Here is a 115,343-nt window from a genome sequence, read left to right as displayed (position 1 = left end):
GAATAAGAATGGAAGGTGCTTGGCTTCAGGCGCAAATTCAACCGCATTTCCTATTTAATACACTAAATACGATTGCTGCATTAGGTGAAATTGATATTGTTAGGATGGAGAAATTAATTGTTGAGTTTGGAACGTATTTAAGAGTCAGTTTTGGTGAAGAAGGGGTAGCAGAAACCGTACCTATACAGCATGAATTAGATTTACTCCAATCATACCTTTATATTGAAAAAGAGCGATTTGGAAAGAGAATACAGAGCGTACTGGAAGTCGAAGATGGGATAGAGTGTGTAGTGCCACCTTTTTCTATTCAAACATTAGTAGAGAATGCTGTGCGTCATGGCATATTGAAAAAAGCAAAAGGTGGAAGCATTCATATAAAAATAGAGAGCATGAGTGGATTTATAAACATTTCGATTGCGGATGATGGGATAGGCATGTCAGATGAAAAAATAAAAGAAATATTAGTGAAAAAAACGAATCAAAAACAGGGAATAGGTTTATTGAATACGGATGCACGATTAAAACGGTTATACGGAACTGGATTAGAAATAAAAAGTGAACTTGGAAAAGGGACGATAGTTGCATTTCAGGTTCCGGTTATAAAAGAAAAGTAGCAGAGTTAGCCTGCTACTTTCTTTTTATAACAATTCGTAAAAATTTTGTGTAATAGAATTATAACACTCTGCTTCTTCTAAAAAAGGATAATGATTACTGCACTCAAATGGAACAAAGACAGAATTAGGTATGCCCTCATGCATCGCGATAGAGTACTGAATAGGGCACTGTACATCATGTCTTCCGCAAATAATTAGCGTCTTTGTTTGTATAGAAGGTAGTTGCTCTCTTAAATCAAATACAGAATGTTCTTGAGCGAAGGCGTTCATCCGACTGACGGACATTGTTTTTTGGATTGGTTTACAAAAATAAGCGTTATAGTTTTCAGGTTTACATAAAGATAATTTGGTCCGCTTAGTAGATAGTTCCTTTCGTTCTTCATTTGTAAGATGAGGGCTTTTTAAGTTTTCGATGAGTTCTTGCATATAATGAAACTGTGGGTGTGCTGGGTGATAAATACAAAATGGTGTTTCGGTATAGTTACTTGCTGCGGCTCCGGCCATGACTAATGATTGCAAGGAAGTTGGATATGTAATCGCATATAAAAGCCCAAGCATACCGCCTGTTGAATGACCGGCGAAATGCCATGTGGAAAATTGCAAAGCTTCTTTAATTGCTTCTAAGTCATGAATCGTTTCAATCATACTTAATTCGTTTTCTACTTTGGCTTTTACAGAGTTACCAGCGTCTCGTAAGTTAATGAGGAATACACGGTGGGTAGAAGTGAAAACATCCGCAAAGTAATCGCCAGTTTTATTAAATTGTGAATAGTGATGTGTAATGCAAAGTGGTTCACCAGCACCTTTTGTAAAGAGTTCGAATGTACCACGTTTTGTATTGATTATTTGTTGTGTCCACATAATATCACCCCTTTTCTTATTAGAGTCATAGATAGTCAGTTAGCAACTCGAAATATATCGATTTCCCGACAGAATCCGACGCTAAAATAAAAGGAGACCGTTCAAAAAACGAGTCTCCTTTTATTTAATACAAAGATTTTGTCATATTATTTCGAATAATTTCAAGAGATTTCGCTACAGTTAATGCATTTTTTTCTTCAATTTCTGGTTTCCTAGGGATAGGTTGATACATGTTGTCTGGATCTTCCCATGTGAGAGGAAGTTCTGTTTCTGCTTGTCCTTTCCAAGCGTTGATCCATTCTGGAGGGAGATAACCTGAGATGTTTTGGATGTTGTTCATTTCGAGCCAAATGAGTGCCCAAGCTCTTGGTACGACGCGCCATAGGTCGTAGCCACCGCCGCCGACAGCAATCCAGCGACCACCGCAATATTCATTAGCAATTTCGCGAGCGAGCTTCGGTATTTCACGGTAAATGTTTATCGTTGAACAAAGGTGTGTAAGTGGGTCGTAATAATGCGCGTCAGCACCGTTTTGCGTTAAAATAATATCCGGTTTAAAGTATGCGGCAACTTCTTTTACAACTGTTCGATAGGATTCTAGAAAAGATTCATCTTCTGTAAAGGCATCGAGTGGAACGTTAAAAGAATAACTATAACCATTACCCTGTCCACGTTCATTTACAGCGCCAGTTCCGGGGAATAAATAACGTCCAGTTTCATGTAACGAAATGGTGCATACGTTAGGGTCGTCATAAAAAGACCATTGTACACCGTCACCGTGATGAGCATCTGTATCAATATATAAGACGCGTAAACCGTATTTCTTTTGAATATATTTCATTGCGATGGAGCTGTCGTTATAAATGCAAAAGCCAGATGCTTTGCCGCGGAAGCCGTGATGTAAGCCACCGCCTAAATTAAGAGCGTGCTTTACTTTCCCGGAAAGGACAGCATCGACAGCTGTTAACGTACCGCCAACGAGTAATGCACTTGCTTCGTGCATATTTGGAAACATCGGTGTATCTTCTGTTCCGAGTCCGTATGTCATCGCAATTGATTTTTCTAACTTTCCTTCACCAGCAAGTTTTACCGCATTTATGTACTCCTCTGTATGAATGTAAGCAATCTCTTCATCTGTAGCCATTCTTGGCGAGATGACTTGAGAAGGGGAGATAAAACCGCTCTTTTGTAATAAATCATACGTAAGTGTGACGCGCAGTTGGTTAAAAGGATGATCAGGGCTAAACGAATAGCCCCGAAAGTCATCCGAATAAATAAACGCGCTACTCATGCTTGCATCCCCATGATGTTCGGCCATAATACGCGGTAGCCCTCTGCTTCAAGTGCATCAATCACTTTTAGAGGATTCATCGTTTGAATGCGGAAAACGAGTACTTTATCATTCTCATCTTTTGCTGGATAGACGAGAACGCTCACGATATTTATTTGCAAGTCGCTAAAAATAGCAACAACTTTGCCAAGAATACCAGGCTCATTTTTTACTTGAATTTCAATTTGTGAACTTGGTTGATGTGCTCCTGTTAGTTTCACTAACGTGTGCAGTACAGTGGATTCAGAAATGATTCCAACTAACTTTCCCGCCTTTGTCACAGGAAGGCACCCTATTTTATTTTCAAAAAATAAGGTAGCAATTTCCTCAACGAAATCAAGAGGATGGCAAGTCATAACAGGTTGTTTCATAATAAGGTCGAGCGGTTGTTTCAGCATAGCGAGTGGAACTTGTTCATCAAGAATTGATGGACTTGCATCTCTTACATCCCGATCAGAAATAATGCCTACGACATGATTATTTTGATCGACAATTGGAATGTGCCGAATGCCTTTCGTACGTATCGTTCGGATTGCTGTTTCGATTGTATCGTTTGGATGTAGTGTGACTACATTTTGATTCATAATTTCTTCTACAATCATTCCAGTTGCCCCCTTTATTAATACATAAAACGATTGTGAAAACGTAGACGATCAAACGCTTGAATAGAATCCGTATCAACGCGTTTACCGATGCGGACCATTAAACAGTTGGCGGGATGCGAACAAATTTCAGGATCATCTGTAGCCATCCATTGTAACCCACCAGCATTCATCATCTTTTCCATTACTTTTCGGTATTCCCAAACATTTAAGCCTGTTTGCTTTAAATCCCAGTGCCAATAATATTCAGTGGTCAATATAATGTAATCTTCCATATGATCGTCCATCATTGAAACTTCTAATAAGTTTTTTCCGACAGAGCACCCGCGGAAGGCTGGGACGACTTCAATTGCCCCGAGCTCAATTAAGTTTTCAATCTTTCCTTCTGACCATCTCTCGAGCGGATCCGGATACAAGTATGTAACATATCCAACGATCGTTTGGTCATGTCTAGCAATAATGAGACGAGCTTCTGGTAACTTAGAAATTTCGACAATTGCTTTATATTGCTGTTTGGCAGGACGAAACGCAACTAAATCTGGATGGAATTCATACATTTCAAGATTATGTGTAGAGACAGGACCTTCAATAATTAAAGTACCTTTTGCTGTTTTTAAGTTTCTAGCATTGTATATTTTTTTATGAATCAATGTATTGCTCACCACCTTGAGGGTTTGTGAATCTATTAATATCGTACTTTATAATATATGCGATGTGAATCGAAATTTGTCATTAAAAATTTGTCTAAAAATCAACAAATATACTGAAAATTTTAAATAATGTCATTATAATAGATAATAGAATACATAGGAGGGGGATGTAAAGTATGAAAGTAGAAACGCTTCCTGTCATTAAAGGAGAAAATAATTTGCCGAATTATGATGAGGCATACGCGAATTTTAACTGGGAAGAGGTTAATAAAAATTTTACTTGGAATGAAACAGGCCGAGTAAATATGGCGTATGAGGCAATTGATAAGCACGCGAAATCCGATCGAAAGAATAAAGTAGCTCTTTATTACCAAGATGGATCGCGAAAAGAGAAATATACATTTAAGGAAATGAAGGATTTTTCTAATAAAGCAGGAAACGTCCTGAAAAATTATGGTGATGTTGAAAAAGGCGATCGCGTTTTTATTTTTATGCCACGTTCTCCAGAATTATATTTCGCGCTTTTAGGTGCAGTGAAATTAGGAGCAATTGTTGGACCGTTATTTGAAGCATTTATGGAAGGTGCAGTTCGTGATCGTTTAGAAGATAGCGAAGCAAAGGTGTTAATTACAACGCCTGAATTGTTAGAGCGCGTACCATTAAATGATTTACCTGCTTTAAAAACAGTCTTTCTTGTTGGAGACAATGTAGAAGAAGGCGGTAAAACGGTAGCGTTCAATCCGTTATTTGAACAAGCTTCAAAAGAATTACATATCGAATGGTTAGACCGTGAAGATGGTTTAATCCTTCATTACACATCTGGCTCTACTGGTAAGCCAAAAGGTGTGCTTCATGCGCAAAATGCAATGGTTCAGCACTATCAAACGGCGAAATGGGTATTAGATTTAAAAGAAGATGATGTATATTGGTGCACAGCTGATCCAGGCTGGGTAACAGGAACTGCTTACGGTATTTTTGCACCGTGGTTAGTCGGAGCATCAAATGTAATTTTAGGTGGACGCTTTAGCCCAGAAGCTTGGTACGAAGCGTTGCAAGATTACGGTGTAACAGTTTGGTATAGCGCGCCAACAGCGTTCCGTATGTTAATGGGTGCGGGACAAGACGCAATTAAAAAATATGATTTATCACAAGTGCGCCACGTATTAAGTGTTGGTGAGCCATTAAATCCAGAAGTAATTCGCTGGGGTATGAGCGCGTTTGGACTTCGTATTCATGATACGTGGTGGATGACGGAAACAGGTGGACAAGTTATTTGTAACTATCCTTGTATGGAAATCCGTCCAGGCTCAATGGGTAAACCAATTCCTGGTGTGAAAGCAGCGATTGTTGATAATGAAGGAAATGAAGTGCCTCCATACACAATGGGGAACTTAGCAATTGCGAAAGGTTGGCCAGCCATGATGCGTGGAATCTGGAATAACCAGCAAAAGTATGAGTCTTACTTCATGCCAGGAGATTGGTATGTATCAGGTGATTCAGCGTATATGGATGAAGACGGATACTTCTGGTTCCAAGGACGTATTGACGATGTAATTATGACGTCAGGTGAGCGCGTTGGTCCGTTTGAAGTAGAAAGTAAACTAATCGAGCACGCTGCGGTTGCAGAAGCTGGTGTAATCGGTATTCCTGATCCAGTGCGCGGAGAAATCATTAAAGCATTTATCGCGCTTCGAGCAGGATACGAGCCATCTGAAGAATTAAAAGAAGAAATTCGTCAATTTGTAAAGAAAGGCCTAGCAGCTCATGCAGCGCCAAGACAAATTGAATTTAGAGACAAATTACCGAAAACGAGAAGTGGTAAAATTATGCGCCGCGTATTAAAAGCGTGGGAACTGAATTTACCAACAGGCGATTTATCAACGATGGAAGATTAAGAGAGGAAGGTCTGAACGAAAAACGTTCAGGCCTTTTTTTATGGTATTATAAACTCCTATGTATAAGTTAAAGGGGGCTGTAAAATGAAAACAGAAAAAGAAAAGATGATATTAGGAGAAATGTACATACCAGCTGATCCAGTTTTAGTACAAGAGAGAGAGCAAGCGCGCATATTAACGAGAAAATTCAATGATACGCCAGAAGTACAATTAAAAGAGCGTAGCGAAATCGTAAAAGAACTATTCGGAACGACTGGAGATAACATTCATCTAGAATCTTCTTTTAGATGTGATTACGGCTACAACATTCACGTTGGCGAAAATTTTTACGCGAACTTTGACTGTACAATTTTGGACGTATGCCCAGTAACAATTGGAGTGAATTGTATGTTAGCTCCAGGTGTTCACATTTATACAGCAACACACCCGCTTGATCCAGTAGAACGCATAAGCGGATTAGAATACGGAAAACCAGTTACAATTGGCGATAACGTATGGATTGGTGGAAGAGCAATTATTAATCCAGGTGTAACAATTGGACACAACGCGGTTATCGCATCTGGCGCCGTTGTAACGAAAGATGTGCCTGATAATGTAGTAGTTGGCGGGAATCCTGCAAAAATTATTAAAAAAATAAAATAATATTTGAACACATTGCCTTCCTCGTCTGTATACATTCATGAAAGAATAGATGAGGGAGGCTTTTATATGTCTAATAAGTTACTTCTTACTTTTGCTTTAATCGGAATTATCGTCGTATTTTCTTGTGGTCTGCTATTACCGATGCCAATTGGATTTAAAGTTTCAATGATTACAGTTGGGATTATAATGATTGTTATTTTTTCAATCATTATTCCGTTGGATAAGAAGTATATTGTACGAAAAAATGGAAATAAAATTGATTTTACAAAAACAAAAATATATTTTCGTTGGAATGTATTTGATACAATTTCGGTCTGTCTTGCAGTGTATGCATGTATATGTGTGCTGGCGTTAAATATTTTCGTTTTTAGTGGATTTACGATTCAAAACCCATATGTTCAATTTTTTACGCATCAGTCACAAGCATGGGTCATTGTCGCAAGTGCATATTTAATTTCCCGTATTTCATTAACGCTAAAAGGAATAAAGGAGATCAAAAAAAATGGCGCAGATTGGGATTGAGGAGGAGCTCATGCTTGCGTATCAAAGTGGGGATAAGGAGGCTGGGGAAAAACTATATGTTTTAATCAAACCAGCGTTATATACATTTTTGTATCGTTTTAATCGGGATGAGCAATTAAGTATCGACCTCGTACAAGATACATTTTTGATGTTAGAGCGTAAGAAACATATGTATGAACCTGAGAAAGGAAAAATAAAAACGTATTTATTTCAAATTGGTTATCGTCTGATGATTAATAAATTAAATAGAAGAAAAAAGTGGCGTACGCTTTTGCCATTTTTAGTGCCGATCCAGGAAAAAGAATTTTCTCACGAAGATCGGCTCACAGTAAGAGAAGCAATTTTGAAAGTTCCTGAAGAACAGCGAGCGGTCTTGATTCTTTCTTATTATCATGACATGCAGCAAAAAGAGATTGCGGAGATATTAAACATTCCGATTGGAACAGTGAAATCGAGACTCCATAACGGGATAAAGAAATTGAAACAATTGCTGGAGGTGGATGAAATTGAACGAAAATCCCTTTAAAAATGAATATAAATTACAGCAGCATTTAGATAGTGACCATATAGAAATACCGGATTTTCCAAAAACGGTAAGTCGCTTCGATCGATTAATCGGATTTCTTGCTTCTCCGGCGAAGGATCCTGTGGAAGCTACGATTGGAAATGATTTATCGATGGTTTTTCATGTATCGTTATTAGTTGGTATACCAATTCTTTCTCTTATTACAATATTCCTTGCAACGTTGTAAAGGATTGGCAAGGAGAGAAATCCTACCTCTATTTGACACGCCTATATAAATGATGGTATAAAGAAAAGTATATGAATAATTGAGCGTGGAAAGGGAGAAGTAGTGATCATTTCCCTGTTTTAGAGAGCTGATGGTCGGTGGAAATCAGCACATAGATGATCGCGAATTACGCCCCTAGAGCATCTTTTTTCGATTGAATTGTATTCAAGAGGAAAAAGACGGTGTTAAGCCGTTATGTAAATAAGGTGGTAGGCTTTTGTTGCCTGCAACTAGGGTGGTAACGCGATGATTAAAATCGTCCCTTATTTAAAGGGGCGATTTTTTTATGTTTTCAACCTTCACGCCAGTAATGAACTTAAAGGAGAGTATGTAGGATATGGGTATTTTACAAGATCTTGAATTTCGCGGTCTAATTAATCAGCAAACAGATGCTGAAGGCCTTGAGCAATTATTAGAAAAAGAAAGCGTTAAATTATACTGTGGTTTCGACCCGACAGCGGATAGCTTGCACATCGGTCATATGTTACCAGTATTAATGTTACGTCGTTTCCAATTAGCTGGTCACCAACCAATCGCACTTGTTGGCGGTGGTACTGGTATGATCGGTGATCCAAGTGGTAAAAAAGCAGAACGTACATTAAATACGAAAGATACAGTTGCTTACTACACAGAAAGCATCAAAAACCAACTTTCAAACTTCTTAGAGTTTGAAGACGTGGAAAACCCAGCAACGATGGCTAACAACTATGACTGGCTTGGTAACTTAGATGTAATTACATTCTTACGCGATATCGGTAAAAACTTCGGTTTAAACTATATGTTAGCAAAAGATACAGTAGCATCTCGTTTAGAAACTGGTATTTCATTCACTGAGTTCAGTTACATGATTTTACAATCATACGACTTCTTAAACTTATACCAACAACATAACTGCCGTCTGCAAATCGGTGGTAGTGACCAATGGGGTAACATTACAGCTGGTCTTGAATTAATCCGTAAATCAGAAGAAGATGCGAAAGCATTCGGTTTAACAATTCCGCTAGTTACAAAATCTGACGGTACGAAGTTTGGTAAAACAGAAGGCGGCGCAATTTGGTTAGACCCAGAAAAAACAACTCCTTACGAGTTCTACCAATTCTGGATTAACACAGATGACCGCGACGTTGTTAAATACTTAAAATACTTCACATTCTTATCTCATGAAGAAATTATTGAGCTTGAGAAGCAAGTAGCTGAAGCGCCAGAAAAACGTGCAGCACAAAAAGCATTAGGTTCTGAAATGACAAAACTTGTTCACGGCGAGGAAGCATTAGAGCAAGCAATCAAAATTTCAGCTGCACTATTCAGCGGTTCTGTAGCAGAACTGACTGCAAACGAAATCGAACAAGGATTCAAAGATGTACCATCTGTAGAACGTACTGCAGAAGATACAGTATTAATCGACTTACTTGTAGAAAGCAAAATCTCTCCATCAAAACGTCAAGCACGTGAAGATGTGACGAACGGCGCAATCTACGTAAACGGTGAGCGTACACAAGCGTTAGACTACGTTGTAACAGAAAACGACCGCATCGAAGGTAAATTCACAATCATTCGCCGCGGTAAAAAGAAATATTTCTTAATTCGTTACTAATAAGAAAAGAATTTAAAACAAATATCACCCCGAATTGTAGGCTGAAAAGTTTATGATTCGGGGTTTTTATGTATGAATTTAGATTGCCGGATCTTTTCTTTTAAATAGAATATAAAGAATTAATACGAGCATATAAAGTAAGCTAATTAACATAACGACAAATGCTGTGGGATAAAATTTTGCCGCATATATAAAGAAATCGATTTGATAAATATCGTCATAATCTGAAATGTACCCTTTAAAATGATTCGTAAACTTAGCGCTATATTTCCATTCATCAGGATGATCTATTAAATTACTCCCCTGATACCAACTCATAAGTGCTGAAGTAATAAACACCATAAATGCACTGCCTAATTGAACCATTTGGTTTATTGTCAAAACGAATTACACCCCCATTTTCTGGTTATTATATCGTAAGAATGTACTTTAATAAACTATTTTGGGGATAAAATACAGTTAGCAGATCTGAAACTTTTTTGTTGTAATCTCCTTTTCGAGTTCATACGGAAATCACATGTAAGCGGTATGATAAACGTATAACAAATAGAAAGGAGTGGTAAAACGAAATGTCACTAGAAGCGCTCATTATTTTTTCTTTGCTAAATGCGGGTCAGCTTGCAGAGAATACGAAGGTTGATGTACATAAAGAGCAGAAAGATGCTTATGTATATGTTCAAAAAGAGGAAACTAAATAATTTTATTTTATATATAAACGAAAAAGCCAATCCAGAGGATTGGCTTTTTGTCATTGCTTTGGAAAGGACGAGGGAATTCCTCCTTTTAAACATTAGCTAAAATTTGGTCATAGCACGAAATGATAAGTGGTTCCAAATCTTTTAAATCATTAACATTATCAATGAAAATTCTACTTACTCCCTGTGATTTCGGGGCTTGTTCAACAACGAAATTAGGGCATAGCTGTTTAGTAGCTTCTAAATCTAGTCTTACAACTAAGGATTTTGCATCTCCATCAAGGAAGAGACGTATAAACCATTTTGTGATTACACGATTCATGATGCAAAAGTAACTAATAGTATCTTTATATTTGAGGTCGCTAATGTCTCTTTGATTTTCAGTCAATATCTCTTTAACAATGTTAAAGGCAGTCAGTTCATCTTCAGTAGTGAAAATTCTATCTGTTTTGTCTTCTTTGTTAATATCTTCAATTATTTCGGCAGAAGCGGCTGCAACCAAGCTTGTTTCTATTTTCTCAGTTGTTTTTGTTTCTTTTGGTGTTAAACCATCACTGATTATTTCTAATAGTGTTTGATTAATTGACTTTTTAACAATTGGTCGGAATCGCTCTAAAACGTTATTTGTAATTCTAGTTGAGCTAAAGTCTTTAATTAGAAAACGAAGGAAGTCATCTGAAGGGTTTTTAAATAATTCTTTAATTGTAGAGTTTAAATTAGTCATATAAATAAGCTCTTCGGCATATTTTACGATTCCTTCAGCTTCAAAATTTTCTTTTGTAAAAGTTTCAATTGTTTCAATATCTACATTAGTTAAATTATCCATGCTGAAGGTAAAGAAAGGCTTTTCATCCATCACGTTGTCATTTGTTAAATCGGTATAAAATTTGTATTCTACACCATTAGTTAGTACCCCTATTTTGACATCTGGTAAAGCATTGAAATACCTAGATAGTTGCGCATCGTGTTTAAGGAGATTTTCTGTTACGGACTTTGCCTCAATTAAAATAATTGGAACACCATTTTTGAAAACCGCATAATCGACTTTTTCGCCTTTTTTAGTCCCGAAATCTGCAATATACTCAGGTCTAACTTCTAAAGGGTTAAAAACGTCATAACCTAGCTTTTGAAGAAAAGGAATAATTAATGATTGTTTGGTCATTTCTTCGTTAGTTATGTACTCTTTTCGTTCTAAAACTTGGTTAGCTATTTTATTTATGTCATTTCTAAATTCCATATCAACGTCTCCTTGTTGTAAAATTTTAATAATTCCTAATATTAATATTATTCTACTATGAAAATTCATAATATAACAGAAGTTCGTATGAAAATAAGTAGGTTATTTTTTACTTGCATTTGATTAAATAAAAAATTATTTATTTTAGGTGAGGATGTGGTATGGTGACGTTTTTATATTACGTGGGATATAAAAAATATGGTGAGAATTGAAAAAAGCCAATCCAGAGGATTGGCTTTTTGTCATTAACGAGAGTAGAACTCTACGATTAATGCTTCGTTGATTTCAGCTGCTAACTCAGAACGCTCAGCGTGACGAGTGTAAGTAGCTTCTAATTTATCAGCATCGAAAGTTAAGTATTCTGGTACGAAGTTGTTAACTTCGATCGCTTCTTTAACAACAACAAGGCTGTTAGATTTTTCGCGAACGCTGATAGTTTGACCAGGTTTTACACGGTAAGATGGGATATCTACGCGAGATCCATCAACTGTGATGTGACCGTGGTTTACTAATTGGCGAGCTGCACGACGAGTGCGAGCTAAGCCCATACGGTAAACTAAGTTGTCAAGACGAGCTTCAAGAAGGATCATGAAGTTTTCGCCGTGCTTACCAGGCATTTTACCTGCTTGGTCAAATGTGCGACGGAATTGACGCTCAGTCATGCCGTACATGTGACGAAGTTTTTGTTTCTCTTGTAATTGTAAACCGTATTCTGAAAGTTTCTTACGTTGGTTAGGACCGTGAGGACCTGGTGCGTAAGGGCGTTTTTCTAATTCTTTTCCTGTGCCGCTTAGAGAGATTCCAAGACGACGAGACAGTTTCCAAGCTGGACCTGTATAACGAGCCATAGTTGACTCCTCCTTTAAAAATGTTTTTATTTACGTAAAATAAAAACAGACGTAATCGATATTTACGGGCATTTTGTTTTCATGTACCTTCGCTCCAGCAGCAGGGAGTTACGAGATACACCTCCGTAGAGGAACAAAATACAAACGATAAACTCACATTACAAGGCTGCCTTTTTATTTTACACAAACGCTATTATATCTTTTACCCAGAGTTTCGTCAAGCAAGCACGTTTTTGTTTTATGCATATAAATTTTGGAAATTAACAAGAAGGAATTTAAAACAATGTAAAAGAAGAGAGTAGAAACACAAGTAAAACGCTTACATAAAATAAAGTAAAACGTTCATCAAATTTTTATTGATGAATATGCGGCAATAAAAACATAAAAGGGGATGTTTTTATGAAGAAGAAGCATATGGAGACAGCGTTAATTCATCACGGTTATACATCTGAGGAACATAAAGGAAGTTTAACACCACCTTTATTTCAAACGTCTACATTTACATTTGAGACTGCGGAGCAAGGCGAGGCGAGTTTTGCAGGAGTAGATCCATCTTATATTTATTCAAGGCTTGGAAATCCAACTGTGAAATTATTTGAAGAGCGTATGGTGGTGTTAGAAGGAGGAGAAGAAGCGCTTGCCTTCGGTTCCGGTATGGCAGCAATTTCAGCAACTTTAATTGGTTTTCTAAAGGCTGGAGATCATATTATTTGTTCAAATGGATTATATGGATGTACGTACGGATTTTTGGAAGTGTTAGAAGAAAAGTTTATGATTACGCATTCGTTTTGTGATATGGAGACAGAGACTGATATTGAAAATAAGATTCGTCCCAATACAAAGCTTATTTTCGTTGAAACACCGATTAATCCAACGATGAAATTAATTGATTTAAAACAGGTGATCAGGGTTGCGAAGCGAAATGGCTTACTTGTTATTGTTGATAATACGTTTTGTTCACCTTATTTACAAAGACCACTTGAACTTGGTTGTGACGCTGTTGTGCATAGTGCGACAAAATATATTGGTGGTCACGGTGATGTTGTGGCGGGTGTAACAATTTGTAAAACGAAAGCGTTAGCTGACAAAATTCGCCCGATGCGAAAAGATATTGGCGGTATTATGGCGCCGTTTGACGCATGGCTATTGTTACGCGGGTTAAAAACGTTAGCAGTAAGAATGGATCGTCATTGTGATAATGCAGAAAAAATTGTGTCGTTTTTGAAAAATCATGACGCGGTAGAAGGTGTTTGGTATCCAGAAGGAGATGTGGCATCTCGTCAAATGAAACGAGGTGGCGGCGTTATTTCTTTTTCGATAAAAGGCGGAAAAGAAGAAACGCAGTCGTTTATCAATGACCTTCATTTTATTACAATTGCGGTAAGTTTAGGCGATACAGAAACTTTAATTCAGCATCCAGCGACGATGACGCATGCGGCGATTCCGGCTGAACTAAGAAAAGAAATGGGTATTTTCGATAACTTAATACGCTTATCAGTCGGTTTAGAAGCGTGGGAAGATATCGTTTCTGATTTGGAGCAAGCGTTAAAGAAAATATCTACTGTTAGTAATCAATAAAAAAGAGCGAGCTATCGGTTTCGTACAGGATGTACTCAATCGATAACTCGCTCTTTTCTTGTTATATATGTTTTAGGAGTGTTTCCACGAACTTTTCTAAATAGTGCTGATCTACTTCGTCGAAACGATTTTTTTCAGGGCTATCAATATCAAGTACACCAATGATATTTCCATCTTTCATAATCGGTACAACGATTTCTGAATTCGAAGCACTATCACAAGCGATATGTCCTGGGAATTGGTGAACATCCGCTACAAGCTGCGTTGTTTTCGTTTCAGCTGCCGCGCCGCAAACGCCTCGTCCGAATGGAATGCGCACGCAAGCAGGCATTCCTTGGAATGGTCCAAGAACAAGCTGATTTCCTTCTGTTACGTAAAAGCCAACCCAATTAACACGATCTAAAAATTGGTTTAATAATGCGGACGCATTTGATAAGTTTGCGACTACGTTTGATTCGCCAGTTAATAATGCATCCAGTTGTTTAATTACTGTTTCATATTGCTGTTCACGAGATCCTGCATAACTTTCTTTAGTAAACATGGAAACAACTCCCTTTTTATCGAGGTGTGTAAAAAATTAGCAAAATACGATGTATTTCACATGACTTTGTCGATAGAAAATTAAAGGAATTTGTCTTAAAAGTCAAGAAATTTAAATTATAGCTGTTCAGTGAGGGGAAGTGAGCGCATGAAACAGACGAAACAAAAAGTAATTGATGCGGCAATATCGTTGTTTAATACAAAAGGGTATGATGGAACATCGGTGCGAGAAATTGCAAAGCGAGCGGATGTGAATGTAGCGAATATTTCATATTATTTTGCTGGAAAGCAAGGTTTATTAGAACAGCTTATTACTGATTTTTTAGAAGGATATATTCATGTGATTGAAATGTCGTTTGAACAGAGAGAGTATTTGTCGGCTAAAGATGTGATGGTGCAAATGGTGCGCGGGATTTTACGATATCAATTTGAAAATAGGGAGCTGACACGTTTCTTTTACCGAGAGCTTTCGCTTGATACGACGTTAATTCGTGAAGTGATGACGATTTATTTTTCAAAAGAAAGATATTATATAGAGCAAATTATTAGACAAGGTCAGACGAAACAAGAGTTTCAAAAGGTATCTTTTACAATGTTTATGACGCAATTAAAAGGTATGATGAATATGCCGTTTTTATATCCGCAATATATATCAGAAGTATTGCATTCGTTTCCGTCCGAGACATTTTTCTTAGAAATGTACACGAAAGAAATTGAGCAATGGATGGAACAAGCATTGTGCAAAACGAATATGTATTATGAATTGCCAAGAGCTGTTCATATGTGAGAAATCCCCACCTAACGGACTGAGGTGGGGATTTTTGTAGTTTCTTTTCTTTGCAATAATCGACATATACAAGAGTTCAAAACGAACGTTCCCGATTGGTGAGTATTCGTTTCACTTTATTTTGTATCTCATATGAAAGAGTGCTTGTTATTACAATCATTTGAGGATGGGCGGTAAAGTAGACGGAAGGTTGAGTAAGATTACGGTTGCATGGAAAGAAACATGAAATTTTAAAAAAACTAGGTCAAAAACACGCCATAACATGGTATGATTAGTACATTGTTAGTTGTTAAATATAGGGGAATTCCCTTTTTATACATAATGCCTTCCATTTCATAAACGGAACGGACAAAAAAAGAGATATAACTAGGAGGCTTTTTTGCATGGATTCTATCCTGACGATCGTTATCATTGTAGTAAGCTCTATTCTAGTGCTGCTCATGATAGAGCTTGTGATAAGAAATCGTTCATATAAAGATATTGAAGCACTGGAGCAGTGGAAACAAGAAATAAAAGATAAACCTGTGGCAGATGAGCTAAAACGGGTGAAAGATTTAAATATGACAGGTCAAACAGAAGAGCTGTTTGGTAAATGGCGTGAAGAGTGGGATGAAATTGTCTCAACAACCCTTCCGAAAGCTGAAAAAGATTTAGGGCAAGCGCGAAAATTCGCCTCGCAATTCTCCTTCCGAAAAGCAAAGCATGCGATGAACGAATCCATAAGTGGTTTAGATGACGCTGATAATCGTATTACTGGTATTTTAAATGAATTACAGCAACTGTTAGAAAGCCATGAGAAAAATAGCTCGGAAATTGAAGGGTTACGTGATACATATCGTAGTATGAAAAAGAGTGTTCTTGCTCATAGACATATGTATGGAGCAGCTGAGCAGAGAATTGAAGAGATGTTAGACGTTGAATCTGAGAAGTTCAAAACTTTTGAAGAGGCAACAAATAATGGTGATTATTTAAAAGCGAGAGAAATTGTTATTAGTTTGGAAGAAGGTTTAGCAGATTTAGAAATCATTATTCATCAAATTCCGGACTTATTGGTAGAGTGTCAAGCGACGTTACCGGTTCAACTGGAAGATTTATTACACGGCCATAATGATATGGTAAGCCAAGGTTATGTATTAGATTACTTGGAAATCCCTAAAGAAGTCCGCGATATGACGAAACAACTACAAACATGTTTAATGGATATACAGGAGCTTCATATAACCGAAGCGGCTGAAAAAGTAGAGAAATTAAAAACTCGTTTAGATGGTTTCTATGATCAACTGGAACAAGAAGTGCATGCGAAATATTATGTGGAGCAAAAAACATTTTCTGTTTATGAAGATTTAGAAGAAATTCGCACAGAAACGATTGAAACGAAAGCAGAAACACAACTTGTGAAACAAAGCTATCAGTTACAAGATAAGGACATTGAGTCTCAAAAAGTAATTGAAAAGCAAATGCACATTTTAATGAAACGTTTTGAAGTAATGCAATTACGCGTTGCTGAACAAGATATTGCTTTCTCTATTATTCGTGAGGAACTAGAAGAGATTTATGAGCAATGTGAAACGTTGAAAGTACTTCATGAAGAATATAAAGAAATGCTACAAACGATGCGTAAAGAAGAATTTGAAGCGCGTGAGAAGTTACAAGAAATGCGAAATACAATTTTAGAAACGAAACGCTTTATGCAAAAGGCGAATTTGCCAGGTCTTCCAGAGAGCATTATGGAGGATTTGCAAAGAGGACAAATGGCGATGCAAGCTGTATATGATCAATTAGAAGTAAAACCGTTAAATATGAATGCTGTAAATAGCAGTTTAGAAGAAGCATACACAACTGTTAACGGTGTAGCTGAAATGACAGAAGAGTTAATTGGACAAGCGTATTTAGTTGAAAAATTAATTCAATACGGTAACCGTTACCGCAGTCATGATGAGAGCCTTGCAGAAAGCTTGAATTATGCGGAGAAATTATTCCGTGAATATCAATACGATGCAGCTTTAGAACAAGCGGCTTCTGTATTAGAGCAACTTGAGCCTGGCGTTGTTCAAAAAATAGCTGAATATGTAGACAATGAGCAAACCCTTTCGTAAAGGGTTTGTTTTTTTGTGTAATTTTAAAGGCGATGTTGCTATAATGAATAGCGGAATACAGTAAGGTTATTCGTTTTAAAATAAAACGAAACCTTTGAGTAGTTTTAGCGTAATTACACGTATTTATGATATGATTATACGATGTGATAGCGCTGAAAGGGGAAGAACGATGATCTATTTTGATAATAGTGCGACGACGAAGCCATATCCAGAAGCTCTTCAATCGTACGTGACGGTTGCTGGGAAATATTTTGGTAATCCTTCTTCTATTCATTCGCTTGGAGGAGAGGCAGAGCGTCTACTAACACAATCAAGAACGATTGCAGCGCAGCTTCTTCACGTTAAGCCTTCTGAAGTTATTTTCACATCAGGTGGAACGGAAGGGAATAACCTTGCGATTAAAGGGATAGCGATGAGGAATCGTTCGCGCGGCAAACATATCATTACAACAAATATTGAACACGCGTCTGTGTTTGAAGCATATAAGCAATTAGAAGAACTCGGGTTTGGTGTAACATATTTACCGGTTAACGAGCATGGTGTTGTATCGGTAGAGGATGTAAAACGAGCGCTTCGTGAAGATACGATTCTTGTGTCAATTATTCATGTGAACAACGAGACTGGAGCAATTCAGCCTGTTGCTGAAATTGGAACATTATTATCGAACTATCCGAAAATAAGATTCCACGTGGACCATGTGCAAGGAATAGGAAAAGTACAGCTTGATTTATACGCTTCTCATATTGATCTTTGTTCAATATCTGGGCATAAATTTCATAGCGTAAAGGGAACAGGACTTCTTTACGTACGTGATGGTGTAAGATTAGATCCAATCTTATCAGGTGGTCAACAAGAGCTCAAGTATCGATCAGGTACAGAAAACTTACCTGGCATTGTAGCGATGGTGAAAGCACTTCGTATGACAATGGAACAAGTGAAAGAAAAGATAGCTCATTTACAAAGTTTACAAACAGAGCTTGTCCGTTTCTTTACAGAAATGGAAGGTGTAACGATTAATACGTCACTTGCATATGCAGCACCGCACATTTTAAATGTGTCGTTTGTCGGTTTAAAACCGGAAGTGGTCGTTCATGCTTTAGAAGAGCACGGCGTATATGTATCAACGAAGTCTGCTTGTTCTTCAAAAGCAAATGAAGTGAGCCGAGTACTCGTGTCAATGGGAGTACCGCACGCTGCAGCTGCAAGTGCGATTCGCATTAGTCTAGCGCCGGACAACACGATGGAAGAAGTAAAACAGTTTGAAGGTATTGTAAAAGAGACAATGCCAAAATTATATGAAGTGATGAGGTAAAGAAATATGATGACATATGAATATATTTTAGTTCGTTATGGAGAGATGACGACAAAAGGAAAGAACCGTTCTAAGTTTGTAAGTACGTTAAAAGATAATGTGAAATTTAAATTAAAAAAATTCCCAAACATTAAAATTGATGCAACACATGACCGTATGTACATCCAATTAAATGGCGAAGACCATGAAGCGATTGCTGAAAGATTGAAAGATGTATTCGGTATTCATAAATTTAACTTAGCGATGAAAGTACCATCAGAATTAGAAGATATTAAAAAAGGTGCATTAGCAGCTTTCTTACAAGTAAAAGGTGATGTGAAAACATTTAAAATTACAGTGCACCGTTCTGATAAGCGCTTCCCAATGAAGACGATGGAATTACTTCCAGAAATCGGTGGGCACATTCTAGAAAATACAGAAGACATTACAGTAGATGTTCATAATCCAGATGTGAATGTACGTATAGAAATTCGCAGTGGTTACAGCTATATTATGTGTGGTGAGCACATGGGAGCTGGCGGTTTACCAGTTGGTGTTGGCGGAAAAGTAATGGTACTTCTTTCTGGTGGTATCGATAGCCCAGTAGCAACTTACTTAACGATGAAACGCGGCGTATCTGTGGAAGCAGTTCACTTCCATAGTCCACCTTTCACAAGTGAGCGTGCGAAACAAAAAGTAATCGATTTAGCACAAGAGTTAACGAAATACTGTAAACGTGTAACACTTCACCTTGTTCCATTTACAGAAGTGCAAAAGACGATTAATAAAGAAATTCCTTCTAGCTATTCTATGACGGTAATGCGCCGTATGATGATGCGCATTACAGAGCGTATTGCAGAGGAGCGTAATGCACTTGCGATTACGACTGGTGAAAGTCTTGGACAAGTAGCGAGCCAAACGTTAGATAGTATGCATACGATTAACGAAGTAACAAACTATCCTGTTATTCGTCCGCTTATTACAATGGACAAATTAGAAATTATTAAAATTGCAGAAGAAATTGGAACATATGATATTTCGATTCGTCCGTATGAAGATTGCTGTACAGTATTCACACCAGCAAGCCCAGCGACGAAACCAAAGCGTGAGAAAGCAAATCGTTTCGAAGCGAAATATGATTTCACGCCGTTAATCGACGAAGCTGTAGCGAACAAAGAAACAATGGTATTACAAACAGTAGAAGTAGTGGCGGAAGAAGAAAAATTCGAGGAACTTTTCTAAACCCATAAATTACCACATTCAAATGTGTATGAAGTCATGTTGTTTATCACACTCTATACTCACAAGGAGGTGATACAACATGGCAAGCAACAATAAATTAGCGGTATCTGGTGCTCAAGCAGCATTAGACCAAATGAAATATGAAATCGCTCAAGAGTTTGGTGTTCAACTTGGAGCTGATGCAACATCTCGTGCTAACGGTTCTGTTGGTGGCGAAATCACTAAACGTCTAGTTTCACTAGCTGAGCAACAATTAGGCGGTTTCCAAAAATAATCCCATATACGATGGCTTAGAAAGAGCGGGTTCTCCCGCTCTTTCTTTTTGTTTTTTTTTGTCGTTATAAATGCATTTCGACATAGGTATAAAAAAATTGTCAAAAGAAGAGGGTTCAAAATTTACTGAAAATTCTTTATTATATAAGAGAGGCATAGAAATAAAGGAGGATTTTTTATGAAGAGAGAGGAATTATTGGCGCCACCATCTTATAATTTAGTTTCAGAAATAGAGAAATATACAGGTGATAAAGAGAAGCTTGCTTTAATTTGGCAAGATGATAAAGGGAATAGACGAGAAGTTACATATTTTGAATTAATGCAAGGTGCGAATAAAATTGGAAACGCTTTTATAAAAAGTGGCTTACAAAAAGGGGACAAGCTCCTTATTATGATGCCGCGCTTAATTGAAGCCTACATGACGTATATTGCTGCGATTAAAGCAGGATTTGTCGTAATTCCAAGTTCGGAAATGTTGCGCAAAAAAGATATCGAATACCGAATTGGACACGGGGAAGTAAAAGCGATTGTAAGTTATGAACCATACATTGGACAATTTGATGATATAGAGGCGATGGACTCTCTTCAAAAGTTCGTCCTGAGCGAGCAGTCAGTAGATGGATGGATCAATTTAAAAACAGCATTAGAAACAGAAAGTGACATGTTAGAGATAGTGAAGACAGATAAAGAAGATATGGTCTTTTTATCTTACACGTCAGGGACGACAGGAAACCCGAAAGGTGTCGTTCATACGCACGCGTGGGCATACGCTCACTTACGTACGAGCGCCCCAAATTGGCTCGGAATTGAAGAGAATGATGTTGTATGGGCAACAGCTAGTCCAGGCTGGCAAAAGTGGATTTGGAGCCCGTTTTTAGCAACTCTCGGTTCAGGTGCAACAGGGTTTGTGTACAACGGTAAGTTTGAACCGAAAACGTATTTAAATTTATTAGGTGATAATAAGGTGAATGTGCTTTGTTGTACGCCGACTGAGTATAGATTGATGGCAAAGGTAGAAGACTTAAGTAAGTACAACTTAGAAGCGTTACATAGCGCTGTATCAGCAGGTGAGCCGTTAAATAGAGAAGTTATTGAAACGTTCCAAAAGCATTTCGACATTACAGTAAGAGATGGCTATGGACAAACGGAAAACACATTACTTGTTGGGATAATGAAAGGAATGGACATTAGACCAGGATCAATGGGAAAACCGACGCCAGGCAACCATGTTGATATCGTAAATGAGGAAGGCGTTCCCGTACAGGTAGGAGAAGTTGGTGATATTGCAGTTCACATTGAAACACCGGCCCTCTTCAAACAATATTATAAAGACGACGAGCGCACAGCGATGCAATTCCGCGGTGATTATTATATTACTGGTGATAAAGCGAAGAAAGATGAAGATGGCTATTTCTGGTTTGAAGGGCGCGGTGATGATATTATTATTAGCTCAGGTTATACAATCGGACCGTTTGAAGTAGAAGATGCACTTGTAAAACATCCATACGTAAGAGAATGTGCTGTTGTCGCAAGTCCAGATGAAATTCGCGGAAGTGTCGTGAAGGCATTTATCGTATTAAGAGAGAATATAGAAAAGAACGAAGAAACATTGATCCCAGTACTTCAACAACACGTCAAAGAACTTACTGCACCATATAAATATCCTCGTAAAATTGAATTTGTAGATGAACTACCAAAAACGATTTCTGGAAAAATTCGCCGTATTGAACTTAGAAAACAAGAGATGGAGATTCCTTCAAAATAATTTTGAAAATAGGGAAGTAAATAGTTGAATGAAATGTAAAACGTATGATATTATAAAAACGAACACAAGTTCGATTTTATAAATTTAAAAAAGAGGTGTCCGTATGATTTTAGGTATTAATCCGTACTTAGTTTTAGATGGTGGTGGGCAAGAAGCTGTACAGTTTTATAAAGAGGCGTTAGATGCAAAAGTAGAAATCATGCAAACTTTTGGTGACATGCCTGAAAATCCAGAATACCCGATTCCAGCTGAAGCAAAAGAGCGCGTTGCACATGCTACTTTAAAAGTTGGTAATACGGAACTTATGATTTCTGATACATTCCCAGGTAAAGGGCATGCGATCGGATCTCAAGTAACAATCGCAATTCAAATTAGTAATGCAGAAAAAGCGAAAGAAGTATTCGATAAGTTACAAGAAGGCGGAGAAGTTATTATGCCACTTCAAGAAACATTCTGGAGCCCAGCATACGGACAAGTAAAAGATAAATTTAGCATTGAATGGCAAATTACAACGAATCCTACTGAACAAAAGTAATTTTTAGAAAAGCACCATGTTTTGAAATGGTGCTTTTTTTATACAATAAAAACAAAGGAGATGAAATATATGGGAGAAATTTGGTATGGCGGCACCATTTACACGATGAAAGAAGAAAATGAAAAAGTGGATGCTATTTACGTTGAAAATGGCATCATTGTTGATGTGGGGAATAAAGAAGAGTTAGAAAACCGGTATTCAGAAGTGAAGTCGTGCGATTTAAAAGGGAAAACAATGATTCCAGGTCTCGTTGATAGTCATATGCATCTTATTGGGCACGGGGAGAGGTTACTCCGTCTAGATGTATCAAATTGTACGTCTTATAGCGAAGTGCTTACTCTTGTTCAGAGGCGAGTAGAAGAAGCGCCAAAAGGTTCTTGGATTATCGGAGAAGGATGGAATGAAAATAACTTTACAGACACGAAAGATGTTCATGTAAAAGACTTAGATGCAATTTCAAAAGAACATCCGATTTTATTAAAGCGCGTTTGTCGTCACGTTACATGGGTGAATTCATACATACTGCAAGAAGCGAACATAACAGAAGCGACGCAAGATCCGAAAGGCGGGAAAATTGGGCGGGATTCATCAAATAAATTAACAGGGCTTTTATATGAACAAGGACAAGAATTAATTAAACATGTTCAGCCTGAAATTGATGAAGCTTATTTGCAAAGAGCGCTGCAAACGGCGATAAAAGACTGCTGGCAATATGGATTAGTTGGCGGACATACAGAAGACTTAAATTATTATGGTGGCTTTAGAAAAACGTACAATGCGTTTTCACACGTTATAAAAGAAATGCCGTTTAAAGCACATTTACTTGTTCATCATGAAGTAGCGGATGAACGAAAAGAATATGAAAATGAGCACTACATTGAATTTGGGGCGATGAAAATTTTTTCTGATGGCTCTTTTGGCGGAAGAACAGCTTTATTAAGTGAACCATATGAAGATGCGCAGGAAACGAATGGAGTTGCGATTTTTTCACGTACAGAGCTTGCAGAGTTAGTGAAGAAAGCTCGTGATTTACATATGCCAGTTGCCATTCATACAATTGGTGACTTATCGCTTGAATATGTCATTGATGCACTCGAATTATATCCGCCAGCAAAAGGATTACGTGACCGCATTATTCATTGTCAGCTCGCTCGTGAAGAGTTGATTGAAAGAATGAAACATTTGCCGGCTATTATCGATATTCAGCCAGTCTTTGTTTCATCGGATTTCCCGTCAGTCATTGAAAAACTAGGAAAGCATCGTCTTCGTTATGCATATGCTTGGAAGACGTTACTAGATGCAGGATTACACTGCAACGGTGGATCAGATGCGCCAATTGAACAAGTGAATCCGTTTTTAGGTATATATAGCGCTGTTACACGTAGAAGTTTTATTGACGGCGTATGCTATATGCCAGAAGAAAGGCTAACAGTATATGAGGCTGTTTCTTTATTTACAACAGGAAGTGCCTATGCAATCGGAAAAGAAGCGAAGCGGGGGCAAATTACAACAGGATATGAGGCAGACTTTACGATATTAGATCGCGACATATTTGAAATCGAGTCAGAAGAAATAAAAGGAGTACAAGCAGAAATGACAGTAATTGATGGGGAAATTGTGTATAGAAAAGGTGCGTAAAAATATATTGACTTACCGACAAAAAATGACAAGAAAAGTTGCCGAATAATAGAGAGGGCTACCCGCGTTAATAGTGGGAAATAAAAAACCGACAAATTATGATTTTTCATAATTTGTCGGTTTTTTTAATACTATAAAAACGTTCTCTGTACTTTTTCCCAGAAGGAGTTATTTTTTAATTTAACTGTTTTAATTTGTTTATCGCTTAAGCGTACGACAGCTTTTTCAACTTGTTTAATGCTAAGCGCTTCATTATCCATGCCGATAACAGGATAATCGTTACCGTCTGGTCTAAGTCTTAAAGTTAATGTACGTTCGTGATTTAAAATGAACGGTGAACCGAGTGTACGGTATGTGTTGTTGTTTAAGGATGCTAATTCACTCACTTGGAAACATGGGATAAGTGGATCAACAACCGCGCCATGTAATGATTTATTGTAAGCTGTACTTCCCGTTGGGGTAGAAACAACTAAACCGTCGCCTCTAAATGTTTCGAAATATAAATCATCAACGTGAACATCCACAACGAATGTTTTAATAATGCTAGAGCGTAATGAGAACTCATTTAAACAATGGAAAGATGTACCTTGATCTACATCAACGTGAATTGTTGGATATTTTCGCACTTCAATTTCATTTTTTGTAATTTCTTGAAGGGCTGTATCAACGTGATCAATATGGAAATCGCAGTAGAAAGAAATTTCATCTTTCGTAGAAATCCCTGCGTATAAGCAATCTTCTCTAAAACCAGTTTTACGAACGGCTTGTAAGAAAGTTGCATCATCTCCAACACTGACGATAGCGTTTGCATTTTTTGGATGATCTAATATGGTAAATCCATTCTCTTCTAAAATACGATAGATAGGTTTCATCTTTTCAACGAACGTTACTTTGTCATCACCATAAAAGAAAAATAAATTGCGACGATCTGCCATTATGTATCCCTCCACTGCAGTTAAATTTTCTGTTTTTCGTGCTACATATCACTAGAATGTATTCACGATGATATGTTCAAATAATATATTTCGATACAAATTGTCAAAATACCTTTTTATTTTTAGAAAAATTTTTATATTCAATCTTACGGCGGTCTGTTTAATGATGAATAAACTTGTCGATAATGGGTACGGAGTGAAAGGATGGTACGAATGAAATGGCTCGTAATTGGAATGATAATTTTTCTACTTTTTATTTTACTAATACTATTATCGAAAATATCGCTTAAAGTGACGGTTTTATATTCAGAAATGGAAAAGCAATGTTTATTTCAAGTGAAAATATGGATGATTCGATATACGTTTGATGTATTGGAAAGAATTGAAAAACAGCAGAAAAAAACAGGGCAGAAAATCGAAAAGGCTGAAGAGGACGGCGGACTAGACAATAAAATTATGGCACAACTTGATAGCATTGGAGAATTGATAAAAAAGCTTCAAGAAGTTCATACTATTGCTAAAGATTTTCTCAAACGAGTGAAAATCAATGGTTGGAAATGGCATTCGCAAATTGGAGCAGGCGATGCAGCTATTACTGGAATTGTCACTGGATATGCATGGGGGACAAAAGGAATGGCTGCTGGAGTTGTAGGACAATATATGCATATTGTCGACGTACCAGAATTTGAAATTACTCCTGTTTTTCAAGGGAAAGGATTTGCTTCAAGATGTGAATTAACGGCGTCCTTTCGTATATTTCGTACTGTGAAAACAGCGGTAAAACTATTCGTGTTTATGAGAAAGCAAAGGTCTGGTATGACAGAAAAGCCTGTTCAAGCATAGGGGGGATATAGAGTGGACCATCCAATTCAAGGTTTAATGACAACCGCAATGCAGCATTTAAAACAAATGACTGATGTAAATACAATTGTTGGCGATCCAATTAAAGCGGCAGATGGAAGTGTAATTCTTACCGTTTCAAAAGTAAGTTTCGGATTTGCTGCTGGTGGAAGTGAATTTGGTAAAGTAGAACATTCAGGCCGTCATCCATTTGGCGGGGGAAGCGGTGGAGGAGTTTCTATTAATCCTGTTGCTTTTCTTGTTATAAATGGAGAAGGTGTAAAAGTGTTGCATCTAGATAAGCAAACACACGTCATCGATAAAATAATTGAATTAGCGCCACAAGCTGTTGATAAAGTGAAGGAAATGATGGATAAACGAAAAGAAGAGGATCCGGAATTTCAAATTTAACGAATAGAGAAGCTAATCAATAGGTTAGCTTCTTTTATCCCGTTAATGCCCGATTGGTGAAGGCTAATAATCAGTGGGAGATGAACAAAACCCCCACTGATTAAAGTTTCACTTTATTTTTTTGTAAATAAAGCGATTTTATTTGCATTATCGATAGCGACAAACTATCATTTACATTGTACATATTTTGTTTAAATAAGGGAGGATTTTCAAGTGGCAAACGTAACTTTTAAAGGTAACCCAATGACTTTAGTTGGAACAGAAGTTAAAGTTGGCGATCAAGCGCCAAACTTCCAAGTATTAGCAAATGACTTATCTCCAGTAAGTTTAGAAACATACAAAGGCGAAGTAAAATTAATTAGTGTTGTACCTTCAATCGACACAGGTGTGTGTGATGCACAAACACGTCGTTTTAACCAAGATGCAGCAGGTATTGAAAACGCGAAAGTATTAACAATTAGCGCTGATTTACCATTCGCTCAAAAACGCTGGTGTGCAGCAAACGGTTTAGAAAATGTTGTAACACTTTCTGACCACCGTGATCTTTCATTCGGTGAAGCTTACGGCTTAGTAATGAAAGAACTTCGTTTACTTGCTCGTGCAGTATTCGTAGTAGATAGCAATGACAAAGTAGTTTACGCAGAATACGTAAGCGAAGGTACAAGCCATCCAAACTATGAAGCAGCATTAGAAGCAGCTAAATCTGCAAAATAATGCAAAGGAAATGACCTCTTATAAAGAGGTCGTTTTTTCTCATATATTGCTGCATAACGGTACCAATATATGAGAAAAAACGTTATATCATATATAACTTAAAGGGGAGCTCTTTGCAGGAGGTCGCTTTTTCTTTTTGGAAAAAATCACTTTGTGGTATGATATAAGTTATGTGTAAAAGAGAGAAGGAGGAATGTACGTGAGTCAGACAGTGGAAACATTATTTTCTATTTTCGATTCTTCTGCGGTAGTTTTACGTAAGGAATTAGATGTAACATATTTAGAGGCGCTTGTAGAAACAGGGGATAACTTGTTTGAAGGAGCGATTTTACAAGAGGAATTATCCGAAGCAGCAATTGAAAGGCTGAATCGTGAATATAGTACGTTTAATGAAGAAACATATAAAGGGGAAGAAATTCGTAAAGCATTTCAGCTAGCCATTTTAAAAGGAATGAAAGAAGGCGTGCAAGCAAATCATGAAATGACGCCTGATGCAGTTGGAATGTTCATGAGCTACTTATTCCATAAATTTATGCAAGGGCAAAACGAAATTACTGTTTTAGACCCTGCAATTGGAACAGGTAACTTAATGACTACAGTGTTTAATAGTGCCAAAGAAGAAATAGCAATGAGTGGATTTGGTGTAGAAGTGGATGAAGTGCTAATTAAACTTGCTTTAGTAAATGCGAATTTACAAAAGCATGCAATCGAATTCTTCCATCAAGATGGACTAGCACCACTTTATATTGATCCAGTTGATGCAGTTGTTTCAGATTTACCAATCGGTTATTATCCAAATGAAATCGGTGCAAGTGAATATAAGTTAAAAGCAGATGAAGGAATGTCATATGCGCATCACTTATTTATTGAACAAAGTGTGAAACATACGAAAGAAGGCGGCTACTTATTCTTCTTGGTACCGAACTTCATTTTCGAAAGTGATCAGGCGCCAAAATTACATGCATTTATTAAAGAAACATGTTTTATACAAGGGTTATTACAACTACCTGTTTCCATGTTTAAAAACGAGAAAAATGCAAAAAGTATATTTGTGCTCCAAAAGAAAGGCCAAGGTGTAACAATGCCGAAACAGGCGCTATTAGTGGAATTACCTAAGTTCTCTAACATGAAGGCTATGGAGAACATTATGGATCAATTGAATACTTGGTTTGCAACACATAAATAATACGATATATATGTAACAGGGTTAGTAATTACTATAGTACAGTTGTATATGATGTGTAATATTTTTTAGTATATACAAGATTTAACTGAATTTTTTTGAAATCTGTAATATATTTTTTTTCTTGGTGTTACAATTTTTTCACTTGAAATATATCTCAGACGATGTTTAAATTAAAATCGTGAGTATAAAATTTACTGATGATGAAACGTTTTCATAATGAGTAAGTTTAATTAGATAAAATCGAGCGGTTTGTGGAATGATCCACACAACTACCAAGAGAAAAAGGGGCGAAAGACTAGATGTCAAAAATCATCGCGATTAACGCAGGAAGCTCTTCCTTAAAATTCCAATTATTTGAAATGCCAAGTGAAACAGTATTAACAAAAGGTTTAGTAGAACGTATCGGTTTAGAAGATAGTATCTTCACTATTACTGTAGATGGCGAAAAACAAAAAGAAGTTACAAGCATCCCAGATCATGCAGTAGCAGTTAATATGCTTCTTGCAAAATTAACTGAAAACGGAATCGTTAAGTCTCTAGATGAGATTGGCGGTATCGGTCACCGTGTTGTTCACGGCGGCGAAAAATTTGCTGACTCTGTTTTACTTACTGATGAAGTATTAGCTGATATCGAAGAATTAAGCGATTTAGCACCACTTCACAACCCAGCAAACATTGTTGGTATTAAAGCATTCCAAGAAGTATTACCAAACGTACCAGCAGTAGTAGTATTTGATACAGCATTCCACCAAACAATGCCGGAATCTGCATTCCTATACAGCTTACCATATGAGTACTATGAGAAATTTGGCATCCGTAAATACGGTTTCCACGGAACTTCTCACAAATATGTAACTGAGCGTGCGGCTGAATTATTAGGTCGCCCACTTGAAAGCTTAAGCTTACTTTCTTGTCACTTAGGTAACGGTGCAAGTATCGCAGCAGTAGAAGGCGGTAAATCTATCGATACTTCTATGGGCTTCACTCCACTTGCTGGTGTAACAATGGGTACACGTTCTGGTAACATTGACCCTGCGTTAATTCCATACATCATGGAAAAAACAGGCCAAACAGTAGAAGAAGTTCTTAACGTATTAAACAAGAAAAGTGGTATGTTAGGTCTTTCTGGATTCTCTAGTGACTTACGTGACATCGAACAAGCGGAAGAAGAAGGAAACCACCGTGCAGAAGTAGCGCTAGAAGTATTCGTAGGACGTATCCATAAGTATATTGGTTCTTATGCAGCTCGTATGAAAGGTGTAGACGCAATCATCTTTACAGCTGGTATTGGAGAAAATAGTGCTCTAATTCGTGAGCGTGTATTAGAAGGCCTTGAGTTCATGGGCGTATACTTCGATCCAAAACGTAACGACATTCGTGGCGAAGAAGCATTCATCAGCTTCCCACACTCTCCAGTAAAAATTATTGTAATTCCAACTGACGAAGAAGTTATGATTGCTCGTGACGTACTACGTCTTGGAAATATTGGTTAATATATGAAAAGAAAGACGAGATCCTATAGGGTCTCGTCTTTTTTCTTTTGGATATATTTCAAAATTCCATCTGGATATAGTACTTGTTCTTTCTGAATGAATGCCGTAATGGGAATCCATTTCGCATATGATACGTTCTGTTCATCTTGTATATTCACTTTTTCTCTTTCATATAGTGAGGTGTCTAATAAGCGTAAAGAGTATAGTTGAATGATTTCATGACCGATTTCTTTACCTAGATGAAAGATGTTTTCTAGGCAATCTAAATAGTCGATAATTTCTACGTCTGTATGAAGCTTTTCTTTAAATTCTCGAATAACGGTATCTGCTGATTTCTCACCAAGTTCAATGGAACCGCCAAGAGGTCGATAAAAGATTTCGTCGTCCATATTATATTCTTGTACGAGAAGTCGATCATGATGTATAGCAATGCCAAAAGCTTTTGCGCGTGGGTACATATATAATCGCTCCTTATTTGTTTGGATAAGGACGATTATACTGTAGCTAAGTAGCAATTAGTAGCATTGTATTCGGGTAGATTGTCTCGAACTTATGTTGTAAATAAAGAACTTGCAATGTACAAGCGTATTTGCAAATATGTTACAATAGAAAAAAATCGAACGAGGTGGTTGTTACGATGCGATCGAAGCGAGAACAAGCCATTTTAGACAATATAAAGGAATGGGAAGCGCAATTAGTTGAGCAAGAAGCGACCGATTTTCAAAAAATGTTTGATAAATGGTTACATACTGCAATTGCGAAATTACCTGAGAAAAAACGAAAAGATTTCTTTACGAAAGCAGATGGATGGCTCTTTCATTTGCATGCGCTGATTCAAAGTTCACAATCACAGTTAGAGGCGCGTAATCGTATTTTAGGAACGTCGAGATTATTTGATGAATCAATTGAACAACTTGAAGATTTGAAAGCATTATCTATTGATCAATTAACATACATAGCAGAGCAGCAAACAGCGCGTCACCGTCTATATTCATTTGTACAAGGCGGAGCAACGGGGGCTGGAGGTTTATTATTATTAACAGCTGATTTCCCGGTTATGATCGCTTTAAATGTGAAGGCTGTCCAACTTATTGCGACATCATTTGGGCATGATGTGAACAAGCCTTATGAAATGATGCTTGCGTTAAAGGTATTTCATGCGTCATTACTACCAGGAAGACTTCAGCAATACGCATGGTACAATTTACTGCAAGAACTGGAGCAAGAAGATTCGTTCTTCTATGAAGGAGACGAAGCGGTATTAAAACCAGCTTCTACTGAGGTTGTGCTAAAACAAATTTTAAAAACATTTTCGATTTATGCGCTTCGCCGTAAATTATTCCAAGGCATTCCAGTCATCGGGATGGCAATCGGTTCTACAGTGAATTATCGTCTAACAAGAAATGTTACTGAATTTGCGAATAAATTTTATCAAGTGCGCCATATAATCGAGAAAGAAAAAAGAACGTAAAAAAAAAGCGAGAGGCCGAAGCCTTTCGCTTTTTTAATTTGTTGCATGTTTTTTTGGCATTGGAATAGATACTGGTTGCTTTTCTGCTGTTTTTTCTGCTTTTGGATAATAAATTAAATCCAATGTTTTTGCCTGTACGGCAATCGAAAGAATAGTAAAAGCAATTTCTGTCCAATTTAAATAATATAATGAAAGCGCAAGAACAATCGCGTCAAAGACGAAGAAAATTTGCCCAATTGTAAAACGAGTTCGTTTACTTAGTACAATTGTTAAAATATCGTCTCCACCGGTTGCACCGCCGAATCGCAATATAAAACCGAGTCCAATACCAGCTAACGCACCGCCAACTATCGCAGCTACAAATAAATTATTTGATAAATCTACCGTAAATGGAGAATAATTTTCCATAAGAGAATAAAATACTCCGAATGAAATTGAACCTAAGAATGAATAACCAACCATTTTTCTACCTAAAAATGAAGTACACAGTAAAATAATTGGGATATCCATTATTACAGTTGAAATAGATGGTGAAATATCATAAAAATTTTGGATGAATAGTGCAATTCCTACAAAGCCACCTTCTGTTAAGTGGTTTTGGAAGTGAATGTGATATAGCGCTGCTGCTAAAATAAATGAACCGATTAAAACCATAAAAACTTCTTTAATAATTTGTCGACTTTGGATGTTCCTCATCGTTATTCCTTCTTTCCGTAGTTAGTAGTCCTTTTTGTGTTGTAAACTAACTACGAGCTCACATGTAGCTTCAGTTAGTTTACGAAAAAACTAACTACGCTATATGTCGCTGAAGAAATAACGAATAATCCTCTCGTCCATCAAGTTTCCCTACCTTCGTTTTAGTTTAAGTCTTAAAGCGACTAAACAAAACGTGGAGTAGGATTCTTCATTTAGCAACCCTGCTCTTCTTTGTTTTGTTTAGCTAGTAACAATTAAGTCCTAAACAAAACGCTACGTGTAAGAAGAGTCTTTTTTTTGCCAAATTATCCTTCGGGCAATCATAATTTCCCCACTCTCGTATTTTTTTCGCTAGACTAAAGTATCTGAGCTGAAAAATACGCTACGTGTATGATTCGTCAATACGATGCCACATGCTCCTTCGAGCGATCATGATATCAAAATCCCTTCCTTCAAGATTTATATTATTATATCATACTTTCAAAAAATGTATGCGGATGGAAACCGACAATAAACGGAGGGAATCTACAAAAATTGTTATGTTTAAATATTTTTGTAGAAAAGCCTAAGCTTTTTCTTAGGATTGGACAGTTTTTAGAAGTTTGTCCAATAAGTAAGAAAAGATAGGTTTTTATTCATTTGTATCGTTCGCTTCACTTTTATCTTTAAAAAGCGCATCCCAGCTAATCACGCTTAAAAAAGTTAAAGCGATAATAATGAAAGCTCGCATAAATCTGAGACCTCCTTTTGTACATAGTATATGAATAATTTGTTTCGGAATGTGTCATTTTTTTACCAGTCTCAACGGTTATGGGATTATATTAGTATAGATAGAGGAAAAGAGGAGTGAAGAGATGCTAAAAGGCATGTTAAAAAGAAAAGAAGTAAAGTGCATTTCATGTCAGAAAAAGATTGAATATGAAGAAGAGCTTGTTGCTTTTGTGAAGTTGCCAAAAGAAAGGAATATATTAGTTGGTCCGTTCGATGTATGTTTGGCAAAAACAGCGCACGAAATATATTGCAAAGCTTGTTACGACAAGAAAGCATGACCCAAAGTATATGAGGGACATGCTTTTTTCATTGGTGTGCTTTTCCCTCAGACACATTTTGAGTGAGTCGATACCAAAGCCAAAGATCATTAATGGTGGAAGCAAGATCGGCAATTTCTGAATTCAGTTTGCAAGAAATTCCGAAGTCTTCTTCGTTATTTAAATGATGTTGTTTTGCATTAATATAATGTTCGAGTTCTTTTATGCGATCAGGAATTTTCCCGCGAATTTGTTCCCATTTTAGTAAAATAGCATGTTGCATCTTTTCGGGGATGTCTTCCCAGTCTTCTTGTAAATGCGGAATTTCAATTCCTAGGTGTTCATCGTATAAGAAATACTTTTCCATAAGTTCACCCCCATTTTCCTGCTTATATTGTACATAAAAACAGAAAGAAGTTCGACGAAATTGTTTGAAAAAATTAAAAATGCCTATTGATACATTTTGTAAAAGGTGTTAAAGTGTGAATTATTATAAAAGAAAATGAATATTTATTCTTTAGGGGGATGCAAAAATGGAGAAGAAAAAAGTTGTGTTAGCATATTCCGGAGGTCTTGATACTTCCGTTGCAATTAAATGGTTACAAGAGAAGAATTATGATATTATCGCGCTTTGTTTAGACTTAGGGGAAGGTAAAGACTTAGCATTTGTAAAAGAAAAGGCACTTTCAGTAGGTGCAATTAAATCATATATGATTGATGTTCAAGAGGAATTTGCAAATGAATATGCATTGATGGCGATGCAAGCTCACACGTTATACGAAGGGAAATATCCTCTTGTCTCTGCATTATCTCGTCCACTTATTGCGAAAAAATTAGTAGAAATCGCAGAACAAGAAGGTGCAACTGCAGTTGCACACGGATGTACAGGGAAAGGGAATGATCAAGTTCGTTTTGAAGTTTCTATTCAAGCGTTAAATCCTTACTTAGAAGTGATTGCGCCTGTGCGTGAATGGAAATGGTCACGTGAAGAAGAAATTGCATATGCAAAAGAAAACGATGTACCAATTCCAATTAATTTAGATAGCCCATTTTCAATCGATCAAAACTTATGGGGACGCAGCAACGAATGTGGAATTTTAGAAGATCCATGGGCAGCGCCGCCAGAAGAAGCATACGAAATGACATTAGCATTAGAAGATACGCCGAATAAACCAGAGTATGTAGAAATTGGATTTGAAGCAGGCGTACCGACTACTTTAAATGGCACTGCATATTCACTTTCAGAATTAATTAAAATGTTAAATGCACTGGCTGGAAAACACGGCGTTGGACGTATCGATCACGTAGAAAATCGTCTTGTCGGTATTAAATCTCGTGAAGTATACGAATGCCCAGCAGCAATGACGTTAATTACAGCGCATAAAGAGCTTGAAGATTTAACGCTTGTAAAAGAAGTTGCTCATTTCAAACCGATGATTGAGCAGAAAATAACAGAACTTATTTATAACGGTTTATGGTTCTCACCTTTAAAACAAGCGCTCAATGCTTTCTTACAAGAAACGCAAAAGAATGTAACAGGTACAGTGCGCGTGAAATTATTTAAAGGCCATGCGATTGTAGAAGGACGTAAATCTGAATACTCTTTATACGATGAGAAATTAGCAACATATACTGCTCAAGATGAATTTAATCATGATGCAGCAGTTGGTTTCATTTCATTATTCGGTTTACCGACGAAAGTATACAGCCAAGTGAATCAAAAGAAGGTGGAAGCGTGAGCAAACTTTGGGGCGGACGTTTTACAGAAGAAGCGGAAGCATGGGTTGAAGAGTTTGGAGCATCCATCTCCTTTGATCAACAATTAGTAGGTCAAGATATAAATGGGAGTATTGCACACGTAACGATGCTAGCAAAGCAAGGCATCGTTACGGAAGAAGAAGCAGAGAAAATAAAGATAGGTCTTCAATATTTATTAAAAGAAGCAAAAGAGAATAAGCTCCAATTCTCAGTAGAGGCAGAAGATATTCATTTAAACATTGAAAAAATGTTAATTGAACAAATTGGCGAAGTAGGAGGGAAACTTCATACAGGCCGAAGTCGTAACGATCAAGTGGCGACAGATATGCATTTGTATTTAAAAGAAAAAGTAGAAGATATTATAAAAGCTACAAAACAATTGCAAACTGTTCTTGTTCATCAGGCGGAAAATAACATTGAAACCATTATGCCTGGCTATACGCACTTGCAGCGTGCACAGCCGATTTCATTTGCACATCATATTCTCGCTTACTTTTGGATGTTAGAGCGCGATGTGAATCGCTATGAAGATTCGTTAAAGCGCATTAACATTTCACCATTAGGAGCAGGAGCGTTAGCTGGGACAACATTCCCAATTGACCGAGAATATAGTGCGGAGCTTCTCGGATTTAATGGAATCTATGAAAATAGTTTAGATGCGGTAAGCGATCGTGATTTCATACTGGAGTTTTTAAGTAACTCATCTATGCTCATGATGCACTTATCACGCTTTTGCGAAGAACTTATTTTATGGAGTAGCCAAGAGTTTCAATTTATTGAAATGAGCGATCAATACGCAACGGGAAGCAGTATTATGCCGCAAAAGAAAAATCCAGACATGGCAGAACTTATCCGCGGTAAGACAGGAAGAGTATATGGCAACTTATTTAGCTTGCTTACTGTAATGAAAGGATTACCACTAGCTTACAATAAAGACTTGCAAGAAGATAAAGAAGGAATGTTTGATACAGTAAAAACAGTAGAAGGATGCCTTCATATTATGGCAGGCATGCTAGAAACGATGACTGTAAACAAAGAAAAGATGGGGCAAGCTGTGACGCAAGATTTCTCTAACGCAACAGAAATTGCCGATTACTTAGCAAACAAAGGACTACCATTCCGTCAAGCTCATGAAATTGTTGGGAAGCTAGTTCTACATTGCACACAAAAAGGAATTTATTTAGTAGATGTACCACTTGAAACATATAAAGAAATGAGTTCCTTATTTGAAGAAGATTTGTATGAAGTATTGTCACCATATGCGGCTGTAAAGCGTCGTAATAGTGCTGGTGGGACTGGGTTTGAGCAAATCAAAAACGCTTTGGAGAAGGCGAAAGGATTTGTTGGAGAGTTTGTAGGAATTAAATGATGTATGAGAGAGAAGGTAAGGTGCTTTTTTAGAAAGCACCTTACTTTTTTGTATTTAGATTTTTAGGGGGGGATCTATCATTTCATAATTATTTTTCATAATCATAAAATGATGTTTCTCATGTATCGCTAATAGTTGGATAGATTGAATCAGGTTAGGATAGTGAGCGATTGGATCTAAAAATACGATATGCCCTGCGATATTTTCTTCTATATTTTGAACAAGTTTTTTTATTTCATCTGTTTCACGGGAAAGTAATTCTTCTAATTCTTGTCCATTCATAGAATGATAGACCTTTTTTGAAGGGACTAAAATCCAAGGTGCTTTCATTCCTCTACCGTGCTTCTCTTTGTATTCGGCATAAATGTCGTGTATTTCAGTTTCAAATGGGGTATTTTTTCTTAGCTTTGCATAAGGGATAAGAGTGAGAGAGAATTTAATCGCTACTTTGAGCATCCTTGCAATTAAATATAAGTGATAAAAGTGTTCACCAGTAGACCATTTTTTGTCCTCTTTCCTATACCATAGTTGTTCTTGTGATAATGAATGGAGATGAGGAAGGAACTCGGTCCTTTGTACATGTAATGTTTGAAAATGCTTTGAGATATTTTCAGATTTCATATTTTGACATCCTCCACACTTCTTTTTCCTAATTATAACATTTTTCGTGAGGAGGTAAGTAAGCCTAGAGCATTTTGCTCTAGGCTTACAGTTTCATCGATTAATCATACTTATGTCGATCTTCCGTAATTCGAATATACTCAATATCCATCAAATCTCGAAGCAATGCACCGTTACTTAGTTCAATTCCGTGTTTTTCTTTAAAATGAGTGCGGATCGTATCTAACATTTCGATTTCTTTTCCATTCACATCTAAAATAATGCGTTCAGAATCATCCATATAGCATCCTCCTTTTCTAAACACATATATTTTGTCCGTCTATTTCTAAAAAATGTATGTTAACCTAATGTTAGGAAATAAGAAAGGAATGGAAGATGAGACGTATTTATTTTGTAGGGTTAATTTTGTACACGCTAATTGTATTACACGTTGCATTCCCAGTCATATTTTCATTTGAGAATGTCGAAACAGTACATGTCGTGATATTTATCTTTACGCTGTTTATAGTAGATTGCTGTATTTCGATAGGGCTTTGGAAAAGAAAACATGTACAGGATAAAAAAGAAATCGAACGGAAAAAGAGAAAACGTTCTTTTTGGATGACAACGTATTGTTTTTCTTTAGTGATTGCTGCTGCTTTTTTTAGTGAGTATGTTCCATTAGAAAGATTAAATATCGGATTTGGAGCGTTCGTATTTGCATATTATTTTTTCATGCACTTTCTTCCTTATATGAAAGAAAAGCGAGGAGAAGAGGAAGATCCGCTTGTAGAAGAAGCGAGAGAACAAGAGCATAAGAGAATAGAAGAAGATATACAGAAACTCGGAGAACAAAAATGGTATTTGAAATCAAAAATTATATATGTTCTTTGTTTTATAACGCCGCCAATTGGCTATTTGTATGTGTTCTGCCTTCGTAAAAAAATGACAGAAGATGCAAGGCAATCGTATTTAACGATAGCGACGATTATGATGGCGTTATGGTCTTTAAAGTTTCTTCCACCGTATGTGTTGGCAGTTACTATTGTTGTGATAGTTTGTCTTGTATTTATCGTGAAATATGTGAAATGAAAAACACCAAGCCCATGTGGACTTGGTGTTTTATTTATGAATTAAAGATCACCTTGCTCCTCATCACCACGAACAACAAGGACATCGCATTTCGCATAGCGAATAATATGTTCAGAGACGCTACCGATTAGGAAACGCTCAACAGCATTTAAACCAGTTGCACCACACATAATTAAATCCACTTTATGGTTTGGAGCGATTTCTTTTGAAATTTTAGATTTTGGATTACCGAAATCTAATACAGTTTCAACTTTTTCAAGGCCAGCTTCAAGTGCAGTTTTTTTGTAGTCTTCTAATAAGTCTTCTGCAAATAGATTTGCACGTTCAGCAATCGCGCGGCTATAAGCCTCTACAGCAGAGTATGCTTTTACATCAACAATATGAGCGATTGTTAATGTTGCATTGTTTCGTTTTGCAACTTGAATTGCTTTTTTAAAGGCTTTTTCTGCTTCTTTAGAACCGTCCACCGCAATTAAAATATTTGTATATGTATTATTCATAGTAGATTCCTCCCAATCATTTTTATAACCGTTTACAACTTAATTATAAAACAAAATTTGGTAATATGCTTGTCGGAAACGTTACAGAATTTTGAAAACTTTATTTTAATTCATTTTAGTTGTAATTGGAGTGAGAACTTGTTACATATGAAGTATAGCAATTTAAAAGGAGGCATGATTGTGAGACACGCGCTCATTACAGCCGGTACGAAAGGTTTAGGAAAGCGGGTAACAGAAAAGTTAATTGCTAGAGGATATTCAGTAACAGTAACATATCATAGCGATATAGATGCTATGGAAACGATGAAAGAAACATATAAAAACGTGGAAGAACGTCTACAATTCGTGCAAGCAGATGTCACGAAAAAAGAAGATTTACATAAAATAGTAGAAGAAGCGATGAGCCGTTTTGGCAAAATTGACTTCTTAATTAATAATGCTGGTCCATATGTATTTGAACGAAAAAAGTTAGTCGATTACGAAGAAGATGAATGGAATGAAATGATTCAAGGAAATTTAACAGCGGTATTTCATTTGTTAAAACTTGTCGTTCCGATTATGAGGAAACAGAAATTTGGCCGTATTATTAGTTACGGATTTCAAGGGGCAGATAGTGCGCCGGGATGGATTTATCGTTCGGCTTTCGCAGCGGCGAAAGTAGGACTGGTTTCATTAACGAAAACAGTTGCTTACGAAGAAGCAGAATATGGTATTACTGCGAATATGGTATGTCCTGGTGATATTATTGGTGAAATGAAAGAGGCAACGATTCAAGAAGCACGTCAGCTGAAAGATCGTAACACACCAATTGGTAGGTCTGGGACAGGTGAAGATATCGCAAGAACTATTTCGTTTTTATGTGAGGACGATTCTGATATGATTACCGGTACAATTATTGAAGTAACCGGTGCAGTTGATGTCATTCATAGACATCGCTAGAATAAAATAAAGTGAAGTTTCAAATAATCGGACAGTTTATCCTGTATACTTAAAAGTGTGGATAATACTGTCCTTTAATGTAAGATTAAATCTATCGGAAAACTCGTATTATTTTTTGTAAAATATTGAGATATTATGTTAAGATATAAGAGCGTAGAAAGCGCTTTAAAAAATGATTCAGGGGTCATTTCATAACTCAAGGGGGAACAAATAATGCGTATCGGTATTCCAACAGAAATTAAAAACAATGAAAACCGCGTGGCAATGACGCCAGCGGGAGCAGTACATTTAGTACAAAATGGTCATGAAGTTTTTGTTCAAAAAGGAGCAGGTTTAGGATCTGGCTTTACAGATGAAGAATACGTACAAGCTGGTGCGAAACTTGTTGAAACTGCTGAAGAAGCATGGAATCAAGATATGGTTATGAAGGTAAAAGAGCCAGTTGCAAGTGAATACGGCTATTTCCGTGAAGGTTTAATTTTATTCACATACTTACACTTAGCTCCAGAGCCAGAATTAACGAAAGCATTAATTGATAACAAAGTTGTATCAATCGCATACGAAACAGTACAATTAGACAATCGTTCTTTACCATTACTTGCACCAATGAGTGAAGTAGCTGGTCGTATGTCTGCACAAATCGGTGCACAATTCCTTGAGAAAAACAAAGGCGGTAAAGGTATCTTGCTTGCAGGCGTTCCAGGGGTGAAACGCGGCAAAGTAACAATTATTGGCGGTGGCCAAGCTGGTACAAACGCAGCGAAAATTGCAGTAGGCTTAGGTGCAGATGTAACAATTATCGACTTAAGTGCAGAACGTCTTCGTCAATTAGATGATATTTTCGGAAACCAAGTAAAAACGTTAATGTCTAATCCTTACAACATTGCAGAAGCTGTAAAAGAGTCTGATCTTGTAATTGGTGCAGTATTAATCCCAGGTGCAAAAGCGCCAAAACTTGTAACAGAAGAAATGATTCAATCAATGGAACCAGGTTCTGTCGTTGTAGATATCGCGATTGACCAAGGTGGTATTTTCGAAACAACTGACCGTATTACAACTCATGACAACCCAACTTACGAAAAATACGGCGTTGTTCACTATGCAGTTGCTAACATGCCAGGTGCAGTTCCACGTACATCAACTCTTGCATTAACAAACGTAACAGTACCATATGCAGTACAAATTGCGAACAAAGGCTACAAAGAAGCTTGCCTAGGCAATACTGCATTACTAAAAGGTATTAACACATTAGATGGATATGTAACATTCGAAGCAGTTGCAGAAGCACACGGTTTACAATACGCTGATGCGAAAGAGCTTCTTGAAAAAGCTCCTGCTTTATCATAATAGAGATACATTAGAGACCTTTCTTTTTATAAGAAAGGTCTTTTTTATATGGAAAAACAACATGTAAATAATTGTTATTTATTAGTGTAACTAAGCTTTCGTTATGATAATTTAGAATTATATAACAAAAAGAGGGGATTCGATGGGGAGAAAAAATAGGAAGAAAAAGCAAGCTAGGAGACAAAAATATATAAAGAAAAAACAGGAACAGAACATTCCAAATTCAAAAAAAATAGTCATTATGATAGAAAAAACGTTTCGGTATGTTTGTATGGTTCTATATGTGATTTTGTGTATGGGATCATTTGGGGTGCTTTACAGTTTTGGGATAACCCCGAATATTATTGAGAGTATTTTAGAGTTTATACTTGCCGTAATAGAATTAGTTTTATTCGTTATATTCTTTGATACAGTATGGCCTAGTCATGAAAGTAAGAGAGATAGGAAAAGAAAAAAGAGAAAAAAATCTTCATACGCTTCAAGTTCATCAAGTGGATTTGGTGACTACAGTAGCAACGATTGTAGCAGCTCAAGTGATGGTGGAGGAGATTGCGGAGGTGGTGGAGACTAAGTTGTTTTTCCTGAAGAACGACTAATGAAAGGATGAGACGAAAGATGGAAACTGTGAATTTAATAGAATTAACAAAGGGCATTCAAGATCAACATAAAAACTTCGTCGTTTCAAATGTAAATAGTCATTGCTTACGAATCGCTGTATTTACTGGTGAATATGATTGGCACTATCATTCTAATTCAGACGAATTATTTATTGTGCTAGAGGGAGAATTACTTATTGATTTTCAAGATGGAGAGACGGCGGTTTTAAAACCGAACGATTCAATTCTAATTCCCGCATGTACGATTCATAGAACGAGAGCATTAAAGAGAACGGTAAATCTTTGTTTTGAAAATATAGAGGCTGATACGATTATAGTGGAGCAATTATGAAAAAAATCTCTGTAGCCGAGTATAGAAAAGTTCTTCCGATTTTAGAAGGAAATATAAGAGCAACGACTTTTGCTTATGCGGTATGTGATCAAATGATAGATGGTGAGGTTTTTATAAACAAGCAATTAACAGCAGGACTAATTATTACAGCTAATGGCATTTATTATTTATTCGGTGAAACCCATGACCAAAGTTATAACGAAGATTTATTTTCGTGTATAAAAACAGCCATTGAAAAAACAGAGAAACGATTTACACTGTTTACTTCGAGTAAAGAGTGGGAAATGATGATTGAAGAGCGTTTTAGTAATGCATTTCGGAAAATCCCGCGAATGAAATTTCAAAGAGAAAGTTTTGAAGAGAGAAAACGAGATTTTAACAAAAATACATATGAAGTTAAGCGTATTGATAGAAGAGATATAGAACGAAGTAATGAATTTACAGAGGATTATTACAAAGAATATTGGGGATCAAATGAAGCATTTTTGAATAATGGCTTTGGATTTTATATAGAAAAAGATGGGATGATTGTAGCGGAATGTGTTTCGATATTTAGTGGGAATGGATTTGCTGAAATTGATATCGTGACGCATGAAGCGTATCAAGGGAGAGGGTTAGCTCAAGCTGTCGCAACACGTTTCATTGAACATTGTATACAAAATGATATTACACCATGCTGGGATTGTAATGCGGACAATATTCCCTCACAAAAATTAGCTAGTAAATTAAGCTTTCATAATCCAGTAGAATATAGCCTATTTGTACGTAAGAGAACGGGGGAATAAAAATGAATGTGGAATTAACGAGATTTAAAGTGAGGTCTGGTAAAAGTCATCGTGTAGATGAATGGATGAAGCTTCTTAATGACAATATGAAAGAAGTGCTTTTGACATTAAACGACGAAAAAATGTATGTAGAGACAATTTTCCGGGAAATAAGAGAGGGAGAAGAGTACTTATATTGGTATTCTGTGCAAGGAGAAGGCGGGGCTCTTGTCGAAAATTCTCATCATGAAATTGATAAAAAGCATTTAGAGTTTTGGTATGAGTGTATTGATGAGGAAGCACCGTCTGTTGATATGAAAACAGAAGTTGTTATGATTCAGGATGTTGTGAAAGAAGCGATGAAATAATAGAATAGTATTTTTGAGGAAAGTACATCAAAATGGATGTGCTTTTTATTATGCAAATTTTTTTGAAAAAGCTGTATACATTTTACGCTCTCAAACGTTGAGTATATAGAAAGGAGAGCAGGATGAGCCATGATACATTTGAATCGTTATTAATAGAGAAGTCAAAAGCCGTGTTTGGATACTTAATTAAGATTGGAGCAGATAGAAAAGAAGCGGAAGATATTGTGCAAGATACGTTATATAAAGCTTTATTGCTTATGGAGGAAATACCATTAGAGCATTTAACACCGTGGCTATTTAGGGTCGCGATCAATCAGCACCGAGATTTATACCGTAAAGAAAAAAGATTAAATCCCATTGCAATTGAATCGGTTGTTCTTATTGGTCAAAAGTCATTGGATGAAGTGCTTTTGACAAGTGAACTACAAGGTGAAGTACAAGAAATATTGGAGACGATGACGGATGATTATCGTCATATTTTACTGTTGAAATATGAATATGAACTATCTTATAAGGAAATTGCCATTTTATTAAGTATGAAAGAAGAAACAGTGAAAACAAGTTTGTACCGCGCGAGAAATCAATTTAAGAAATTGTATAGGAGGAGAAAAGATGAGTCGGAAGGACTTTGATTTGAATATGGATGATAAGCAGATGAAGACTTTGATGAAGAGAGCGAAGAGGAAGCAGTTTTGGCGAAACTGGCTTATTTCTATTTTTGCGTCCATTATTGTTATAGTAAGTTTGTTTTTGGGAGCAATGTATTTTTCTCAGCAAACGTTTAGAAAAATGGAAAGAGAAATGAATGCACTACATATGGTTCAGGGGCCTAATATCCGTTTCAGCGGAAGTATGTATTTAAGTCTTGGTATGACAGGAAGTACAGTAATATATAATTCTTATAAAAATATAGCCGGTCAGCCAGTGAAGTGGGTAAATGATATATATGAATCTGGTATATGGAGTTATAGTATGAAGCACTACAATGGTGAACTTGTTAGTTTAGATGAGGAAAAAAGGGGGGGAGAGGATGTTGTGATACCAGATTATAATGTACAAACAATGCAAAGGGAAATGAGGTTTTATTTACCTTTCGTTACTTATAAAAATTATGTAGATGATCTGAAAAATATCGGGGATTTGCAAAATAAAGTTGCGGAAGTGGCCCTATCTTTTGATAAATCGTATACAGCTGAACAAATTACTGAAATGCTTCCAAAAAGTGTACAGCCAGTTTGGTTTTGGGTAGATACATATAATGAAAAGAAAAGTGATTCTTATGTAGGGTTAAAAGATCCTAAAAATGGCGCAATATTAAATGCGGAAATGGCTAGAAATGTTTTTGGATTTGAAGGGAGTTATGCAAAAGTAAAAGAAGATGTGAAAAATGATGTAACAATAAACTCAAAAGAGTTTCTATACCAAATGAAGTATTTAGCAAAAAATAGTGAAGGTATACCAAGTGATTATTTTGAACAATATTATAAAGAAATAAAAAACATCAAACCAAAAGACCTACCAATATACGGTGTAGTCGTAACAGGAAAAACAGAGGATTTACAAAGTTTACAAGGAGCACCGTATATTAAGGCGGCTGTTAGAGGTGTAACAGTTGAGAAATATTGATTACAAGTGATTAATGTGAATAATCAGAAAATTTATGTTATAATATGGGAAAAGGAGGTTTATATGAGGCAAATACATGGAGCAATTTATATTTACATAACAATGTTTTTCGTGGCGATATCCTATGGATTGGGGCACGTGTATTCGCATCCTATACTAACTTTTTTAAGCGGAGCATGTATGGCGTTTGCGCTTCTTGTCCACCTTTTCTCAGTTTGGATCGTAAAATTTCAATTAAATATTAGTGAAATAGAAGAAGGCACTTTTTAAAGAGCCTTCTTTTTTTAGTAATATTGGCGAAGTCCTTGTAGTAATTTTTCAATTTCGCATTCGGTTTCTTCACAGATAGACAGTGTACGTAGTCTGAAAAATAAGCTACGTAAGAAAGATTTTATATTTCCGTATAGAAACTCATACGATTCAATATGTAGTGTTTGTTTTTGAACTTGTAATTGAGTTGCTAAATCACGAAGGGCTAATATGAGTACTTCTTCTTTTAGACCATTTTGTAGCATTGCGACAATAGGATAAACGAGACGCTCATCTTCTTCGTATTTGTAATAGATGGAATGAACACAAACTTTGTTTAATAAAGTTTGTAATATTTCTTCGTAATGTAAAGTTTCCAGTTTAGGACTATTCACAAGCGCCTCAAATGTATCGGAAGCATGAGCGATACTATGTGCCCAGCCACGTTCTTGGACATAGCCTCGTAAGTCATGTTCTTTGTTCATATATAAAATTAATTGATCTTTTACATTTGAAATATCAGTCTGTGATAAGAAATTATGATTTGTATCCGCATCTATAATGAGGGCGATTAATAATGTTGTAAATGCGCGGGTAAATACACTATCTTCGTCATCTGAATGAATCTTATAAAATAAATATTTTTCGCTGATGCTTTCTAATAATAATTTCTGTAATTGTGTATGTGAAATGTAGTCCTTTTTGATGAGATGATAAAAAGTAGAGTAAATAAGTTTGTCTCTTAAATAACTATCAGTAACACCGATATGCTCAAGCATGCTGGAACTTAAAGAATCAATATGAAGTGTGTTATCTAGTCTGTAATTATTATTACGAATTTCTTCTAATTGTTGTTGTAACATTTAAACCCTCCTATTTTAGAAAATTCTGTATATTAATAGTATAATGAGAGGAAGGAATAGACAAGAAATAAATGCTTTTGAATGGAGGTACATTATGAAGAGAGCATTATTCTTTCTTATTAGTATTTTCTTTTTAGGAAGTTGTTCAATTTCATATGTTACTTTTTCTAGCGAGAGCAAAAGTTGGAAGGGGCAATATAAAGGCCATATTGAGGATGACAGTGAAGATGGCATGTTTACGTTTCAATATAAGGGCGGAGATGGAAATACAGAATTGAAAAATTTAGAGATTGCTATTAATGGAGCCTTTAGTACAATGACACAAACGTCAGAAAATCATAAAGGAGCAAAGGTTGAAATGAAGTCTTCTTGTGTAAGTTGTGTACCCCTATCTAAAGATGAACCGATAGAGGTTGTGATTAAATGGAATGATAAGTATGAAGAGAAGATGGTGTTAAAGCGGAAATAGCAAAATAGAGTAGGGAGTTAAAAATGAATAGGAATATGAAAATTTCTATGTATATATTTTTAAGTGTCTTTCTACTTGTATTATCAGCGTGTACTACACAAGTAGAGCCAGTAGCGGTAAAAGCAGTACCGAAAGAAGGATATATTATAGTAAGAAATGACACTGTGTTTTTTGTCGGTGATAAGACGTTTGAAACAAAAGTAGAGTTACGAAATTATATGGAACAACAAATGAATAAAGAGTATCCATCAGATATAGTCCTGAGTTTTAAGGAGAAAGATGCATATAATAAACTAAAAACAGGGGATAAAATAAAAGTATGGTCTTCTCAAATACTTGAAAGCTATCCAGCAAAAATGATTGTAGAGAAATTTGAAATAGTAGAGAAATAGAAAAAGGCAGCAATCACGCTGCCTTTTTTATTATTTCACAAACTGCAATTCTTTCGGGAACTTCGTTAAAATTTCTGATCCATCTTTTGTGATGTAAATATCATCTTCAATACGAACGCCACCTACGTTTGGCACGTAAATACCTGGTTCGATTGTGAAGACCATACCTTCTTTTAATAGAGAATCGTTGCCTTCTTTTACATCTGGATATTCGTGGACGCTAATTCCAAGTCCGTGACCAAGGCGGTGTGGGAAGAAGTCTCCGTAACCTGCATCTGCGATAACAGAACGAGCAGCGTTATCGATTGCGCCAAGTGTAACACCTGGTTTACATGCTTCAACTGCTTGTAATTGTCCAGCAAGTACAGTGTTGTAAATGCGAGTTTGTTCTTCCGAAAGTTCACCAAATGCTACTGTACGTGTAATGTCAGAGCAATAACCTTCAATGATTACACCTAAATCAAATAGTACGAAATCGCCGCGTTTCATTTTGTTTGCGCCTGGAATACCGTGCGGAAGAGCAGAGTTTGCACCTGCTAATACCATCGTATCAAATGACATTTTATGTATGCCCTTTGTTTTTAATTCGTGCTCAATGATTGCTAAAACTTCTAGCTCGCTGCGATTTTCTTTAATTGCATTTACACCAACTTCAACAGCATAGTCTGCCATTTTAGCTGCTTCACGTAAAATAGAAAGTTCTTTTTCGTCTTTAATTAAACGAAGCTCGCGAACTTTCTCTTCAGCTGATTTGAAAGCTGCATTTGGGAATAATTTTGTTAATTCTTCGTAACGTTCTACGTTTAAATGTTCTTTTTCAATTGCAACTGCCTTCGCATCAATACCACGATCTTTAATTGCTTTTGCAATCATATCCCATGGTCGGTCTGTATCAGTAAATCCAATAATTTCATGTGCCCAGCCCGCGTTACGTGCTTGGCCTTCTTCCATTTTAGGACAAATTAAAATAGGCTCTTTTTCTTGGAATACAAACATACCAAGAAGTCTTTCATGTGGTTCACAGTGGAAGTTTGTCATGTAGAAGACGTTCGGTGTAGAAGTTAAGAACGCAGCTTCTACGTTTTTTTCTTTTAGCCATTGCATTAAATTTTCTAATCTAGCATTCATCGATTGGCACCCCCGAGATATTTAATTACAAATATAACTTTACCTCGGATGAAAGCGTTATGACAAGTAAATAGATGTTAGAAAAGACAGGAAATTGAGAAATCATGTAGAATAAAAAGTGAGAATGTGAATAGGGGAGGAATGTAGTAATGAAAATATCTTATCATGGGCATTCAGTTGTGAAAATTGAGGCGAATGGAAAAGTTATTTTAATTGACCCGTTTTTAACAGGAAATCCGAAAACAGATTTAAAGGCTGAAGATGTAAAAGTGGATGCAATTCTTTTGTCGCATGGACATGGTGATCATGTTGGAGATACAGTAGAGCTTGCGAAGAAAAATAATGCAGTTGTGATAGCTCCATTTGAACTAGCAACATTTTTAAGTTGGCAAGGTATAAATACACATCCGATGCATATTGGAGGTTCACATGAATTTGATTTCGGAAAGGTGAAGTTTACACAAGCTTTCCACGGCTCTAGTTATATTGATGAAGAAAATAAGACAATTACATATACAGGTATGCCAGCGGGTATTTTATTTACAGCAGAAGAGAAAACTGTTTACCATGCAGGAGATACAGCTCTATTCTCTGATATGAAGTTAATTGGAGAACTGAATGATATTGATGTAGCATTTTTACCAATTGGTGATAATTTCACAATGGGACCAGAAGATGCTGTGTTAGCGGCAAAATGGATTAATGCGAAAACTGTTGTACCGATGCATTACAATACGTTCCCAGTTATTGAACAAGATCCATATCAATTTGTAGAAAAGCTACAAAATGGTACAGGGAAAGTATTAGAAGCTGGAGAAAGTATTACACTATAGAAAAGAAACCCTTCATTTGAAAAGACAAGTGAAGGGTTTTTTACGTATGCAGTACAGCTTTTAAAGTTTGTGCTTGTTTTGGTGATTCTTTTCTTTTTGTACGTGGCTGTTCAGGTGTTTCATTCAATTCCATTGCAACTTTTTTCCCATCTACGAAAGCTAAAAATACAGCACCTACAACCTCTAAAAATTTTTTCATCATGTATTCGCTCCTTTGTTTCATTTCTTGTCTTAATTGTATAGGGAATCGAGTGGACTAACTATCGAACGAGATGACAATAGCATTACATTGTTGTAATGGAGTGACGGGTAGAATGTAAGGTTCATTTTGTTATAAAAAAATTGGTACAGATATACAAAGAGAGAGTGTAACAGTTTTGAAAATATAGTATACTGAAAATACAACACATGAAGAATTAAGGGAAAAGAAAGTATGGTGAAACCACTTGGCTACCAAACATAATCAAATTTTAGAACATATTAATAGCCTGCCAGTCGGGCATAAAATTTCTGTAAGGCAAATTGCGAAAGATTTGAGTGTAAGTGAAGGGACAGCTTACCGTGCCATTAAAGATGCAGAAAATAAAGGGTATGTTAGTACAATTGAACGTGTCGGAACAATTCGAATTGAACAAAAGAAGAAAGAGAATATCGAAAAACTGACATATGCAGAAGTCGTTAACATTGTCGATGGTCAAGTACTTGGGGGCAGAGAAGGACTACATAAAACATTAAATAAATTCGTAATCGGAGCTATGAAATTAGAAGCGATGATGCGTTATACAGAAGCTGGTAACTTACTTATCATTGGTAATCGTACGAACGCACACCAATTAGCATTAGAAACAGGAGCGGCAGTATTGATTACGGGCGGATTTGATACGGAAGATCATGTGAAGAAATTAGCAGATGAATTAAAACTGCCGATAATTTCAAGTAGCTATGACACATTTACAGTTGCAACGTTAATTAACCGTGCTATTTACGATCAGCTTATTAAGAAAGAGATTGTACTTGTCGAAGATATTTTAACGCCAATTGAAGAGACGTTATATTTAAAGCCAGATGACACAGTGCAGCAATGGCATGCGTACAACGAGGAGACAATGCATGGACGTTATCCAATCGTTGATGAAAATAAAAAGGTATTAGGTATCGTGACTTCTAAAGATATGATTGGTGTCGTAAAAGAAACGCCAATTGATAAAGTTATGACAAAACATCCGATTACAGTGAACGGTAAAATGTCTGTCGCAGCTGCAGCACGTATGATGGTATGGGAAGGCATTGAATTACTTCCTGTTGTGGATGAAGGGAATAAACTGCAAGGTATTATTAGCCGTCAGGATGTACTGCAGGCGCTGCAAATGATTCAGCGTCAACCACAAGTCGGCGAAACGATCGATGATATTGTAACGAATCAATTTATGACGCCGAAAGAAGCGAAAAATGAGCATCTATATCAATTTTCAGTGACGCCACAGATGACGAATTCAATCGGAACGTTATCGTACGGTGTATTTGCAACAATTGTGACGGAAGCAACGACTCGCGTCATTCGTGCGCAAAAGAAAAGCGATTTAATTGTTGAAAACTTAACAATTTACTTCGTAAAACCGGTTCAAATTGATAATGTTGTATCGGTTCATCCGAAAGTATTAGAAATCGGTCGTAAATTTGGTAAGGTTGATGTAGAAGTGCATCATGAAGGTAATGTTGTTGGAAAAGCATTGCTTATGGTGCAATTAATCGATAAATAAAAAGATGGAACAAATCGTTTTGATTTGTTCCATCTTTTTTTGATAGTTTAAGTTTTGAAACCATTATTAAAGATGTGAGTTTTAGCGGAATATGTATAAGGTGGAGTGGGAAAAATAATGGGAAGGTAACGTAAAAAAAGACAGAATATTATCTCTATTTAAGTTTATACTATGGTATAATTATATTGTAAGAAAATGTATTTCAGGAAGGCGGTATGCAATATGTCATCAGAAGTGCTCTTTTTTGGTGGTATCGCACTCTTTTATTTTCTTGTGATGATACCGTTCCAATATTTATACATACAAGGATTAAATGAAAAAAAGAAACGGACAGGATTATCTCAGAGAGAACTATATGAAAAAATGTCTTTTGAAGAAGAACAATTACATTTTCATGTGCAAGGAAATCCATTTAATATACCTTCTGCGTTTGTTGCATATATGATTTTGAAAGTTAGAGGACGTAAAAAAGCATCACAATGTTGATGCTTTTTTACGTTGCTTCATAAGCTTCGGCTTCTTTAACTGCTAATGGTAAGAAATGTTTATATTGGCGAAATCCATTAAATGTACTTGCACTGCCAAATAAAACAAATAAAACACCAACGATAATACGGGCAGTTGAGAGTTCTAAAAAGAATTGGTTTATCCCGAAGAATAAGACGAATGAACCGAGTGCCATAGCGGATTTTCCTGAGAGCCAACCTTTCTCCATCGGGCGGTTTGTACGAAAGTATTTTGTTTTGTAGAAGAGGTACAACATAAATGAGACGATAATACAGAAGACTAATACTGGCATAATGCACACTCCCATCGCTTTGTGAAAAATAATAGTGGAGAAAAAAGAAATATCTAAACTTTCTAACTTTTATTATAAAGCAATTGTTCGCATGTATGAAATACTTTCCGTTATAATGAAGGATAAAGTGAAACTTTAATTCGTGTAGGGGATATTTCCCCACACGAATTATTAGTTGAACCAATCGGGCTTTTACGTGCAGTGGATCTCCCACTTAACCTTGTCTCATTGTTTTCGATATGTTTGGAGGTGGGAGTCTTACTGCACGTTAATGCGGGATAAAGTGAAGAAGTTGAATAAAAAGGAGATTATACATATGCATGAGCAAATTTTAGGAGCAATTAAAGAGTTTGATACAATTATTATCCATCGTCATGTGCGTCCAGATCCAGATGCATTAGGTTCTCAGTGTGGTCTTGGTACAATTTTGCAAGAATCGTTTCCAGAGAAAAACATTTATATGGTTGGGTACAATGAGCCTTCTTTATCGTTTTTACGAGTAATGGATGATATTGAAGATAGTGTATATGAAGATGCGCTTGTTATCGTATGTGATACTGCGAACCAAGAACGTGTTTGTGATCAACGATATACAAAAGGGAAAATGTTAATTAAAATTGATCATCATCCAAATGAAGATCCGTATGGAGATATTACGTGGGTCGATACGACAGCGAGCTCTACAAGTGAAATGATTTATGAGTTCTATAGTTACGGAAAAGATAAAGGGTTAAAGATAACAAAAGAAGCAGCTCGTCTTATTTTAGCGGGAATTGTTGGTGATACAGGTCGTTTCTTATTCCCGAATACAACAGCGAAAACACTTCGTTACGTAAGTGAACTTGTTGACATGGATGTGAAATTCACAGATTTATACAATGAAATGTACAAGACGAAAGAAAAGATTGCTCGTTTAAACGGTTATATTTTACAAAACTTTACGATGGTAGAAGAAGGAGCAGCTTACATTAAATTAACGAAAGAAGTATTAGAAGAGTTTGACGTACTTCCTTCTGAAGCATCTGGTGTTGTTGGAGCACTTGGTAATATTGACGGATTAAAGGCGTGGGTTCTATTTTTAGAGGAAGACGATGTGATTCGTGTTCGCCTTCGTTCAAAAGGACCAGTTATAAATAAATTAGCAATGCAATATAACGGCGGAGGACATCCGATGGCTTCTGGTGCAAAAGCATCTTCTTGGGAAGAAGCGGATCGTCTATTTGCTGATTTACGTGAGATTTGTAAATAAGATTATATGTTAAAACGACAAGAAGGAGCGGCGCTAAAGCCCTCCTTCTTTATTTTTCTTTCTCTATAGCAATGCTAATTTCAAGCACAGTATCAAAAGATATTGTATCGACTTTAAAACGGTATATACGATCGTAATGTTTGTACGATTTATTTTCGATTGCCTTTTTGAGTAGGTCTTTATTTTTTGCGATACTTTGAATGTTTTTCGTTAAAAGATGTTGGAGGTCATTATGGATAGAAGTGGTCATATTTTCAAGTGTAAGGTTGTCTAAATCATATTTTTCTCGATTTATAATTTTTATTTTGATCTCTTGAATAGTTAAGAGTCGTTTGTTTTCTGTGTTCAATTTTTCTTGATCTTCGAGAAGGACGTGGAGCTTTGCTTCTTGCTTTTCTATAATTTCTCGTTGCTGTGCAATTTTACTAGCTTGTTCTTGTTGAAAAACACCGTATATGTACAAAAAAATAAACCAGCTCAACACGCCTCCAACAGCAGCACCAGCTAAAACCGAATACCACCTTTTTGCTGTATTGGCACTTGGTACTCTCATACATGTTCCTGCGTCAGCCATTTAATAATAATAAGACCCGTTTGCATACCACCAGTTGCGAAAAAGATAAGGAGAATTTGTTTTGCGATATCTTTCATATCCCCGCCAAAAAAACTTCTTTCAAAGCTATAAAAGGTATCAAATGTTCCACCGATTGCCGCAACGAGTGCCCAAATTCTTAAATTTTGGGCGAATTGATTAATGTAAGTTAGAGTTGGTTTTCCGATAAGAAATGCACCAAATCCACCAATTAATGAACCGCCAAGCATAACCCCAAAGGCAATAAAATAACTAATAATAAGCAGAGAGAAAAAAGTATGTTCTCTTACATCCATCGTCATTCCCCTTTCTTCTTCATATATATGGACAAAGTATAAGAAGTATGTTTTGATTTCCGCTTTCCTCATCACCTATAATGAAAGTAGTCAAATAGGTAAAGAGAGGGTACAACAGTGAAGTTTGTGCATTTACAATGTCAAACCGTTTTTAGTTTATTAAAAAGTGCTTGTAAAATTGATGAGCTTGTAGTCAGGGCGAAAGAACTCGGTTTTTCATCACTGGCTATTACAGATGAAAATGTTATGTATGGTGTTATTCCGTTTTATAAAGCATGTAAGAAACATGGTATACAGCCTATTATCGGTTTAACGGCGTCTATTTTTAGTGAAGAAGAAGAAAGGTCTTATCCCCTTGTATTACTTGCCGAAAATGAAATAGGGTATCAAAACTTATTAAAGATTTCTAGTAGCATTATGACAAAGTCAAAAGAAGGTATTCCTAAGAAGTGGCTAGCACATTATGCGAAAGGATTAATTGCAATTTCACCAGGTAAAGATGGAGAAATTGAACAATTATTATTAGAAGACAAAGAGAGTCAAGCTGAAGAAGTAGCTCGCGCATATCAAAATATGTTCGGTAATTTTTATATGAGTTTGCAGCATCATGCGATTCAAGATGAGCTGCTTTTACAAGAGAAGCTACCTGAATTTATTAATAAAGTAAACATTCCAGTCGTTGCAACAAACGATGTACGCTACATCAATCAAAGTGATGCACTTGTTCAAGAATGCTTATTATCTATTGAAAGTGGAACGAAAATGACTGATCCAGATAGGCCGAGGCTGAAAACGGATCAATATTATTTAAAGTCATCAGATGAAATGGGAGCACTATTTTCTCATGCTGAGGAAGCGATTCAAAACACAATAAAAATCGCGGAGCACTGCCAAGTGGAAATACGGTTCCATGTAAATCAATTACCGGAATTTCCGGTTCCATCTAACGAGACGAATGATACATACTTGCGCCGTGTTTGTGAAGAAGGCTTGAGGAAACGATATGGTACGCCGAAAGAAGTGCATATAGCGCGTTTGAATCATGAATTAAATGTCATTTCTCGCATGGGATTTAGTGATTATTTCCTCATCGTATGGGACTTTATGAAGTATGCGCATGAAAATCAGATTTTAACAGGACCAGGCCGTGGATCAGCAGCTGGCTCACTTGTTTCTTATGTATTAGAAATTACAGATATTGATCCGATTGAATACGAGCTATTATTTGAAAGATTTTTAAATCCTGAACGTGTGACGCTTCCGGATATTGATATCGATTTTCCAGATGTAAGACGTGATGAAATGATTCGATATGTGAAAGATAAATATGGTCAGCTCCGCGTTGCGCAAATTGTAACATTTGGTACACTTGCGGCGAAAGCAGCAATTAGAGACATTGCACGTGTAATGGGGCTGCCGCCGAGAGATATTGATATATTTTCAAAACTTATCCCATCAAAGCTTGGTATAACGTTAAAAGATGCTTATGAAGAATCACAATCGCTTCGTGAGTTTATTCAAGGAAATCTTTTGCATGAACGTGTATTTGAGATTGCAAAGCGTGTAGAAGGCTTACCGCGTCATACGTCTATTCATGCAGCTGGCGTTATTATGAGTCAAGAACCGTTAACGGGAAGTGTAGCAATCCAAGAAGGGCATAACGATGTTTATGTTACGCAATATCCAGCTGATGCATTAGAAGAACTTGGGTTGCTCAAGATGGATTTTTTAGGATTACGTAATTTAACGTTACTTGAAAATATAATAAAGTTTATCGTGAAAAAAACAGGGAAAGAAATTGATATAAGAAATCTACCTCTTCAAGATGAAAAGACGTTCCAATTGTTAGGAAGAGGGGATACAACAGGGGTATTCCAGCTTGAGTCAGGCGGTATGCGAAATGTACTTCGGGGGTTAAAACCGAATGAATTTGAAGACATCGTCGCTGTTAACTCGCTATACAGACCAGGACCGATGGAACAAATTCCAACCTTTATTGAATCGAAGCATGGAAAAAGAAAGATTGAATATTTACACCCAGATTTAAAGCCGATTTTAGAAAGAACATACGGTGTAATTGTATACCAAGAACAAATTATGCAAATTGCCTCGAAGTTAGCTGGATTTTCGCTTGGAGAAGCGGATTTATTGCGCCGTGCAGTGAGTAAAAAGAATCGTGATATTTTAGATCAGGAACGTAAGCATTTTGTGCAAGGTTGTTTGAAAAACGGTTATGAAGAGACGTCAGCAAATAAAATTTACGACTTAATTGTAAGATTTGCGAATTACGGTTTTAACCGAAGTCACGCTGTAGCTTACAGTATGATCGGATATCAGCTTGCCTACTTAAAAGCGAATTATACGCTGGAATTTATGACAGCACTATTATCAAGTGCAATTGGAAATGAAGATAAGATTGTGCAGTATATACGAGAAACGAAGCGGAAAGGTTTTCATGTTTTGCCGCCATCTCTTCAAAGAAGTGGTTACAACTTCCAAATAGAAGGAAATGCAATACGTTACAGTTTACTTTCGATTCGAAATATCGGGATGGCTACAGTGACGGCATTATTAGAAGAACGAGAGAAAAAAATGTTCGAAGATTTATTTGAGTTTTGTCTTCGTATGCCATCGAAGTTTGTAACAGAGCGAAATTTAGAGGCGTTCGTCTGGTCGGGATGTTTTGACGATTTTGGTGTTTCGAGAACGAATTTATGGAAAAGCCTTAAAGGAGCGTTAGAGTACGCAAATCTTGCCCGTGATTTAGGAGATGCTGTTCCAAAATCAAAATATGTACAAGGAGAAGAGCTCTCTTTTATTGAACAGTTAAATAAAGAGAAGGAAGCACTTGGCTTTTATTTATCGAGCTATCCGACAGCACAGTATGCGAAGTTAGGAAAAGAATTAGAAATTCCATCTCTCGCTCAGGCGATGCGACATAAGAAAAAAGTACAAAGGGCTATCGTGTATATAACTAGTGTGAGAGTGATTCGTACGAAAAAGTTGCAAAAGATGGCGTTTATTACATTTTGTGATCAAAATGATGAAATGGAAGCAGTTGTTTTCCCTGAAACGTATATACATTTCTCAGACAAGTTACAAGAAGGGGCCATTGTTTTAGTTGACGGTACGATTGAGCTAAGAAATCATAAGCTACAATGGATTGTAAATGGACTATATCCGTTAGAAGAAATGGATGTTTATGAAGAAAAGAAAGACGCATCTGTTTATGTGAAATTGCCGTCTCAGTATGAGAAAAAGATTTTAAATCAGGTTACGAAAATATTGTTTGATTATTCAGGTTTTGCGAAAGTACTAATTTATTATGAAAAGGAACATAAAATGGTACAATTATCTCGAAGTTTATCAATTCATCCAAGTGAAGAATGCCTAGGAGCACTTCGAGAAATTATCGGTGACGAAAATGTCGTTGTGAAAATATAATGGACAATTTCCCTACACTTCGATTATTATAGTAGTAGTGTTCGTGGTCAGACCACTTGGAGAAATTGATATCAGCAAGAAAATTTGAGGAGAGTGGATAGTTTGTCAACACTTCGTGAAGAAGCACTTCACATGCATAAAGTGCATCAAGGAAAATTAGAAACTGTATCAAAAGTAAAAGTAGAAAATGCAAAAGATTTAAGTCTTGCATATTCTCCAGGGGTTGCAGAGCCTTGTAAAGAAATTTATGACGATAAAAGTAAGGTATATGAATATACAATGAAGGGAAATATGGTAGCAGTTGTGACAGATGGAACGGCTGTACTTGGTCTTGGTAACATTGGACCTGAAGCATCTCTTCCAGTAATGGAAGGTAAAGCTGTATTATTCAAGAGCTTTGCTGGTGTAGATGCATTCCCAATTGCCTTAAATACAAACGATGTAGATAAAATTGTTGAAACTGTAAAATTAATGGAGCCAACTTTTGGCGGCGTTAACTTAGAAGATATCGCAGCACCAAACTGCTTCATTATTGAAGAACGTTTGAAAAAAGAAACAAACATTCCTATCTTCCATGATGATCAACACGGAACAGCTATCGTAACAGTAGCAGGTCTTGTGAACGCGCTGAAATTAGTTGGAAAGAAAATGTCTGACATTAAAGTTGTCGCAAATGGCGCAGGTGCAGCAGGTATTGCAATTATTAAACTTTTATATCGCTATGGTGTACGTGACGTTATTATGTGTGACCGTAAAGGTGCGATTTATGAAGGTCGTCCTGTCGGTATGAATCCGGTGAAGGATGAAGTTGCAAAATATACGAATAAGAATCGTATTGAAGGTTCTTTAGCTGATGTTGTACAAGGTGCGGACGTATTCATTGGTGTATCTGCAGAAGGTGCATTAACAGAAGAGATGGTTCGTACAATGAATGACGATGCAATTATTTTTGCAATGGCGAACCCAGTTCCAGAAATTATGCCAGAATTGGCAAAAGCAGCGGGCGCAGCTGTTGTTGGAACAGGTCGTTCTGACTTCCCGAACCAAGTAAATAATGTACTAGCGTTCCCGGGTATTTTCCGTGGTGCACTTGACGTACATGCGACACAAATTAATGAAGAAATGAAGATGGCAGCTGTACAGGCTATTGCTGAGCTTGTAGCAGAAGATGAGTTAAATGCAGACTATATCATTCCAGCGCCGTTTGACGCGCGTGTAGCGCCTCAAGTAGCGGCTTACGTTGCGAAAGCTGCAATGGAGACAGGAGTAGCTCGCCGTCAAGTAGATCCAAATGAGATCGCTGAGAAAACAAAACAATTAGCGCTGATTGGTAAAGAATAAGCGAGGAATTTCCATTGACATCATCAAATACAAAAGTATATCTCGAAATTGTAAAAAAAATCCGTTCCATTATGGAAGAGGATGGATTGGTAGCAGGAGATCGTTTGCCGTCTGAGCGTGAGTTAAGTTCACGATTAAACGTAGGACGTTCTTCCGTAAGAGAAGCATTGCGTGCTTTAGAACTGGTAGGATTGATTGAAACAAGGCGTGGTGAAGGGACGTTTATTCGAAACTTTTACGATAACGGTCTTGTACAATTAATCGCTCCGTTTCTATTGCAAGATGAGAAAACAATTCGTGATTTATTACAAACAAAACGATTGCTTGAAAAAGATATGATTCGAATTGTATGTAATTTACCGAAAGAAACGTTTTCTAAAGTACTAAGTAAATTACATCAAGTGCTTGAAGAAAATGAAATTTCAATTCCAACGCTTCATCAAACGTTCTTTAAAACACTTATTGAACAAGTCGATAATTATCTACTATATCGCATTTGGATGATCGTAAATGATTACGTCGCAACTCTTTCTTGTGAAATTTCAGGAGATTCTATTGAAATGTATAAAAAGCTTTATGCTACGTTGGAAATGAAGCAAGAAAATGATGCATTAAAAATTTACGATGAATTAGTAGAGAATATACAGTTTCACTCGTAATGTATAAAATTTGTCGAAATGACCATGACACGTTATGACAAACATTCTACCGCATAGCGGTTAAAGTTAAACGTAAAGAGAGAGGTTATTAGACAGATTGAGAAGATAAGGCTAACATCGAACTTTGGTGTTAGCCCCATTTTCTTCTTACGCTAACCTTAGCTCTCAACGAAGGGGGTCAAATTGTGCTAAGAGATTTATTCGTGAAAAAGAAAAAGTACGCTGCAATACCTTCAGAACAAGTACGAAAAGATGTACCAGATGGCGTTATGACAAAATGTCCGAAATGTAAAAAAATCATGTATACGAAAGAGCTTCTAAAAAATTTAAAAGTATGTGTGAACTGTGGGTATCATCATCCTATGAATGCATGGGAACGTCTTGATAGTATATTGGACGAAGGGTCATTCAGTGAGTATGACAAAGAAATGGTTTCATTAAATCCACTCGAGTTTCCAGGATATGAAGAGAAACTAGAGAACGATCGTAAGAAGACTGAATTGAATGAAGCGGTTGTAACTGGTGAAGGAACAATTGATGACATGCTTGTTGTTGTTGCAGTAATGGATTCTCGTTTTCGAATGGGGAGCATGGGCTCTGTTGTAGGAGAAAAAATTGCCCGTGCGGTTGAAAAGGCATACGACTTACAAGTTCCATTTATTATCTTTACAGCTTCGGGTGGTGCCCGTATGCAAGAAGGGATATTAAGTTTAATGCAAATGGCAAAAACAAGCGTAGCTTTGAAAAAGCATAGTAATGCAGGAGGATTATTTATTTCTGTTATGACTCACCCGACGACGGGCGGGGTTTCAGCGAGTTTCGCTTCACTTGGTGATTATAATCTTGCAGAACCAGGTGCACTTATCGGGTTTGCTGGTAGACGTGTAATTGAACAAACAGTGCGTGAGAAACTACCGGAAGATTTCCAAACGGCAGAATTTTTACTAGAGCACGGTCAATTAGATGCGGTGGTGCATCGCGATGATATGAGAGAATCACTCCGTAAGATTTTAGAAGTTCATCAAGGAGGGGAAATGGCTGTATGGCAGAGTTAGAATTTGAGAAACCAGTTGTTGAGCTAAGAAATAAGATTCGTGAACTGAAAGACTATACGAAAAACAGCCAGATGGACTTCAGTGAGGAGATTCGTATTTTGGAAGACAAGCTAGAAAATTTAGAGGAAGATATATACGGCAATATGAAAGTATGGGACCGTGTTCAAATTGCTCGTCATGCGGAAAGACCGACAACGCTCGATTATATTGAGCACTTATTTACTGATTTTTTTGAATGTCATGGAGATCGCCTATTTGGCGATGATGCAGCGATTGTCGGCGGCATTGCGAAATATAAAGGGATGCCTGTAACTGTAATTGGGCATCAGCGCGGGAAAGATACGAAAGAAAATATTCGTCGTAATTTTGGAATGCCTCATCCAGAAGGATATCGAAAAGCATTGCGTTTAATGAAACAGGCGGAAAAGTTTAATCGTCCGATTATTTGTTTCATTGATACGAAAGGCGCTTATCCTGGTAAAGCAGCTGAAGAACGTGGACAAAGTGAGGCAATTGCCCGCAATTTATTTGAAATGGCTGGCTTAACAGTACCTGTCATTTGTATTGTTATTGGTGAAGGCGGTAGCGGGGGTGCGCTAGGTCTTGGGGTAGGAGATTACATTCATATGCTAGAAAATTCCACTTATTCTGTTATTACACCAGAGGGTGCGGCAGCAATTCTTTGGAAAGATGCAGGAAAAGCAAAGGAAGCTGCAGAAGCGATGAGAATTACAGCAGTGGATTTGAAAGAATTAGGTGTAATTGACGAAATTATTCCAGAAGCAAAAGGTGGAGCTCACCGTAATGTTTTGAAACAGTCGGAAAATATAGACTTAATGATTCAAAAAACATTTGAACAATTAAACGGAATTTCGAAAGATGAATTAATCGAAAAACGTTATGAAAAATATATGAAAATTGGGCAAGTTTCGTTTTCAAACGCTTCCATTTGGATAAAATAATAAAAACGTGCGTTCCACTTCGCGAATGCACGTTTTTATTGTGAAAAGACACATCTTCTCCATTGTAATTTTATATTTTTTCGTGTTATTTTATTATAAGGTAAATAATCTTTATGAGGTGAGTACAAATGAAACGTATTGGTGTATTAACAAGTGGTGGAGATTCACCTGGTATGAATGCTGCCATTCGTGCAGTTGTTCGTAAAGCGATTTTCCATGATATTGAAGTATATGGTATTTACCATGGATACGCTGGTTTAATTTCTGGTCACATTGAAAAATTAGAACTTGGTTCTGTTGGCGATATTATCCACCGCGGTGGAACAAAATTATATACAGCAAGATGTCCTGAGTTTAAAGATCCAGAAGTACGACTAAAAGGTATCGAGCAATTAAAGAAACATGGCATCGAAGGGCTTGTTGTTATTGGTGGAGATGGTTCTTACCAAGGCGCTAAAAAATTAACTGAACAAGGATTCCCATGTGTTGGTGTACCAGGTACAATCGACAATGATATTCCTGGAACAGACTTCACAATTGGTTTCGATACAGCTTTAAATACTGTTATTGATGCAATTGACAAAATTCGTGATACAGCTACATCGCATGAACGTACATATGTTATTGAAGTAATGGGACGTCACGCTGGTGATATCGCATTATGGGCTGGTTTAGCTGATGGTGCAGAAACAATCTTAATTCCAGAAGAGAAGTATGACATGGATGATGTGATTGCTCGTCTGAAACGTGGTAGTGAACGTGGTAAAAAGCACAGTATTATCGTTGTAGCTGAAGGTGTTGGAAGTGCAATTGACATCGGTAAGCACATTGAAGAAGCAACAAGCTTTGATACGCGTGTAACGGTATTAGGTCACGTACAACGTGGTGGATCACCAAGTGCACAAGACCGTGTATTAGCAAGTCGTCTTGGCGCAAGAGCAGTTGAATTGTTAATTGCTGGTAATGGCGGACGTTGTGTTGGTATTCAAAATAATAAACTTGTTGATCATGACATTATCGAAGCGTTAGCTCAAAAGCATACAATCGACAAAGATATGTATCAATTATCTAAAGAATTATCCATCTAATCGGAATAATGTCTGATTTTTGGGAACGGTTTCATAATTTTCGGAGGTGCAATATGCGTAAAACTAAAATTGTATGTACTATAGGTCCTGCTAGTGAAAGTATTGAGAAATTAGAGCAATTAATCGAAGCGGGTATGAACGTTGCTCGTTTAAACTTCTCTCATGGTAGCCATGAAGAACACGGCGCTCGTATTAAAAACATTCGTGAAGCTTCAAAGAAAACTGGTAAAACAGTTGGTATTTTACTTGATACAAAAGGTCCAGAAATCCGTACGCACGACTTCGTAGACGGACAAGCTGAGCTTGTAACAGGTGCAGAAGTAGTTCTTTCTACTGAGCAAGTGTTAGGTACTGCAGAGAAGTTCTCTGTATCTTACGCTGGTCTTTATGACGATGTAGACCCAGGTTCTCGCATTCTAATCGATGACGGTCTTATCGAGCTTGAAGTGATCGAAAAAGCTGACGGAAACATCCGTACAAAAGTTTTAAACAGTGGAACTGTAAAAAATAAAAAAGGTGTTAACGTACCAAACGTAAGCATTAAGCTTCCTGGTATCACTGAAAAAGACGTAAAAGATATCATCTTCGGTATCGAGCAAAAAGTTGATTTCATCGCAGCATCTTTCGTGCGTAAAGCATCTGACGTATTAGAAATTCGTGAATTATTAGAAGCGCATAAAGCTCAATACATCCAAATCGTACCAAAAATCGAGAACCAAGAAGGTATCGACAACATCGATTCAATCTTAGAAGTTTCTGACGGTTTAATGGTAGCTCGTGGTGACATGGGTGTAGAAATTCCACCAGAAGAAGTACCATTAGTACAAAAACGTCTAATCAAAAAATGTAACGTGTTAGGTAAACCGGTTATTACTGCAACACAAATGTTAGACTCTATGCAACGTAACCCACGTCCAACTCGTGCGGAAGCAAGTGACGTAGCTAACGCGATCTTCGATGGTACAGATGCAATCATGCTTTCAGGTGAAACTGCTGCTGGTCAATACCCAGTAGAAGCAGTAACAATGATGGCTAACATTGCAGTACGTGTTGAAAAATCATTACAATATGAAGATATGTTCAAAAAACGTATTAAAGAATTCACTCCAACAATTACAGATGCAATTAGCCAATCTGTTGCGCACACTGCACTTGCTCTTGGTGTAGCTGCAATCGTAGCTCCAACAGAAAGTGGATATACTGCGAAAATGATCTCTAAATACCGTCCGAAATCTCCAATCGTAGCTGTAACAACTGACGAGCAAGTAGGACGTCGTCTTGCACTTGTTTGGGGTGTACAAGCATTTATGGCTGACAAGCGTGCAGCTTCTACTGACGAAATGTTAGATACTGCAATTCAAACAGGTATGGATGCAGGTCTAATCGGACTTGGAGACACTGTAGTAATCACTGCTGGTGTTCCAGTTGCTGAAACTGGTACAACAAACTTAATGAAAATCCATGTTGTTGGTGAAGAAGTTGCTAAAGGACAAGGAATCGGTCGTAAAGCTGCAAAAGGTAAAGTAGTTGTAGCAAAAACAGCTGCTGAAGCTGTAGCGAACGTAAACAAAGGTGATATCCTTGTTACAATAAGTACGGATAAAGATATGATTCCTGCAATCGAAAAAGCTGCTGCTTTAGTTGTAGAAGAAGGCGGTCTAACAAGCCATGCAGCTGTTGTAGGTGTATCAATCGGTATTCCTGTTATCGTTGGTGTAAACGGCGTAACAACAACTTTAAAAAATGGCCAAGAAGTAACAGTTGATGCAGCACGCGGAATTGTTTATAATGGACATGCGGAAGTGCTATAAGTAATACGGGGAGAAGGATCGGAGTCCTTCTCTTTTTTTTTACACAAAAAAGAGATATAGATAGCTTGAAAAGCCTGAAAATGCTTTAAAAAGCACTTCTTATGGAGTTTTAATGGGGAAAGGTTGTTTCTCTTTTTGGAAGCTTATAAGAGCGTTGTGGGCGCTTTAAAGGTAATGTTAGAAGAGATAATGTTTGAGTTTTTTTGATGGAATATGAAAGGGGTGCGGAACCGTGAAATGGTTGTTATTTTTACTTATTTTAATACCCGCGATTGAGATTACGGTCTTGATTGGATCCAGTCATGTAATAGGTTTATGGTCTACGTTCGCTATGATTGTATTTACAGGTGTTGTAGGTGTGTATTTGGCAAAACGACAAGGGTTCAAAGTGCTTAGGGAGATTCAATTTAGGTTAAATAGAGGAGAAATGCCGGGTGATGCCGTTCTAGATGGTATTTTTGTCTTTATAGGAGGTATTCTTTTAGTACTTCCTGGATACGTGACGGATATAATAGGTTTTATCTTTGTTATTCCTGTAACGAGAGCTTTATTGAAGCCGCTTGTTATGAAGTGGATGGAATGGAAATTTAGAAAGAACTCTACTATTATTATTCAGAAATAGTGCTTAGATTATAGCAATCTAAGCACTATTTTTTTTATTCTGCAAAAGCTTCATTGATGCGGGAGAGTAAAGTGTTGTTTTATCATGTTCGTTCTGTATTTTTGATTCAACGTATAATTTTGAATGCTGTTATTTTTTAACGCTGAATGGAGTTTGCTTGTATATATAAAAGATGAAATAGCGTCAAGTAATTACATAAGAGAAGAGAAAATATTAGTTAAAAGTCGCCTTTTGTAGATTTTTGTATATTTATTCATTTACATAAAAAGTAATAAATGTAAGTAATAATTATAAGGTTAATAGAATAAAAATGTATTTTTAACTAGAAAATGTGTTTTTTTATGCAAAAAATAAGAGCATTATCCTTTTTTAGGGAAATCCTCTTTAAAAAATGTAGTTAGTACAAAAAAGTACATTGAATAATCAGTGGGAAATTCCCACTGATTATAGTTAGATTTTTAGTTGTATATGAATTAGAAACAGTTATTTGGAAGGTGAACCTTTAATATATTTCCATAAGTCATGGAATACATGAGCTTTGTGTAATGTATTAAGTAGTACTAGTATGACTGGACCGATGATTAATCCTAAAAAACCAAAGAGCTTAAAGCCAACAAATAGAGCGACTAGTGTCGCTAATGGATCGAGGCCGATGTTAGATGAAAGTACTTTAGGCTCCATAATTTGTCTTTGGACAATCACGACGATGTATAAGATGAGAAGACCGATGGCGAATGCGGTGTCGCCAGTGAAAAATACGTATATAACCCATGGAACGAAGACGGCACCTGTTCCTAAATATGGGAGTAAATCTACAACCCCTGCAATAATTGCGATAGTAATGGCGTATGGTACGCGCAATATTAAAAGTCCAATTAGCACAATAACGGTTGTCATAGATACGAGTGTAAGTTGCGCTTTAACAAAACCGAACAGGGCTTTTCTTAAATCGACAAAAATAGTTTTTCCGTAGCCATGTACACGATTCGGTAGAAGTCGTCTTGCTTTCTGAGCAAGACGGTGCCAATCGTAACTAATGAAGAAAGTGGCTAATAAAACGAATACAAGGACAGTTAAAGTTGTTGGTAATGCGCTAATGAAATTTGTTAATCCACTTATAATGGCGGTTAAAAGTTCTTTCATTTGTGTCGTTGCTTCGGTTCCTAAGTTTTGGATGTTTTGTGTAATCGTATAGCGCTGCGGTTCTCCCAGATGATTAAATTTAGAGATTAAATCATCATAAAGAGGCATAATATGATTAAGTGCAAATTGCTGAGCGAATGCAACGATATCCGGAAACTTTATTGTAACAATTTGTAGTAAGTATGTTGTGGCAGATATTGCTTCCGTTACAAGGTATGTAACAAGTCCGACGATAGCTCCAAATACGAGAATTAAGCTAACGAGTACTGCTAGTGCACGAGGAAATTGTAGTTTTTGATTCAGGAAATTGACGACAGGATTAATTAAATAAGCGAATGCAAAAGCGATAATAAAAGGATAGATAAGCCCTGACATGTATAGTAATACATAGAATCCAGCTATCGTTGCTACAATGACAAACATGAGTCGCAATATCATATATAGTAAGTTTCGATTCAAAGATGTATACCTCCCATTCCAATTTGTATAATCCTAATTCGTTCAACTTATAACGAGTAGCATTCACTGATTAAAGTTTCACTTTATGTTATAGTGGAATGATGGATTTTTCCTGCTTTTTCAGTACATGATTGACTGTAAAAGCTTGGTGTGGATGCTTCTACCTATATGGTAAAAACTTCATTTTCTCTTCTTTTTATTTTACCTGTTTCTTATTAGAAAATAAAGGAGAGACGACCGTTTTCAAAAATGTATACGTGCTTCAATTTTTTGGTGAAAGTCCCGTTTTGTAATTTTAAAATACATAAAAAATGAAGTGGTTATCGGCAAATAGACATCGATATAGCATGTATAACGATAGGTTTAAATGTATTTTTGTTTGGAAACGAGTTCATTATTTTCAGAAAGGAAGTGCAAACATGATTAGTCAGTCAACGTTATTTTTATTCATACTACTTATTATAGGACTTATTGCTAAAAACCAATCGCTTACTGTAGCAATCGGTGTGTTATTTTTATTGAAGTTTACGTTTTTAGGAGATAAAGTCTTTCCTTATTTACAAACGAAAGGAATTAACCTTGGTGTAACAGTCATTACAATAGCAGTGCTCGTACCGATTGCGACGGGGGAAATAGGTTTTAAACAACTTGGAGAAGCAGCAAAATCGTATTATGCATGGATTGCTTTAGCTTCAGGTGTAGCGGTCGCTTTGTTAGCAAAAGGCGGCGTACAATTGTTGGCGACGGATCCTCATATTACAACTGCGCTTGTTTTTGGGACAATTATAGCGGTTGCTTTATTTAATGGGGTTGCTGTAGGTCCATTGATTGGGGCTGGAATTGCCTATGCAGTTATGAGTATTATACAGATGTTTAAATAAGAAATTTTATAGTAATATAAAAATTTTGAATTCTTCCTGTTCACAAAAGTCAGATAATTGTTTATAATAGGATTAGAAACTTTGAAAAGTTACATAACAGCAGAGACTTTACACCAGATAAAATAAAAACAACATAAAACAANNTTGTTTTATGTTGTTTTTATCATAAAACTCTTCGGAATTTATTTTCCTCACTAACTTGTTGTTCTGAGCGTGAGGATTCGGGGAGACATTCACGCTCATGCTTTCCATGTAGACAATGGACAATAAGAGGGGAACATCGCAACAAATTTGCATGATCGTGCATTTTGCTTGCCTAAAGAGTGAACGGGCGTTCATAATTTATAAGGGGAGCAAATAGATATAAGGAGCAAGGTTGGGAGAATTTTCAGGAAAAGGAGAGAATGTCATGACTGTTATTCGAGGTTTAGAAGGGGTAGTAGCAACAACATCATCTGTGAGCTCTATTATTGATGATACATTAACTTATGTTGGGTATAATATTGATGATTTAGCTGAGAATGCTACGTTTGAAGAAGTAGTGTACTTATTATGGCACCGCAAGCTTCCTAACGAACAAGAGTTAGCGGAATTTAAAGAGACGGTATCAGAATACTATAAAGTTCCAGATGAGATTTTAACATATTTGAAACAAGTAGATTTAAAAATTGCACACCCGATGTCTGTTTTACGCACTGCAATTTCCATGCTATCATTATACGATGAGAGCGCCGAAATAATGGATGAAAAGTCCAATTATTTGAAAGCGGTTAAATTACAGGCTCAAGTGGGCACTTTAGTTGCGGCTTATGCAAGAATTCGTAAAGGTTTAGATGTTGTTGAGTCAAGAAAAGATTTATCATTAGCTGCAAACTTCTTGTACATGTTAAATGATCGTGAGCCAAATGAAGTTGAAATTGAAGCTTTTGATAAGGCGCTTGTACTTCATGCAGATCATGAGTTAAACGCTTCTACATTTACTGCACGTGTTTGCGTAGCTACACTTTCAGATGTATATTCTGGCATTACAGCAGCAATCGGTGCATTAAAAGGTCCTCTTCACGGTGGAGCAAATGAAAATGTAATGAAGATGTTAACTGAAATTGGCGAAGAAGAAAATGTAGAATCATATATTCATAATGCTCTTCAAAATAAAGTGAAAATCATGGGCTTTGGCCACCGTGTGTATGAGCATGGTGATCCACGTGCGAAACACTTACGCGAAATGTCTAAGAGATTATGCGTGCTTTTAGGAGAAGAGAAATGGTATAATATGTCTATCAAAATTGAAGACATTGTAACAAAAGAAAAAGGTCTTCCACCAAATGTTGATTTCTATTCAGCTTCTGTATACCATTGTTTAGGAATTGACCATGACTTATTTACACCTATTTTTGCAATTAGCCGTATGTCAGGCTGGTTAGCTCATATTCTAGAACAATATGAAAATAACCGTTTAATCCGTCCGCGTGCTGATTATAATGGACCGACACACCAAGTGTATGTTCCAATTGCACAACGATAAGCGAAAAACACTATTTTGATAGTGAAAATACGCTTTCAAAAGTCTGATTTTTTCGGAAAGATGTAATGATTAGAATATTTTAATTTGACTAACGGTTTGAACTGAGGGGTGATTCCCTCAGTTTCATACATATGAAATTTCAAACATGGGGGTTATCACATTGACGACAGGTGAAAAAATTACTGTAACTAATGGTGTTATGAATGTACCAAACAATCCGATTATTCCATTTATTGAAGGAGATGGAATTGGTCCTGATATTTGGGCAGCTGCATCTCGCGTACTAGAAGCAGCAGTTGAAAAAGCTTATGATGGTGAGAAGAAAATCGTTTGGAAAGAAGTGCTTGCAGGGGAAAAAGCATTCAACCAAACAGGTGAGTGGTTACCAGAAGAGACTTTAAATTTAATCCGTGAATATTTAATCGCGATTAAAGGTCCACTTACAACTCCAGTTGGCGGTGGCATTCGTTCTCTAAACGTAGCACTTCGTCAAGAATTAGATTTATATGTATGTCTACGTCCAGTTCGTTATTTTGAAGGAGTTCCTTCACCTGTAAAACGTCCGGAAGATACTGATATGGTTATTTTCCGTGAAAATACAGAAGACATTTATGCTGGAATTGAATATGCACAAGGATCTCCAGAAGCAGAAAAAGTTCTTGCTTTCTTAAAAGAAGCAATGGGTGTTAATAAAATCCGCTTCCCAGAAACATCTGGTATTGGTATTAAACCGATTTCAGAAGAAGGGACAAAGCGTCTTGTTCGTGCTGCAATTCAATATGCAATTAACGAAAAACGCTCTTCTGTTACATTAGTTCATAAAGGAAACATTATGAAGTTTACAGAAGGTGCTTTCAAAAACTGGGGTTACGAAGTAGCGGAACAAGAATTCGGCGACAAAGTATTTACTTGGTCTGAATATGATCGTATCGTCGAAAAAGATGGAAAAGATGTAGCGAATAAAGCGATGGCAGATGCTGAAGCTGCTGGAAAAATCATCGTAAAAGATTCTATTGCAGATATCTTCTTACAACAAATTTTAACTCGTCCACGTGAGTTCGATGTTGTTGCAACAATGAACTTAAACGGAGACTACATCTCTGATGCACTTGCTGCACAAGTAGGTGGAATTGGTATTGCACCTGGTGCAAATATTAACTATGTGACTGGACATGCTATCTTTGAAGCTACACATGGTACAGCTCCAAAATATGCAGGTTTAGATAAAGTAAATCCATCTTCTGTTCTTCTTTCTGGTGTATTATTACTAGAACATTTAGGATGGAATGAAGCTGCGAAATTAGTAACTGCTTCAGTTGAGAAAACAATTGCTTCAAAAGTAGTAACATATGACTTCGCTCGTCTAATGGAAGGCGCAACAGAAGTGAAATGTTCTGAGTTTGCTAATGAACTTATTAAAAACATGGATGTAGCGATAATCAAAAACGCATAATTAAAGCGGGGGGTAAATTATGACAATCAAACGCAAGAAAGTTTCAGTCATCGGTGCAGGATTTACAGGAGCAACAACAGCATTCTTATTAGCACAAAAAGAACTTGCAGATGTTGTATTAGTGGACATTCCACAGCTGGAAAATCCAACAAAAGGGAAAGCGTTAGATATGTTAGAAGCGAGCCCAGTACAAGGTTTTGATGCTAACATTATTGGTACATCGGATTACGCAGATACTGCTGATTCTGACGTTGTCGTTATTACAGCAGGTATTGCGCGTAAGCCCGGTATGAGCCGTGATGACCTAGTAGCAACAAACTCTAAAATTATGAAAAGTATTACACGCGACATTGCAAAACATTCACCAAATGCGATTATTGTTGTATTAACAAATCCAGTTGATGCAATGACATATTCTGTATTTAAAGAAGCAGGATTCCCGAAAGAGCGTGTTATCGGTCAATCGGGCGTATTAGATACAGCTCGTTTCCGTACATTCATTGCACAAGAATTAAATCTTTCTGTGAAAGACATTACAGGATTTGTTCTTGGCGGACACGGTGACGATATGGTACCTCTTGTACGTTATTCCTATGCAGGTGGCATTCCGTTAGAAACGTTAATTCCGAAAGAGCGATTAGAGGCAATTGTCGAACGTACACGTAAAGGTGGCGGCGAGATTGTAGGCTTATTAGGAAACGGTAGTGCATATTACGCACCGGCAGCTTCTTTAGTTGAAATGACAGAAGCAATCTTAAAAGATCAACGCCGTGTATTACCAGCTATTGCGTACCTTGAAGGTGAATATGGTTATAGTGACCTGTACCTAGGGGTACCAGTAATTCTTGGTGGTAACGGAATTGAAAAAATTATTGAATTAGAACTTCTTGCAGATGAGAGAGAAGCGTTAGATCGCTCTGTAGAATCTGTACGTAACGTTATGAAAGTTCTTATTTAATCATTAAATATAAGCGGAAAAAGATTCGGGGCCCCGAATCTTTTTCTACTATTTATTAAAATGTTTTTTTGAAATAATATGAAAACGCTATCATTTGGTGTATCCTATAATGAAACTATAGACTTATACTATACATTGCCCTCATCATAGTAAATTTCGGATAAGGTATCGATTTTAGTAGGATAATAAGGTGAAAAAATCGGAGGGGGTTGTAACATGTTAAAGAAAAAAGTTCAAATTGGTCGTAGAATGGATGAGATTACAGTAGGAGAGAAATTATCTATCACTGAAAAAATTGAGGATAAAGATTTGTTATTGTACTTAGGGTTAACGAATGATGCCAATCCATTATATATTCAGCATGATTACGCATCCCAAACTCCGTACGAAAAGCCGATTGTACCGAGCATTATGCTAACAGGGCTCATTACAACGGCAGTTACGAAATATTTACCAGGTCCAGGCAGTCATATTACTAGGAAGGACCTTACGTTAGTGAAGCATGTTCACCATTATGAAACGTTACAAATCCACTTTGAAGTTGTGGCGGTTTCAGAGGAGGAACATACAATTGATATGCTTGTATCTGCTCATGATGAAAAAGGAGATACTGTTGTGAAAGGCTCATTAACAGTAACACCGCCTTATAAATCAGTTTCTATTATGGAAAAAGCATTAGATAATTTTTAAAAAATGAAAGTTCGAATGATATAAAAGTAGCGCTGGTCATATTCTTATTAAGGGTATGCTAGCGCTACTTTTTGTTTAGGGGGGAACAATATGACTGTGAAATGGGAAAGGGAAGATATTATTTTTGAAACGATAAGAGAAGCTGAAGTGTGGGCGGATTCGATCGCGAATGAAATGTATGGAAGACTATTTGATGGGTATGAAACACCTGACTATAAAATAGCGTATGCTCTTTCGTTTTTCTTAGCACAAAATCGAGAACTCAATATTCATACGAAAGTAGAATTTAATAACAATATAGAAGTGTATAAAGTATGGATAACAACACATTAATTGAGACGAATGTAATTGTTTTTTAGGAATAGCAATAGTACAATCTGAATCCATGAATAGACAATTATATTGAGGGGGACCTTGTTTTCTAGTATGATGAGAATAACGGGGAAAATACTAGGATGAAGAAGGTTTCAAGTCTATAACTTGGAGGAAAAGAATGAACAATCGTATTTTAGTAGTTGATGATGAGGAATTTATCTTAACTTTAATTGAATTTAATTTACAACAAGCTGGGTTTGAAGTGATAACAGCGATGGATGGAGAAATGGCGCTTCAAAAAGCGACTACAGAACGTCCAGATTTAATTATATTAGATTTAATGCTTCCGAAAATGGATGGTATGGAAGTTTGTAAAGAATTACGATTGCAGCGTGTCATGACACCGATTTTAATGTTAACGGCAAAAGATGATGAATTTGATAAGGTGCTCGGTCTTGAACTTGGGGCGGATGATTACATGACGAAACCGTTTAGCCCAAGAGAAGTTGTTGCTCGTGTGAAGGCGATTTTGCGCCGTACGAAATTACAACAAGAAGAACAAGTTGCAGAAGCGCCAGATGAAGATAGCATCACAATTGCAGAACTTAAAATTTTACCGGAGTTTTATGAGGCTTATTTCCAAGGAAGAAAGCTTGAATTAACACCAAAAGAATTTGAACTACTTGTTTATCTCGCGAAAAATAAAAGTCGCGTGTTGACGCGTGATCAATTATTAAGTGCGGTATGGAATTATGATTTTGCTGGTGATACACGAATTGTCGATGTTCATATTAGCCATTTGCGCGATAAAATTGAAAAAAATACGAAAAAACCGGCGTACATTAAAACGATACGTGGTTTAGGATATAAATTAGAGGAGCCAAAAGGGGATGAATAAATTTCGTTCCAGGCTTCTTTTTACATTTGTTTCTCTTATTGTATTTATTTTAGTTGGACTAGGTTTATTGCTAGAAACTGTGTTTGAAAACTATTATATAGATCATGCTAAAGAGAGAATGGTAAAAGAGACTAGGTATGTTGCCATATTAGCAGAAGAACAAGGATTTGATGATGTTGTAAAAAATCCGTATATATTTGAAAAGCTAGAAGAACAAATACCGGCTGCTATCCTATTTATGGATGAAAAAAAGAAAGTTCAATATAGCAAAGGACAACAATCTGCATTTAATCAAGAGACGATTAAAGAGCTTTCTTCGGAAGCAGCAAAACAACGAAATAAAGTGATTACGAAAGAAACAGATCAAAAGAATGAATTTTATCATGCGGTATTCGTTCAAGATGTAGCGGGTAAACAAGGGTATATTTTGGTGAAAAGTACAATTGATCCTTTGAGAAACGTACATCAAAAAACGTGGGGATTATTAATTATTGGATTTGTCATTGCTTGTCTCGTAGTAGTATTCCTTGGTGTGAAAATTACAGGGCAATATATTAGGCCGATTGAATCGGTTACAAAAGTGGCGATTGAATTAGCAAAGGGTAATTATAAAGCACGCGCATACGAAAGTCATTCAGATGAAACAGGGATGCTGAGCAAAGCGATTAATATTTTGGCACGCAATTTACAAGAGATGACACTCGAACAAGAAATGCAACAAGATCGTCTGCATACGTTAATTGAAAACATGGGAAGTGGAATGATTTTAATTGATAGCCGCGGGTATATAAATCTTGTAAACCGTTCTTATAAGGAAACTTTCCACGTAACAGACGAAGAATATTTAGACCGTTTATATTACGAATCGTTTCATCATACAGAAATTATTGAGCTTGTCGAAGAAATCTTTATGACTGAAGTGAAAGTGCGTAAGCAAATGTTATTGCCACTTGGTATTGAGCGAAAGCATTTTGAAGTATATGGGGCGCCGATTATCGGGACGAACCATGAGTGGAAAGGAATTGTTCTCGTATTTCATGACATAACAGAGCTAAAGAAATTAGAACAAATGAGAAAAGACTTTTTAGCGAATGTGTCTCATGAATTAAAGACACCGATTACTTCTATTAAAGGTTTTTCAGAAACGCTCTTGGATGGGGCGATGGATAATAAAAAATTCTGCGAGCATTTCTTGCATATCATTTTAAAAGAAAGTGAGCGTATGCAAGGATTAATTGAAGATTTATTAGATTTGTCAAAGATCGAACAACAAGGGTTTAAATTAAATATGGGGACCGTTGATATGAAAGGAATTCTTGAAGATATTCATATGGTGCTTGATAATAAAGCTGGAGAAAAAGAAATTTCTTTACAAGTGAATGTATTTAAACGTGTTTCCGTTATTGGAGATCCAAGTCGTTTGAAACAAATCTTTATTAATTTAATTAATAATGCAATCGTATATACACCGGCTGGAGGCATTGTTTCTGTTGAACTAGCAGAAGATAAATATAATGCTTATATAAAGGTGTCGGATACTGGAATTGGTATTAGTGAAGATGAAATTCCGCGTATTTTTGAACGTTTTTACCGGGTGGATAAAGCAAGAAGTAGAAATACTGGTGGTACAGGCCTTGGATTATCGATTGTAAAGCATTTAGTTGAGGCACATCACGGTACAATTACAGTGGATAGTAAGATTGGAGAAGGGACGACATTTACAGTTGTTTTACCAAAATCGGCAACTGAAAAATAGGACGAAGGATATTTACAATATATTAACAATGGCTTAATTAAATATTAATAAAGCTCTGTTAATATAATAGATGAAAACCCCTTCATCCAAGGAGTAATTTTGGACGAGAATAGTTGTGCTATTCTCGTCACTTCCCTTTTATGTTAATAACCGTTTGTATATATGATAGAAAATAACCGTTATTTTTCTTCTCTCTATTAGTCATGTTAATATAGAGAGAGGAAAGGAACGGTTTTTTTCTGTGAAAAAAATCATTTCAAATTTGTATGGGGAGGTTTGTAGTTTGGAAAAAAAAGTCGTATTAGTAGATGGTAATAATATCGCGTATCGTGCTTTCTTTGCACTACCGCTTTTAAATAACGACAAAGGTATACATACGAACGCAATTTACGGTTTTACAATGATGTTAATGAGAATATTAGAGGAAGAAAAACCGACACATATGTTAGTAGCGTTTGATGCGGGCAAAACAACGTTCCGTCATAAAACGTATAGTGAGTATAAAGGGGGGCGTCAAAAGACTCCACCTGAATTATCAGAACAATTCCCATTTATTCGTGAGATGCTTGATGCATTCAATGTACCGCGTTATGAGCTAGAAAATTATGAAGCGGATGACATTATGGGAACGTTAGCGAAAGAAGCGAGTGAACAAGGAGCAAGTGTAAAAGTAATTTCAGGAGATAAAGATTTACTTCAACTTGTTTCTGATAACACGCTTGTATGTATTCCTCGAAAAGGGATTACAGAAGTGGATGAATATACGACAGAAGCTTTATTTGAGAAATACAGCTTATCACCAAAACAAATCATCGATATGAAAGGTTTAATGGGAGACCAGTCTGATAATATTCCAGGTGTACCAGGAGTTGGTGAAAAAACTGCGATTAAACTGTTAACACAGTTTGAGACAGTAGAAGCAGTATATGAAAATTTAGATCAAGTAAGCGGGAAGAAATTAAAAGAAAAGCTAGAAGCAAATAAAGAACAAGCTCTTATGAGTAAAGATTTGGCGACTATCATTACAGATGCACCAATTACTGTGCATGTAGATGATATGGAATATAAAGGGTACGAACCGAGCGACGTTATTCCGATGTTTGAGAATTTAGGGTTTACATCTCTATTAAATAAGTTAGGTGTTACACCTGAGGAAACTGCTCCAGCTGAATTAGATGATATTACATTTGATATTGTGGAAGAAGTTACAGAAGAAATGCTTCAGCAAGATAGTGCGCTTATTGTTGAAGTACAAGAAGATAATTATCATAAAGCGGATATTCAAGGTTTTGGTATTCAAAATGAAAATGGTTGTTACTTCATTTCGGCAGAAACAGCTCTTAAATCAGATGCATTCAAAACATGGCTTGCAAATGGAGAAATGAGAAAGCATACATTTGATGCGAAGCGTGCTATCGTTGCGCTTAAGTGGAACGGTATAAATATTCAAGGAATTGACTTTGATCTATTAATTGCTGCGTATTTACTTGATCCAGCTGATACGGACAAAGATTTCCGTACTGTAGCGAAAATGAAAGAAACGCATGCTGTGAAATCGGATGAAGAAGTTTACGGAAAAGGTGCAAAACGAGCTGTTCCAGATTTAGAGGTAGTAGCGGAGCATGTAGCTCGTAAAGTGCATGTATTATATGATGTAAAGCAAACATTCTTAGAAGAATTAGAAAAGAACGAGCAATATGAACTATTTACAGAGTTAGAATTACCGCTTGCTCGCGTATTAGCTGATATGGAAGTGAAAGGTGTAAAAGTTGATACGGAGCGTCTTCGTCATATGGGAGAAGAACTTGCGGGTAGATTAAAGGAAATGGAACAGGAAATTTATAAGCTTGCTGGAACGGAATTTAATATTAATTCACCGAAGCAACTTGGGGTTATTCTGTTTGAGAACTTAAACTTACCAGTCATTAAAAAGACGAAAACAGGTTATTCTACATCAGCTGATGTACTAGATAAACTTATGGATCATCATGAAATCATTCCAAACATTTTACATTATCGTCAATTGGGGAAACTAAATTCAACTTACATTGAAGGTTTATTGAAAGTGGTACATGAAGATTCATCTAAAATTCATACTCGTTTTAATCAAGTGTTAACGCAAACAGGTCGATTAAGTTCAACAGATCCTAACTTGCAAAATATCCCAATTCGATTAGAAGAAGGAAGAAAGATTCGTCAGGCATTTGTTCCATCAGAAGAAGGGTGGATTATGTACGCGGCCGACTATTCACAAATCGAACTTCGTGTATTAGCTCATATTGCAAATGATAAAGGGCTAGTTGAAGCGTTCCAAAATGATATGGATATTCACACGAAAACTGCTATGGATGTATTCGGCGTTGGAAAAGATGAAGTAACTTCGAATATGAGACGACAAGCAAAAGCGGTTAACTTCGGGATTGTGTATGGTATTAGTGATTACGGACTATCACAAAACTTAGGAATTACAAGAAAAGCGGCAGGGGAATTTATTGAAAAGTATTTAGAAAGTTTCCCTGGTGTAAAAGAATATATGGATGATATCGTAAAAGATACGAAACAAAAAGGATACGTAGCTACCTTATTAAATCGTCGTCGTTATATTCCTGAAATTACGAGTCGTAATTTCAATTTACGAAGCTTTGCTGAGCGTACAGCTATGAATACACCAATTCAAGGTAGTGCAGCTGATATTATTAAAAAAGCGATGATTGTTATGGCAGATCGTCTAGAAGAAGAAGGATTACAAGCGCGTCTTCTTCTGCAAGTACACGATGAATTAATCTTTGAAGCACCAAAAGAAGAAATTGAAAAATTAGAGCAGCTTGTACCTGAAGTGATGGAGCACGCAATTGAACTAGCTGTTCCGCTGAAAGTTGATTATTCTTACGGTCCAACTTGGTACGACGCGAAATAAGGACGTGATGAAATGCCTGAATTACCAGAGGTTGAAAATGTTAGACGGACGCTTGAAAATCTTGTGACGGGAAAAACGATTGAAGATGTCATCGTTACCTATCCCAAAATAGTAAAACGACCGGATGATGCGGAACTCTTTAAAGAAATGCTAAGAGGCGAGACAATTGAAAATATAAAGCGAAGAGGAAAGTTTTTGCTTTTATATGTAACGAATTATGTTATTGTTTCCCATTTGCGTATGGAAGGTAAGTTTTTACTGCATCAAGAGGATGAGCCGATTGATAAACATACGCATGTCCGTTTCTTATTTACAGATGGAACTGAATTACATTATAAAGATGTGAGAAAGTTTGGTACGATGCATCTCTTTAAGAAAGGTGAAGAATTGAATCAAATGCCCCTTGCTGACTTAGGTCCGGAGCCATTTGATGCAGAATTAACACCAAAGTATTTACAAGAAAGATTGCAAAAGACAAATCGTAAAATAAAAGTCGTATTATTAGACCAGCGTCTTTTAGTAGGGCTTGGAAATATATATGTAGATGAAGTTTTATTCCGTTCTCACATCCATCCAGAACGAGAAGCGTCATCTTTAACGGAAGAAGAAATCGAGAGAGTGTACGAAGCGATTGTTACAACGCTAGGCGAAGCAGTGAAGCGAGGCGGAAGTACAATTAGAACGTATATCAATTCGCAAGGACAAATTGGTTCATTCCAAGAACTTCTCAATGTATATGGAAAAAAAGGAGAACCGTGTGTGACTTGCGGTACGATTTTAGAAAAAACAGTTGTTGGTGGAAGAGGAACACATTACTGCCCAATTTGTCAGCCTAGAATATAGAAAAGAGATAACATCGGATAGGCATTTGTCATATACATACAGCAGAGCTATGTATAAGGGAGGAGCTTACCGATGTACCTTTATTTATCTCTTATTTTATTAGCTTTTACATTAAGCTTAGATAGCTGTAGTGTAGGGCTAACATATGGTTTAAGAAGTGTAAGAATTCCACTAAGATCAATTATAATTATCGGAATCTGTTCAGCGGCTGTTATGCTTGTTTCAATGGGAATTGGACATATGATCGCGAAAATTTTTTCACCTGTTATCGCAACGCGTATCGGTGGGCTTGTTCTTATTGGAATCGGGATTTGGGTATTATACCAATTTTTTCGGAGTGAAAAAAAAGAAGAACCGAAGCAAGAAGAGAAGGTTTGGAAATTAGAGATTGCTTCACTAGGACTAGTGATTCAAATTTTACGGAAACCGACTGTTGCCGATTTTGATAAATCAGGAACTATCTCTGCAGGAGAAGCGCTACTTCTCGGTATCGCACTTTCCGTGGATTCGTTTGGTGCTGGAATTGGCGCATCTTTATTAGGTTATGCACCTGCTATGATGGCGCTATTAGTTGCAGTTATGAGTTCTTTGTTTTTATTTATTGGAATGAAACTTGGAACGATGTTATCGAATATGAAATGGTTACGAAAATTTACATTCCTGCCTGGGGTATTACTCATTATTATTGGAATTTGGAAAATGTAAGCATGGGCGTGGAACATTAGTTTCGCGCCTTTTATTGTGAGGAGGAGAAGTATTATGACAGTAGTAATTGGATTAACAGGAGGCATTGCAAGTGGAAAAAGTACGGTGTCTCAAATGTTTCGTGAACTGAGTATACCAGTTATTGATGCAGATATTATTGCGCGAGAAGTTGTAGAACGAGGGAAACCAGCATATAACAAAATTGTAGAGGTATTTGGAACGGAAGTGTTACAAGAAGATGGAGAACTGGATCGACCAAAACTAGGAAGTGTCGTTTTCTATAATGAAGAAAAACGATTGCAGTTAAACAAAATTGTTCATCCGGCAGTGCGTGAGGAAATGAATATGCAAAAGGAAATGTACATAAAAGAAAGTATGCAAGCGGTTGTGTTAGATATTCCTCTTTTGTTTGAAAGTAAATTAACAAGTCTTGTTGATCGCATTTTAGTTGTAGCGGTTACGCCGAATACACAATTAGACCGTTTAATGAAACGAAATAACTTTTCAGAAGAAGAAGCAACAGCACGTATTCAATCTCAAATGCCGTTAGAAGAAAAAGTGAAGAATGCAGACGAAGTGATAAATAATGATGGCACAATTATGGAAACGAAAACACAATTACAGGTAATTTTGAAGAAGTGGAACATTATTGATTAAAAAATTGTGAAATTAATGAAAATGCTTAGTGACATTCCTCCTTTTTGTGTTATACTATTATTGGGATTAGAGATAAATAGTATAACGCATTCAAGGGGGATAACATATTATGACTCGTGTGGCAATTAATGGATTTGGACGTATTGGGAGAATGGTGTTTCGTCAAGCAATAAAAGAAAGCGCATTCGAAATTGTAGCAATCAATGCAAGCTATCCGTCCGAAACGTTAGCACATTTAATTAAATATGATACAGTACACGGTAAGTTTGCCGGAACAGTGGAAGCATTTGAAGATCACTTATTAGTAGATGGGAAAATGATTCGCCTTTTAAACAACCGTGATCCAAAGGAATTGCCTTGGAAAGATCTAGGTGTTGAAGTTGTAATTGAAGCAACTGGTAAATTTAATTCAAAAGAAAAAGCAATTCTTCACGTTGAAGCTGGAGCGAAAAAAGTTATTTTAACAGCGCCTGGTAAAAATGAAGATGTAACAATTGTAGTTGGTGTGAACGAAGACCAATTAGATATTACAAAACATACCGTTATTTCAAATGCATCTTGTACAACAAACTGTTTAGCACCTGTTGTGAAGGTGTTAGATGAGCAGTTCGGAATTGAAAACGGTTTAATGACAACTGTTCACGCTTATACAAATGACCAAAAAAATATTGATAACCCACATAAAGATTTAAGAAGAGCGCGTGCTTGCGGACAGTCAATCATTCCGACAACGACGGGTGCTGCGAAAGCGCTTGCAAAAGTTCTTCCACATTTGAATGGAAAACTTCATGGTATGGCACTTCGTGTACCAACACCAAACGTGTCTCTTGTTGACTTAGTAGTAGATGTAAAACGTGACGTGACAGTTGAAGCTATTAACGAAGCATTTAAAACTGTTGCAAACGGTGCGTTAAAAGGGATTGTAGAATTTAGCGAAGAGCCTTTAGTGTCTATCGACTTTAATACAAATACACACTCAGCTATTATTGATGGTTTATCTACAATGGTAATGGGTGATCGTAAAGTGAAAGTACTTGCTTGGTACGATAACGAGTGGGGCTACTCTCGTCGTGTTGTAGATCTTGTAACGTTAGTTGTTGATGAATTAGCGAAACAAGAAAATGTACAACATATTTAAGTGAATGAGGGAGAGGGCAATGGAATATATGCCCTCTTTTTTATTTTTTTCTGAAAAGGAAAAAAATTATATGAGTATATTTTCGGAAGTGGACATACCACGAAACCTTGGGATTACTGCATTCGTGAATCATTTATTTTTTTTAGGGAAAAGTAAAGAAGAAAATATGACAGAAAATCGAAAAAACTGTTGTTGCAAAATGAAAATAAACAAAGTATACTAACACTCGTAAACTTAAGAGCTGAGGTACGTAGTCACTACTTAAAGGGTTAGGACCTCTCTGGACTAACTTTCCCCCGTGGTAGTGGAGCAAGCCAAATTGCAAATTAGTTTTCAATTCGAACAGTTAGATTAAATTTACAAGGGGGAACTGTAGAATGGATACTATGGATACGATGGGTCGTCACGTAATCGCTGAACTTTGGGATTGCGATTTCGACAAGCTTAATGACATGCCGTATATTGAACAATTATTTGTGGATGCAGCACTAAGAGCTGGTGCTGAAGTACGTGAGGTTGCTTTCCATAAATTTGCACCACAAGGTGTAAGTGGAGTAGTAATTATTTCGGAATCACATTTAACAATTCATAGCTTTCCGGAGCACGGTTATGCAAGTATTGATGTTTATACTTGTGGGGATCGTATTGATCCGAATGTTGCTGCAGAATATATTGCAGAAGGTTTAAACGCGAAAACGCGTGAGAGCATCGAGCTTCCTCGAGGCACTGGTAGCTTCGAAATTAAGCAGAGAGAAACAAAAGCTCTTTAAAAAAGAACATAATTGATTTAAAATGTAAAGAGGTGTATAATGCACCTCTTTTTTAGTTTATAAAAAAGGGGAAATCTAACGTACTCATTAGTTGGATGAAGTGTGCCCTTACAGGTAAGTTAGCGCTTCATCTATCGTCTGATTTGAAGATGTGGCAGCTGGTTACTAGGGTATGATAAAACGAGATGATGTGTTTAAACTTAAAGTGGTAAGAGCGTTAGAATGAGTTGTATAATATTGTATATATATTTTTACGTGAAGTGAGTAAAGAAAAATAAAGATCAAATTGTAAAGGAGTGAATGAATTGCGTTGTCCATCCTGTTCTCATAATGGCACAAGAGTGTTAGATTCGCGTCCGGTAGACGAAGGGCGCTCTATTCGAAGAAGGAGAGAGTGTGAAAGTTGTTTAAGTCGCTTTACGACATTTGAAAGAGTAGAAGAGTCACCTCTTATCGTTGTTAAAAAAGAAGGTACACGAGAAGAGTTTAATAAAGAAAAGATTTTACGTGGTTTAATTAAAGCGTGTGAAAAAAGACCCGTATCTTTAAGACAACTAGAGGAAGTAACACAAAGTGTGGAACGTGAACTTCGTAATTTAGGTATTTCAGAAGTGAAAAGTGATATGATTGGTGAGATTGTTATGGAAGAGCTTCGTGATATCGATGATGTTGCTTACGTACGTTTTGCTTCTGTATATCGTCAATTTAAAGATTTAAATGTATTTATTGAAGAATTAAAAGATATACTGCAAAAAGAAAGAGAATAGAAGCCCTATTCCATTCTCTTTACATACTGTAAGGAATGAGATAAGAGAGCTAAAAGCGTAAGCTAATAGCTCTTTTTCGCTAATAAAATATATAATGAAGATAGAACGAATGAATTAGAGGATAGATTGGACGAGAGAAAGGAAACGCAAGAATGGAAAAACAGTCATGGATGGAGCTATTGCCGATTGATCGTTATAAAGTAAGTGCGAAAGGGCTACTACATAATTACGACCGAAAAGTGTTAACGATGTTGTATCAGCCGTTAATAGGTAGTAGAGCTTTTAGTTTATACATGACGCTATGGGGAGAGTTAGAGCAAGATCGTGTATTTGGAAAAGAGAATACACATCATTCCCTTATGGTGACCATGCAAATGCAACTTCCCGAAATATATGAGGAACGAGTGAAGTTAGAGGCGATTGGACTTTTAAAGGTATATATCAAGAAAGAAAAAGATATTCGAATGTTTATATACGAGTTGCAACCGCCTTTATCTCCAAAGCAGTTTTTTGATGATATTGTTTTAAGTATCTTTTTATACAATCGATTGAGTCGGACAAAATATAATCAAGTAAAGCAATATTTCTTAGAAGAAGAATTTGATTTTGCTTCTTATGAAAATGTTACGCGTTCTTTCAATGATATCTTTGGTTCGTTTAATCCTGGACAGCTCGAGCATGCGCAAGAAGACCTTCGTATTCCGAAAACGACAGCTATGCCAAGTAACGAGAAGGGAGAGGCTCCGAAAGTTTGGAATAATTTCTTTGACTTCTCCTTATTTGTAGATGGATTGTCTGCTCTTGTTCCTAAAAAAGCGATTACAGATCAAGTACGAGAATGTGTTATTACACTTTCTTACGTGTATGGTGTAGATGTGTTATCGATGCAGAATATCGTTCTTGGTGCGGTGACGGAAATGCAAACAATTGATATTGAAAGGCTTAGAAAAGGAGCACGTGATTGGTATCAATTTGAAAATGGTCAAGCGTTACCTGTATTAAGTGAAAGAGTGCAGCCTCATAGTGCGCGTATGATGAACGAGAAAGAGCCTTCTACGCAAGAAGAGATGCTAATAAAACAGTTAGAGGAAATCTCGCCAAAACAACTATTGAAAGAGATCTCTGGCGGTGCAGAGGCGACGAAAGCAGATTTGCAAATTGTTGAAGATGTAATGATCAATCAAAAATTAACGCCGGGAGTTGTGAATGTACTTATTTATTATGTTATGCTACGCTCAGATATGAAACTTGCGAAAACGTATGTGGAGAAGATTGCTGGGCATTGGGCACGCAAAAAGGTCGGTACAGTAGCAGAAGCGATGGCGCTAGCGAAAGAAGAAAACCGTCAATATCAAGAGTGGGCTGAGACGAAGAAAAAAGGCCGTCCGGCGAAGAAAACAGTACGACAAGAAATGGTGCCAGATTGGCTGAAAGAAGAGTCGGAAGAACAAGAGAAAGCAACTGTGAAGAAAGATGTAAGTAAGAAAAAAGATGCAAGTACATTAGAAGATGAACGAAAAAGATTGGAAGAAGTGTTGAAAAAATATAAGCGTGATTAATAGAAGAGAATGAACGCTCTTTGAGGTGAGAAAATGGAGCATATTCAAAATTCATTTGCAAAATTAATGGAAAATGAAAACTTTAAAAATAGATATGAAGTATTAAAGGCGGAAGTGATGGCGCATCCGCGTGTGAAAGAATTTATAGACGAACATCAAGGTGAAGTAACGACTTCTATGATTGAGCGCAGTCTTGTGAAGTTATATGAATACATTGGACAAAGTGTAGGTTGCGCGGATTGTCCGGATTTAGGGTCATGTAAAAACATGTTGCAAGGATATGAGCCAAAGCTCGTTATCCAAGGTAAGATGATTGATATTCAATATGATCGCTGCATTAGAAAAGTAGCGTATGACGAGAGAAAGAAATATGAAAAGCTTGTTCAAAGTGTATATATGCCAACTGATATTTTACAGGCAACTATGGAAAACCTAGACCCTACCGAGTTAGACGCACGTATCGATGCGATCGGTGCAGCGAATGAATTTTTAAGTACATATGAACCAGGTAAAAAAGTACAAGGTTTATATTTGTACGGTAAATTTGGTGTAGGGAAAACGTATTTGTTAGGAGCAATTGCAAATGAACTTGCTCAAAAGAAAATAAGTTCGATGCTCGTATACTTCCCTGAATTTTTACGCGAAATTAAAAGTTCGATTCAAGATAATTCGATTGGGGAAAAGATTGATGCGGTGAAACGCGTCCAAGTTTTAATGTTAGATGATATCGGGGCAGAAGCGATGTCGAGCTTTGTGCGTGACGATGTGCTCGGCGCAATTTTACAATTCCGCATGCTAGAAAACTTGCCGACGTTCTTTACGTCTAACTTTGATTTCAAGGAGCTGGAACATCATTTAACGTATACACAACGTGGTGAAGCGGAAAAAATGAAAGCAGCTCGTATTATGGAACGAATTAAATATTTAGCGAAACCAATTGAAATTGGTGGGAAAAACCGACGTCATAAGTAAAAGAGCAAGCTGAGAAGCTTGCTCTTTTGTATTATAGCGATATTTTCCTTTCAAATATGGGCTCGAAATATTCAGGTTAGCCGGAACTACCGATTGTAGGGGCGAAAATTTGTATGAATCTCTATCTGCCTCTAGCGCGTGCTCTTGAATTACTTTTTGGTGATCTTCAGTTGGTTTTACCCGCATAAAACCTCAAGATGATTCGATTTTTACAAATTTACCTTCAAATATTTTTATAACCTGTTTTATTGATGGATAAATTATACAATAAAAAAATATATGAGCTTGTATCATTTTTTTCTCCCTCCCTTAATATATATGAAACTAGCAAGTTGTACTGAGTGGAATGTCTAATGATAGAAGATTGTTTCTGCTGAGAGACTTTACCACGGCGGACTCTTAAAGGGTCTTTAAACCCTTTAGAGCGGGGATAAAAGGGGGGACAAAAGTGATTGAAATTTGCTTCGAAGAAAAAAATGATGCTATGCACGTATATAGACAACTACTGAAAAGAGCGGAGATATTATATAAGGAAACAAGTGTGTACTTACAGGAACAAAAAGTTGTGATTCACATACCGGGACGTGAATCGAATTATATTGAAAAGATTTTATTGCCAGTAATGGTGTATTTCATTGTGAATGTGAAACAGAATGAGTGGATATATACAATCTTAAAAGAAAAGTTTTTTTATGAAGAACAAGAAGAGTGCCATCAAATATTGCATATGGCACAGGAGATTTTAAAGGGAAGAAGAAAAGGAGTAGCGCAGGATTTAACACGCAATACATTTGAAGCATATATTAAGTCTTCTTTAAATAACTGGCTTTGTGATCCACTCTCATTCTCGTTTTCATCATATGTTCGTTTTCGTCTTCGTACATATAGAGAAATGGTAGCCAGGCTGGCTGAAGTGGCAATTGATGAGTACAAGATGGAACAAGAGTATCAAATGTTCATTGAGACGCTCCGGCAACAAGTTAGTAGCCGAAAATCGCGTTTGTCCTGTGTGCATCTTATCTTTGATGAAAGTTTTATTTTCTATGATGATAAAGGTAGACGTTTAAAACAGGAGAGATTGGTCCAATATATAGATGAAGATTTATTAAAGCAAAAGGATGTATATATTGATACGAAAGTAATTGCACCACTTCTGTCTATTTCGCCGAAAAAAATTTATTTATATACGAAAGAACAAGATCATAATATGATTATTACTTTGCGAAATGTATTTCAAGAACGGCTACAATTACATGGATTGCATGAGTTTGAGCGCAATGTGAAAAATTTAAAAAATAAAGGTAACGCCCTTGATTTTCTAAGTTTTTGAGCATATAATTACCTACATAAATGAAATATATTGAAATGTCATGATGAGGACATGAGTAGTTTTCTACGATTTCCAGAGAGGGAAGCCTTAGGGTGTGAGCTTCCTAGTACGGGATTATTACTTACCACCTCTAAACTTTAGCAGTGAACGGTTTTTCTAGTAATTGCTAACGGACAACACCGTTATGTTGAACTTGAGCAATTAACAATGATGTTAATTGGAACAAGGGTGGAACCACGAATTCAACACTCGTCCCTTTTTATGGGATGAGTGTTTTTTATTTTGAAAAAAAAGAGGAGTGACCAGTGATGGCAGATGTAGTTAAAATTACTTTCCCTGATGGAGCTGTGAAGGAGTTTCCAAAAGGCGTAACAACTGAAGAAATCGCAGCTTCTATTAGCCCAGGCTTAAAGAAAAAAGCTGTGGCTGGAAAATTAAACGATGAGATGATCGATCTTGTTACACCAATCGAAGAAGATGGTGCAGTTTCTATTATTACATTAGATTCTGAAGATGGCTTATACATTTTACGCCATTCAACAGCCCACCTTTTAGCACAAGCGTTAAAACGTTTATATAAAGATGTTAAGGTTGAGCTTGGCATTGGTCCAGTAATCGAAAATGGCTTCTACTACGATATTGATATGGAAGAAGCAATTACAGTTGAAGACTTCAAGAAAATCGAAAAAGAAATGCAAAAAATCGTGAACGAGAACTTAGAAATCGTTCGTCATGAAGTACCACGTGCAGAAGCAATTCGTCGCTTTGAAGAAATCGGCGATGAGTTAAAATTAGATTTAATTAACGATCTTCCAGAAGATGCAGTTATTTCAATCTATGAGCAAGGCGAATTCTTCGACCTTTGCCGTGGTGTTCACCTTCCATCTACAGGGAAAATTAAAGTGTTTAAATTATTAAGCGTTGCGGGTGCTTACTGGCGCGGCGATAGCAATAATAAAATGTTACAACGTATTTACGGTACTGCATTCGTTAAGAAAGCAGAATTAGATGAGCACTTACGTATGCTTGAAGAAGCAAAAGAGCGCGATCACCGTAAATTAGGTAAAGAATTAAAACTATTTACTAATAGCCAAAAAGTAGGACAAGGTTTACCACTTTGGTTACCAAAAGGCGCAACAATTCGTCGTATTATCGAGCGTTACATCGTTGATAAAGAAGCAAGCTTAGGCTATGATCACGTATACACTCCAGTACTAGGAAGCAGAGAGCTTTATGAAACTTCTGGTCACTGGAACCACTACCGTGATGGCATGTTCCCATCAATGGAAATGGATAATGAAGAATTAGTTCTTCGTCCAATGAACTGCCCTCACCACATGATGGTTTATAAAAATGATATTCACAGCTACCGTGAACTACCAATCCGTATTGCGGAACTTGGAACAATGCACCGCTATGAAATGTCAGGTGCGTTATCTGGATTACAACGTGTACGCGGAATGACTTTAAATGATGCGCACATTTTCGTTCGTCCAGATCAAATTAAAGAAGAGTTAAAGCGTGTTGTGAACTTAACTCTAGAAGTGTACAAAGATTTCGGTTTAGAGAACTATTCATTCCGTCTATCTTATCGTGACCCAGCAGATACTAAAAAGTATTATGCGGATGATGAGATGTGGGAGAAAGCACAAGGTATGCTAAAAGAAGCGATGGATGAAATGGGTCTTGATTACTATGAAGCTGAAGGTGAAGCGGCATTCTACGGTCCAAAACTTGACGTTCAAGTTCGTACTGCTCTTGGAAAAGACGAAACACTTTCAACTGTACAATTAGACTTCTTACTTCCAGAACGCTTTGAATTAGCTTACGTTGGTGAAGATGGTAAACAACATCGTCCAGTAGTAATTCACCGTGGTGTTGTATCAACTATGGAACGCTTCGTAGCCTTCTTAATTGAAGAATACAAAGGTGCATTCCCTACTTGGTTAGCTCCAGTTCAAGTACAAGTAATTCCGGTTTCTCCGCAAGTACATTTAGACTATGCGAAGAAAGTACAAGATGAATTACGCCGTGCTGGTATGCGTGTTGAATTAGATACTCGTGAAGAGAAAATTGGTTACAAAATCCGTGAAGCACAAATGCAAAAAATCCCGTACATGCTTGTAGTAGGTGACAATGAAGTAACTGAAAACGGCGTAAATGTACGTAAATATGGTGAACAAAAATCAGAAACAATCGCATTAGATGCTTTTGTTGACATGATTAAAGTAGAAGGAAAACGATAAGAAAAAGCCGCGGGATACCGCGGCTTTTCTATGTAATATAAATGAGGGGAACTAGAAATAATAACCATGTAACACTTATCACAAAAAAGTATTGCAAGTATGCTAGTTGTTTGTTACAATATTTCTTGTTGTTAGTAAAACACATCGCGTCTTCTTGACAGACGTCATGTCCTATGATAAACTCATCAAGGATAATAGAATATTGTTTTGTGGAACAAGTAGAAGCACCCGCTTCTCACCTGATGGACGCATTCGCAGTTAGCAGGTAAATGTATTTCTTACTTAAGATTTTACAAGTGTGGGTGTCGTATGCCCGCACTTTTTTTGTCGGGTTCTATGACTACAAAATATGTTCTGAGAAAACCTTGGAGGTGGCTTACTATTAGCAAGGATATGATGATTAACGAGCAAATTCGTGCACGTGAAGTACGTTTAGTTGGTGCAAATGGCGATCAACTTGGAATCAAGTCTCGTAATGACGCTTTAGACTTAGCTGCAGGTCTTAATCTTGATTTAGTATTAGTTGCTCCAAATGCGAAACCGCCAGTATGCCGCATTATGGACTACGGTAAATTCCGCTTTGAGCAACAGAAGAAAGAAAAAGAACAGCGCAAAAATCAAAAAGTAATTAGCATGAAAGAAGTTCGTTTAAGTCCAACAATTGATGAACACGACTTTAACACAAAACTTCGTAATGCTATCAAGTTTTTAGAGAAAGGCGACAAGGTTAAAGCGTCAATTCGCTTTAAAGGACGTGCCATTACTCATAAAGAAATCGGTCAACGTGTTTTAGATCGCTTCTCAGAAGCTTGTGCTGAAGTTAGTACAATCGAATCTAAGCCTAAAATGGAAGGACGTAGTATGTTCTTAGTTTTAGCACCGAAAAACGATAAGTAATAGATAGAGGAGGAAATACCTATGCCTAAACAAAAAACTCATCGCGGCGCTGCAAAGCGTTTCAAAAAGACTGGATCAGGTAAACTGAAACGTTCTCACGCTTACACAAGCCATTTATTCGCTAACAAATCTACAAAAGCTAAACGTAAACTACGTAAAGCTGGTGTAGTAAGCGCTGGTGACTTCAAACGCATTCGTCAAATGCTTGACAACTTAAAATAAGTTCGGCTGATATATAGAACAATTAGGAGGTAATATTATGCCAAGAGTAAAAGGTGGTACAGTTACTCGTCAACGTCGTAAAAAAGTAATAAAATTAGCAAAAGGTTATTACGGTTCTAAAAATACATTATTCAAGGTTGCTAACCAACAGGTTATGAAATCTCTAATGTATGCATTCCGTGACCGCCGTCAAAAGAAACGTGACTTCCGTAAATTATGGATTACACGTATCAACGCAGCAGCTCGTATGAATGGTCTTTCTTACAGCCGCTTAATGCACGGTCTTAAAAATGCTGGCATCGAAGTTAACCGCAAGATGCTTGCTGACTTAGCTGTTCATGACGAAAAAGCTTTCGCTGAATTAGCAACAGTTGCAAAAAACAACATTAACTAATTAATTAGTTGAAACCTTAGAAGAATTTTCTTCTAAGGTTTTTTTATTTGCATGTATTGCAAATATTCAATGGTTTGGACAATTACCTACTTATTATCGTTATCGATATGACAAAAATAATATAAAAGCTATAGCGATATAGAAGAATATACGCATGAAGTTGGGAGAATCCTCCTGGCTTTTTTTCATTTATGTTCCTTTGGGAAGAAGAGTATCTTTCCTAGCCGAAACTACACTGCTATAATGGAGAGATGATATGGAACTTTCATCGGAAGAACAATCTAATAGTGATGATTGAAACGTATTTGTAAATTAAGGACAAGCTATTTTATAAAGAGGTAGATAGCTGACTTATTAATAAGAAGTAAAAAATAATAATGAACTTTGAGATGAAACAACATTGTTGCGTAAAATGCGATGTTGGAGGAGGACAATAGAATGGACTTACTACAACTATTTAAATTACAAAAAGAATTAGATGATCGTATTGTGAAAGAACATGACTTACAACCGAAAAAGCTATTAAAAGAAAAAATGTTAGCCCTTCTTGTAGAAATTGGAGAACTTGCAAACGAAACACGCTGTTTTAAATATTGGAGCAATAAACCGGCTTCAGAACGTGAAGTTATATTAGAAGAATACGTAGATGGATTGCATTTTATTTTATCAATCGGAATTGATTTAGGTATTGATAAAAACTTCTTATTCTATAAATGTGCACAAACAAATAAAACACAAGTAGAAATTTTCTTAGACACATATGCGAAAGTGATTCGTTTTACAGATCAACCATCTATTACGAACTATATTGAATTATTTACAAGCTATCTTCGACTTGGGCAAGCGCTTGAATTTGAACAAGAAGAGATTGAAAAAGCGTATTTAGATAAAAATGAAGTAAATCATCAGCGTCAAACACAAGGATACTGATTTAATTTTTGAATATTTTAATTTCCTTTTGTATAATGAAGTGACTGAAGAAAAAGGAGGGTGTTGGCAATGACAAAATTAGACGCGACATTGACAATGCTAAAAGAGTTAACAGATGCACGTGGTATTGCTGGTAACGAGCGTGAACCACGTGAAGTAATGAAGAAATATATCGAGCCGTTTGCAGACGAACTTTCTACTGATAATTTAGGAAGTTTAGTTGCGAAAAAAGTTGGGGAAGAAAACGGCCCGAAAATTATGGTTGCAGGTCATTTAGATGAAGTTGGCTTTATGATTACGCAAATTGATGACAAAGGTTTCCTTCGTTTCCAAACGGTTGGTGGCTGGTGGTCACAAGTTATGCTTGCGCAGCGCGTAACGATTGTAACGCGTAAAGGAGATGTAACAGGTGTGATTGGTTCAAAGCCACCGCACATTTTACCTCCAGAAGCACGTAAAAAGCCAGTTGATATTAAAGACATGTTCATCGATATTGGTGCTTCTAGCCAAGAAGAAGCGATGGAGTGGGGCGTACGACCTGGAGATCAAGTTGTACCTTACTTTGAATTCCAAGCGATGAAGAATGAAAAAATGTTACTTGCAAAAGCATGGGATAACCGAATTGGTTGTGCAATTGCAATTGACGTATTAAAACAATTAAAAGGTGAAAAGCATCCAAACGTTGTATACGGCGTTGGAACTGTACAAGAAGAAGTTGGCCTTCGTGGTGCGAAAACGTCTGCGAATTATATTAAACCAGATATCGCGTTCGCAGTAGATGTTGGTATCGCTGGAGATACACCAGGTGTAACGTCAAAAGAAGCGCAAAGTAAAATGGGCGATGGTCCACAAATCATTTTATATGATGCTTCTGTTATTGGACATACTGGCTTACGTGATTTCGTAGTTGATGTTGCTGATGAATTACAAATTCCATACCAATATGATTCAGTAGCTGGTGGTGGAACCGATGCAGGTGCAATTCACATTTCTGTAAATGGTATTCCATCTATGGCAATTACAATTGCAACACGTTATATTCATTCCCATGCGGCAATGTTACACCGCGATGACTATGAAAATGCAGTGAAGTTAATTGTGGAAGTTATTAAACGTCTTGATAAAGAGGCTGTACATAACATTACATTTAATTAATAGAAAAAGCGAGGGAGGATATCCTTCGCTTTTTTATGTTTTAAAAAGGTCGCTCTAATCCTGCGGCAGTATGGGTTCCTAAAATAATTAAGCGCGTTAATTGCATTGCCATAAAATGTGGGGTATAGATCATACCCTTTTTAAGCCATGACATAATCATTCCTAGATGAGCGCCAGTAACATAGCTAATGAGAATATCACGAGGGACCATAAGCTTTTCGTCGTTAGGCTGTGAAATAGATAAGCTTAACGTTAAATATGTTTGAATGGCTTTCATCATTTTATGAGTATAGTTTCCAGCTGCTTTATCACCAAGCATAACGTTATAAAATTTAGCGTTTTCTGCGATATGCTCAAATAAAGCCAAAAAGGTTGGATGTGGTGAATCGAATGTCAGTTGAAACTCTTCTTTATTTCTAATTTTCGGTTTAATTACTTCCGTTAACTTCTCTAACATTTCTTCAATACTTTTTTCTAATAGGTTATATTTATCCTGGTAGTGGCTATAAAACGTAGCGCGGTTTACAGGAGCACGTTCTGCGATATGTTGCACAGTTACATTTTCAAAACCTTTTTCGCCTACTAAAGCGACAAAAGCATCCTGTATGAGTTGTTTCGTCCGCTTTACACGTGGATCATTTGTATTTTTAATAGACATTTTAACTTCTCCTCGTTTAGTTTTTCGCACTTAAACAACACATTTATATTATATTGTTGTTTAACCGACATTTCATACTCAAATTGTCGGTTGTAGATTCAAAATAATTATTTATAATTATAAACGATAGTCCTTCAGTAATCAGCACCGCTCGCAGGCAGACGAATTACAGTTTACACTGCAGATGGTGTGATTTTTTTGTTTAAAAGTTAATATAATTAACAATTAAACAATATAAACAATAAGGATGTAAATAGTTTAGAAAAAAATTATATGCGATATAAGGAGAGGAATGCAATGAATCAGTTTCGAAGAATGGTCATTATTAACATTATTACATTAATTGTATTAGTTGGTGGCGGCATTGGCGGTTATTACTATTACAATCAAACGGAAAATTACTTAAAAACAGAAAATGCAAAGGTTGACGGGAAAGTAATCCCAATTGCATCACCAGTAGCTGGTAAATTAACAGACTGGAAAGCTGAAGTAGGAAAAAACTACAATGAGAATGATAAATTAGGTGCTGTCACTGTAGCGGGAGCAAATGGAGAGCAAACAGTAGATGTAACAATTCCGCAAAATGCAACAGTTGTACAATCAAACGCGACGACAAATGCTTTTGTTGGAGCAGGTAGCCCAATTGCTTACGCATTTGATATGAACAATTTATGGGTAACAGCAAACATTGAAGAAACAACTATTGATGATGTTCAAAAAGGTCAAACAGTAGATGTGTATGTAGATGCATACCCAGATACAACGTTAACAGGAAAAGTAGAACAAGTTGGATTAACAACAGCAAATACATTCTCAATGTTACCATCAAGTAACGCAACAGCGAACTATACGAAAGTAAAGCAAGTTGTACCAGTTAAAATTTCTTTAGATCATAGTAAATCATTAAATATTGTTCCTGGAATGAATGTGTCAGTTCGTATTCATAAGTAAGGGGGAGATGAGATGTCCTCAATTGCAATTGTAGGATATGCACTATTTTGTATAATCGTCTTCTTCCTTGTAAATCGTCTTTTACGAAAGAAAAAAACGAACGTGGGAGAAGAACAAGTCCCAGCCGTAAGTAAAATAGAAGTAAGTAAAGCAGAAACAGTGGAAAAAGAACTTGAACAAAAACAAGAAACAGAAGCTTCTAACGTTGTGGAATTAGAAACAGGGAAGCAAGAACAAGTAAAACAGGAAAAAGAAATGCTGAAGAGACAATTGCCGATAGAAAATGTGAATGTAAAAGCAGTTGTAACGGTATTAATTCTTGGTATGTTCATTTCTATTTTAAACCAAACGATTATTAATGTTGCATTGCCTCCATTAATGAACGAATTTAACGTATCAACTTCAACGGCCCAATGGTTAATTACAGGCTTCATGCTTGTAAACGGAATTTTAGTACCAATTAGTGCCTTTTTAGTTTCACGATTTACGTATCGTAAATTATTCGTAGCCGCAATGTTATTCTTTACGGTAGGATCTATCATTTGTGCTACATCAGGTAACTTTACAATGATGATGACGGGCCGCATTATTCAAGCGGTCGGTGCAGGTATTTTAATGCCAGTTGGTATGAATATCTTCATGACATTATTCCCGCCTCATAAACGCGGAGCAGCGATGGGATTACTAGGGGTAGCGATGATTTTAGCACCAGCTATCGGACCAACTATAACAGGTTGGGTGATTGAAAATTATAGCTGGAATTTAATGTTCTACGGTATGTTTGTGATCGGTTTAATTATTACGTTCTTATCTTTAAAATTCTTCACACTAGCACAGCCGGTGTCTAAAACAAAGTTAGATGTATTTGGTGTTATTAGTTCAAGTATTGGACTAGGAAGCTTATTGTACGGATTTAGTGAAGCTGGAAATAATGGCTGGACTAGTGCAGAAGTTATTATAACACTGATCATCGGTGTCATTGGTTTAGCGGTATTTATTTGGAGAGAGTTAACAACGGACAATAAAATGCTTGATTTACAAGTGTTTAAATATCCAACGTTCACTTTCACATTAGTAATTAACGCAATCGTAACGATGGCATTATTTGGAGGTATGTTATTACTTCCGGTATATCTGCAAAATATTCGTGGCTTTACGCCGATGGAATCTGGTCTACTACTTCTTCCGGGATCATTAATTATGGGGATTATGGGACCAGTTGCAGGTAAACTATTTGATAAGTATGGTATTCGTCCGTTAGCAATTGTCGGATTAGCCATTACAACATTTGCGACATATAAATTTACAACGTTATCGATGGATACACCGTATATCGTTATTATGACGGATTATATTATACGTTCAATTGGTATGTCATTCATTATGATGCCAATTATGACAGCTGGTATGAACGCACTACCGATGAAATTAATTTCTCACGGTACAGCAACGCAAAATACGTCAAGACAAGTAGCTGGTTCAATTGGAACAGCGATTTTAATCACACTTATGACGCAACAAACTACTGCTCACGTAGCAGATTACGGCAATATGTTAACAACATCAAATCCAATTTTAGTTGATAAAGTACACGGCATGGGCCAAAGTTTAGCGGCCTTAGCTGGATCAGCACAAGCAGGAGACGCGATGAGTACGCAACTATTATTTGGGCAAATTTCAAAGCTATCTGCAATTAACGGTATTAATGATGCCTTCTTAATTGCAACAATATTAGCAGGGATTGCTTGGGTGTTATCATTCTTCTTACCATCAGGCAATAAACGAAATAGAAAAGCAGGGAATTAATTTCCCTGCTTTTTTGTTTTTTAAAGAGTTTGAAGTTGTGATAAAAGAATAAAGAGAGGTATCGTGATGATACCTCTCTTTAATTCAAGAATGCCAACATATTATTCATAATATGAAATAACATAGCTGGAATAATGGATTTTGTTTTTTTACATAAAATAGCCATTAATAATCCCATGAAGAAAGTAATTACCATCACTCCGAGTGAGTATGTGTGTGCGATACCGAAGAAGAAACTTGTTAAGACAGCTGCAATCCAAAATGGAAAACGCTCTGATAAGAAGCGAAGTATGAAGCCGCGGAAAATGAGCTCTTCAAAAATAGGTGTGAGTATTGCAAAGCCAATAAGTAGTAATGTTTGATATTGATTAAAAACTTCTAAGTTTAGTGCAGAAGATTGTTGCTTTGTTGCGTCTTGGAATACATAATTTAGCATGACGAAGTTAAGAAGAATATTTAATGCGAAAAACAGGAGCAAGTATATATATGTACGCCATTCTTTGAGTGCCCTAAAGTTAAATGCTTCTATTAGTAGTCTTTTTGCCGGTTCGTATTTGAAAATGAAGAACAATAAAATCCCTAGTTGCAATGCGATACTTGTCGTATTTGCAATAGAATCATATAAGGCTATTTGCTTTTTATTTGTGAGACCAGTTGTATAAATCATTAAAGGTAATGCTAGAAATAAAGTGATAAGCCCGGTTCCAAAAAAAGCAAATAAGACAGAACTAATAAATTGCCCCCATGACATGGAGTGTTTCTGTTCATATGGAAGTTGTGTAGCGGATTGCATGTATAAAATCACCTCTTTTACATTCTTATATACAATTATACGGTATTATTATTTATAATGTTATGCTCAAATATTACATACAAAGTTAGAAATTTAAAAATCGCACTTCTTGTTACAGGATTAGTAAAAATAATAAAAGAGGTATCACCCTATAGTGATGCCTCTTTCTCATTGATAACTATGTTCAGTTTTGTTATTCGATTGCTCGATTTGTAATTCACGCTCTACCAATCGATCTAACTGCTGAATTGCTTTTAGTGCTTTTTCATAAGAAATCGTTCGGTAATGATGCGCTCCGCCCGGTTCTTCATCTGCTTCATCCGCCCATTTAATAATGTTTTGCAGTGGAGTTCTCTCAAGTGTTTGTTCTACTAAGAAAGAATCAGTATGCAATAGAATTGCAACAGAAATTTCTTTTGCTAGTTTCGGATGTTCTCCTAATCTAATAAGCAATTTATGAGCTCTTTCTGCGCCTTTAATAGCATGTATATCATTCTTTTTATATAAGTCATAGTCCCATTCGCCGCCTGTGTACCACGTATGGTGTCCGATATCATGAAGGAAACCGGCTTTTGTTGCAGCATCGACTGAGGCGTGATGCTTTTTAGCTAAGTGAAACGCATGGTAAGCGACAGCAATCGCGTGGACCATCCCAGAACGGTTTACGTATTTTTGTGTAATATGGTGTTTAAAAACTTGTTCAAGCGTAATACGGTGCATAAAACATTCACTCCCTTTATCCCGCTTTAACGGGCAGTAAGATTCCTACTTCAAAATTCGGCGAATACGAGGAAGTTAGGTGGGGAATCAACTGCCCGTAAAAGCCCGATTGGTTCAACTAATAATTAGTGGGGATGAACACCCCTCCCCACTAATTAAAGTTTCACTTTATCTAATGGTGTATATGAAGAAAATCGATCGGTTTAAATGTATTTTGAACATTGTACTCCATCAATCAGCGTTAGTAAAGTAGAAATGTTTAGGAAAAGAAAAATTTTGTGGGCATAAAAAAATCACCTTAGTTTTTTCTAAGGTGATTTTTTATTGTTTATTTTTTTAATCCTTGCTCCAATGTTTCTAACATTTCGTGTTTTTCGTTTTCATCAGCATTTTTCCAAATGACTTCGAATAAAACGCCAAGACCTGGAAGCATTTTTTCTTCGCCACTTTGAATTGCATCAACAATTGTTTCTTGTAATTGGTCTTGTGAATTTCCAGATACATTCGCTAATACAGCGCCGCGTAAATTAAAACTCATCACTTTCACCTCTTTTTCAGAATTGAAACTGACGTTAGTTTTTGTTCTTTTTTATGTAAATATGTATGAAAAATAGGCTATAATGATAAGACAAGAAGAGAGGGAAATACATATTATGAAAAACATTGATTCAGTACAAAATCCGCGTGTGAAGCAGTGGAAAAAGCTGCAAACGAAAAAAGAACGCGATAAAAAAGGTTTATTTTTTGTAGAAGGATTTCATTTAGTAGAGGAAGCTTTAAAAGCAGGAGTTGTAACAGAGCTTATCGTTTCAGATCAGACAGACCTTCCGAAGGATTGGACGGTTAATGATGTGGAAATGTATATCATTCCAGAAGCAATTGTGAAAGTACTTCGTGAAACAGAAACGACGCAAGGTGTATTTGCTGTTTGTGAGAAACACGAAAAAGAAGTAGCTCTTACTGATGGGAAATTCCTTTTATTAGATGGCCTTCAAGACCCAGGTAATTTAGGAACGATTATTCGTACAGCTGATGCAGCTGGTATTCATGCCGTGGTGCTTGGAGAAGGTTGTGTTGATGTTTACAATAGTAAAGTACTCCGCTCTACACAAGGTTCTATTTTCCACTTACCAATTGTAAAAGGAAACTTAGAAGAATGGGTAGACAAGTTAAAAGAAAATAACGTCCCTGTATATGGAACAGCTCTTGAAAATGGAGTTCCTTACGGGGAAGTAACACCTGCCGGAAGTTTTGCATTAATTGTAGGAAATGAAGGAAGTGGCGTACGCCAAGAAATTCTTGCGAAAACAGATCAAAACTTGTATATTCCGATTTACGGCGGGGCAGAATCATTAAATGTTGCAGTTGCAGCAGGGATTTTAACGTATTATTTACAAAGCCCAGTTGCGAACAAATAAAAAACTTCTTATAATAAGTTGAAGTACATGTTCATAAAAAAGTGGTGAACTGAGTATCGAACTTTTTTGAACATACAATAAAAGTATAATATTGAAAAACGTTGATAGAGAAGAGTAGCTTACAAAATCGCCATATAGGGAGAGAGTGCCGTAGACTGAAAGCATTCTTATGGTAGACGGAAGTGAATTCACCTCTGGAGTTGACGCCAGGACCATGTATATGTAAAGGCGTTCCGGTCAGAATTGATCGTTATAACTAATGAGTGGGCAGACTTGTTCTGTCAATTTAGGGTGGTACCGCGAATTTACCTCGTCCCTTTTTGGGAGCGAGGTTTTTTTATTTTTAAAATTAGGAGGGTTCCAAATGGAAGCACGTTTAAAAGAGCTAAAACAACAAGCGTTAGCGCTTATTGAAGAAGCGAAAGAGCTAAAAGGCTTAAACGACGTACGCGTAGCGTATTTAGGGAAAAAAGGCCCAATCACAGAAGTATTACGTGGTATGGGAAAATTATCAGCAGAAGAGCGTCCACGTATGGGTGCATTAGTCAATGAAGTACGTGAAGCGATTCAAACGCGTCTAGATGACAAAATTGGTAACTTAGAAAAAGCAGTAATTGAAGCAAAATTAGCTACTGAAACAATTGATGTTACACTACCAGGTCGTCCTGTTGAAACAGGTTGCCACCATCCGTTAACAGCTGTTGTAGAACAAATTGAAGATGTATTCATCGGTATGGGTTATGAAGTAGCTGAAGGAACAGAAGTAGAAAAAGACTACTACAACTTCGAGGCGTTAAACTTACCGAAAGATCACCCAGCGCGTGATATGCAAGATACATTCTACATTACAGAAGAAACGTTACTACGTACACATACATCTTCTGTACAAGCGCGTACGATGGAAAACAATAAAGAAAAAGGCCCAATCAAAATTATTTGTCCTGGTAAAGTGTATCGCCGCGATGACGATGATGCGACACATTCACATCAGTTCATGCAAATTGAAGGTCTTGTAATTGACAAAAACATTCGCATGAGTGACTTAAAAGGTACACTGCAAGTATTCGTGAAAAAGATGTTCGGTGAAGACCGTGAAATCCGTCTTCGTCCAAGTTTCTTCCCATTCACAGAGCCATCTGTAGAGATGGATATTTCTTGTATGATGTGTCACGGCAAAGGTTGCGGCACTTGTAAAGGAACTGGCTGGATTGAAATTTTAGGAGCAGGTATGGTTCACCCGAACGTACTTGAAATGGCTGGTTATGATTCAAAAGAATATCAAGGTTTCGCATTCGGTATGGGCGCAGAGCGTATCGCAATGTTGAAATACGGCGTTGATGACATTCGTCATTTCTATACAAATGATGTACGTTTCTTACAACAATTCAAACGAGCGTAAGGGAAGGAGAGGATAAATATGTTCGTATCATATCGTTGGTTACAAGAGTATGTAGATATTAAAGATGTAACAGCACAAGAACTAGCAGACAAAATCACGAAAAGTGGTATTGAAGTAGAAGGTGTTGAAGTATTAAATAAAGGTGTAAAAGGTGTTGTAGTTGGTCACGTATTAGAATGTGAAAAACACCCAGAAGCTGATAAATTAAGCAAATGCTTAATCGATATCGGTGAAGAAGAGCCAGTTCAAATTATTTGTGGAGCTGCTAACATTGCAAAAGGTTTAAAAGTACCAGTTGCAAAAGTTGGTGCTGTACTTCCTGGTAACTTCAAAATTAAAAAAGCAAAACTACGTGGTGAAGCTTCTCACGGTATGGTTTGTGCTCTTCAAGAGCTTGGTATTGATGGGAAATTAGTTTCGAAAGAATACGCAGATGGTATCTTCATCTTCCCAAGTGACGCTGAAGTTGGTGCAGATGCACTTGAAATTCTAAACTTACATGATGAAGTACTTGAGCTTGGATTAACACCAAACCGTGCAGATTGCTTAAACATGTTAGGTGTTGCATATGAAGTAGCTGCTATTTACGGTCGTGAAGTGAAACTTCCAGCTATCAACTTACAAGAAACAGCAGAAAAAACTTCGGATTACATTTCTGTAAGCGTAGAAGCGAAAGAAGAGAATCCATTATACATTGCAAAAATGGTGAAGAACGTAAAGATTGGTCCATCACCAATATGGATGCAAACGCGCCTTATGGCAGCTGGCATTCGTCCAATTAGCAATGTAGTTGATATTACAAACTACATTTTAATGGAATACGGTCAACCGTTACATGCATTCGATTACGATAAATTAGGTTCAAAAGAAATCGTTGTTCGTCTAGCGACAGAAGGCGAAAAAATTCAAACGTTAGATGATCAAGAACGTGCATTACAAAGCCATCACCTTGTAATTACAAACGGCACAAAAGCTTTAGCAGTTGCTGGTGTAATGGGCGGAGCTGATTCTGAAGTTACAAATGACACAGTAAACGTTCTAATTGAGTCTGCATACTTTGCAGGTCAAACAGTGCGCCGTACATCAAAAGACTTAGGTCTTCGCAGTGAATCAAGCGCACGCTTCGAAAAAGGAATCGACCCAACACGTACATTTGAAGCAATTCAACACGCAGCTGCTTTAATGGCGAAATACGCTGGCGGTGAAGCACTTGAAGGTGTAGTAGAAGCTGATAACTTACAAGTAGAAGAGCGTACAGTATCCGTTACTGCTGAAAAAGTAAACCGTGTATTAGGTACAAATATTTCTGCGAGTGAAATGGGTATAATGTTCACAAACTTAAAATTCCCATTCACAGAAGTAGAAGGAACATTCCATGTAAATGTACCAGCACGTCGTCCTGATATTACAATTTCAGAAGACTTAGTAGAAGAAGTGGGCCGTCTATACGGTTATGACCACATTCCAGTTACACTACCTTCTGGAACGATGACGCGTGGTAAATTAACAGCAGCGCAAACGAAACGTCGTAAAGTACGTCGCTTCCTAGAAGGTGCTGGTTTATATGAAGCAATTACGTATTCATTAACAAGCGCTGACAAAGCGAAACAATACATGGTTGAGCCAAACGAAAAAGCACCTGTAAACCTTGCGCTTCCAATGAGCGAAGAGCGCAGCCAACTTCGTTTAAGCTTAGTGCCACAATTGTTAGAAGCAGTTTCATACAATGTTGCTCGTAAAAACGACAGCGTCGCTTTATACGAAGTAGGTTCTATCTTCTTACCAACAGAAGCAGGAGAACTTCCGAAAGAAGAACAACATCTTGCAGGTGTTATGACAGGTCTTGCTCTTCACCATGCATGGCAAGGTGAGAAGAAAGTAGTAGACTTCTTCGTTGTGAAAGGTGTACTAGAAGGATTATTCGACGTACTAGGCGTTGCAAACCAAATCACTTATGTACCAGCAAAACGTGAAGGTATGCACCCAGGCCGCACAGCTGACATCGTATTAGATGGTGAAGTAATTGGTTTTATCGGTCAATTGCACCCAGAAGCAGAAAAACAATTAGATGTGAAAAATACATTCGTATTCGAATTATCTCTTGCAAAAGTATTCGGCGCAGACGTTGAAGAAACTTACTACTCAGCAATCCCACGTTTCCCATCTATGACACGTGACATGGCTGTTGTAGTAACAAAAGAAACAAAAGCTGGTGAAATGAAGCAAGTCATTGCTGAAGCTGGCGGAGAACTTCTGAAAGACGTAACACTATTCGACTTATACGAAGGCGAGAAAATGGAAGAAGGCAAGAAATCACTTGCATTCTCTATGAACTACTTCGATGCAGAACGTACATTAACAGATGAAGAAGTAACAGAAGCACATAACCGTGTATTAACAGCGGTAGAAGAGAAATTTGGTGCGGAGTTACGTAAGTAATAAAAAATTGCCGGATTTAATTCCGGCAATTTTTTTTATGAAATGATTGTTAAAAGGTGTCGGTAAGTCGATATATTATAAAAATTGCTGATATATTTTCTGGCGTCTTGCATCTTTCTCCCGAATGTAGTACATTAATTTTAGTTTAACAAAATGAAAGACGATGATAAGGAAAAGTAGTATATACTATAATCCAAAGCGAGTCAGGGGCGGTGAGAGCCTGATGAGGCGGTATATGTGAAGAACACCTTGGAGTTGCTAACCGAAATTGAATCTTGTATTCAAGAGTAGACTTAGACGGGAATCCGGCCTGTTACAAACCGGGAAGTATGTATTACATACGAGTTAAAGTTGGTCTTTATGACAAATTGGGTGGTACCGCGAAGTTTAACCTTTCGTCCCTTTATGGATGAAAGGTTTTTTTGTATTTAAATATATGAGCAAAGGAGAATTTCACTATGGAAAACACATTAGTAAAAAGTCTGTATAGAGATACAGAAAAGTATGCAGATCAAACAGTACAAGTATCAGGGTGGATTCGTAACTTACGTGATTCAAAAGCATTTGGTTTCATCGAATTAAACGACGGTAGCTTCTTCAAAAGCGTTCAAATCGTTTTCGATACAGAATTAGAGAACTTCAAAGAAATTGCAAAACTTCCACTTAGCTCTTCAGTTAAAGTAGAAGGTAAAGTAATTGCAACGCCTGGAGCGAAGCAACCATTTGAAATTAAAGCAGAAAAAATTGATATTGAGGGCTTATCAGATTCTGATTACCCACTTCAAAAGAAGCGTCATACGTTTGAATACTTACGTACAATCGCTCACTTACGTCCAAGAACAAATGCATTCTCTGCAACGTTCCGCGTACGTTCTATTGCAGCATTTGCGATTCACCAGTTCTTCCAAGAGCGTGGATTCGTACATGTTCACACACCAATCATCACTGGTAGTGATACAGAAGGTGCGGGCGAAATGTTCCGCGTAACAACGCAAGATTTAAACAACGTTCCAAAAGGTGAAGACGGACAAGTTGACGAATCAAAAGACTTCTTCGGTAAAGAAACAAACTTAACAGTAAGTGGACAGCTGAACGCTGAAGCTTATGCATTAGCATTCCGTGATGTATACACATTCGGACCTACATTCCGTGCAGAAAACTCAAACACAACTCGCCACGCGGCTGAGTTCTGGATGGTTGAGCCTGAGATTGCATTTGCTGAATTGGGCGACGTAATGAACCTTACAGAAGATATGCTGAAATATGCAATGAAATACGTACTAGAACATGCACCAGAAGAAATGGAATTCTTCAACAGCTTCGTTGACAAAACAGTTCTAGAGCGCATGAACAACGTAATTAACTCTGACTTCGGTCGTATCACTTATACAGAAGCAATTAAAGTGCTTCAAGAGTCAGGCGCTGACTTCAAATACCCAGTAGAATGGGGTATTGACTTACAAACAGAGCACGAAAGATACTTATCAGAAGAAATCTTCAAACGCCCTGTATTCGTAACTGACTATCCAAAAGACATTAAAGCATTCTACATGCGCTTAAATGAAGACGGTGAAACAGTAGCTGCTACTGACCTTCTAGTTCCTGGCATCGGCGAATTAATCGGCGGAAGCCAACGTGAAGAAAGAATGGACGTTTTAGTAGACAGAATTAAAGAACTAGGTATGAACGAAGAGGACTACTGGTGGTACTTAGAACTTAGAAAATACGGCGGTACAAAACACGCTGGATTCGGTCTAGGTTTCGAGCGCTTCCTAATGTACATCACTGGCATGGCTAATATCCGTGACGTAATTCCATTCCCAAGAACTCCAGGTTCTTCTGAATTCTAAAATGTGAAAAAAGCGAGAGGATTTCCTCTCGCTTTTTATTTTGCATAGTTTACTACCCCTTAGCAAAAAGTAACGCGAAGGGGTGAATATAAATGGGTAAAAAAGTGAAAACAGATCATTCAAGATCAGTCCTAGGTTCTCCAGAGGTGGAAGGACAAGGAACAACTACGCATGAAACCGGTTCTCATAAAGTATCTTCATCTAATAAGAAGCAGAAACGAAGCTAACATAAAAAAAAGGAGGGTCTTGGCGGCTCTCCTTTTTTTTATGTATTACATCTTGTTATTTATCTTTTGTCTAATCGATCTAAGTAGTAATACAAGACGTTATGATTATTTCTAATCCATCTGAATCTACCAGTGCATCTACTGCTCCTATGCGTATAACAATTGGAATTATCGTAGCATTGTTCTTTTTAGGAATCGCGTTATTATGGATTATCCCATTTCTAAAAAGAAATTGGCGTAACTGTATGGAGAAGGGGTTGCCAAAAATCATATATCAATCATAAAAGGCGAAAAGAATTCAATTCTTTTCGCCTTGTTTAGTTCATAAAAATCCTGTCGATACTAAAAGTAGTTATTTTTTCAATAAGCGAAACGCCTTCTCTGTATTAGCAAAATGCAGCTTCACAAACTCAGGTAATCTTTCTTTACCAAGCTTTTGAATTAATTTAGCAGCGGCAATATCAACTTGTTTACCAGCACCTTTTGGAAGCGGCATACCGGCTTTTTTACTTAGTTCGTCAAACTGTTTTACGAATGAGTAACGAGCTAAAATGGAGGCAGCGGCTACTGCTAAATGGACGCTTTCACCTTTTGTAGCGAAATAAACATTTTCACGCTGTACCTGTTTTTGTTTTGCTAAATATTTGTAGTATGTATCAGGTTGTGTGAATTGATCGATTAAGATACCTTCTGGTTTTGTAGGTGCCATTTTCGCTAATAAGTTTGTAATAGCTTTATTGTGTAGTAAAGCTTTTAGTTTCCCTTGGTTGTTTCCTTTATCAAACAGCTCGTTATATTTTTCGTTATGAAGGACAAGAGAGCTGTAAGGAACAACGTGAAGAAGTTGTTTTGCAATCGCAGTAATTTGAGCATCGTTTAAGTTTTTTGAGTCTTTTACACCAAGTTCTTTTAAAAGTGGAATTTGCTTGGCATCCACATATACAGCAACTACTGTCATCGGCCCGAAATAATCACCAGTACCTACTTCGTCTGATCCTAGAATAGACATTGTGCCGATGGAAGCGGGCGGAGCATAACGATGCGAATCGACCGATTTTTTTACAGCTGTTTTCGGTGTTTGAGAGACAGTTTGCCAACGAGAAGCTTCTGCTTGAGCACGGCCTCCTTGGAACATTACTTTTCCAGATTTATACGCTGTAATCGTGCAAGATGGCACCTTTGCCATAAAGATACCGCCTTGCGGAATTTTCGGGCTTAGCGCTTGTTTATATTGTTGTTTCATGTCTTCAATTACTGTAGAACTTGTTTGTATTACGATAGAATTTGACAAGATGGTCGCTCCTTTTTTTATATTGTTATTTTTATCATATCGGATTGTTCTTTCTGTTTCCATATTATGATGGTTCATGGTATTATAAACTTTAGGATTCTGTACGTGATTGGAGGCCGGTGAGTTGTCACAACAAAAGGGAAATAAAAGTCGAATTAATGTAGAAATATATGGCCAACAGTATTCAGTTGTTGGCGATGAAAGTACAAGTCATATCCGCATGGTAGCAGCGATTGTGGATGATAAAATGCGCGAACTCAATGCCAAGAATCCTTCGCTTGATACGAGTAGACTAGCGGTATTGACGGCGGTAAACGTCATACACGATTACATAAAATTAAAAGAAGAACATGAGAAATTGAAAGAAAGTATGACAAAAAAAGGAATGGAATAACATGATTGATATTATTATCATTTTACTGCTTGTTATGGGATTTTTCCTTGGCTTACGCAGAGGGTTTATTCTGCAACTTGTAAAGTTAACAAGCTTTATTATCGCATACCTTGTTGCATACTGGTACTGTAAAGATTTAGCGCCAGCACTTGCGAAATTTATTCCGTATCCATTTGATAAAAATGTATCTGTTCCAGAATGGATTGATGCAAATAATATTGAGACAGTATTTTATCAAGCACTTGCGTTTATCTTATTATTTATTATTACAAAAATCGCACTTTCATTGCTTGGTAATTTGTTAAACATGTTTGCAGAAATACCGGTGTTAAAGCAAGTGAATGCGTTTGCGGGGGCAATCCTCGGATTTTTAGAAGTGTATATTATTTTGTTTGTCTTAATTATCGTTGGAAACATTCTTCCGATTGAACAAGTACAAGCACCATTACAAAAATCAACAATTAGCAAAATAATTGTAGACGATACACCGATTCTTTCTGAAAAGGTGAAGGAACTATGGCAGACAGGTAGCAGAGTATAACTTCTCTTTTTTCAGAAAGAGAAGTTTTTTTCTATGAAAGAAAGGCGGGGTAATGATGAAAGTAAATAAAAAACAAGTTATTAAATTACTAGAGACAATCGGCCTGTTTATGGAACTAAAGGGCACGAATCCATTTAAAATATCTGCATTTCGTAAAGCGGCAGCAGCATTAGAAAGTGATGATCGTAGCCTTTCTGAAATTGAAGATTTCACAAAAATTCCTGGTATTGGAAAAGGAACGGCAGCGGTTATTCAAGAATATATAGAGTCGGGAACATCCGAAGTATTACAAGAGCTTGAAAAAGAAGTACCAAGTAGCTTATTGCCGTTATTAAAACTACCAGGCCTTGGTGGTAAGAAGGTAGCTAAGTTATATAAAGAACTTGGTGTTGTTGATATGGACTCGCTAAAAGCTGTTTGTGAGGAAAATAAAGTACAAGCTTTAGCAGGTTTCGGCAAGAAAACAGAAGAGAAAATATTAGAAGCAATTGATCAAGTAGGATCTCGTCCAGAGCGTCTACCAATTGCGATGGTATTGCCTATTGCCGGGGAAATAGAGGAGAAATTGTCGAACATTGCTGAAGTGATTCGTTTCTCTCGCGCTGGTAGCTTACGCCGCGTTCGTGAGACAGTGAAGGATTTAGACTTTATTATTGCAACGACAGAACCAGCAGCAGTACGTGAGCATTTATTACATTTCGATAATATGATTGAAGTAATCGCGAGTGGTGATACGAAAGTTTCTGTTCGTCTTCAATACGAATACGATATTTCAATCGATTTCCGCTTAGTAAAACCAGAAGAGTTTATTACAACGCTTCACCATTTCACAGGATCAAAAGACCATAACGTAAAAATGCGTCAAATTGCAAAAGATAAAGGCGAGAAAATTAGTGAGTACGGTGTAGAAAACTTAGAAACAGGTGAAGTGAAGACATTTGAAACAGAAGAGGAGTTCTTTGCTCATTTCGGTCTTCCATTTATCCCGCCAGAAGTACGTGAAGATGGAAAAGAAATTGAATTAATTAAAGAGTATCCAAACTTAATTCAGTTCTCTGACATACAAGGTGATTTACATATGCATACAACGTGGAGTGATGGTGCTTTTTCTATTGAAGAAATGGTACAAGCATGCCGTGCCCGTGGATATAAGTTTATGGCGATTACGGACCATTCACAATACTTAAAAGTAGCGAACGGTTTAACGAAAGAGCGTCTTCGCGAACAAGCGAAAGAAATTGAGCGCATGAATGAAAAATATCCAGACATTACAATTTTACGCGGAATTGAAATGGATATTTTACCAGATGCCTCGCTTGATTTTGATGACGAAGTATTAGCAGAACTAGATTATGTCATTGGAGCTATTCACTCTAGCTTCTCGCAAGACCGTGAAACGATTATGAAACGCCTTCGCAATGCACTTGAAAATAAGAATGTCACGATGATTGCTCATCCGACAGGACGTCTTCTTGGACGCCGCGAGGGTTATGATGTAGATACAGATTTACTAATCGAACTTGCGAAAGAAACAAATACAGTTCTAGAATTAAACGCAAATCCGAACCGTTTAGATTTAAGCGCGAAATTATTAAAGCAAGCACAAGACGCTGGTGTAAAAGTAGCGATTAATACGGATGCTCATACACTTGAAATGTTAGAGGATATGGAAACAGGTGTAGCAGCAGCGCGTAAAGGTTGGATTCAAAAAGATAACGTGATTAACACATGGGATATTGAACGTTTATTAGACTATATTAAACGTAATAAGTAACACAAGGGGGACCTGCAACATGTTAGAAAGAACGTTGCGTGTATTAGAATACAATAAAGTAAAAGAACAATTACTTGAACATACAGCATCTTCACTTGGTCGTGATAAAGTGAAGAATTTAGTGCCGAGCACTGACTTTGAAGAAATTGTAGAAATGCAAGATACAACGGATGAAGCAGCGAAAGTCATTCGTTTAAAAGGTAGTGCACCATTAGGTGGTATTACGGATATTCGCTCAAATGTGAAGCGTGCAAAGATCGGAAGTATGTTAAGCCCAAATGAACTACTTGATATTGCTAATACGATGTACGGTAGTCGCAATATGAAACGTTTCATCGAAGATATGGTTGATAATGGTGTGGAACTTCCGATTTTAGAAAGACATGTCGCTCAAATTGTATCTTTATATGACTTAGAAAAGAAAATTACAAATTGTATCGGTGATGGCGGTGAAGTAGTCGATAGCGCAAGTGATAAACTGCGTGGTATTCGTACTCAAATTCGTACTGCGGAAAGCCGTATTCGTGAAAAGTTAGAAAACATGACGCGTTCTTCAAACGCGCAAAAAATGTTATCAGACGCGATTGTAACGATTCGTAACGAACGTTACGTAATCCCAGTAAAACAAGAATACCGCGGCGTATATGGCGGTATTGTTCACGATCAATCTGCTTCTGGACAAACGTTATTTATTGAACCACAAGTAATTGTAGAATTAAATAACGCACTTCAAGAAGCACGTGTGAAAGAAAAACAAGAAATCGAACGCATCTTATTGATGTTAACAGAAGAAGTGGCAGTGGAAGCGGATATCGTTTTATCGAACGTAGAAGTAGTGGCAAATCTTGATTTCATTTTTGCGAAAGCTTTTTATGCGAAGCGAATTAAAGCAACGAAGCCAATCGTAAATAACGAACGCTACATGGATTTAAGACAAGCACGCCATCCGCTTATTGATCCGGAAATTATTGTGCCGAATAACATTATGCTCGGTAAAGATTTCACGACGATTGTTATTACAGGACCGAATACAGGTGGTAAAACAGTTACACTGAAAACAGTTGGTATTTGTGTATTAATGGCGCAGTCTGGTCTTCACATTCCAGTAATGGACGAATCAGAGATTTGTGTATTCAAACATATCTTTGCTGATATTGGTGACGAGCAGTCGATTGAACAAAGTTTAAGTACGTTCTCCTCACATATGGTGAACATTGTTGATATTTTAGAAAAAGCTGATTTTGAAAGCTTAGTTTTATTTGATGAATTAGGTGCTGGAACCGACCCACAAGAAGGGGCTGCACTAGCAATTTCAATTTTAGATGAAGTGTGTAACCGCGGTGCTCGCGTTGTTGCTACGACACATTATCCGGAATTAAAAGCATACGGATATAACCGTGAGCAAGTTATTAATGCGAGTGTGGAGTTTGATGTGAACACGTTAAGCCCAACGTATAAATTACTAATCGGTGTACCAGGACGTAGTAACGCCTTTGAAATTTCGAAGCGCCTTGGATTATCTGATCGCGTTATTGACCAAGCACGTAACCACATTAGTACAGATACGAATAAAATTGAAAATATGATTGCGAAGTTAGAAGAAAGTCAAAAGAACGCAGAGCGTGACTGGAACGAAGCAGAGGCGCTTCGTAAGCAATCTGAAAAACTGCATCGCGAATTACAGCGTCAAATTGTTGAATTTAACGAAGATCGTGATGAACGATTATTAAAAGCGCAAAAAGAAGGGGAAGAAAAAGTCGAAGCTGCAAAGAAAGAAGCAGAAGGCATTATTCAAGAACTGCGTCAATTGCGTAAAGCACAGCTTGTAAATGTGAAAGACCATGAGCTTATTGAAGCGAAGAGCCGTCTAGAAGGCGCGGCGCCAGAGCTTGTGAAGAAACAAAAAGTGAACGTGAAAAATACTGCGCCGAAACAACAATTACGCGCAGGTGATGAAGTAAAAGTATTAACGTTCGGTCAAAAAGGTCAACTACTTGAAAAAATAAGTGATACAGAGTGGAGCGTACAAATTGGTATTCTGAAGATGAAAGTGAAAGAATCCAATATGGAATACATTAATACACCGAAGCAAACAGAGAAAAAAGCGGTCGCAAGTGTGAAGGGTAGAGATTACCACGTTTCATTAGAACTTGATCTTCGTGGTGAACGCTTTGAAAATGCAATGGTGCGCGTTGAGAAATATTTAGACGATGCACAACTTGCAAGCTATCCACGTGTATCAATTATTCATGGTAAAGGAACAGGAGCACTTCGCCAAGGTGTACAAGATTACTTGAAGAAGCACCGCGGTGTAAAAACATTCCGTTACGGTGACATGGGCGAGGGAGGCCTAGGCGTAACAGTTGTCGAATTAAAATAGCAAACAACGAAACAAAAGGGGCAACCATTATATGTTTATGGACAAACTTGCAAAAGTATTGTTAGCTTGTTGTGGAATATTTTTGGTGATTGGGGTTATTTATTTAGTTGTTTTTGCGAAGTAAAGGAGCGTCAATCGTGGCATAATGATATTGCCATAGATTGACGCTTTTAATATATATGAAAAGGAATAAGCTATGAAAATCAACCAATACATAAGCGAAGCAAAATCCTGCTCAAGACGCGAAACAGACCGCCTTATTAAAGCGGGACGCGTGACTATTAACGGTGAAATATGTACGCACGGTGCACTCGTGAGCGATGGTGATGTTGTAACGATTGATGGACAGGTTATTGCAAAAGAAGAGAAAGAAAAGGTGTATATCGCCTTTCATAAGCCGGTCGGAATTACTTGTACAGCAGCTGAAAATATTGAAGGAAACATCATTGATTATATCAATTACCCAGAGCGAATCTTTCCTGTTGGACGGTTAGATAAAGCGTCGGAAGGACTTATTCTATTAACGAATGATGGTGCGATTGCCAATCAAATTTTACACGGTGATCATGAGCACGAGAAAGAATATGTTGTCACTGTCGATAAGCCTTTTACAGATTGGTTTATTGATGAGATGTCCAGCGGTGTAAAGATTAAAGATGGTATGACGAAGCCATGTAAAGTGACGAGAGTTGATCAGTCAACATTTCGCATCGTTTTAACGCAAGGGATGAACAGGCAAATTCGTAGAATGAGCCGTGCTTTCGGGTTTACTGTAATAAAGCTAAAGCGAGTGCGCATTATGAATATAGAGCTAAATGGACTAGAACCTGGAAAATGGCGAAGCATTACAGCAGAAGAATTAAACATATTAACAGGGCAGTTATAAGGGGGGAAGTTTTCTCCCTATATTTTTTTGTCAGAAAAAATAAAACTATTGATTTTTTTGAAAATAGCCCATATAATAAAAAAAAACAAGTTTCGACAAAATATTTTATAAAAGTAATGATGAGGACATGAGTTGTTTTCTACGATTCTCAGAGAGGGAAGCCTTAGGCTGTGAGCTTCCTAATACGAAAAGACAAGCTTACCACCTCTAAACTTCAAGAGTGAACTGCATGCATGATGCATTGTAATTCTTGACGGATAAAACCGTTATTAATTTACACGAGCTATAAAATGAGCTTATTTTGTTATAAATTCATTTTATTAGAATAAGGGTGGAACCACGATTTCAACACTCGTCCCTTTGTTAGGGACGGGTGTTTTTTGCGTTCTTTTATAGGGAAGTATGCTTGAAAGGGAACATGTGACGGATTTGAATTCAGAATATTTTGTGATTATTTTTTTTAGGAGGTTAGTAGAAATGAAATCATCTTTAAAGTTTTCTGAGATGTTTGCAATAAGTTTAATGTTATTTGCACTATTTTTCGGTGCAGGTAATATGATTTTCCCACCAGCGTTAGGACAAGGTGCTGGAACAGATGTATGGATCGCGTTGTTTGGTTTTATCGTAACAGGCGTTGGATTGCCTTTATTAGGAGTAATTGTTATAGCCTTGAAGGGAGATATTAACGAGCTGGCGGGACGTGTACATCCTGTATTCGCTCTTGTTTTTATCACTGTAATTTATTTATGTTTAGGCGTATTCGTAAGTGTGCCACGTACAGGAACGGTTGCTTATGAAATGAGTGTTGCACCGTTTTTACCAAGTGAGATAGCTGGTCAATCATATCCACTTGTTATCTTTACATTTATTTTCTTTGCGGTAACTTTCTATTTAGCTTTAAACCCATCGAAATTAGTGGGCCGCATTGGTAAAGTGTTAACGCCCATTTTATTAGCTGTTATTGCAATTATTGTAGTGAAAGCACTTATTACACCAATGGGAGAGTTTGGTGCACCGACAGAAGCGTATAGTGCTCCGCTCTTTAAAGGTTTTATTGACGGATATTTAACTTTAGATGGACTTGCAGCACTTGTTTTCGGAAATGTTGTCATTAATGCTTTAAAAGCAAAAGGTGTTACAAATAAGAACAGCATTGCGAAAGTAACAATCTTTGCAGGATTTATTGCAGCACTTGGTTTATTACTTGTGTATGTAGCGCTTGCTTACCTTGGAGCTTCTAGTGTATCACTTGGAATGGGTGCGAACGGAGGAATTATTTTAACAAACGTTGTGAATCATTTGTTTGGAAGTTACGGAACATTATTACTAGGCATTGCAATTACAGCAGCATGTTTAACAACTTCTGTAGGTATTGTTGCAGCTTGTGGAGAATATTTCTCTTCTTTGTTACCGAAGCTTTCATATCAAAAAGTCGTTTTCATTTTCTGTGTATTAGCATTTATGGTAGCAAATCTTGGTTTAACTCAGTTAAACGCATTAGCATTACCAATCTTAATCGCAATTTATCCAATTGGTATTGTGCTTATCGTATTATCACTTGTTGAAAATTACGTTCGTCTTCCATTAGCGATGTATGTAGGAGGTATTGTAGGAGCGTTCGCAATCAGTTTCTTTGATGGATTGCACAATGCAAACCTTCAAATTGCAGCGTTAGCACCTATTTTAGATAAGATACCATTATACAGTGTAGGAATTGGCTGGTTAGTTCCAGGTATGATCGGTATAGGATTCGGTTATATAGTTTCTAAGTTTCAAAAGCATGAAATTGCTGTAGAAAAATAGTGAAAAGAGGCTTTCTATGAAAGGAAGCCTCTTTTTTTGTGGAAAAAGCCATATATGTAGAAATTCAGATATTTAAAATTTTATACGTAATATAGTTGACAAAAAAATTATGAGTAGGCTAAGATTGACTTAGTTGTGGAAATATTGGAAGGAAAGTGAGGAGTGAAAGATACAAGGTTTTCTATAACTATATCATTTTTGTAAATAGAGGTGATAGAACAGGGGAATGAGTACTTTTATTTTTTTTACGTCCTATTGAGAATGATAATCAATAAAATAAATGGGGACGTATCTTAAAATATAACCCGATCTTTATAAGAAATAAGGGGGTTATTATTTTTTAACCGCAAGTGAGAATGATAATCAATAATATCGATGCTGCATAAATGTACAACAATTTAATACTGGTAGAGGATTATTATTTTTTTATCATGAGTTGATAATAATTATCATTTTCAAAAAAAGTAAGGGTAAAAGATAAACAAGGAGGAAGTAAGTCAAATGAGAAAGTTTTCTGTATTATCTGCTTTTATTATCACATTCGTATGCATGCTAGCTTTTCTTGTACTGCCGTACGGACAAGCTTCAGCAAAATTAGCTGACGGTACTTACGATATTAACTATGTAATACAAAAGGCGGAAAATGAATCGGCTTCAATGGCAAATGATTATTTTGAAAAACCAGCTAAGTTAGTTGTGAAAAATGGTGAGATGAGAGTTCAAGTTCCAATGAATCATAGTGCTTGGATTACAGAATTTAAAGCACCTGAGAATGGAAATTTTGTTGATGCAAAAGTAATTAGCAAGGACGAATCGGCTGATAAAAGAACAGTTGAATTTAAAGTTGATGATTTAGCAAAACCGTTAGGGGTAAAAATTCATGTTGTTGTACCGAGTGCAAACTATGACCATCATTACACAATTCGTTTTGCATTTGATGCGAATGTAAAAGCTGTGGGTGGCGATAACGGCGTAGTTGCTACAACAAACAATAATGACCAGGCGAAAACAGATCCACAAGTAAAAGAAGAGAAAACAAAAGTAGAGAACAAAGAAGCAAATAAAGAGACAAAAAAAGAAACCAATGAAAGTGGAAATGCTGAAAAAACGGATAATCCAAAAACAGGCGACGAAGCACGTATCGGATTATTTGCAGTGTTACTTCTTATTTCAGGTGTTTTCTTAATTCGTAAAGTGAAGTTAAGCAAATAAATATTTTGAAAGGTGATGAATATATGTTTAAACAATTTAAAATGATGATTGCTGTATTTGCTGTTTTATTTACGTTTATAGCAACACTAGGCTTACAAGATGTAAAAGCTGCCACAAAACTAGCTGATGGAAAATATAATATTGCTTTTACTGTATGGAAAGGCGATAAAGATGAAGCATCTAGAATGAATAGTTATTTTGAAAGTCCGGCAACATTAATGGTTAAAAATGGTAAACAATATGTTTCATTTAAAGTGAAAGATAGCGCTTCGATTAAGAGTTTACAAGTGGAGAAAGATGGTCAATTCGTAGAAACAACTGTGTTAAGTGAAAATAAAAAAGAGAATACTAGAATTGTAGAATTTGAAGTAGCTGACTTGTCAAAAAAACTAAATGGTAAGGTGAAAATTAATATCCCAATTATTAATTATAATGCTTCATATGATATTCGATTCGTATTTGATGAGAATAGCGTTAAATAATTATAAAAATTTAAAAGGAGCGTCATTTCATTGAACAAGTATCTTAAGATTGTTGTCGCGATGTTTTTAATGATATTTACCTTTGTTACAACGTTACAACCGCTTGCGGCTCAAGCTGCTAGTCAACTAGCTGACGGTGAATATTCAATTGGTTTCAAAGTTCTTAAAGACACATCAGATGAAGAATCTATGATGAATCAATACTCTGTAAGTCCAGGAACTTTAAAAGTGAAGAACGGGAAAATGAAAGTATCCTTTACGTTAGAACATAGTTCATGGATTACAAAATTTGAGACAGAAAAAAATGGCCAGTTTATTGCGACGAATGTAGTTAATGAAGATAAAGAAAAAGATACAAGAGTCGTAGAATTTGATGTGGAAGATATAGGGAAAGTATTAAACGCGAAAGTAAAAGTAGACATTGACTTTTTAAATTATCATCATGACTACGATGTGCGTATTGCCTTTGATCAAAACAGTATTAAACCAGTTCATGTAGAACAGCCAAATGAAAAAGAGGACCCAGCTAATAAGCCAGATCCAAATGAAAAACCTGATCCGAGTCAGAAGCCCGACCAAAAGCCTGACCCAGATCAACAACCAAATTCTAACACAATTACAGATGGTGAGTACAGCATTCCATTTAAAGTGTTAAAAGATCAAACAGATGAAGAATCTAAAATGAATACTTACATGGTAAATCCAGGAGTATTAAAAGTAGAAAATGGTAAGAAAAAAGTAACTGTAACACTAAAAAGTAGCTCATTAATTAAAAATTTCCAAACGGAAAAAGATGGTGCATTTGTTGATGCAAAAGTAGTGAGTGAAGATAAAGAAAAAGATACAAGAGTCGTAGAATTTGAAGTAAACGATTTATCAAAAAAACTAAATACAAAAGTATTTATCGAAATGGCATCAAGAAACTATAAGCAAACGCATGATGTACAACTTTTATTTGAACAAGATCAAATGAAACAAATTAAAAATGAAGAAAAACAACCAGAAGGCGAGAAACA

General features: G+C 36.8%; 117 protein-coding genes and 6 other annotated features (1 of these 123 running past the window's edge). Of the genes, 90 read left to right on the top strand and 27 right to left on the bottom strand.

Annotation, left to right across the window (positions count from 1 at the left end; translation table 11 throughout):
• Positions 1–614, top strand: partial view of a hybrid sensor histidine kinase/response regulator gene (locus COI75_RS18000; protein WP_000044275.1) — the end only. The gene continues 2,443 nt to the left of window position 1, outside the view; only the last 614 of its 3,057 coding nucleotides appear in the window; its start codon lies off the left edge, out of view; its stop codon occupies positions 612–614.
• A 24-nt stretch (positions 615–638) separates the two neighbouring features.
• Here COI75_RS18000 and COI75_RS17995 read toward each other — a convergent pair whose 3' ends face one another.
• The 4 genes from COI75_RS17995 to acuA all read right to left on the bottom strand — a co-directional run bounded on the left by COI75_RS17995 (position 639) and on the right by acuA (position 4,057).
• On the bottom strand, positions 639–1,475 hold the full coding sequence (locus COI75_RS17995; RefSeq protein WP_000269859.1) for an alpha/beta fold hydrolase: 837 nt from the start codon (positions 1,473–1,475) through the stop codon (positions 639–641).
• A 124-nt stretch (positions 1,476–1,599) separates the two neighbouring features.
• Complete coding sequence (gene acuC, locus COI75_RS17990; RefSeq protein ID WP_000092835.1) at positions 1,600–2,766, bottom strand: acetoin utilization protein AcuC; 1,167 nt, start codon at positions 2,764–2,766, stop codon at positions 1,600–1,602.
• Complete coding sequence (locus COI75_RS17985; RefSeq protein WP_000634577.1) at positions 2,763–3,407, bottom strand: acetoin utilization AcuB family protein; 645 nt, start codon at positions 3,405–3,407, stop codon at positions 2,763–2,765. The genes acuC and COI75_RS17985 overlap by 4 nt, the downstream gene beginning before the upstream one ends.
• A gap of 17 nt (positions 3,408–3,424) precedes the next feature.
• Positions 3,425–4,057 carry an acetoin utilization protein acetyltransferase AcuA gene (acuA, locus tag COI75_RS17980; protein WP_000581403.1) on the bottom strand — a complete coding sequence of 211 codons (633 nt, stop codon included), beginning with the start codon at positions 4,055–4,057 and terminating at the stop codon, positions 3,425–3,427.
• 176 nt (positions 4,058–4,233) lie between these two features.
• On the opposite strand from acuA, the gene acsA reads away from it, so the two are divergent.
• From acsA to tyrS, 6 genes are all read left to right on the top strand, one after another.
• A complete protein-coding gene (acsA, locus tag COI75_RS17975) occupies positions 4,234–5,952 on the top strand; it encodes an acetate--CoA ligase (RefSeq protein WP_000862045.1) in 1,719 nt (572 codons plus the stop codon).
• Between the two features lie 84 nt (positions 5,953–6,036).
• Positions 6,037–6,594 (top strand): maltose acetyltransferase domain-containing protein, encoded by a 558-nt coding sequence (locus COI75_RS17970; RefSeq protein ID WP_000845575.1) that lies wholly within the window; start codon positions 6,037–6,039, stop codon positions 6,592–6,594.
• A 66-nt stretch (positions 6,595–6,660) separates the two neighbouring features.
• Entirely contained in the window at positions 6,661–7,116 is a 456-nt protein-coding gene (locus COI75_RS17965; protein ID WP_000066445.1) for a hypothetical protein, read from the top strand.
• On the top strand, positions 7,097–7,642 hold the full coding sequence (locus COI75_RS17960; protein ID WP_000057176.1) for an RNA polymerase sigma factor: 546 nt from the start codon (positions 7,097–7,099) through the stop codon (positions 7,640–7,642). Before COI75_RS17965 ends, COI75_RS17960 begins: the two co-directional genes overlap by 20 nt.
• Complete coding sequence (locus COI75_RS17955; protein WP_001004946.1) at positions 7,623–7,868, top strand: hypothetical protein; 246 nt, start codon at positions 7,623–7,625, stop codon at positions 7,866–7,868. The genes COI75_RS17960 and COI75_RS17955 overlap by 20 nt, the downstream gene beginning before the upstream one ends.
• 77 nt (positions 7,869–7,945) lie before the next feature.
• Positions 7,946–8,174, top strand: a binding site (T-box leader).
• A gap of 70 nt (positions 8,175–8,244) precedes the next feature.
• Positions 8,245–9,501, top strand: coding sequence for a tyrosine--tRNA ligase (gene tyrS / locus COI75_RS17950; RefSeq protein ID WP_000512073.1), 1,257 nt, complete (start codon positions 8,245–8,247; stop codon positions 9,499–9,501).
• A 78-nt stretch (positions 9,502–9,579) separates the two neighbouring features.
• Here the strand turns inward: tyrS and COI75_RS17945 are convergent, their stop codons facing one another.
• Positions 9,580–9,882, bottom strand: a complete 303-nt coding sequence (locus tag COI75_RS17945) for a YjdJ family protein (RefSeq protein WP_000154646.1) — start codon at positions 9,880–9,882, stop codon at positions 9,580–9,582.
• A 188-nt stretch (positions 9,883–10,070) separates the two neighbouring features.
• Between COI75_RS17945 and COI75_RS17940 the strand changes: the two genes are divergently transcribed.
• Positions 10,071–10,199: a hypothetical protein gene (locus tag COI75_RS17940; RefSeq protein WP_000050945.1), complete on the top strand. Its 129-nt coding sequence runs from the start codon at positions 10,071–10,073 to the stop codon at positions 10,197–10,199.
• An 85-nt stretch (positions 10,200–10,284) separates the two neighbouring features.
• Here COI75_RS17940 and COI75_RS17935 read toward each other — a convergent pair whose 3' ends face one another.
• Entirely contained in the window at positions 10,285–11,433 is a 1,149-nt protein-coding gene (locus COI75_RS17935; protein WP_098448519.1) for a type I restriction endonuclease, read from the bottom strand.
• A 245-nt stretch (positions 11,434–11,678) separates the two neighbouring features.
• Positions 11,679–12,281, bottom strand: coding sequence for a 30S ribosomal protein S4 (gene rpsD / locus COI75_RS17930; protein ID WP_000135322.1), 603 nt, complete (start codon positions 12,279–12,281; stop codon positions 11,679–11,681).
• Between the two features lie 399 nt (positions 12,282–12,680).
• Between rpsD and megL the strand changes: the two genes are divergently transcribed.
• Positions 12,681–13,859 (top strand): methionine gamma-lyase, encoded by a 1,179-nt coding sequence (gene megL, locus COI75_RS17920; protein WP_000726580.1) that lies wholly within the window; start codon positions 12,681–12,683, stop codon positions 13,857–13,859.
• Between the two features lie 61 nt (positions 13,860–13,920).
• Here megL and COI75_RS17915 read toward each other — a convergent pair whose 3' ends face one another.
• Positions 13,921–14,400 (bottom strand): GAF domain-containing protein, encoded by a 480-nt coding sequence (locus tag COI75_RS17915; RefSeq protein WP_000494326.1) that lies wholly within the window; start codon positions 14,398–14,400, stop codon positions 13,921–13,923.
• Positions 14,401–14,547: 147 nt separating this feature from the next.
• Here COI75_RS17915 and refZ point away from each other — a divergent pair, with 147 nt between their 5' ends.
• The 8 genes from refZ (at position 14,548) to COI75_RS17875 (ending at position 24,026) form a co-directional block, all read left to right on the top strand.
• Complete coding sequence (gene refZ, locus COI75_RS17910; protein ID WP_000814936.1) at positions 14,548–15,186, top strand: forespore capture DNA-binding protein RefZ; 639 nt, start codon at positions 14,548–14,550, stop codon at positions 15,184–15,186.
• Between the two features lie 383 nt (positions 15,187–15,569).
• On the top strand, positions 15,570–17,282 hold the full coding sequence (gene ezrA / locus COI75_RS17905; RefSeq protein ID WP_000377322.1) for a septation ring formation regulator EzrA: 1,713 nt from the start codon (positions 15,570–15,572) through the stop codon (positions 17,280–17,282).
• 169 nt (positions 17,283–17,451) lie between these two features.
• Positions 17,452–18,594, top strand: a complete 1,143-nt coding sequence (locus COI75_RS17900; protein WP_000638986.1) for a cysteine desulfurase family protein — start codon at positions 17,452–17,454, stop codon at positions 18,592–18,594.
• Between the two features lie 6 nt (positions 18,595–18,600).
• Positions 18,601–19,815 carry a tRNA uracil 4-sulfurtransferase ThiI gene (thiI, locus tag COI75_RS17895; RefSeq protein ID WP_000989270.1) on the top strand — a complete coding sequence of 405 codons (1,215 nt, stop codon included), beginning with the start codon at positions 18,601–18,603 and terminating at the stop codon, positions 19,813–19,815.
• 79 nt (positions 19,816–19,894) lie between these two features.
• Positions 19,895–20,089, top strand: a complete 195-nt coding sequence (locus tag COI75_RS17890) for an alpha/beta-type small acid-soluble spore protein (protein ID WP_000157912.1) — start codon at positions 19,895–19,897, stop codon at positions 20,087–20,089.
• 177 nt (positions 20,090–20,266) lie between these two features.
• A complete protein-coding gene (gene mbcS / locus COI75_RS17885; RefSeq protein ID WP_000817758.1) occupies positions 20,267–21,853 on the top strand; it encodes an acyl-CoA synthetase MbcS in 1,587 nt (528 codons plus the stop codon).
• A 103-nt stretch (positions 21,854–21,956) separates the two neighbouring features.
• Complete coding sequence (locus COI75_RS17880; protein WP_000600343.1) at positions 21,957–22,388, top strand: VOC family protein; 432 nt, start codon at positions 21,957–21,959, stop codon at positions 22,386–22,388.
• A 69-nt stretch (positions 22,389–22,457) separates the two neighbouring features.
• Positions 22,458–24,026: an amidohydrolase gene (locus tag COI75_RS17875; protein WP_000503974.1), complete on the top strand. Its 1,569-nt coding sequence runs from the start codon at positions 22,458–22,460 to the stop codon at positions 24,024–24,026.
• A gap of 131 nt (positions 24,027–24,157) precedes the next feature.
• On the opposite strand, the gene COI75_RS17870 is transcribed toward COI75_RS17875, so the two are convergent.
• A complete protein-coding gene (locus COI75_RS17870) occupies positions 24,158–24,961 on the bottom strand; it encodes an NAD kinase (RefSeq protein ID WP_098448518.1) in 804 nt (267 codons plus the stop codon).
• A gap of 204 nt (positions 24,962–25,165) precedes the next feature.
• On the opposite strand from COI75_RS17870, the gene COI75_RS17865 reads away from it, so the two are divergent.
• The 5 genes from COI75_RS17865 (at position 25,166) to COI75_RS17845 (ending at position 29,605) form a co-directional block, all read left to right on the top strand.
• The gene (locus tag COI75_RS17865; RefSeq protein WP_000252004.1) at positions 25,166–25,804 is read left to right on the top strand and encodes a DUF2953 domain-containing protein; all 639 of its coding nucleotides are present in this window, start codon (positions 25,166–25,168) and stop codon (positions 25,802–25,804) included.
• Between the two features lie 12 nt (positions 25,805–25,816).
• Positions 25,817–26,212, top strand: coding sequence for a GerW family sporulation protein (gene ytfJ, locus COI75_RS17860; RefSeq protein ID WP_000350006.1), 396 nt, complete (start codon positions 25,817–25,819; stop codon positions 26,210–26,212).
• Positions 26,213–26,425: 213 nt separating this feature from the next.
• A complete protein-coding gene (gene tpx, locus COI75_RS17855; RefSeq protein WP_000024525.1) occupies positions 26,426–26,926 on the top strand; it encodes a thiol peroxidase in 501 nt (166 codons plus the stop codon).
• 199 nt (positions 26,927–27,125) lie between these two features.
• Complete coding sequence (locus COI75_RS17850; RefSeq protein WP_000084346.1) at positions 27,126–28,112, top strand: class I SAM-dependent methyltransferase; 987 nt, start codon at positions 27,126–27,128, stop codon at positions 28,110–28,112.
• A 299-nt stretch (positions 28,113–28,411) separates the two neighbouring features.
• Positions 28,412–29,605, top strand: a complete 1,194-nt coding sequence (locus COI75_RS17845) for an acetate kinase (RefSeq protein ID WP_000034586.1) — start codon at positions 28,412–28,414, stop codon at positions 29,603–29,605.
• Between the two features lie 23 nt (positions 29,606–29,628).
• Here the strand turns inward: COI75_RS17845 and COI75_RS17840 are convergent, their stop codons facing one another.
• Positions 29,629–30,063 (bottom strand): NUDIX hydrolase, encoded by a 435-nt coding sequence (locus tag COI75_RS17840; protein ID WP_000283466.1) that lies wholly within the window; start codon positions 30,061–30,063, stop codon positions 29,629–29,631.
• A 179-nt stretch (positions 30,064–30,242) separates the two neighbouring features.
• Between COI75_RS17840 and COI75_RS17835 the strand changes: the two genes are divergently transcribed.
• The gene (locus tag COI75_RS17835) at positions 30,243–31,076 is read left to right on the top strand and encodes an EcsC family protein (protein WP_001256847.1); all 834 of its coding nucleotides are present in this window, start codon (positions 30,243–30,245) and stop codon (positions 31,074–31,076) included.
• Between the two features lie 33 nt (positions 31,077–31,109).
• Here the strand turns inward: COI75_RS17835 and COI75_RS17830 are convergent, their stop codons facing one another.
• A complete protein-coding gene (locus COI75_RS17830; protein WP_001244526.1) occupies positions 31,110–31,772 on the bottom strand; it encodes a YitT family protein in 663 nt (220 codons plus the stop codon).
• 854 nt (positions 31,773–32,626) lie between these two features.
• Between COI75_RS17830 and COI75_RS17820 the strand changes: the two genes are divergently transcribed.
• Positions 32,627–32,821 (top strand): hypothetical protein, encoded by a 195-nt coding sequence (locus COI75_RS17820; protein WP_000911988.1) that lies wholly within the window; start codon positions 32,627–32,629, stop codon positions 32,819–32,821.
• A 28-nt stretch (positions 32,822–32,849) separates the two neighbouring features.
• On the opposite strand, the gene COI75_RS17815 is transcribed toward COI75_RS17820, so the two are convergent.
• Positions 32,850–33,167 carry a hypothetical protein gene (locus COI75_RS17815; RefSeq protein ID WP_000417211.1) on the bottom strand — a complete coding sequence of 106 codons (318 nt, stop codon included), beginning with the start codon at positions 33,165–33,167 and terminating at the stop codon, positions 32,850–32,852.
• Positions 33,168–33,333: 166 nt separating this feature from the next.
• On the opposite strand from COI75_RS17815, the gene COI75_RS17810 reads away from it, so the two are divergent.
• Both COI75_RS17810 and argH read left to right on the top strand, forming a co-directional pair.
• On the top strand, positions 33,334–34,539 hold the full coding sequence (locus COI75_RS17810; protein ID WP_000412320.1) for an argininosuccinate synthase: 1,206 nt from the start codon (positions 33,334–33,336) through the stop codon (positions 34,537–34,539).
• Positions 34,536–35,927, top strand: coding sequence for an argininosuccinate lyase (argH, locus tag COI75_RS17805; RefSeq protein WP_000041237.1), 1,392 nt, complete (start codon positions 34,536–34,538; stop codon positions 35,925–35,927). The genes COI75_RS17810 and argH overlap by 4 nt, the downstream gene beginning before the upstream one ends.
• Positions 35,928–35,981: 54 nt before the next feature.
• Here argH and COI75_RS17800 read toward each other — a convergent pair whose 3' ends face one another.
• The gene (locus COI75_RS17800) at positions 35,982–36,548 is read right to left on the bottom strand and encodes a DinB family protein (protein ID WP_000834362.1); all 567 of its coding nucleotides are present in this window, start codon (positions 36,546–36,548) and stop codon (positions 35,982–35,984) included.
• A gap of 100 nt (positions 36,549–36,648) precedes the next feature.
• Positions 36,649–36,828 (bottom strand): hypothetical protein, encoded by a 180-nt coding sequence (locus COI75_RS17795; RefSeq protein ID WP_000342758.1) that lies wholly within the window; start codon positions 36,826–36,828, stop codon positions 36,649–36,651.
• Positions 36,829–36,923: 95 nt separating this feature from the next.
• Here COI75_RS17795 and COI75_RS17790 point away from each other — a divergent pair, with 95 nt between their 5' ends.
• Positions 36,924–37,619 (top strand): hypothetical protein, encoded by a 696-nt coding sequence (locus tag COI75_RS17790; RefSeq protein WP_001252923.1) that lies wholly within the window; start codon positions 36,924–36,926, stop codon positions 37,617–37,619.
• Between the two features lie 41 nt (positions 37,620–37,660).
• Here the strand turns inward: COI75_RS17790 and COI75_RS17785 are convergent, their stop codons facing one another.
• Entirely contained in the window at positions 37,661–38,119 is a 459-nt protein-coding gene (locus COI75_RS17785; RefSeq protein ID WP_001066675.1) for a universal stress protein, read from the bottom strand.
• A 147-nt stretch (positions 38,120–38,266) separates the two neighbouring features.
• Here COI75_RS17785 and COI75_RS17780 point away from each other — a divergent pair, with 147 nt between their 5' ends.
• The 9 genes from COI75_RS17780 (at position 38,267) to COI75_RS17740 (ending at position 44,381) form a co-directional block, all read left to right on the top strand.
• Complete coding sequence (locus COI75_RS17780; RefSeq protein WP_033657987.1) at positions 38,267–39,058, top strand: SDR family oxidoreductase; 792 nt, start codon at positions 38,267–38,269, stop codon at positions 39,056–39,058.
• Between the two features lie 213 nt (positions 39,059–39,271).
• Complete coding sequence (gene ald, locus COI75_RS17775; protein WP_001219406.1) at positions 39,272–40,405, top strand: alanine dehydrogenase; 1,134 nt, start codon at positions 39,272–39,274, stop codon at positions 40,403–40,405.
• Between the two features lie 142 nt (positions 40,406–40,547).
• Positions 40,548–40,976 (top strand): hypothetical protein, encoded by a 429-nt coding sequence (locus COI75_RS17770; RefSeq protein WP_000532806.1) that lies wholly within the window; start codon positions 40,548–40,550, stop codon positions 40,974–40,976.
• Between the two features lie 44 nt (positions 40,977–41,020).
• A complete protein-coding gene (locus tag COI75_RS17765; RefSeq protein WP_000450950.1) occupies positions 41,021–41,353 on the top strand; it encodes a cupin domain-containing protein in 333 nt (110 codons plus the stop codon).
• The gene (locus COI75_RS17760; RefSeq protein ID WP_000724322.1) at positions 41,350–42,138 is read left to right on the top strand and encodes a GNAT family N-acetyltransferase; all 789 of its coding nucleotides are present in this window, start codon (positions 41,350–41,352) and stop codon (positions 42,136–42,138) included. Before COI75_RS17765 ends, COI75_RS17760 begins: the two co-directional genes overlap by 4 nt.
• A gap of 2 nt (positions 42,139–42,140) precedes the next feature.
• On the top strand, positions 42,141–42,485 hold the full coding sequence (locus tag COI75_RS17755; protein ID WP_001100237.1) for a DUF6176 family protein: 345 nt from the start codon (positions 42,141–42,143) through the stop codon (positions 42,483–42,485).
• Positions 42,486–42,607: 122 nt separating this feature from the next.
• The gene (locus COI75_RS17750; protein WP_000017718.1) at positions 42,608–43,117 is read left to right on the top strand and encodes an RNA polymerase sigma factor; all 510 of its coding nucleotides are present in this window, start codon (positions 42,608–42,610) and stop codon (positions 43,115–43,117) included.
• The gene (locus COI75_RS17745) at positions 43,098–44,111 is read left to right on the top strand and encodes an anti sigma factor C-terminal domain-containing protein (RefSeq protein ID WP_000087166.1); all 1,014 of its coding nucleotides are present in this window, start codon (positions 43,098–43,100) and stop codon (positions 44,109–44,111) included. The genes COI75_RS17750 and COI75_RS17745 overlap by 20 nt, the downstream gene beginning before the upstream one ends.
• A gap of 63 nt (positions 44,112–44,174) precedes the next feature.
• Entirely contained in the window at positions 44,175–44,381 is a 207-nt protein-coding gene (locus COI75_RS17740) for a hypothetical protein (protein WP_001248905.1), read from the top strand.
• Between the two features lie 14 nt (positions 44,382–44,395).
• On the opposite strand, the gene COI75_RS17735 is transcribed toward COI75_RS17740, so the two are convergent.
• Positions 44,396–45,223 carry a DUF2785 domain-containing protein gene (locus tag COI75_RS17735; protein WP_000941485.1) on the bottom strand — a complete coding sequence of 276 codons (828 nt, stop codon included), beginning with the start codon at positions 45,221–45,223 and terminating at the stop codon, positions 44,396–44,398.
• Between the two features lie 94 nt (positions 45,224–45,317).
• On the opposite strand from COI75_RS17735, the gene COI75_RS17730 reads away from it, so the two are divergent.
• A complete protein-coding gene (locus COI75_RS17730) occupies positions 45,318–45,692 on the top strand; it encodes a hypothetical protein (RefSeq protein WP_000816739.1) in 375 nt (124 codons plus the stop codon).
• A gap of 23 nt (positions 45,693–45,715) precedes the next feature.
• On the top strand, positions 45,716–46,084 hold the full coding sequence (locus tag COI75_RS17725; protein WP_001081410.1) for a DUF3221 domain-containing protein: 369 nt from the start codon (positions 45,716–45,718) through the stop codon (positions 46,082–46,084).
• 30 nt (positions 46,085–46,114) lie between these two features.
• On the opposite strand, the gene pepQ is transcribed toward COI75_RS17725, so the two are convergent.
• Positions 46,115–47,212, bottom strand: a complete 1,098-nt coding sequence (gene pepQ, locus COI75_RS17720) for a Xaa-Pro dipeptidase (protein WP_000994022.1) — start codon at positions 47,210–47,212, stop codon at positions 46,115–46,117.
• Between the two features lie 149 nt (positions 47,213–47,361).
• On the opposite strand from pepQ, the gene COI75_RS17715 reads away from it, so the two are divergent.
• Positions 47,362–48,045 carry a metal-dependent hydrolase gene (locus COI75_RS17715; protein ID WP_000704430.1) on the top strand — a complete coding sequence of 228 codons (684 nt, stop codon included), beginning with the start codon at positions 47,362–47,364 and terminating at the stop codon, positions 48,043–48,045.
• Between the two features lie 40 nt (positions 48,046–48,085).
• Here COI75_RS17715 and COI75_RS26980 read toward each other — a convergent pair whose 3' ends face one another.
• Entirely contained in the window at positions 48,086–48,247 is a 162-nt protein-coding gene (locus tag COI75_RS26980; RefSeq protein WP_000976016.1) for a hypothetical protein, read from the bottom strand.
• 244 nt (positions 48,248–48,491) lie between these two features.
• Here COI75_RS26980 and COI75_RS17705 point away from each other — a divergent pair, with 244 nt between their 5' ends.
• Both COI75_RS17705 and COI75_RS17700 read left to right on the top strand, forming a co-directional pair.
• The gene (locus COI75_RS17705) at positions 48,492–49,805 is read left to right on the top strand and encodes a CBS domain-containing protein (protein ID WP_000201578.1); all 1,314 of its coding nucleotides are present in this window, start codon (positions 48,492–48,494) and stop codon (positions 49,803–49,805) included.
• Between the two features lie 222 nt (positions 49,806–50,027).
• Complete coding sequence (locus tag COI75_RS17700) at positions 50,028–50,291, top strand: DUF3949 domain-containing protein (protein ID WP_000093749.1); 264 nt, start codon at positions 50,028–50,030, stop codon at positions 50,289–50,291.
• Positions 50,292–50,298: 7 nt separating this feature from the next.
• On the opposite strand, the gene COI75_RS17695 is transcribed toward COI75_RS17700, so the two are convergent.
• Positions 50,299–50,604 (bottom strand): YtpI family protein, encoded by a 306-nt coding sequence (locus COI75_RS17695; protein ID WP_001144769.1) that lies wholly within the window; start codon positions 50,602–50,604, stop codon positions 50,299–50,301.
• Positions 50,605–50,920: 316 nt separating this feature from the next.
• Between COI75_RS17695 and COI75_RS17685 the strand changes: the two genes are divergently transcribed.
• Positions 50,921–51,853, top strand: a complete 933-nt coding sequence (locus COI75_RS17685) for a DHH family phosphoesterase (protein ID WP_000545124.1) — start codon at positions 50,921–50,923, stop codon at positions 51,851–51,853.
• Between the two features lie 49 nt (positions 51,854–51,902).
• Here COI75_RS17685 and ytrI read toward each other — a convergent pair whose 3' ends face one another.
• A complete protein-coding gene (gene ytrI / locus COI75_RS17680) occupies positions 51,903–52,406 on the bottom strand; it encodes a sporulation membrane protein YtrI (RefSeq protein WP_001265742.1) in 504 nt (167 codons plus the stop codon).
• Complete coding sequence (locus tag COI75_RS17675; RefSeq protein WP_141530811.1) at positions 52,403–52,816, bottom strand: YtrH family sporulation protein; 414 nt, start codon at positions 52,814–52,816, stop codon at positions 52,403–52,405. Before COI75_RS17675 ends, ytrI begins: the two co-directional genes overlap by 4 nt.
• 42 nt (positions 52,817–52,858) lie before the next feature.
• Here COI75_RS17675 and dnaE point away from each other — a divergent pair, with 42 nt between their 5' ends.
• The 8 genes from dnaE to COI75_RS17635 all read left to right on the top strand — a co-directional run bounded on the left by dnaE (position 52,859) and on the right by COI75_RS17635 (position 63,723).
• Complete coding sequence (gene dnaE / locus COI75_RS17670; protein WP_000673715.1) at positions 52,859–56,185, top strand: DNA polymerase III subunit alpha; 3,327 nt, start codon at positions 52,859–52,861, stop codon at positions 56,183–56,185.
• 132 nt (positions 56,186–56,317) lie between these two features.
• The gene (locus COI75_RS17665) at positions 56,318–57,526 is read left to right on the top strand and encodes an NAD(P)-dependent malic enzyme (protein ID WP_170958529.1); all 1,209 of its coding nucleotides are present in this window, start codon (positions 56,318–56,320) and stop codon (positions 57,524–57,526) included.
• Positions 57,527–57,540: 14 nt separating this feature from the next.
• Complete coding sequence (locus COI75_RS17660; RefSeq protein ID WP_000204436.1) at positions 57,541–58,185, top strand: FadR/GntR family transcriptional regulator; 645 nt, start codon at positions 57,541–57,543, stop codon at positions 58,183–58,185.
• A 185-nt stretch (positions 58,186–58,370) separates the two neighbouring features.
• Complete coding sequence (accD, locus tag COI75_RS17655) at positions 58,371–59,240, top strand: acetyl-CoA carboxylase, carboxyltransferase subunit beta (RefSeq protein WP_000942867.1); 870 nt, start codon at positions 58,371–58,373, stop codon at positions 59,238–59,240.
• Positions 59,228–60,202 carry an acetyl-CoA carboxylase carboxyl transferase subunit alpha gene (gene accA / locus COI75_RS17650; protein WP_000818799.1) on the top strand — a complete coding sequence of 325 codons (975 nt, stop codon included), beginning with the start codon at positions 59,228–59,230 and terminating at the stop codon, positions 60,200–60,202. Before accD ends, accA begins: the two co-directional genes overlap by 13 nt.
• A 128-nt stretch (positions 60,203–60,330) precedes the next feature.
• A complete protein-coding gene (gene pfkA / locus COI75_RS17645) occupies positions 60,331–61,290 on the top strand; it encodes a 6-phosphofructokinase (RefSeq protein WP_000821164.1) in 960 nt (319 codons plus the stop codon).
• A gap of 53 nt (positions 61,291–61,343) precedes the next feature.
• Positions 61,344–63,101, top strand: a complete 1,758-nt coding sequence (gene pyk / locus COI75_RS17640; protein ID WP_001232666.1) for a pyruvate kinase — start codon at positions 61,344–61,346, stop codon at positions 63,099–63,101.
• Positions 63,102–63,333: 232 nt separating this feature from the next.
• Positions 63,334–63,723: an FxsA family protein gene (locus COI75_RS17635; protein ID WP_000871645.1), complete on the top strand. Its 390-nt coding sequence runs from the start codon at positions 63,334–63,336 to the stop codon at positions 63,721–63,723.
• Positions 63,724–64,206: 483 nt separating this feature from the next.
• Here the strand turns inward: COI75_RS17635 and ytvI are convergent, their stop codons facing one another.
• Positions 64,207–65,325, bottom strand: a complete 1,119-nt coding sequence (gene ytvI, locus COI75_RS17630; protein ID WP_001081393.1) for a sporulation integral membrane protein YtvI — start codon at positions 65,323–65,325, stop codon at positions 64,207–64,209.
• A gap of 419 nt (positions 65,326–65,744) precedes the next feature.
• On the opposite strand from ytvI, the gene COI75_RS17625 reads away from it, so the two are divergent.
• From COI75_RS17625 to COI75_RS17495, 24 genes are all read left to right on the top strand, one after another.
• Entirely contained in the window at positions 65,745–66,206 is a 462-nt protein-coding gene (locus tag COI75_RS17625; RefSeq protein ID WP_000625505.1) for a DUF441 domain-containing protein, read from the top strand.
• Between the two features lie 376 nt (positions 66,207–66,582).
• The gene (gene citZ / locus COI75_RS17615) at positions 66,583–67,731 is read left to right on the top strand and encodes a citrate synthase (RefSeq protein WP_002095241.1); all 1,149 of its coding nucleotides are present in this window, start codon (positions 66,583–66,585) and stop codon (positions 67,729–67,731) included.
• 160 nt (positions 67,732–67,891) lie between these two features.
• Positions 67,892–69,184: an NADP-dependent isocitrate dehydrogenase gene (gene icd / locus COI75_RS17610; RefSeq protein ID WP_000206902.1), complete on the top strand. Its 1,293-nt coding sequence runs from the start codon at positions 67,892–67,894 to the stop codon at positions 69,182–69,184.
• 19 nt (positions 69,185–69,203) lie between these two features.
• Positions 69,204–70,142 carry a malate dehydrogenase gene (gene mdh / locus COI75_RS17605; protein ID WP_000153233.1) on the top strand — a complete coding sequence of 313 codons (939 nt, stop codon included), beginning with the start codon at positions 69,204–69,206 and terminating at the stop codon, positions 70,140–70,142.
• A gap of 216 nt (positions 70,143–70,358) precedes the next feature.
• Complete coding sequence (locus COI75_RS17600; RefSeq protein ID WP_000914189.1) at positions 70,359–70,832, top strand: MaoC/PaaZ C-terminal domain-containing protein; 474 nt, start codon at positions 70,359–70,361, stop codon at positions 70,830–70,832.
• A 96-nt stretch (positions 70,833–70,928) separates the two neighbouring features.
• On the top strand, positions 70,929–71,165 hold the full coding sequence (locus tag COI75_RS17595; RefSeq protein ID WP_033657118.1) for a hypothetical protein: 237 nt from the start codon (positions 70,929–70,931) through the stop codon (positions 71,163–71,165).
• 160 nt (positions 71,166–71,325) lie between these two features.
• The gene (gene phoP, locus COI75_RS17590) at positions 71,326–72,045 is read left to right on the top strand and encodes a two-component system response regulator PhoP (RefSeq protein WP_001065219.1); all 720 of its coding nucleotides are present in this window, start codon (positions 71,326–71,328) and stop codon (positions 72,043–72,045) included.
• Positions 72,038–73,801 carry a sensory box histidine kinase PhoR gene (gene phoR, locus COI75_RS17585; RefSeq protein ID WP_001032139.1) on the top strand — a complete coding sequence of 588 codons (1,764 nt, stop codon included), beginning with the start codon at positions 72,038–72,040 and terminating at the stop codon, positions 73,799–73,801. The genes phoP and phoR overlap by 8 nt, the downstream gene beginning before the upstream one ends.
• 283 nt (positions 73,802–74,084) lie before the next feature.
• Positions 74,085–76,718 carry a DNA polymerase I gene (polA, locus tag COI75_RS17580; protein ID WP_000412830.1) on the top strand — a complete coding sequence of 878 codons (2,634 nt, stop codon included), beginning with the start codon at positions 74,085–74,087 and terminating at the stop codon, positions 76,716–76,718.
• 12 nt (positions 76,719–76,730) lie between these two features.
• Positions 76,731–77,561: a DNA-formamidopyrimidine glycosylase gene (gene mutM, locus COI75_RS17575; protein WP_001114497.1), complete on the top strand. Its 831-nt coding sequence runs from the start codon at positions 76,731–76,733 to the stop codon at positions 77,559–77,561.
• 72 nt (positions 77,562–77,633) lie between these two features.
• Positions 77,634–78,266: a sporulation membrane protein YtaF gene (ytaF, locus tag COI75_RS17570; protein WP_000281735.1), complete on the top strand. Its 633-nt coding sequence runs from the start codon at positions 77,634–77,636 to the stop codon at positions 78,264–78,266.
• A 54-nt stretch (positions 78,267–78,320) separates the two neighbouring features.
• Positions 78,321–78,923, top strand: a complete 603-nt coding sequence (coaE, locus tag COI75_RS17565; RefSeq protein ID WP_000219311.1) for a dephospho-CoA kinase — start codon at positions 78,321–78,323, stop codon at positions 78,921–78,923.
• Between the two features lie 109 nt (positions 78,924–79,032).
• Positions 79,033–80,061: a glyceraldehyde-3-phosphate dehydrogenase gene (locus COI75_RS17560; RefSeq protein WP_000198961.1), complete on the top strand. Its 1,029-nt coding sequence runs from the start codon at positions 79,033–79,035 to the stop codon at positions 80,059–80,061.
• A 386-nt stretch (positions 80,062–80,447) separates the two neighbouring features.
• Entirely contained in the window at positions 80,448–80,831 is a 384-nt protein-coding gene (gene speD, locus COI75_RS17550) for an adenosylmethionine decarboxylase (protein WP_002003660.1), read from the top strand.
• Positions 80,832–81,136: 305 nt separating this feature from the next.
• Positions 81,137–81,598, top strand: coding sequence for a transcriptional regulator NrdR (nrdR, locus tag COI75_RS17545; RefSeq protein ID WP_001203687.1), 462 nt, complete (start codon positions 81,137–81,139; stop codon positions 81,596–81,598).
• Positions 81,599–81,750: 152 nt separating this feature from the next.
• On the top strand, positions 81,751–83,157 hold the full coding sequence (locus COI75_RS17540) for a replication initiation and membrane attachment family protein (protein ID WP_000415020.1): 1,407 nt from the start codon (positions 81,751–81,753) through the stop codon (positions 83,155–83,157).
• A gap of 33 nt (positions 83,158–83,190) precedes the next feature.
• A complete protein-coding gene (dnaI, locus tag COI75_RS17535) occupies positions 83,191–84,129 on the top strand; it encodes a primosomal protein DnaI (protein WP_000400108.1) in 939 nt (312 codons plus the stop codon).
• 448 nt (positions 84,130–84,577) lie between these two features.
• Complete coding sequence (ytxC, locus tag COI75_RS17525; protein ID WP_000569606.1) at positions 84,578–85,459, top strand: putative sporulation protein YtxC; 882 nt, start codon at positions 84,578–84,580, stop codon at positions 85,457–85,459.
• A gap of 31 nt (positions 85,460–85,490) precedes the next feature.
• Positions 85,491–85,719: a binding site (T-box leader), on the top strand.
• Positions 85,720–85,767: 48 nt separating this feature from the next.
• On the top strand, positions 85,768–87,705 hold the full coding sequence (gene thrS / locus COI75_RS17520) for a threonine--tRNA ligase (RefSeq protein WP_000786082.1): 1,938 nt from the start codon (positions 85,768–85,770) through the stop codon (positions 87,703–87,705).
• A 210-nt stretch (positions 87,706–87,915) separates the two neighbouring features.
• Positions 87,916–88,036 (top strand) — a sequence feature (ribosomal protein L20 leader region).
• Between the two features lie 62 nt (positions 88,037–88,098).
• The gene (infC, locus tag COI75_RS17515; RefSeq protein WP_170958527.1) at positions 88,099–88,602 is read left to right on the top strand and encodes a translation initiation factor IF-3; all 504 of its coding nucleotides are present in this window, start codon (positions 88,099–88,101) and stop codon (positions 88,600–88,602) included.
• A 21-nt stretch (positions 88,603–88,623) separates the two neighbouring features.
• Entirely contained in the window at positions 88,624–88,824 is a 201-nt protein-coding gene (gene rpmI / locus COI75_RS17510; protein WP_001125945.1) for a 50S ribosomal protein L35, read from the top strand.
• Positions 88,825–88,861: 37 nt separating this feature from the next.
• Positions 88,862–89,218: a 50S ribosomal protein L20 gene (rplT, locus tag COI75_RS17505; protein WP_001138362.1), complete on the top strand. Its 357-nt coding sequence runs from the start codon at positions 88,862–88,864 to the stop codon at positions 89,216–89,218.
• Between the two features lie 438 nt (positions 89,219–89,656).
• Positions 89,657–90,148 carry a dUTP diphosphatase gene (locus tag COI75_RS17500; protein WP_000365057.1) on the top strand — a complete coding sequence of 164 codons (492 nt, stop codon included), beginning with the start codon at positions 89,657–89,659 and terminating at the stop codon, positions 90,146–90,148.
• 69 nt (positions 90,149–90,217) lie between these two features.
• Complete coding sequence (locus tag COI75_RS17495; RefSeq protein ID WP_098448517.1) at positions 90,218–91,303, top strand: M42 family metallopeptidase; 1,086 nt, start codon at positions 90,218–90,220, stop codon at positions 91,301–91,303.
• 40 nt (positions 91,304–91,343) lie between these two features.
• Here the strand turns inward: COI75_RS17495 and COI75_RS17490 are convergent, their stop codons facing one another.
• Entirely contained in the window at positions 91,344–91,961 is a 618-nt protein-coding gene (locus COI75_RS17490) for a TetR/AcrR family transcriptional regulator (protein ID WP_000023654.1), read from the bottom strand.
• Between the two features lie 297 nt (positions 91,962–92,258).
• Between COI75_RS17490 and COI75_RS17485 the strand changes: the two genes are divergently transcribed.
• Together COI75_RS17485 and COI75_RS17480 are read left to right on the top strand one after the other, a co-directional pair.
• Positions 92,259–92,912: an HlyD family secretion protein gene (locus tag COI75_RS17485; RefSeq protein ID WP_001071422.1), complete on the top strand. Its 654-nt coding sequence runs from the start codon at positions 92,259–92,261 to the stop codon at positions 92,910–92,912.
• Positions 92,913–92,924: 12 nt separating this feature from the next.
• Positions 92,925–94,718, top strand: coding sequence for a DHA2 family efflux MFS transporter permease subunit (locus COI75_RS17480; protein ID WP_000094777.1), 1,794 nt, complete (start codon positions 92,925–92,927; stop codon positions 94,716–94,718).
• Positions 94,719–94,797: 79 nt separating this feature from the next.
• Here the strand turns inward: COI75_RS17480 and COI75_RS17475 are convergent, their stop codons facing one another.
• From COI75_RS17475 to sspI, 3 genes are all read right to left on the bottom strand, one after another.
• A complete protein-coding gene (locus tag COI75_RS17475) occupies positions 94,798–95,511 on the bottom strand; it encodes a CPBP family intramembrane glutamic endopeptidase (RefSeq protein WP_097807504.1) in 714 nt (237 codons plus the stop codon).
• 168 nt (positions 95,512–95,679) lie between these two features.
• Positions 95,680–96,231 (bottom strand): HD domain-containing protein, encoded by a 552-nt coding sequence (locus tag COI75_RS17470; protein WP_000554809.1) that lies wholly within the window; start codon positions 96,229–96,231, stop codon positions 95,680–95,682.
• Positions 96,232–96,559: 328 nt separating this feature from the next.
• On the bottom strand, positions 96,560–96,769 hold the full coding sequence (sspI, locus tag COI75_RS17465) for a small acid-soluble spore protein SspI (RefSeq protein ID WP_000009509.1): 210 nt from the start codon (positions 96,767–96,769) through the stop codon (positions 96,560–96,562).
• 82 nt (positions 96,770–96,851) lie between these two features.
• Here sspI and COI75_RS17460 point away from each other — a divergent pair, with 82 nt between their 5' ends.
• The 5 genes from COI75_RS17460 to COI75_RS17440 all read left to right on the top strand — a co-directional run bounded on the left by COI75_RS17460 (position 96,852) and on the right by COI75_RS17440 (position 103,564).
• Positions 96,852–97,649, top strand: a complete 798-nt coding sequence (locus COI75_RS17460) for a TrmH family RNA methyltransferase (protein ID WP_002095246.1) — start codon at positions 96,852–96,854, stop codon at positions 97,647–97,649.
• Between the two features lie 92 nt (positions 97,650–97,741).
• Positions 97,742–97,970 (top strand) — a binding site (T-box leader).
• Positions 97,971–98,013: 43 nt separating this feature from the next.
• Positions 98,014–99,048: a phenylalanine--tRNA ligase subunit alpha gene (gene pheS / locus COI75_RS17455; RefSeq protein ID WP_000388228.1), complete on the top strand. Its 1,035-nt coding sequence runs from the start codon at positions 98,014–98,016 to the stop codon at positions 99,046–99,048.
• 18 nt (positions 99,049–99,066) lie between these two features.
• Positions 99,067–101,487, top strand: coding sequence for a phenylalanine--tRNA ligase subunit beta (gene pheT, locus COI75_RS17450; RefSeq protein WP_000498197.1), 2,421 nt, complete (start codon positions 99,067–99,069; stop codon positions 101,485–101,487).
• Between the two features lie 154 nt (positions 101,488–101,641).
• Positions 101,642–101,893: a binding site (T-box leader), on the top strand.
• Between the two features lie 52 nt (positions 101,894–101,945).
• Positions 101,946–103,337: an asparagine--tRNA ligase gene (asnS, locus tag COI75_RS17445; RefSeq protein ID WP_000432183.1), complete on the top strand. Its 1,392-nt coding sequence runs from the start codon at positions 101,946–101,948 to the stop codon at positions 103,335–103,337.
• A gap of 92 nt (positions 103,338–103,429) precedes the next feature.
• Positions 103,430–103,564: a YuzL family protein gene (locus COI75_RS17440; protein ID WP_000516931.1), complete on the top strand. Its 135-nt coding sequence runs from the start codon at positions 103,430–103,432 to the stop codon at positions 103,562–103,564.
• A 352-nt stretch (positions 103,565–103,916) separates the two neighbouring features.
• Here the strand turns inward: COI75_RS17440 and rnhC are convergent, their stop codons facing one another.
• The gene (rnhC, locus tag COI75_RS17435) at positions 103,917–104,855 is read right to left on the bottom strand and encodes a ribonuclease HIII (protein WP_000071614.1); all 939 of its coding nucleotides are present in this window, start codon (positions 104,853–104,855) and stop codon (positions 103,917–103,919) included.
• A 124-nt stretch (positions 104,856–104,979) separates the two neighbouring features.
• Between rnhC and zapA the strand changes: the two genes are divergently transcribed.
• The 9 genes from zapA to COI75_RS17385 form a co-directional block, all read left to right on the top strand.
• Entirely contained in the window at positions 104,980–105,249 is a 270-nt protein-coding gene (gene zapA / locus COI75_RS17430; protein WP_000082703.1) for a cell division protein ZapA, read from the top strand.
• A gap of 1 nt (position 105,250) precedes the next feature.
• Positions 105,251–105,790 (top strand): CvpA family protein, encoded by a 540-nt coding sequence (locus COI75_RS17425; protein WP_000565416.1) that lies wholly within the window; start codon positions 105,251–105,253, stop codon positions 105,788–105,790.
• Between the two features lie 55 nt (positions 105,791–105,845).
• Complete coding sequence (gene polX, locus COI75_RS17420; RefSeq protein WP_000867563.1) at positions 105,846–107,564, top strand: DNA polymerase/3'-5' exonuclease PolX; 1,719 nt, start codon at positions 105,846–105,848, stop codon at positions 107,562–107,564.
• 19 nt (positions 107,565–107,583) lie between these two features.
• On the top strand, positions 107,584–109,944 hold the full coding sequence (locus tag COI75_RS17415) for an endonuclease MutS2 (RefSeq protein ID WP_000893746.1): 2,361 nt from the start codon (positions 107,584–107,586) through the stop codon (positions 109,942–109,944).
• Positions 109,945–110,140: 196 nt separating this feature from the next.
• Positions 110,141–110,830: a 23S rRNA pseudouridine(2604) synthase RluF gene (locus tag COI75_RS17405; RefSeq protein ID WP_000700753.1), complete on the top strand. Its 690-nt coding sequence runs from the start codon at positions 110,141–110,143 to the stop codon at positions 110,828–110,830.
• A gap of 107 nt (positions 110,831–110,937) precedes the next feature.
• Positions 110,938–111,193: a binding site (T-box leader), on the top strand.
• A 114-nt stretch (positions 111,194–111,307) separates the two neighbouring features.
• Complete coding sequence (brnQ6, locus tag COI75_RS17400; RefSeq protein WP_000842664.1) at positions 111,308–112,633, top strand: branched-chain amino acid transport system II carrier protein BrnQ6; 1,326 nt, start codon at positions 111,308–111,310, stop codon at positions 112,631–112,633.
• A gap of 501 nt (positions 112,634–113,134) precedes the next feature.
• Positions 113,135–113,845 (top strand): heme uptake protein IsdC, encoded by a 711-nt coding sequence (isdC, locus tag COI75_RS17395; protein ID WP_001225046.1) that lies wholly within the window; start codon positions 113,135–113,137, stop codon positions 113,843–113,845.
• 23 nt (positions 113,846–113,868) lie between these two features.
• Entirely contained in the window at positions 113,869–114,327 is a 459-nt protein-coding gene (locus tag COI75_RS17390; RefSeq protein ID WP_000476177.1) for an NEAT domain-containing protein, read from the top strand.
• 30 nt (positions 114,328–114,357) lie between these two features.
• A partial coding sequence (locus COI75_RS17385; RefSeq protein ID WP_176535598.1) for an NEAT domain-containing protein occupies positions 114,358–115,343 on the top strand: 986 nt, incomplete at its 3' end.

The sequence above is a fragment of the Bacillus cereus genome (genome assembly GCF_002564555.1).
Taxonomy (GTDB): domain Bacteria; phylum Bacillota; class Bacilli; order Bacillales; family Bacillaceae_G; genus Bacillus_A; species Bacillus_A cereus_K.
The sequence above is the reverse complement of the archived record's forward strand: the minus strand, read 5'-3'. Positions and strand labels throughout refer to the sequence as shown.

Excerpts from the sequence above, each read along its gene's own strand:
- COI75_RS17995 (WP_000269859.1), bottom strand. The coding sequence starts at position 1,475 with ATGTGGACACAACAAATAATCAATACAAAACGTGGTACATTCGAACTC.
- acuC (WP_000092835.1), bottom strand. The coding sequence starts at position 2,766 with ATGAGTAGCGCGTTTATTTATTCGGATGACTTTCGGGGCTATTCGTTT.
- COI75_RS17985 (WP_000634577.1), bottom strand. The coding sequence starts at position 3,407 with ATGATTGTAGAAGAAATTATGAATCAAAATGTAGTCACACTACATCCA.
- acsA (WP_000862045.1), top strand. The coding sequence starts at position 4,234 with ATGAAAGTAGAAACGCTTCCTGTCATTAAAGGAGAAAATAATTTGCCG.
- COI75_RS17970 (WP_000845575.1), top strand. The coding sequence starts at position 6,037 with ATGAAAACAGAAAAAGAAAAGATGATATTAGGAGAAATGTACATACCA.
- COI75_RS17965 (WP_000066445.1), top strand. The coding sequence starts at position 6,661 with ATGTCTAATAAGTTACTTCTTACTTTTGCTTTAATCGGAATTATCGTC.
- COI75_RS17960 (WP_000057176.1), top strand. The coding sequence starts at position 7,097 with ATGGCGCAGATTGGGATTGAGGAGGAGCTCATGCTTGCGTATCAAAGT.
- tyrS (WP_000512073.1), top strand. The coding sequence starts at position 8,245 with ATGGGTATTTTACAAGATCTTGAATTTCGCGGTCTAATTAATCAGCAA.
- COI75_RS17940 (WP_000050945.1), top strand. The coding sequence starts at position 10,071 with ATGTCACTAGAAGCGCTCATTATTTTTTCTTTGCTAAATGCGGGTCAG.
- COI75_RS17935 (WP_098448519.1), bottom strand. The coding sequence starts at position 11,433 with ATGGAATTTAGAAATGACATAAATAAAATAGCTAACCAAGTTTTAGAA.
- rpsD (WP_000135322.1), bottom strand. The coding sequence starts at position 12,281 with ATGGCTCGTTATACAGGTCCAGCTTGGAAACTGTCTCGTCGTCTTGGA.
- megL (WP_000726580.1), top strand. The coding sequence starts at position 12,681 with ATGAAGAAGAAGCATATGGAGACAGCGTTAATTCATCACGGTTATACA.
- COI75_RS17915 (WP_000494326.1), bottom strand. The coding sequence starts at position 14,400 with ATGTTTACTAAAGAAAGTTATGCAGGATCTCGTGAACAGCAATATGAA.
- refZ (WP_000814936.1), top strand. The coding sequence starts at position 14,548 with ATGAAACAGACGAAACAAAAAGTAATTGATGCGGCAATATCGTTGTTT.
- ezrA (WP_000377322.1), top strand. The coding sequence starts at position 15,570 with ATGGATTCTATCCTGACGATCGTTATCATTGTAGTAAGCTCTATTCTA.
- COI75_RS17900 (WP_000638986.1), top strand. The coding sequence starts at position 17,452 with ATGATCTATTTTGATAATAGTGCGACGACGAAGCCATATCCAGAAGCT.
- thiI (WP_000989270.1), top strand. The coding sequence starts at position 18,601 with ATGATGACATATGAATATATTTTAGTTCGTTATGGAGAGATGACGACA.
- COI75_RS17890 (WP_000157912.1), top strand. The coding sequence starts at position 19,895 with ATGGCAAGCAACAATAAATTAGCGGTATCTGGTGCTCAAGCAGCATTA.
- mbcS (WP_000817758.1), top strand. The coding sequence starts at position 20,267 with ATGAAGAGAGAGGAATTATTGGCGCCACCATCTTATAATTTAGTTTCA.
- COI75_RS17880 (WP_000600343.1), top strand. The coding sequence starts at position 21,957 with ATGATTTTAGGTATTAATCCGTACTTAGTTTTAGATGGTGGTGGGCAA.
- COI75_RS17875 (WP_000503974.1), top strand. The coding sequence starts at position 22,458 with ATGGGAGAAATTTGGTATGGCGGCACCATTTACACGATGAAAGAAGAA.
- COI75_RS17870 (WP_098448518.1), bottom strand. The coding sequence starts at position 24,961 with ATGGCAGATCGTCGCAATTTATTTTTCTTTTATGGTGATGACAAAGTA.
- COI75_RS17865 (WP_000252004.1), top strand. The coding sequence starts at position 25,166 with ATGGTACGAATGAAATGGCTCGTAATTGGAATGATAATTTTTCTACTT.
- COI75_RS17845 (WP_000034586.1), top strand. The coding sequence starts at position 28,412 with ATGTCAAAAATCATCGCGATTAACGCAGGAAGCTCTTCCTTAAAATTC.
- COI75_RS17840 (WP_000283466.1), bottom strand. The coding sequence starts at position 30,063 with ATGTACCCACGCGCAAAAGCTTTTGGCATTGCTATACATCATGATCGA.
- COI75_RS17835 (WP_001256847.1), top strand. The coding sequence starts at position 30,243 with ATGCGATCGAAGCGAGAACAAGCCATTTTAGACAATATAAAGGAATGG.
- COI75_RS17830 (WP_001244526.1), bottom strand. The coding sequence starts at position 31,772 with ATGAGGAACATCCAAAGTCGACAAATTATTAAAGAAGTTTTTATGGTT.
- COI75_RS17820 (WP_000911988.1), top strand. The coding sequence starts at position 32,627 with ATGCTAAAAGGCATGTTAAAAAGAAAAGAAGTAAAGTGCATTTCATGT.
- COI75_RS17815 (WP_000417211.1), bottom strand. The coding sequence starts at position 33,167 with ATGGAAAAGTATTTCTTATACGATGAACACCTAGGAATTGAAATTCCG.
- COI75_RS17810 (WP_000412320.1), top strand. The coding sequence starts at position 33,334 with ATGGAGAAGAAAAAAGTTGTGTTAGCATATTCCGGAGGTCTTGATACT.
- COI75_RS17800 (WP_000834362.1), bottom strand. The coding sequence starts at position 36,548 with ATGAAATCTGAAAATATCTCAAAGCATTTTCAAACATTACATGTACAA.
- COI75_RS17795 (WP_000342758.1), bottom strand. The coding sequence starts at position 36,828 with ATGGATGATTCTGAACGCATTATTTTAGATGTGAATGGAAAAGAAATC.
- COI75_RS17790 (WP_001252923.1), top strand. The coding sequence starts at position 36,924 with ATGAGACGTATTTATTTTGTAGGGTTAATTTTGTACACGCTAATTGTA.
- COI75_RS17785 (WP_001066675.1), bottom strand. The coding sequence starts at position 38,119 with ATGAATAATACATATACAAATATTTTAATTGCGGTGGACGGTTCTAAA.
- COI75_RS17780 (WP_033657987.1), top strand. The coding sequence starts at position 38,267 with ATGAAGTATAGCAATTTAAAAGGAGGCATGATTGTGAGACACGCGCTC.
- ald (WP_001219406.1), top strand. The coding sequence starts at position 39,272 with ATGCGTATCGGTATTCCAACAGAAATTAAAAACAATGAAAACCGCGTG.
- COI75_RS17770 (WP_000532806.1), top strand. The coding sequence starts at position 40,548 with ATGGGGAGAAAAAATAGGAAGAAAAAGCAAGCTAGGAGACAAAAATAT.
- COI75_RS17765 (WP_000450950.1), top strand. The coding sequence starts at position 41,021 with ATGGAAACTGTGAATTTAATAGAATTAACAAAGGGCATTCAAGATCAA.
- COI75_RS17760 (WP_000724322.1), top strand. The coding sequence starts at position 41,350 with ATGAAAAAAATCTCTGTAGCCGAGTATAGAAAAGTTCTTCCGATTTTA.
- COI75_RS17755 (WP_001100237.1), top strand. The coding sequence starts at position 42,141 with ATGAATGTGGAATTAACGAGATTTAAAGTGAGGTCTGGTAAAAGTCAT.
- COI75_RS17750 (WP_000017718.1), top strand. The coding sequence starts at position 42,608 with ATGAGCCATGATACATTTGAATCGTTATTAATAGAGAAGTCAAAAGCC.
- COI75_RS17745 (WP_000087166.1), top strand. The coding sequence starts at position 43,098 with ATGAGTCGGAAGGACTTTGATTTGAATATGGATGATAAGCAGATGAAG.
- COI75_RS17740 (WP_001248905.1), top strand. The coding sequence starts at position 44,175 with ATGAGGCAAATACATGGAGCAATTTATATTTACATAACAATGTTTTTC.
- COI75_RS17735 (WP_000941485.1), bottom strand. The coding sequence starts at position 45,223 with ATGTTACAACAACAATTAGAAGAAATTCGTAATAATAATTACAGACTA.
- COI75_RS17730 (WP_000816739.1), top strand. The coding sequence starts at position 45,318 with ATGAAGAGAGCATTATTCTTTCTTATTAGTATTTTCTTTTTAGGAAGT.
- COI75_RS17725 (WP_001081410.1), top strand. The coding sequence starts at position 45,716 with ATGAATAGGAATATGAAAATTTCTATGTATATATTTTTAAGTGTCTTT.
- pepQ (WP_000994022.1), bottom strand. The coding sequence starts at position 47,212 with ATGAATGCTAGATTAGAAAATTTAATGCAATGGCTAAAAGAAAAAAAC.
- COI75_RS17715 (WP_000704430.1), top strand. The coding sequence starts at position 47,362 with ATGAAAATATCTTATCATGGGCATTCAGTTGTGAAAATTGAGGCGAAT.
- COI75_RS26980 (WP_000976016.1), bottom strand. The coding sequence starts at position 48,247 with ATGATGAAAAAATTTTTAGAGGTTGTAGGTGCTGTATTTTTAGCTTTC.
- COI75_RS17700 (WP_000093749.1), top strand. The coding sequence starts at position 50,028 with ATGTCATCAGAAGTGCTCTTTTTTGGTGGTATCGCACTCTTTTATTTT.
- COI75_RS17695 (WP_001144769.1), bottom strand. The coding sequence starts at position 50,604 with ATGCCAGTATTAGTCTTCTGTATTATCGTCTCATTTATGTTGTACCTC.
- COI75_RS17685 (WP_000545124.1), top strand. The coding sequence starts at position 50,921 with ATGCATGAGCAAATTTTAGGAGCAATTAAAGAGTTTGATACAATTATT.
- ytrI (WP_001265742.1), bottom strand. The coding sequence starts at position 52,406 with ATGAGAGTACCAAGTGCCAATACAGCAAAAAGGTGGTATTCGGTTTTA.
- COI75_RS17665 (WP_170958529.1), top strand. The coding sequence starts at position 56,318 with ATGCATAAAGTGCATCAAGGAAAATTAGAAACTGTATCAAAAGTAAAA.
- accA (WP_000818799.1), top strand. The coding sequence starts at position 59,228 with ATGGCAGAGTTAGAATTTGAGAAACCAGTTGTTGAGCTAAGAAATAAG.
- pfkA (WP_000821164.1), top strand. The coding sequence starts at position 60,331 with ATGAAACGTATTGGTGTATTAACAAGTGGTGGAGATTCACCTGGTATG.
- pyk (WP_001232666.1), top strand. The coding sequence starts at position 61,344 with ATGCGTAAAACTAAAATTGTATGTACTATAGGTCCTGCTAGTGAAAGT.
- COI75_RS17625 (WP_000625505.1), top strand. The coding sequence starts at position 65,745 with ATGATTAGTCAGTCAACGTTATTTTTATTCATACTACTTATTATAGGA.
- mdh (WP_000153233.1), top strand. The coding sequence starts at position 69,204 with ATGACAATCAAACGCAAGAAAGTTTCAGTCATCGGTGCAGGATTTACA.
- COI75_RS17600 (WP_000914189.1), top strand. The coding sequence starts at position 70,359 with ATGTTAAAGAAAAAAGTTCAAATTGGTCGTAGAATGGATGAGATTACA.
- phoP (WP_001065219.1), top strand. The coding sequence starts at position 71,326 with ATGAACAATCGTATTTTAGTAGTTGATGATGAGGAATTTATCTTAACT.
- phoR (WP_001032139.1), top strand. The coding sequence starts at position 72,038 with ATGAATAAATTTCGTTCCAGGCTTCTTTTTACATTTGTTTCTCTTATT.
- mutM (WP_001114497.1), top strand. The coding sequence starts at position 76,731 with ATGCCTGAATTACCAGAGGTTGAAAATGTTAGACGGACGCTTGAAAAT.
- ytaF (WP_000281735.1), top strand. The coding sequence starts at position 77,634 with ATGTACCTTTATTTATCTCTTATTTTATTAGCTTTTACATTAAGCTTA.
- coaE (WP_000219311.1), top strand. The coding sequence starts at position 78,321 with ATGACAGTAGTAATTGGATTAACAGGAGGCATTGCAAGTGGAAAAAGT.
- COI75_RS17560 (WP_000198961.1), top strand. The coding sequence starts at position 79,033 with ATGACTCGTGTGGCAATTAATGGATTTGGACGTATTGGGAGAATGGTG.
- speD (WP_002003660.1), top strand. The coding sequence starts at position 80,448 with ATGGATACGATGGGTCGTCACGTAATCGCTGAACTTTGGGATTGCGAT.
- COI75_RS17540 (WP_000415020.1), top strand. The coding sequence starts at position 81,751 with ATGGAAAAACAGTCATGGATGGAGCTATTGCCGATTGATCGTTATAAA.
- dnaI (WP_000400108.1), top strand. The coding sequence starts at position 83,191 with ATGGAGCATATTCAAAATTCATTTGCAAAATTAATGGAAAATGAAAAC.
- thrS (WP_000786082.1), top strand. The coding sequence starts at position 85,768 with ATGGCAGATGTAGTTAAAATTACTTTCCCTGATGGAGCTGTGAAGGAG.
- infC (WP_170958527.1), top strand. The coding sequence starts at position 88,099 with ATGATGATTAACGAGCAAATTCGTGCACGTGAAGTACGTTTAGTTGGT.
- rpmI (WP_001125945.1), top strand. The coding sequence starts at position 88,624 with ATGCCTAAACAAAAAACTCATCGCGGCGCTGCAAAGCGTTTCAAAAAG.
- rplT (WP_001138362.1), top strand. The coding sequence starts at position 88,862 with ATGCCAAGAGTAAAAGGTGGTACAGTTACTCGTCAACGTCGTAAAAAA.
- COI75_RS17500 (WP_000365057.1), top strand. The coding sequence starts at position 89,657 with ATGGACTTACTACAACTATTTAAATTACAAAAAGAATTAGATGATCGT.
- COI75_RS17495 (WP_098448517.1), top strand. The coding sequence starts at position 90,218 with ATGACAAAATTAGACGCGACATTGACAATGCTAAAAGAGTTAACAGAT.
- COI75_RS17490 (WP_000023654.1), bottom strand. The coding sequence starts at position 91,961 with ATGTCTATTAAAAATACAAATGATCCACGTGTAAAGCGGACGAAACAA.
- COI75_RS17485 (WP_001071422.1), top strand. The coding sequence starts at position 92,259 with ATGAATCAGTTTCGAAGAATGGTCATTATTAACATTATTACATTAATT.
- COI75_RS17480 (WP_000094777.1), top strand. The coding sequence starts at position 92,925 with ATGTCCTCAATTGCAATTGTAGGATATGCACTATTTTGTATAATCGTC.
- COI75_RS17475 (WP_097807504.1), bottom strand. The coding sequence starts at position 95,511 with ATGCAATCCGCTACACAACTTCCATATGAACAGAAACACTCCATGTCA.
- COI75_RS17470 (WP_000554809.1), bottom strand. The coding sequence starts at position 96,231 with ATGCACCGTATTACGCTTGAACAAGTTTTTAAACACCATATTACACAA.
- sspI (WP_000009509.1), bottom strand. The coding sequence starts at position 96,769 with ATGAGTTTTAATTTACGCGGCGCTGTATTAGCGAATGTATCTGGAAAT.
- COI75_RS17460 (WP_002095246.1), top strand. The coding sequence starts at position 96,852 with ATGATAAGACAAGAAGAGAGGGAAATACATATTATGAAAAACATTGAT.
- pheS (WP_000388228.1), top strand. The coding sequence starts at position 98,014 with ATGGAAGCACGTTTAAAAGAGCTAAAACAACAAGCGTTAGCGCTTATT.
- pheT (WP_000498197.1), top strand. The coding sequence starts at position 99,067 with ATGTTCGTATCATATCGTTGGTTACAAGAGTATGTAGATATTAAAGAT.
- asnS (WP_000432183.1), top strand. The coding sequence starts at position 101,946 with ATGGAAAACACATTAGTAAAAAGTCTGTATAGAGATACAGAAAAGTAT.
- COI75_RS17440 (WP_000516931.1), top strand. The coding sequence starts at position 103,430 with ATGGGTAAAAAAGTGAAAACAGATCATTCAAGATCAGTCCTAGGTTCT.
- COI75_RS17425 (WP_000565416.1), top strand. The coding sequence starts at position 105,251 with ATGATTGATATTATTATCATTTTACTGCTTGTTATGGGATTTTTCCTT.
- polX (WP_000867563.1), top strand. The coding sequence starts at position 105,846 with ATGAAAGTAAATAAAAAACAAGTTATTAAATTACTAGAGACAATCGGC.
- COI75_RS17415 (WP_000893746.1), top strand. The coding sequence starts at position 107,584 with ATGTTAGAAAGAACGTTGCGTGTATTAGAATACAATAAAGTAAAAGAA.
- COI75_RS17405 (WP_000700753.1), top strand. The coding sequence starts at position 110,141 with ATGAAAATCAACCAATACATAAGCGAAGCAAAATCCTGCTCAAGACGC.
- brnQ6 (WP_000842664.1), top strand. The coding sequence starts at position 111,308 with ATGAAATCATCTTTAAAGTTTTCTGAGATGTTTGCAATAAGTTTAATG.
- isdC (WP_001225046.1), top strand. The coding sequence starts at position 113,135 with ATGAGAAAGTTTTCTGTATTATCTGCTTTTATTATCACATTCGTATGC.
- COI75_RS17390 (WP_000476177.1), top strand. The coding sequence starts at position 113,869 with ATGTTTAAACAATTTAAAATGATGATTGCTGTATTTGCTGTTTTATTT.